Here is a 112709-nt window from a genome sequence, read left to right on the forward strand (position 1 = left end):
GTTTTCCATTGAACGCACCGGTTTCCCTGCAGACGGACAAGGTCCTCACCTTCACCGACGCGGATGCCGCCTTCACCCATGTGCTGGCGCTGTACAATGACGCGGTGGGGCATTTGCGGGCCCGCTTCCAGGATTACGCCAGGGGCGAGAGTTTCACCGGCCGGGTGCGGCGCTTTTATCCCTTCGTGCAGGTCACGGTGGACCATGAGCCCCGGGTGGACAGCCGCCTGGCCTATGGTTTCGTTTCCGGCCCCGGCACCTACCGCACCACGCTGACGCGGCCCGACCTGTACGCCCATTACTACCGCCACCAGTTCCAGCAGCTGCTGCGCAACCACACCACCAGCATCGAGGTGGGGGTGAGCGACATGCCCATTCCCATCCAGTTCGCCTTCCCGGAAGGCATGCATGTGGAAGGCGACCTGCCGCCGGAACATCTGCGCAAACTGCGCGAGGTCTTCGACCTGCCCGACCTGGCGGTCATGGACGACAGCATCGTCAACGGCACCTACGAATGCCCGCCGGGCGCGCCCGAGCCGCTGGCCCTGTTCACCGGCCCGCGCGTGGACTACAGCCTGCACCGGCTGAAGCACTATTCCGCCACGGCGCCGGATCACTTCCAGAACTACGTGCTGTTCACCAATTACCAGTTCTACATCGACGAGTTCGTGCGCCGCGGGCTGGAGACCATGCAGCCATCGGACGATCCGGAGGTGCAGGCCTATCGCTCGCAGTACGTGGCCTTCGTCGAGCCCGGTGACCATGTGACCTTCAACCAGGCGCTGGAACCCGGCCGGGCGGCTGAGGGGGAGCGGATCAAGCGCCTGCCCCAGATGCCCGCCTATCACCTGAAGCGGGCGGACGGGAACGGCATCACCATCGTCAACATCGGTGTCGGCCCCAGCAACGCCAAGACCATCACCGACCACATCGCCGTGCTGCGGCCCCACGTCTGGCTGATGCTGGGCCACTGCGCCGGCCTGCGGGAGACGCAGCGCCTGGGCGACTACGTCCTGGCCCACGGCTATGTGCGCGAGGACAAGGTGCTGGACGCCGACCTGCCCACCTGGATCCCCGTGCCGCCCCTGGCCGAGGTGCAGGTGGCCCTGGAAAAGGCGGTGGGCCACGTCACCGGGCTGGAAGGGTGGGAGCTGAAAAGCCTCATGCGCACCGGCACGGTCGCCACCATCGACAACCGCAACTGGGAACTGCGCGACTATCGCGAGCCGGTGCAGCGCTTCAGCCAGAGCCGCGCCATCGCGCTGGACATGGAATCGGCCACCATCGCCGCCAACGGCTTCCGCTTCCGGGTGCCCTACGGCACGCTGCTGTGCGTGTCGGACAAGCCGCTGCACGGTGAGCTGAAGCTGCCGGGCATGGCGAACCACTTCTACCGCGCCCGGGTGGACCAGCACCTGGCCATCGGCATGCTGGCCATGGAACTGATGCGGGAGAACGGACTGGAGCGCCTGCACAGCCGCAAGCTGCGCAGCTTCGTCGAGGCGGCGTTCCAGTAATGTCCCAACTGATCCGTCTGCTCCTGGAATGGGGCCCGTTGGTCATCTTCTTCGTGGCCAATGCCAAGGGTGGGATCATGGTCGCCACCGCCGCCTTCATGGCGGCGGCGGTGGTGGCCCTGCCCATCTATCGCAAGCTGGATGGCAAGTGGCCGCTGATGCCCCTGGTCACCTGCGGCTTCGTGGTGGTGTTCGGCGGCCTGACCCTGTGGCTGAACGATGAGACCTTCATCAAGGTGAAGGCCACCATCATCTATCTGCTGTTCGCCGTGGCCCTGGCCGTGGGTATCGCCCTGCGCCGCAACCTGCTGGCCCATGTGCTGGTGGGCGTGGACCTGGACGCCGACGGCTGGCGCCGCCTGACCGTGCGCTGGATGGCCTTCTTCCTGGTTCTGGCCGGTGCCAACGAGGTGGCGTGGCGCTTCCTCACCACCGACCAGTGGGTGACCTTCAAATCCTTCGCCGTCATTCCCCTGTTCGTCCTGTTCAGCATGGCCCAGGTGCCCCTGATCCTGAAGCACCAGAAGCCGGAGGCCGAGGGCGGGGCGGACGCCAAGGACGGAGAGGGTTGAGGATGCGTAATCGGCGGATCGCGCCGGCAGGGATTGCGGCGCTGATGCTGGGCCTGGCCGCGTGCGCCGGCAACAACGCCCAGGAGCATGGCACCGCCCTGCACCACCTGGGCGGCCCCGCCGACGGGGTGATGGTGCCTCCGGCGGTGGCCGCCCCCCCAACCCAGACCGAGGGGGCCCGGACCGAGGGGGCCCAGACCGAGGGACCCGGCGCGCCGCAGGCACAGCCGGATGGGCCATCTGGCGGTACGCCGCGTAACCGCACGGCCGCGTCGGTCCGGCCGGCCCCCGCCCCCGCCCCGGCATCCCCCACGGCCGCCGGACCGTTCGCCCCGCCGCCGGACACCGACATGCAGGAGGTGGTGGTGACGCCCCTGGACGTCAGCGGTTATTGGAAGATCACCGCCCGCTCCACCTTCGGATTGGGCGACTCGGCGTTCTACAAGCGCTATGAGAACGACACCCACATCTGCCGGTTCGAGCAGACCCGCGCCCGCCTGCTGGCCTATTGCCCCCTGCTGGATTCGGTGGGGGAGGGGGAGCTGCGGGAGCGCCACCTCAGCCTGTCGTGGAGCCTGGCGGGCGGCATCGCCTTCCATGTCGATGCCGAGGTCGAGGGGACGCCCGGTAGCGGGATGGGGGGCAGCAGTTGTCCTTCACCGGCCAGGCCGCCGGCCGGCTGATGGGCCTCCTGCCGGTGACGGCGGAGGTGCCGGCGCGCGGCGTGCGGTTCGAACCGCCGGCGGACGCGGCGCCGCCCAGCCTGGCCCCCTTGCGCCAGGCCCTGGCCGACTGGGACAGCGGGCAGCTCACGCCCGGCCTCTACACCCCCAACCTGCTGCCCCGCCTGGCCAAGCTGCTGGCCCGCCCGAACCGCGCTGCGGGACGGGGCGCCTTGCAGGGCCTGCGCTACATCGGCAGCATCGAGCGCGCCCTGAACAAGAAGGACACCCCCGACGCCCGCGTCAGCCACGACGTCTATGAGGCGCGCTACGCCGCCGGCACTTGGCTGTGCGTGATCCATCTGGACGGCGACGGCAAGGTCAGCGACTTCGCCTGTTAGGCCGTCACGCCTCCATGCTCATCACACGTCTGGGCCGCCACCCCAGGCCCGTCAACAAAAGGCCGGCCGCGAAGGCCGCATATCCCAAGGGCATGAAGGGCGGGCGGTAGCGGAACGCTACGACTGACCGGCCCGCGGGCAGGGCGACCCCTTGGAACAGCTCCCCCTCTCTCAGGACGGGGCTGTCCCGGCCGTTGACGGTGACCGTCCATCCCGGCAGGTACAGTTCCCGCCGCGTCAACGCCGTTGGCGCAGGGCAATCCAAGGTCGCCGCGGTGCGCGTGGTGGCGGTGACTGCACACCCGTCCGCCTGGAAAAAGGGCGCGGGGGGCTGGCGCATCTCGTAAATGTCCATGACGGCATCGGAATAGACGGGCGCGTCCATGAAGGCCGGTATGGGGGAGCCCAGGCCGATGACGGCTTCCCAACCCGGCTTGGGCACGCCATCCAGGGCAAGGGCCCGGGGCCGGCCGGCGCGGCCTTGAATGGCCCAGATGACCACCGGCACCGCGCCGCCTGACTTGCGCCATTCCAGGGTGATCGGCGCGCTCCCCGGCGGCAGGGGATGGTCCAGGGAAATCCGGGCGTAGCGACCGTCACGGGCTGCGGCCAAGTCGGTCTGGCCGCTGGCGCAGACGGTGCCGCGGCAGGCCGTCACCAGCAATAGGCCATCGCTCTTGTCGCCGAAGGTGCCCAGCATGACGCTGACGTCGTGCACCTCGTTTCCCTCCGGATAATCCGGCACCTCCAAGGTCACTCGCGTATCGCCGGCCAGATGCAGGGGCTGGTGGCCGGGATCGTTCGGATCCTGGCCCGCATCCCATCCGAAGGGCGAAATGCCGGGCGGGGTGACCACATATTTGACCCCCACCTCGCGAAAGGCGTCCAGGTTGCGCATCAGGTTCTGCGCCTGGGTGCCCCGGCTGGGGTCCAGATGCCCATAGGGCCCGAAGGTCACGCCGTTGGTGTTGTCGTCCAGATGGTCGTGGACATAGCGCGTCCAGTCGGCCGGCAGGGGCAGGTCATCGTGGTTCAGGCTGGCGACGCCGTAAAAGGATCCATAGTTGGGCTGTATGGGGCCCAGGGTATAGAAGCGCTGCAGCCCCAAATTCTGCCGCAGGAACTGGATGCCCCCCAGTTGCAGCGTGCCGGCCCGCACCGTCCACACCGCAGGCACCAGGAACAGGGCGATGGCCTCCACGACGGCGAAGGCCGCCAGGCCCTGGGCTTGACGCCGGCCATCCAGGCGCGGGAGCGCCAGGAGGCAGATGCCCAGCGCCAGGGTGGCGGCGGCTCCGATGGAGAGCCGGTACCATGTCAGGACGGGGGCGTCGTTGAAGCGACCCCACGATAGGACGGCGGCAGCCAGCAGCAGCAGCGCCAGGGCGGCGGCCCCGTTGCGGAAAAGCGAACGGGCCCACAATCGCCGGGTCTCGGCGGCCTGTGCCAGATCGTGACAGGCCAGGCCTGCCAGGATGGCCAGGGCGAATTCGAAAGAGGGCGGCAGATAGCGCGTGAAGATGCTGTTGGTGACCATGGGCACGGCCGTGACCAGATGGGTCAGGCCGGGCACGCCGTAGAGGGTGGCGATGGTGAAGACCGACCATGCGCCCAAGGCCAGTCGCAGGCCGCGCCACGGTCGTGCCCACAGGCCCATCATGGCCATGGCCGGCATCACCAGGCCGATATAGCCCCCGGCCCGCCCCCAGAAGACACCGGCGTCCGGGGTGGTGGCGTCCGTCAGCCGCCCATGGAGATAAGGCATCAGCAGGGTGATGAGGCGTTCCTGCCCCAGGCGGACATAACGATAGCCTTCGCCGCCATGGGCGCCGACGAAGGCGTGCGGCAAGTATCCCAGGAAGGCGATCAGGATGGGGGCGGCCAGCAGCACGCCGCTTCCGACACCCAGCCCCAGGCGTGCCAGGTAGAGCCCGGCCTGCCGGCGGCTCAGGCCGGGCAGGCGGGCCATGGTCCAGGCGGAAGCCAGCAGGCCATCCAGATAAGCCATTTCCGGGAAACCGGCGTACAGGGACAGCGCCACACCCAGTGCGGCCCATCCCCAACCCACCGATCGCCCCTCCCCACGGCCGGCGGTGACGCCCAGGCGGACCTCCTCCACTCCCAGCAGGATCATAGGCAGGAAGCAGATGGGGTTGATGACGGCGTTGGCCAGCCAGGCGTACGTGCCGTTGAATTCGAATAGCAGGGCGGCGGTGGCGGCCGCCAGGGCGCCCGTACCCAGGCGGCGCATCACCAGCACGGTGAAGATGCCGGCGATGATCTGCATTGCGATGTGCATGTAAAGCTGGCCATCGGGCAGCGCCAGCAACGGCGTCAGGGGGAACAGCGCCGCCGATTGCATCTCCCCGGCCAGCGGCATGCCCACCCCTTCATACGGGTTCCACCAGGGCAGGTGGCCTGATAGCAGGTCCAGGGCGGCCCGATGTCCCAGCGTCTGGCTGGTGAATCCGACGTTGGGGTCGAGGGATGACACCCCGTCGGCGTTCAGGCCGGTGACCAGGTCGCTGTTCATCAGGGCCGGATTGGCCAGGCGCAGGTGCACGATCTGGTGCAGTTTGGTCAGCACGGGCATCAGCACCGCCAGGATCAACGCCGTGCCGAAGCCGTTGCGGCGGTCCAGGTGCGGGGATGTGCCTGCGGCCGCGGGCATCTGGGGCATGGTTGGTCCTGAGGCATGAGGGTCTGGGGACTGGATCCCTTAACGACCCGCATATTTCAAGTCCCGCACGGCTTTGCCGCTTTCGATTGCCTTCCTTGGCCTTTGAATCTGTGTCGTTACGTCAGGGGCCCCAGCGTTGCCGTCCGGTAAATTCGGGTAAACTACCCGTTTCCGGGGCTTGCCCTTACGCTGCCTGGGCGTAGGAGGAAGGGCGGGGCCGTCGACCATGGCTCCGTCACCATCCAAGGGGGAGCAAGGGGACATGCGCGCACGCGTTATTGTGGGGGCGGCGATCGGCTGCCTGAGCCTGGGCGGCTGCGTTATCAACGCCGATGACAGCGGCCATCACTATGATATGCCGCGCACGGCCACGACCGTCTGCCGGCGGGAGGTCGATCACGTCTATGACGACTATTACAAGATCGTCTTCGACCTGCCGGTCCTGTCCACCGAGGCGGATGGCCGCCAGACCGTGGTCCAGCCCTTCACCCTGATGCCCCGCCGCGACATCACCGCCGCCGCCGGCCGCCATGTCATGCGCTGCGTCGTCAAGGACACGGCCCTGGTCTCGGTCAGCGAGGACCGTTGAGGCTTTGTCGCCGCCCCTGGCCTATGCCGAGCAGGGTCAAGGCCAGGCCGGCGACGAAGGCGGCATAGCCCCAGGCCATGTACGGTGGCTGGTAGGAGAATCGTACTTCCGACCGGCCGGCGGGCAGGTCGACCATCTGGAACAGCGGGCCTTCCCGGCCGATCGGCCGCGATGCCCCGTTCACGGTCGCGGTCCAGCCCGGCATGAACAGTTCCAGGCGCGTCAGTGTGGTCGGGGCGGGACAGTCGGCCGTGACCGTTTCGCGGCTGGTCGGGGTCAACTGGCACCCCTCCGCCGTGAAATAGGACCGGGCACCCGGCAGTTCGATGATATCCATGATCCTGTCGCTGGCCGCGGGGGGATCGAAACGCAGGGACACCTGCGGCTCTCGCCCCGGCGCCGGCTTGGTCCACAGACCCACCGGGAAATCGCCACCGATCTTGCGGAAGGTGATCGACAACGGTGCGGCGAAGGGCACGGGCGCGGCCAGGGGGATGGACAGGTACTGGTTATCGACCGCCTCGGCCAAGTCCCGCTGTCCCTCGGCGCAGCGGTCGGCGGCGCAGAGGCGCACGGCCAGCGTGCCCGTGCTCTTCCCCAGGTATGTCGCCACCAGCACGCCCACCGACCGCACCTGCCTATCGCCGGTCATGGCCGGGTCGGACGGCAGGGTCAGGGGCACGCTGTCGCCATTGTCCAGGCGCAGAACATCGGTCATGGCGTTGGTGATACCGGGGGGCATCCAGTCGAAGGGGCTTTGGCCGGTGGGTGCCACCAGGTATTTCACGCCCAGGGCCCGGTAGGCGTCCAGATTGGCGCGCAGGTTGTCCCGGGCGGTCGGTCCCCCCGGTGCGCCGCGATCATGGCCGTCGAAGGCGGACTCGATGGTGTTGTTGTCCAACTGCTTATGGACATGGTCCACCCAGGCCGCCGGCAGGGGCAGGTCGTTATGGTTGATCCCCGCGATGCCGTAATAGGCGCCGTAGTTGGGTTGGATGGGACCCAGGGTGTAGAAACGCTGCAGGCCCAGGTTGTTTCGCAGAAACTCGATGCCGGCGGTCTGAAGCTGCCCGCCCTTGGGGTAGTAGCGCAGGGGCAGCACGAAGAGGACCACCGCTTCGACCACGGCCGCCGTGCCCAGAACCACGGCCCGGGTGCGGTTGCTGATGAAGGCGGCGCCGCCCAGTTCGCGGATGCCCATCATCACCACCACGGCATAGATCAGGGATCGGGCCAGGATGGGCGAGAAGGGGGCGTTCATGTACTCCGTCCGCGACAGCCACACCGCCAGGACCAGGAATGTCCCCCCCACGGCCCAGCCGCCCCAATAGCGAAGGTCCGGCCGGCGCTCCGCCGCGACGGCTGCCAGGTCATGGCAGGCCAGGCCGGCCAACACGGCCAGCGCGAATGAGATCGAGGCGCTGAAGTAGCGGAAGAACATCGCGTCGCCCACCGCCGGGATGGCGGTGATCACGAACATCATCGCCGGCTGGCCATAGACCGCAGCCGTCACCACCAGGCACCAAGCAGCCAGCGTCAGCCTTAAGCCCCGCAACCAGGGGCGCCAGACCGCCATCGCGGCCACGACCACCAGGACCAGTCCGGTGTAGCCGCCGACGCCGCCCCAGAACACGACGGCTTCCGGGGTAGGCGACTCGCCCGGCTCGCCCAGGGCATAAGGCAGGAACAGGGCCAGCAACCGCCGGACGCTGACATGCGAATGACGGAAGACCCCGGTGGCGTGGTTGCCCAGATAAGCGTCGCCCAGGTAGCCCAGGAAGGCGATCAGGATGGGGGCGGCCAGCAGCAGGCCGGCGACCGTCCCGGCGGCGACACGCGCCAGGTAGGCCATGGACCGGCCCCGCAGGCCCCCTAGCCGGGTCAGGGTCCAGGCGGCGATCAGCAGGCCGTTGAAATAGGCGACCTCGGGAAAGCCGGCATAGAGCGACAGCGCCAGGCCGCCGGCGATCCACCCCCATCCGCCCGCCCATTGGCCCGCCCGTCCGGCCAGCGCGCGGGCCCGCGCCTCCTCCACCCCCAGCAGCACCATGGGAAGGAAAGGGATAGGGTTGATGACGGCGTTGGCCAGCCAGCCGAAGGTGCCATTGAATTCGAACAGCAGCCCGGCGACGGCGGCTCCCAACCCCGCGACCCCCAGGCGGCGCATGAGCAGCCAGGTGAAGATCCCTGAGGTGATCTGCAGGCTGATGTGCATGTACAACTGGCCGTTGGGCAGGGCCAGCAGCAGGGTGGGTGGAAACAGGGCGGCGGATTGCATGTCGCCGGCCAGCGGCATGCCGATGCCGGAATAGGGGTTCCACCACGGGATATGACCGGACAACCAGTCCAGGGCCGCGCGGTGGCCCAGCGCGTGGCTGGTGTAGGCGATGTTGGGATCCAGGGTGGACAATCCATCGCGCACGACGCCGCTGGCCAGCCAGCCTTCGATGAAACGCGGATCCGCCAGGCGCCAGCCCAGGATCAAGCCAAGCTTGGCCAGGATGGGGGCGAGGATGAGCAGAGTGATGGCTCGGAAGCCGGTGGAACGCCACAGGGGGACCTGGATTTCCGCGCCAGCGGGCTGTGGCGGCAGGCTTTGCATCACGCTATTCGGCAAGGCGTCCATCTCGGCGGTGGAGAGGCGGGTTGACCCTTCCTCTTCGACCATGGCGGACACTTTTGCAACCGGCCTGTGCCGATGACACCGCCCCAAAGAAAAACGCCGCGACGGGCGAACCGTCGCGGCGTTTGTCATCGTGGACCTTGAAGTCGGCCTCAGGCGGCGCGGGCCACCATCAGCTTCTTGATCTCGGCGATGGCCTTCGCCGGGTTCAGGCCCTTGGGGCAGGTCTGGGTGCAGTTCATGATGGTGTGGCAGCGGTACAGCCGGAAGGGGTCTTCCAGGTTGTCCAGGCGCTCACCCGTCATCTCGTCGCGGCTGTCGGCGATCCAGCGATAGGCCTGCAGCAGGATGGCGGGACCTAAGTACTTGTCGCCGTTCCACCAATAGCTGGGGCAGCTGGTGGAGCAGCAGAAGCACAGGATGCACTCATAGAGCCCGTCCAGCTTCTCACGCTCCTCCGGGCTCTGCAGCCGCTCACGCGACGGCGCCGGGCTCTGGCTTTGCAGCCAGGGCTTAATGGAGGTGTACTGGGCGTAGATGGTGTTCAGGTCCGGCACCAGATCCTTCACAACCGGCATGTGCGGCAGTGGGTAGATCTTGACGTCGCCCTTCACGTCCTCGATGGCCTTCAGGCAGGCCAGCGTGTTGCGCCCGTCGATGTTCATGGCGCAAGAGCCGCAGATGCCCTCGCGGCACGACCGGCGGAAGGTCAGCGTGCTGTCGATGTCGTTCTTAATGTGGATCAGGGCGTCCAGCACCATGGGGCCGCACTTGTCGAGATCGATCTCGTAGCGGTCCTCGGTGGGGTTGCTGCCCTTGTCCGGGTCATAGCGATAGATGCGGAAGGTCTTGGCCCGCTTGGTGGCGGACGTCTTCACCGACGTGGTCTTGCCGGCGTGAACCTTGGAATTGGCGGGAAGGGAGAACTCGGCCATGGCATCGGGTCCGTTCGGCTAAGGCGTCAGTAGACGCGCTTCTTGGGCGGGATGACGTCAATGTCACCGGTCAGGGTGTACATGTGGACGGGGCGGTCACCCAGGGTGACGGTGCCCTTCTCATCCACCCAGGACGTGGTGTGCTTCATCCACTCGTGGTCGTCGCGCTCGGGGAAGTCCTCGCGGGCGTGGGCGCCGCGGCTTTCCTTGCGGTTGGCCGCCGAATTGATGGTGACCACGGCCTGGCGCATCAGGTTGTCCAGCTCCAGGGCTTCCACCAGGTCGGAGTTCCAGATCAGCGAGCGGTCGCTGACGGCGATGTCGTCGCGCTTGGCCCACACGCCCTTCATCAGCTCCACGCCTTCCTCCAGCACCTCGCCGGTGCGGAAGACCGCGCAGTTGTTCTGCATGATCTTCTGCATTTCCAGGCGCAGGTGGGCGACGCGGGTGCCGCCCTTGGCGTTGCGCACCTTGTCCAGGTGGGCCAGCGCCTTGTCGGTCACGTCCTGCGACAGGGTCTTGTGCGCGGCACCCTTTTTCACCGTCTCGGCGGCGCGGTTGGCCGCGGCGCGGCCGAACACCACCAGGTCCAGCAGCGAGTTGGAGCCCAGGCGGTTGGCGCCGTGCACCGACACGCAGGCCGCCTCGCCGATGGCCATCAGGCCCGGGACCACCTGGTCCGGGTTCTCGGCCGTCGGGTTGATGACCTCGCCATGATAGTTGGTCGGGATGCCGCCCATGTTGTAGTGCACGGTCGGCAGCACGGGAATGGGCTCCCGCGTCACGTCCACGTTGGCGAAGACCTTGGCGGTCTCGGCGATGCCGGGCAGGCGCTCGTGGATGATGGCCGGGTCCAGGTGCTCCAGGTGCAGGTGGATGTGATCCTTGTGCTCACCCACGCCGCGGCCCTCGCGGATTTCCACGGTCATGGAGCGGCTGACCACGTCGCGGCTGGCCAGGTCCTTGGCCGACGGGGCGTAGCGCTCCATGAAGCGCTCGCCCTGGCTGTTGGTCAGGTAACCGCCTTCACCGCGCACACCCTCGGTGATCAGGCAGCCGGAGCCGTAGATGCCGGTGGGGTGGAACTGCACGAACTCCATGTCCTGCAGGGGCAGGCCGGCGCGCAGCACCATGCCGCCGCCGTCGCCGGTGGAGGTGTGGGCCGAGGTGCAGCTGAAATAGGCGCGGCCGTAGCCGCCGGTGGCCAGCACCGTCTGGTGGCCACGGAAGCGGTGAATGGTGCCGTCGTCCAGGTTCCAGGCCAGGACGCCCTTGCACTCGCCGTCTTCCATCAGCAGGTCCAGGGCGAAGTATTCCACGAAGAACTCGGCTTCGTGCTTCAGGCTCTGCTGGTACAGGGTGTGCAGGATGGCGTGGCCGGTGCGGTCGGCGGCGGCGCAGGTGCGCCGGGCCTGGCCTTCGCCGTAGCGGGTGGTCATGCCGCCGAAGGCGCGCTGGTAGATCTTGCCTTCCGGGGTGCGCGAGAACGGCACGCCGTAGTGTTCCAGCTCGATGATGGCCGGGACGGCCTCACGCACCATGTACTCGATGGCGTCCTGGTCGCCCAGCCAGTCCGACCCCTTCACGGTGTCGTACATGTGGTAGCGCCAGTCGTCCTCGCCCATGTTGCCGAGCGCGGCGGAGATGCCGCCCTGGGCCGCCACGGTGTGGCTGCGGGTGGGGAACACCTTGGTGATGCAGGCCGTCTTCAGGCCCTTTTCGGCCATGCCGAAGGTCGCGCGCAAGCCAGCGCCGCCGGCGCCGACGACGACGACGTCGTACTGATGGTCGATGATGGGGTAGGCGTTAGCCATGACAGTCCTTCCTCACGCCCCGAAGGCGATCTTGAGCACGGCGAAGACGCTCGCGGCGGCCAGCAGGATGGCGGCGCCGTTGGTCAGCCCGATGGCGACCAGGCGCGCCAGCTTGCCGTGAATGTAATCTTCATAGACTTCCCGCATGCCGTAGGCGGCATGGTGGAAGGTGGCGATCAGGGTGACCAGCAGCAGGACGGCGTTCACCGGCTGGTGCAGCCAGGCGATGGCGTCCGCGTGCTCCGCCTTGGCCAGGCGGACGATGGAAACCAGGAACCAGACGGTCAGCGGGACCAGCAGCGCCGCGACCATGCGATAGGCCAGCCAGTGGGCGCCGCCGCTCTTGGCGGAGCCAAGGCCACGGACGCGGCCCAGGCGCGTGCGGAAGCCGTTGTCGGACGTAGAAGCCATGGAATGCGCGCTCCCGTCAGAGGGCGAAAGCGGCGATCCAGACGATCGCCGTGAGAACGAAGGACGCGCCGAACACCAAGGCGGAGTTGCGCTGCGCGCTCGCGGTATTTACGCCGACGCCGGCGTCCCAGATCAGGTGCTGGACGCCTTTCAGCAGGTGGTAGCCGAAGGCCCAGGTCCAACCCAGCAGGCAGAGCAGGCCGATGGGGCTGCCCAGCACATGCTGCGCCGTGTCGAAATCGTCCGGGCCGCTGGCGGCGGCGACCAGCCACCACGTCAGCACCAGGGTGCCGACGGTCAGGGCGATGCCGGTGAAGCGGTGCGTGATCGACGACACGGCCGGCAGGGGTAGGCGATAGACCTGGAGGTGGGGCGACAGCGGCCGTGCCTTTTTGGCCACGCTGGTCTCGCTCATGATTCGCGCGTCCTCGTCCTTTTGGATTATCAGGTGCCGGTGCCGCACCGGCCATATGGCGTCCACGACATGCGGGTCGGGACGCCGGCCGAATTGTTGCACCGCCGGGGGCGGATAGGATGTGAAGTCAATTACGCCCCTGCCTCCGGTCCGTCAACGCTCTGTCTGGGGACGACTTTTTGGGAATGCAAGGGGGTGGCGCATAGGTGCGTGATTTTTTTGGCATGGCTGGGGAGGGCCCGTCGCCATGGGCTTGCTCGACCGGACCGGGGTCGCGTTGCGGCGCAGCATCAGGGCCGGTACAGTCCGACCGTCAACGCCCCGACTGTCCGAAAGTTTCCGTCTTGCCCGCCAACGACTTGTGCCGCCTGCTGGAAGAGCTGTGCCTGACGGCCTGGCCCGCCCTGAAGACCATCCATGACGACGACTGGCTGCTGCGCTTCGCCCAGGGGCACACCGGCCGGTCCAATTCCGTCACCTGCTTGGCGCCGGGCGTGCTGCCGGTGGCGGAAAAGGTGGACCGGGTGGAGGCGGCCTACATCCGCGAAGGCCTGCCCCCGCGTTTCCGCATCACCCCGCTGGCGCCCGCCGGGCTGGCGGCCGAACTGGACCGGCGCGGCTATCTGCGGCAGGAGGAGAACCTGGTGCAGGCGGCCGCCATCCCGCCGGACCTGGCGCCCACGGCGGACGGACTGGACTGGCGGGTGGAAACGGCGCCGGCCGCCGACCTGCTGGCCGGCTATGCCCAGGCGCTGCCGCTGCCGGTGGGCGAGATGGGGCCGATGCGCCGCCTTTTGGACGCCATCGCCGTCCCCACCCTGTATGTCAGCGCTTGGGAGGGCGGCCGCTATGCCGCCAGCGCGCTTGGAGTCGCGGATCGCGGCTGGCTGGGGATCTACAAGGTGCTGGTGGCGCCGGATCAGCGCGGCCGGGGCCTCTCGCGCCGCCTGCTGACCCGCCTGCTGGCGGCGGGGGCGGAGGCGGGTGCCACGCGAGCCTATCTCCAGGTGGGCGGTGCCAACCACCCGGCCCTGGCGACATACGCCCGGGCCGGGTTCCAAACCGTTTATCACTACCAGTATCGGCGGGCGCGTTAGTTGCATCATTGATAAGGTGAGCGCCCACAAGTAGATTGCCCATAGGGCAACCTGTGGGGGTGTCGTATGAGGGTGATGAGGGGCGCCGTCCTGGGCGTGGCTTTGGCCCTGTTCGGCACTGGTATGGCCAGGGCGACGGAGCCAACCGCGGAGTCGCTCTCCAAGACCGTTCAGGCCCAGCTTTATAAGGATGATCCAGAGGGGCGTGGCGGATTGGTGGAGGTCAGCGACGGTTACAAGTTCGTCCAGTGCTGGCACCTGCCGCGCCAAACCCTCATCACCTGCGAAGCGGCCGGAAAGCGGGGCCAGCCCTGGATGCGCCACGTTCTGACCAAGGAACGCCGTGCCGCCTTGAAGGAGATGGGTTTCACCGCCGATCGACAAACAGGCAACTTCATCCGGCGCTGGGATCCCCCGCCTGAGCCCAAGGCGCTGTTGGCCTTTATGGTCCGCGCCCTGGAGGTCGGGTACGGCAAGAGTGGCCAGGACCCTACGATGCGGCATGGGTGGTTTCCGGCCGCCCAGTGCCCGGCGCGGGTTGCCGCTGGAAACCCCTATGGCGGGGAGATCGTGGCGTTCGGCGCCGCGGTGCGGAACGTGGCCGAAGGCTGCCGCCTTGAAGGGCAAGACGATGATGGTGATGACGATCCCCTGCCACCCCGGCCGCCCATGCCGGACGACGCGGCGGATCTGCTGTCCCGGCAGTACAAGACCATCGCGGAGGCGGTGGACTGGGTGGCCGGCGGCACGGGGCCCGAGCATCACATAGCCATATTTTCCTGGGGGGACTTCTACATCCAGTGCATGAAGGCGGAGGACCCGTCGATGCAGTGCGAGGTGGTGTCCGCCGACATCATCCCCCGGCTGAAGCCGGTGCTGAACGTCGCCGCCGGCCGCCGGCTGGAAAAACTTGGGTTCCTGGAGCCCGGCTATTCCCTGAACTACGCCCAGAACTTTCCGCTCCACAAGGGTGCCCGGGACAAGGACACCAAGGCCATCGCCGACACGCTGGCGCAGGCGGCGCAGCAGGGTTTTGGCACCTACGTGTTCCTGCCGATGCAGGTGAAGCGCCTCACGTCAAAGCCAGATCAATAAGGGGGACATCGATGAAGGGCGTGACGGTTATCGTCGTGGGTCTGTCGCTGGCGGGCGCACTGTCGTGCGAGGCCAAGGCCAAGGACGCGCCGCAGCAGGTGTTGACCAGGGCGGTCGCCGCTTTGGCGCATGCCGATCAGATGGATGGGCGCGGCGCCGCAGTGGAGGCGCATGACGGTGACCAGTTCGTGCAATGCCGGCGGGCGCCCCATGAGACGGTCATCACCTGCGAGGCGGCGGGGCCGCGGGGGCAGCCCTGGATGCGCCACGCCTTGAGCAAGAAGCGACGGGCGAACCTGAAGGAACTGGGCTACGTCTCCGACCGGAAAACCGGCAATTTCGTCGCGCGTCTGGACCCGTCGCAGTGGCCGAACGACAAGCTGGCCGGTTTCATGGTCGCCACGCTGGTCGGTGGTTACGATGTCGACGTGTCTGACATCGTGACGGAAACTGGTTCTTATCCGGCCGTGGCCTGCCCGCCGCGCAACCCCGCCGGCCGCGACTTCGGTGGGGAGATCGCGTTCAACGACCGCTCCCCGAAGGACCTGGAGGAAAATTGCGAGGTCGCGGGCATGGATGACGAGGACGAGGCGCACCTGCCCAAACCCTTGAAATCCATACCCATGGATGCCGAAAAGGCTGAGGCCCTGGTCAAGCAAAACGTCAAGGAGATCGGTGACGCCTACACCTGGCTGCTGGGGGTGAGCGGGCCTGGTCGCCGGGGCGTCATCCTCAGTTGGGGCGAGTTTCACATCCAGTGCAGCAAGACGGGTGAGCCCGTCATCCCGTGCGAGATCGAGTCCGCGGAGGCCAATCCAGCCTTGCGCCGGGTGATCACGGCGGCGGTGGGCCGCAAGTTGAACAAAATGGGGTTCCGGGAGCCGGGCTATTCCAAGAACTACGTCGGGTGGTTCAGGTTGAATGACGGCGAACCCGAGAACTGGGCCTGGTCGACGATGCGGGCTGCGCTGACGGCATTCGGTGGCTACGCCATCCAGCCGGTGACCGTGGAGCGCCGCTCCATGAAAGGGGAAACCTGAAGACTCCGGCTCAAGGGGCCGCGCGGTCCGGGTCGCTGATCGCTTCCGCCAGCGCCACCAGCCGGTGGGCCTCCGCCACATGCAGGGCTTCCACCAGGCGGCCGTCCACTAGCACCACGGCCTTGCCCTGGGCCATGGCCTCGGCGTGGGCGGCGATGATGCGGCGGGCGCGGTCCAGGGACGCCGCGTCTGGGGCGAAGGCGGCGTTGGCGGCCGCCAGCTGCTTGGGATGGATCAGGGTTTTGCCGTCAAAGCCCAGTTCCACCCCCTGGCGGCAACTGGCTTCCAGACCCGCCGCGTCGTCCAGGTCCAGATGCACGCCATCCAGGATGGCCAGGCCATGAGCGCGGGCCGCCAGCAGGCATAGGCCCAGGGCCGTGATCATGGGCAGGCGCATCGGCGTATGCTGGGCGTGCAGTTCCTTGGCCAAATCCGAGGTGCCCAGCACCATGCCCGACAGGCGGGGGAGGCGCAGGCGATCTCCTTCGCGTTCAGCATGCCCAAGGCCGTTTCCATCATGACCCACAGGGGAAGCTCCCGAGGCGCGCCATGGGCGGCTAGCAGCCGGTCAGCCTGTCGCACCGCCTCATCCGACTCCACCTTCGGGATCAGCACCCCATGGGCTCCCGACCGGGCGGTGGCGGCCAGGTCGGCATGGCCCCAGGGCGTGTCCAGGCCGTTGGTGCGGATCAGCACCTCGCGCCGGCCGAAGCCGCCGGCGGCGACGGCGGCCAGCACCTGGGCGCGGGCCTGCTCCTTGGCATCGGGCGCCACCGCGTCCTCCAGATCCAGGATCAGCACGTCGGCGTCCAGGTCCCTGGCCTTTTCCAGTGCGCGGGCGTTGGATCCGGGCATGTACAGGGCGGAGCGGCGGGGGCGGATGGATGCGGGCATGGCGGCGGCTCACAAAAAAGAACGGGCGCGGGGCGATAGTGTGACGGCGGCGACGGCTGGTCGCCATCCCCGCGTGGTAACAGGGTTTGCGTCCCTATGTCCCGTGTCTTGCGGCTTGCCGATAGGCCGCCACGGGGCTACCCCTAGGAAAGGCCGCCGTCCCTTCCCGCAAAGGGCGCGGTCCATTGCCACGAGGAGCCGTTCCCCGATGCCGTCGCGCACCCGCCGTCCTTCCCCTTTTTCGTCCCTCTACGCGGCGGCCCTGCTTTGCCTGACCGCCGGTATCGCCGTGGCCCAGGTGGCCCCGCCGCCGCAAGGGACCGGCCAGCCAGGCGGCGCGCCCGGCGCCGGTGAGTCGGTGACCGCCAATCAGCCCCTGCTGCGCGATCCCCGCCTGGTGGGCAATGCCAAGGCGCCGCCGCGCGACGTGGAATGCGTGGTGGGTGTGGGCAGCCCCTGCGCCGGCCGGCTGGACTTCAACGACGGCCGCAGTTTCGGCTTCAAGATCAGCGGCCCGGGCGAGGCCTTGTTCCACAACACCGGCAACCGCCGCTGCACCCTGGAATACATCCTGACCGACAGCACGGTGGCCACGGCCGGCCGCACCATGGACCTGGCGGCCGGTGCCTCCACCACCCTCAAGGTGCGCGACGCCCAGGGCATGCATGTCCGCCTGTCGGCGCGCGGCATGGCCTCCCCCATCTGTGAAATGGAAGTGACGGCCCAGCAACCCTGAGCTGGGCCACGGGGCACATGGAAAAGGGCGCCGGCCTGGTGAAGGCGGCGCCCTTTTTGTCAGCCGGCGAGGCCGGCGCTTACTTCTTGGCCAGGTGGTCCTTGATCAGGCGTTCGGCGATCTGCACGGCGTTCAGGGCAGCACCCTTGCGCAGGTTGTCGGACACCACCCACAGGTTCAGCCCGTTCTCCACCGTGATGTCCTCACGCAGGCGGCTGACGAACACCAGGTCGTCGCCGGCGGCCTCGACGGGGGTGACATAGCCCTCGTCGGCCTGGTGGTCGATCAGCGACACGCCCTTGGCCCGGCGCAGGGCGGCGCGGGCCTCATCGGCGCTGATGGGGTTCTCGAACTCCACATTGATCGCTTCGGAATGGCTGATGAACACGGGCACGCGCACGCAGGTGGCCGTCACCTTGATGGACGGGTCCAGGATCTTTTTGGTCTCCACCGTCATCTTCCACTCTTCCTTGGTGGTGCCGTCTTCCATGAAGACATCGATGTGGGGGATGACGTTGAAGGCGATCTGCTTGGTGAACTGCTTCTTCTCGACCGGGTCGTTCACATAGATGGCGCGCGTCTGGGTGAACAGTTCGTCCATCGCCTCCTTGCCGGCGCCCGACACGGACTGGTAGGTCGACACCACCAGGCGGCGGATGCGGGCCAGGTCGTGCAGGGGCTTCAGCGCCACCACCATCTGGATGGTGGAGCAGTTGGGGTTGGCGATGATGCCCTTCTTCTTGTAGCCGGCGATGGCCTCGGGGTTCACCTCCGGCACCACCAGGGGCACGTCCGGATCCATGCGGAAGTGGCTGGTGTTGTCGATGACCACGGCGCCGGCCGCGGCGGCCTTGGGCGCGAACTGCGCCGACACCTTGGCACCGGCCGAGGACAGCACGATGTCGGTGCCGGTGAAGTCGAACTTGGCCAGATCCTGCACCCGCAGGTCATCGTCGCCGAAGCTGATCTCCGACCCGATGGACCGCTCGGACGCCAGGGCCACGACCTCGCTCACCGGGAATTCCCGTTCCGCCAGGATCTGCAGCATCTCGCGCCCGACATTGCCCGTGGCGCCCACGACGGCGACTTTATAGCCCATGGTCATGCTCCTCATATCTCTGGCGGGGATCCCCAGGGGCCGCCGCTTGCGGGGGCGGGGGCCGCTCTGGTCTAATTCGGCGGAGACTTAGGACGGGCAGGCGGGCTTTGCAAGCGCGCAGGCGTCAGTGCCGCCCCGCGAGGGGGGTAACCACGGGCGGGCGGCGGCCGGGACGGGAAGGAAAAGCCATGACGGTGCACGAACGGCGCATCACCACCTATGAGGCGTTCTGGCCCTTTTACCTGGGGGAGCACGCCCTGCCGGCCACGCGGGCCTGGCACTTCCTGGGCACCGGCCTGGTCCTTCTGGCTTTGGCGGCCGGGGTGGTTTTTCGCGACTGGCGCTTTTTCGCCGCCGCCCCCGTCTGTGGCTACTTCTTCGCCTGGATCAGCCATTTTTTCGTGGAGCACAACCGTCCCGCCACCTTCACCTATCCGCTCTGGTCGCTGGTCAGCGACTTTCGCATGTTCTTCCTGTTCGTGGCCGGGCGGCTGGGGCCCGAACTCCGCCGCTACGGCATCGGCCGCTGACGACCGTCCCACCACCCAGGCCAGCCACCGAAGGATAAGCCGCCTTGGCTCAAATCGTCGAAACCATCGCCCAGTCCATCAAGCGGGCCGATAAGACCTTCTTCAACGAGAATTACGTCAAGCAGGCCCAGGCCGTGGTCGACGGCCTGCGTAAGGCTGGCTTCGAGATCGTCCCGGTGAAGCCACCGGAAGTGCTGGTTGACTATGCGATCGAGAACATACCGTTCGGCCGGTTGCGCCCGTCAGAGTTGATTAGGGCCCTCTATGGAACAATGGTGGAGAATTGTCGAAAGTTCGTTTCCTGATTTGGTAAGTTTATTTCATTTTTTGTCAGATTCTTTTGGCGAATACAGGGTTGAATCTCCTTCTAAAAAGTTCGTTGGGGGTGCAACAATGCGGTAACGCACCGGCTGATCGGGGCGATGGTGGTAAGTCGGGTGGCTAATCCGCATGCATCCTGAACGGCAGTACCAGGAAGGTTTCGAATGGCGACGGGTTACCCCGGCCGAGGTCTTGGAGGCGGCACGCAAGCATGAGCGATTGATTGAGGGGCGCATTGGCGGCGCCCGCTTCGCCTTCATCTTGCACGACCTCCGGGGCGCCGTTCTGTCCACCCTGAACCTCACCGATGCCGATCTGACCGGCAGCCGCCTGGATCAGGCCCAGCTGGTGGGGACGCGGCTGCGCAGCGCCTCGCTCTTCGCCTGTGACTTCCGCCTGGCCTGCCTGCGCCAGGCCGACCTGTCCAAGTCGGATCTGCGCGGCGTCAGCATGCGCGGCGCCGACCTGACCAAGGCGCGCATGCGTGAGGCCGACGTGCGCGAGGCGGTGCTGGCCGTCTATCGCGGCGGCAAGCCTTTGCCTGAAACCTTCGATGGCCGCATCCCCGACCTGACCTCCGCCATCGCCGTCGGCACCGATCTGTCCGACAGCCGCCTGAACGGCGCCTGGACCCTGAACGCGGACTTCAGCGACGCCAACCTGTCGGGGGTGGATTTGCGCGGCGCCGATCTGCGCGGCGCCGTGTTCAAGGGCGCCAACCTCCAGGGCGCCAACCTGTCGGAAACCAAGCTGAGCGGCACCACCTTCGCCGGCGCCGTGTTGACCGACGCCCTCTTCAACGACGCCCTGCTGCAGGATGCCAATTTCCGCGGCGCCATCATGGAAACCGGCTTAATCGGCCGCCTGCGCGGCAAGGGCGCCGTCCTGCCCGGCGAGGGGGAGGAGGGGGCCCGCCCGGTCATGGACGTCGTCGAGGACCACGCCACCTGGGTGGCGGCGGCCGGCCGTTCCGGCACCCGGGCCGACCTGTCAGGCCGTGACCTCACCGCGCTCAACCTGTCAGGCCGCAACCTGACGGCGGCCAAGATGGCCTACGCCATGGCCCGGCGCCTGGTGCTGACGGGGGCCTCGCTGGTCATGGCCGATCTGGAATGCACGGACCTGCAGGACGCGGTGCTGGTGGGGGTGGATGGCCGCGGCGCCAATTTCGAGCGCGCCCACCTGAATGGCGCCGACTTGCAGGACGCCAACCTGGGCCTGTTGGAAAGTGCGGAGCAACCGGACCGCAAATGGCCGGCGCGGTTCACGCGGGCCCGCTTGCGGGGCGCCAATCTGCGGGGGGCCAACCTGCGCGGCGCGGTGTTGCGTGAGGCCGACCTGACCGGCGCCGACCTGCGTGATGCCCAGGTGGACGGAATCGTGCTGGACGGCGCCATCACCGCCCAGGTCCGGTCCAAGTAAGGCTTCCGAAGCGATCGATAAAGAAAAGGCCTGGAACCGGCATGGCTCCAGGCCTTTTCTTTTCGCGGGTGAGGCGTGGGGCTCAGCCTACCAGCTTGTCCAGCTCGCGCAGGATGCTGTCGCCCATCACGGAGGTGGAGCAGCGGGCCATGCCCGGGGACATGATGTCGGCCGTGCGCATGCCGCCCTTCAGGACGTTCTGCACCGCCTTGTCCAGCAGGTCGGCTTCCTCGCCCAGGTCGAAGGAATAGCGCAGCGCCATGCCGAAGCTCAGCAGCGAGGCGATGGGGTTGGCGACGTCGCGGCCGGCGATGTCGGGTGCGGAGCCGTGCACCGGCTCGTACAGCGCCTTGCGGCGGCCGTTGGCGTCGGCGGCGCCCAGCGAGGCCGACGGCAGCATGCCGATGGAACCGGTCAGCATGGCGGCCTCGTCCGACAGGATGTCGCCGAACAGGTTGTCGGTGACGATGACGTCGAACTGCTTGGGATTGCGCACCAGCTGCATGGCGGCGGCGTCAGCCAGCATGTGGCTCAGTTCCACATCCTTGTATTCCGCCGCGTGCAGGGCCGTTACGTCCTGGTTCCACAGCAGGCCCGACTCCATGACGTTGCGCTTCTCGCAGGAGCAGACCTTGTTGCCGCGCTTGCGCGCCAGCTCGAACGCCACGCGGGCCACGCGCTGGATTTCCGGGGTGGTGTAGACCTGGGTGTTCACGCCGCGGCGGATGCCGTTGCCCAGATCCTCGATGCCGCGCGGCTCACCGAAATAGACGCCGCCCGTCAGCTCGCGGACGATCATGATGTCCAGGCCGCGCACCACCTCGGGCTTCAGGGTCGAGGCATCGACCAGGGCGTCGAACACCACCGCCGGGCGCAGGTTGGCGAACAGCTCCATTTCCTTGCGCAGGCGCAGCAGACCGGCCTCCGGCCGCTTGTCGAAGCTGACGCCGTCCCACTTCGGGCCGCCCACGGCGCCCAGCAGCACGGCGTCGGCGGCCAGCGCCTGGGCCATGGTCTCGTCGGACAGGGGCACGCCGTAGGCGTCGATGGCGCAGCCGCCGACCAGGCCTTCCGACACGGTGAACTCCAGGTCACGGCGCCGGGACATCCAGTCGATGACGCGGCGGACCTGGCGCATGACTTCCGGCCCGATACCGTCGCCCGGCAGCATGAGAAGAGAGTAAGCGGCCATGGATGAACCCTTTTTGTCGGATGGTGCGGCGCCGCCGCGGCCGCCGGCTTCCCGCCATCGGGGCCGGCCCGGCCGGGCCGGCGGCCTAGCGGGTGCTGGTTAGCGAAAATATCGGGTGGGCCCGCATCCTGCAAACCCCCCGTTGGGCCGGAACCCGCGCCAAAGGCGCGCGTCCCTGGGCCGTCACAGCGAAATCACCGGCGGGGCCGGTCAGCGGGCCCAGCGCCAGGGCTGGCCCGTCTGCTGCTGCGCCTCGAACGCGTCGATGGCGCTGACCTGCTGCAGGGTCAGGCCGATGTCGTCCAGGCCGTTCAGCAGGCAATGGCGGCGGAACGGCTCCACATCGAAGCCGACGCTTTCGCCGTCGGGGGTGGTGATGGTCTGCTTCTCCAGATCCACGGTGAAGGTGGCGTTGGCGCCCTTGGACGCCTCTTCCATCAGGCGGTCCACCACCTCTTGCGGCAGGGCGATGGGCAGGATGCCGTTCTTGAAGCAGTTGTTGAAGAAGATGTCGGCGAAGCTGGGCGCGATGACGCAGCGGATGCCGTAGTCCAGCAGGGCCCAGGGCGCATGCTCCCGCGAGGAGCCGCAGCCGAAGTTGTCGCCCGCCACCAGGATGCTGGCCTTGCGGTAGGCCGGCTGGTTCAGGATGAAGTCCGCCCGGTCGCTGCCGTCCTCATTGAAACGGAGGGAGGAGAACAGCCCGCTGCCCAGACCGGTGCGCTTGATGGTCTTCAGGTACCGCGCCGGGATGATCATGTCCGTGTCGATGTTCTGGATCGGCAGGGGCGCGGCGACGCCGGTCAGGATGGTGAACTTGTCCATGGGCTCTCGTCCGGTGACTGTAATGCGGGTGACGCTGCCCCTTTCTGCCACAAGGCGGATCGGGCCAACAACCATCCGCGATGATACGTCAACGCGCGACTGACCCCACCGAAACGCAAGGGAAGTACGGCAACGGGTCAATTGACGCACTTATATTGCGCCGGGGCGTCGGTGCATCGTCGCCCCTGTCGATGGTGGCAGGGGCGGCGCAAGGGTGCGTTGAGGCCGCGTCTGTTGTTGGCGGCGAACCGTTTCGATATGAGGAACCGCCCGTTTTCCAGCACTGCGGTGGCCGCCCCATGACTGAAGGTCCCTTGTCCGTCTACCGCGCCCGGCGCGGCACCGGCACGCTGAAGGATGATCCCGCCCAGGAACTGGCGGCGGAAAAGCTGCAAAGCCTGTATCAGGCGCTCAAGGACTACCGCCCGGCGCAGGGCCAGTCCGGCTGGCGTGCCCGCTTCGGCCTGGCGCGGCGGCCCGACCCGGCGCCGCAGGGCCTGTACATCTATGGCGATGTGGGGCGGGGCAAGTCCATGCTGATGGACCTGTTTTATGAGACGGCGCCGGTGCTGCGCCGCCGCCGGGTCCATTTCCACGCCTTCATGCAGGAGGTTCATCAGTCGCTGCACGCCCTGCGGCAGCGTCCGGACCTGCGCAAGAGCGGGGCCGACGAGTCGCTGCCCGAACTGGCGCGCACCATCGCCGACCAGGCCTGGCTGCTGTGCTTCGACGAATTCCACGTCACCGACATCGCCGACGCCATGATCCTGGGCCGGCTGTTCACCCACCTGTTCGAACTGGGCGTGGTGGTGGTGGCGACCAGCAACTGGGCGCCCGACGATCTGTACAAGAATGGCCTGCAGCGCGACCTGTTCCTGCCCTTCATCGCCCTGTTGAAGGAAAAGCTGGACGTCCTGCACCTGGAAGGGGCGCGCGACTATCGCCTGGCCCGCATCCGGGGCCGCCAGGTCTATTTCGACCCGCTGGGGCCGGCGGCGACGGCGGCGCTGGAACGGACCTTCACCGAGCTGACGGACACGCAGCCCACCGCCACCCACCTGATGGTGCAGGGGCGCACGCTGCCGGTGCCGCGCCAGGCCAAGGGCGTCGCCTGGTTCACCTTTGACGAGCTGTGCCGTCAGCCCCTGGGCGCCGGCGATTATCTGGCCATCGCCACGCACTATCACACCGTGCTGCTGGATGGCGTGCCCATGCTGGACCCCAGCTTGCGCAACGAGGCCAAGCGCCTGATGACCTTCATCGACGCCCTCTACGAGCACAAGGTGCACCTGATCATGGCGGCGGAGGCGGCGCCCGGCCAGCTCTACCCCGAGGGCCAGCACGCCTTCGAATTCCAGCGCACCGTCAGCCGCCTCATGGAAATGCAGGCTGAGGACTACCTGGCGGCGGGGCATCTCACGTAACGGTGGGTCCTATTGGCGGGGTGCCCCCTCGGCGCGCTGACGGTTCCCCCGCCGACATGTTAATATTCCCCCGATCCTGTGTCCCAGCCGGAGGAGCCCTTGCCGCCGCCCAAGCCGTCCATCGATTATGAGACCGCCAAGACGGTGGCCGCCGGCGGCGATGTCGCGGCGCGCGTGGCGCTGGCCAACAGTCCCGACACGCGGCCCGAACTGCTCTACTACCTGGCCGATGACGATGACGAGCGGGTGCGCGGCGCCGTCGTGACCAACGCCATGACGCCCGTGCGCGCCTTCGGCCGCCTGGCGCGCGACCCCAGCGACCGGGTACGGGCCCTGCTGGCGGACAAGCTGACCCGCCTTCTGCCCGACCTGTCCCGTCCCGAGGTCGGGGCCATGCGCGATGTGGCCTTCGCCGCGTTGGAGTTGCTGGCCGCCGATCAGGTCATCCGCGTGCGCACGGCGCTGTCCAGCGCCCTGGCCGACGTGGAATGCGCCCCGCCCAAGCTGGCGGTGACCCTGGCCCGCGATGTGGCGCGCGACGTGGCCGGGCCGGTGCTGCGCTGGTGCATGGCGCTGTCGGATGAGGAGCTGCTGGACATCTTGTCCCGCCGGCCCGAACCCTGGGTGGTGGAGGCGGTGGCCGGGCGGCGCACCGTGTCCCAGCCCGTGGGCGACGCCGTGGTCGCCATGGGCGACCACCAGTCGTGGGCCACCCTGGCCGGCAACCCCGGCGCCGACCTCTCGCCCAAGGCCCGCCGCCTGCTGGCGGAGCGGGGTCACATGCCCCTTGGCGGGGTCGCGGCCGGCGATGGCGCCGAAGAGGTACCTGATCCGAATGCGCCCACCGATGGCCCCGGGGCGCCGCCCGCCGGCCCGGCGGAGGTGTCGCAACGCCTGGCTGACGCGGTGCAGGACGCCCTGCGGGACGGATTGGCGGGGCAGGGGCTGGACCGGGCGGGGGTGGAGGCCGTGGTCGCCGCGGCCTCCCGCCGGCTGGATTGGGCGGCGGGCTATGCCAAGCGCGAGGGGGCTGCGGAGAAGGCGGCGCGCTTGGCGGCTGGCGGCGGCCTGAACGAGGATGTGGTGTGCGACGCCCTGAGCTGGGGCGACCGTGACTTCGCCCAGGAGGCGGTGGCGCTGCTGGCCCGGGTGCCGGTGGACGCCGTGCGCCGCGTCCTGGCGACGCAAAGCCCCAAAGCGGTGACGGCGCTGGCCTGGCGGGCGGGCTTCTCCATGCGGGGCGCCCGCACCTTGCAGGCCCGGGGCGCCGGCATCGCGCCGCGCAAGCTGCTGAACGCCCGGCTGGGAACCGACTATCCCATGACCGATGTCGAGATGCATTGGCACCTGGAGCTGTTCGACATTCGGCCGAAGTAAGGCTTTTTCCCAGCCTCAAGGACGCGACCGCGTCCGCCGGAAATTTCCGGGGAGCGCAGCGGACTGGAAATTGAGGAAGCCAAGGCCACGGATGTGGCCGCCCGGCGCCTGAGGGGCGGCATTTGAGCGGCCGCGATCAAATGCCGTACATGCTGCGGGCCTGCCAGGGACTGGAGATCGTGCGCCCGCCCCTTGGTTCCGGGCCATACCTTTTGCCGGAAGCCTGCCATGGCGGCGGCGCGCGCCTGCGGCTGCAAGGGGCGCCTTGCCCAGCGGGCGGATTCAGGCTAAGCAGCCCGCCGCGGGCTCCCTCGTTCCTCGGGCCCCGAAGGCCGGGCGCCCTGGCGCCTGGGACCCCGCACGGCGACTTTCCGGGACCTTGCCCGATGCCTTTCCGTCATTGGCCGGGCGTGGTCCCCGTAGTTTCGTGACGCCTTTTCATTCAACCCGAAGTTCGAGGAACCCAACCATGGCACGCAAGAAGATCGCGCTGGTCGGCGCCGGCCAGATCGGCGGCACCCTGGCCCTGTTGGCCGGCCTGAAGGAGCTTGGCGACATCGTCCTGTTCGACATCCCTGATTTCGAGGGTGTCGCCAAGGGCAAGGCGCTGGACATCGCCGAAGCCGCCCCCGTGGAAGGGTTCGACAGCGCCCTGACCGGCGCCTCCGACTATGCCGACATCGCCGGCGCCGACGTGGTGATCGTCACCGCCGGCGTGCCGCGCAAGCCGGGCATGAGCCGTGACGACCTGGTCGGCATCAACGCCAAGGTCATCAAGAGCGTCGGCGCGGGCATCAAGGAACACGCCCCGAACGCCTTCGTCATCGTCATCACCAACCCGCTGGATGCCATGGTCGGCCTGATGCAGCAGGTGACCGGCTTCGACCCGGCCAAGGTGGTCGGCATGGCCGGCGTGCTGGACAGCGCCCGCTTCCGCCACTTCCTGGCGGACGAGTTCAAGGTCTCGGTCGAGGACGTCACCGCCTTCGTGCTGGGTGGCCACGGCGACACCATGGTCCCCTCCGTCCGCTACTCCACCGTCGCCGGCATTCCGCTGCCCGACCTGGTGAAGATGGGTTGGACCACGCAGGAGAAGCTGGACAAGATCGTGCAGCGCACCCGTGACGGTGGCGCCGAGATCGTCGGCCTGCTGAAGACCGGTTCCGCCTTCTACGCCCCGGCCGCCTCCGCCATCGCCATGGCCGAGAGCTTCCTGAAGGACAAGAAGCGCGTTCTGCCCTGCGCCGCTAAGCTGACCGGCCAGTATGGCGTGGACGGCCTGTACATCGGCGTGCCGGTGATCATCGGCGCCGGCGGCGTCGAGAAGATCATCGAGATCGAGCTGAACGCCGAGGAAAAGGCCAACTTCGACAAGTCCGTTGCCGCCGTGCAGCAGCTGGTCGACGTCACCGCCAAGGTCGCCGGCTGATCGTTCGGGTTCCGGTATGACGTTCTGAATGGCCCCGTCCGCCCTGTGCAGGCGGGGCCATTTGGCAAATAGATACCGGAATAGCGCCCGACGCCGCCTTTCCGTCACTTACGCGGTTGATCGCCCCGGCATTGCTCTCTACAGTGCCCGCGGCGCGGGGTTGGCCCCGCGATCGGCCGCAAACTTTGCGAGGCCGTTTCCCAACCGGAAGCGGGCGATCCCCGAATGAATATTCATGAATACCAGGCCAAGGGCCTGCTGAAGAAATACGGCGTCGCGGTACCCCGCGGCGGCGTCGCCTACACCCCCGAAGAGGCCAAGACCGTGGCCACGGACCTGGGCGGCCCCGTGTGGGTCGTGAAGTCCCAGATCCACGCCGGCGGCCGTGGCGCCGGGCGGTTCAAGGAGAACCCCGAGGGCAAGGGCGGCGTCCGCGTCGTGAAGTCGATCGACGACGTCGTGTCCAACGCCAAGGAAATGCTGGGCCACACGCTGGTGACCAAGCAGACCGGTCCGGAAGGCAAGGAGGTCAAGCGCCTCTATGTCGAGGAAGGCTGCGACATCAAGCGCGAGCTGTACCTCTCCCTGCTGCTGGACCGCGCCACCTCCCGCGTCACCGTGATCGCCTCGACCGAGGGCGGCATGGAAATCGAGGAAGTGGCCCACAGCCACCCCGAGAAGATCGTCAAGATCGCCATCGACCCGGTCAGCGGCCTGCAGGGCTACCACGCTCGCCAGATCGCCTTCGGCCTGAAGCTGGAAGGCAAGCAGGTCGGCGCCGCGGTGAAGTTCCTGTCCGCCATGTACAAGGCGTTCGTGGAGCTGGACGCTTCGCAGGTCGAGATCAACCCGCTGGTCGTGACCGGCGCCGGTGAGATCATCGCCCTCGACGCCAAGATGAACTTCGACGACAACGCCCTCTACCGTCACAAGGACATCGAAGAGCTCCGTGACGAGAGCGAGGAAGAGGCGTCGGAGACCGAGGCCACGAAGCACGGCCTGAACTATGTGAAGCTGGATGGCAACATCGGCTGCATGGTCAACGGTGCCGGCCTGGCCATGGCCACCATGGACATCATCAAGTTGTACGGCGGCGAGCCGGCCAACTTCCTGGACGTGGGCGGCGGCGCCACCCGTGAGCGCGTGACCACCGCGTTTAAGCTCATCCTGTCCGATCCGAATGTCGAAGGCATTCTGGTCAACATCTTCGGCGGCATCATGCGCTGCGACGTCATCGCCGAGGGCGTGGTGGCGGCGGCCCGTGAGGTCAGCCTGCACGTTCCGCTGGTCGTCCGTCTGGAAGGCACCAACGTCGAGCTGGGCAAGAAGATCCTGGCCGAGTCCGGCCTGCCGATCCTGTCCGCCGACAACCTGGCCGACGCCGCTGAAAAGATCGTCAAGGCCGTGAAGGAGGCCGCGTAATCATGGCCGTGTTGGTTGACAAGAACACCAAGGTGATCTGCCAGGGCTTCACCGGCGCGCAGGGCACCTTCCACTCCGAACAGGCCATCGCCTACGGCACCAAGATGGTCGGCGGCGTGACCCCCGGCAAGGGCGGCACCACCCACCTCGACCTGCCGGTGTTCGACACCGTGGCCGAGGCCGTGCACACCACCGGCGCCAACGCCTCGGTGATCTACGTGCCGCCGCCCTTCGCCGCGGACGCCATCCTGGAGGCCATCGACGCCCAGATCCCCCTGGTGGTCTGCATCACCGAAGGCATCCCGGTGCTGGACATGGTGACGGTGAAGCGCGCCCTGGCCGGGTCCAAGACCCGCCTGATCGGCCCGAACTGCCCCGGCGTCATCACCCCGGACGAGTGCAAGATCGGCATCATGCCCGGCCACATCCACAAGCGTGGCAAGATCGGCATCGTCAGCCGCTCCGGCACCCTGACCTATGAGGCCGTGGCGCAGACCACCGCGGCCGGCCTGGGCCAGACCACCTGCATCGGCATCGGCGGCGACCCGGTCAACGGCACCAACTTCGTGGACAGCCTGCAGCTGTTCCTCGACGATCCGGAGACCGAGGGCATCATCATGATCGGTGAAATCGGCGGTTCGGCGGAAGTCGACGGCGCCGAGTTCATCCGCGACAGCAAGACGAAGAAGCCGGTCGTCGGCTTCATCGCCGGCCGCACGGCCCCCCCGGGCCGCCGCATGGGCCACGCGGGCGCCGTGATCTCCGGCGGCAACGACACGGCCGACTTCAAGGTCGAGGCCCTGCGCGCCGCCGGCATCCATGTCGCCGACAGCCCCGCCAGCCTGGGTTCCACCATGCTGAAGGCGCTGAAGGGCTAAGGCCCGGCCTCTGCAAGGTCAAGTGACGGCCGGTCCGGATTTCCGGGCCGGCCCCAGGAAAGAACGGCGGCACCGGCCCCAGCGTACGTCTGGAACCCCGGGCCGCCGTTTTTCCATGGCTGGCATGAGGCATCGTTTCCCGTCGGTCGCTTGACCCCATGGGACAGCGGTGCCACCTCATTGTTTGCGTGCACATCAAATAAGTTTGATGGGTGCGCGCCCACCGTCCGTGATGGCCCGCTTTGTCCAGTGCCGCGCAACAAAAGAGTAAGGTCCCTTTTGTTCGTGATGAGTTTGTTGCGGGAACTGGGCGTTTCTTATGCGTGGTAGGCGTTTTCGTGGCAACGGCCCCCGCGCCGTCGCATATTGAAGGCGCTGGTATCATGGCGTAAAAGAACGCGAATTTCGGTCCCATCGGGACGCCCTGCCACATAGACGCGGGCGCCCTATCCCTCCCAGATCAAGCGCAGAGCGCCATGGTAACCGATCAAAGCTCCCTGTTTTTCGCCGGCAACGCGACCTTCGTCGCCGAGCTTTACGCCCGCTACCTGCAGGATCCGGCCTCCGTCGATCCTTCGTGGAGCAGCTTCTTCGCCGGGCTGGATGACGATGCCCGCGTCGTGCTGGGCGAAATCAAGGGGGCGAGCTGGGCGCCCAACAAGGCCGCCGTCATCGCCGTGCCCGACCCCGACGCCAAGCCGGCCGCCCCGGCAAAGGGCGCCAAGGGTGCCAATGGCGCCGCCGCCCCGGCCGCGAACGGCGCGGTTGCTGGTGGCATCACGCCCGAGCAGTTGCGTCAGGCCCAGCTGGACAGCATCCGCGCCCTGATGCTCATCCGTGCCTACCGCGTCCGCGGCCACCTGATGGCCAAGCTGGACCCGTTGGGCCTGGAGAAGCGCAGCGAGCATCCGGAGCTGGATCCCAAGACCTACGGCTTCACCGACGCCGACCTGGATCGCCCGATCTTCATCAACAACGTGCTGGGGATGGAGACGGCCACCCTGCGCCAGATCGTGGACGCGGTGCAGCGCACCTATTGCGGCCACATCGGCGTGGAGTTCATGCACATCCAGGATCCGGAACAGAAGGCCTGGATTCAGGAGCGCATCGAGGGCATCCGCAACCAGACCGACTTCACCGTCCAGGGCAAGAAGGCCATCCTGCAGCGCCTGACGGCCGCCGAGGGCTTCGAGCGCTTCCTGCAGCTGAAGTACACCGGCACCAAGCGCTTCGGCCTGGAGGGCGGTGAGGTCTGGATCCCCGCCATCGAGCAGATCCTGAAGCGCGGCGGTCAGCTGGGCCTCAAGGAACTGGTGATCGGCATGGCGCACCGCGGCCGCCTGAACGTGCTGGCCAACGTGATGAACAAGCCGTACAAGGCCATCTTCTCCGAATTCCAGGGCAACGCCGCCAATCCTGAGGATGTGCAGGGCTCGGGCGACGTGAAGTACCACCTGGGCACCTCGGCCGACCGTGAGTTCGACGGCAACTCCATCCACCTGTCGCTGACGGCCAACCCGTCGCACCTGGAGGTGGTGAACCCGGTCGTGTGCGGCAAGGTCCGCGCCAAGCAGGTGCAGCGCTCCACCATGCCGCCGTCCGATGAGGCCCGCGCCGAGGTCATCGGCCTGCTGCTGCACGGCGACGCCGCCTTCGCCGGCCAGGGCCTGGTGCCCGAGACGCTGCTGCTGTCCGAGTTGAAGGGCTACCGCACCGGCGGCATCATCCACATCATCACCAACAACCAGATCGGCTTTACCACCGCGCCGCAGTACGCCCGTTCCGGCCCGTACCCGACGGAAGTGGCCAAGGCCATCCAGGCGCCGATCTTCCACGTCAACGGCGACGATCCCGAGGCCGTGATCCACGTCACCCGCATCGCCGTGGAGTTCCGTCAGAAGTTCCTGAAGGACGTGGTGCTGGACATCGTGTGCTATCGCCGCCAGGGCCACAACGAAGGCGATGAGCCGGCGTTCACCCAGCCGCTGATGTACAAGGCCATCCGCAACCACCCCACCACCCGCGAGCTGTACGCCAAGCAGCTGATCGCCGAGGGTGTGATCACGGCTGAGGAAGCCGACGGTTTCGTCAAGGACTTCCACAAGGCCATGGAAGCGGAGTTTGAGGCCTCGACCACCTACAAGCCGAACAAGGCCGACTGGCTGGAAGGCAAGTGGCAGGGCCTGAGCGCCGCCAAGAACGACGACCGCAAGGGCAAGACCGCCGCGTCCATGGACCTGTTGCAGGAGGTGGGCAAGGCCATCTCCGCCGTGCCGGAAGGCGTGGACGTGAACGCCAAGGTGGTGCGTCAGCTCAAGGCCAAGCAGGAGATGTTCGCCACCGGCAAGGACCTGGACTGGGCCACGGCCGAGGCGCTGGCTTTCGGCACCCTGCTGGTGGAAGGCGTGCCCGTGCGCCTGTCCGGCCAGGACGTGGGCCGCGGCACCTTCTCGCACCGTCATTGCGTGCTGGTCGACCAGACCACCGAGGCCAAGTACGTGCCGCTGGACCACATCCGCGCCCCGGGCCACCCAGAGGGCCAGGCCCGGTTCGAGGTCCACGACAGCCCGCTGTCCGAAGCGGCCGTGCTGGGCTTTGAATATGGCTTCACCCTGGCCGAGCCGCACGCCCTGGTCCTGTGGGAGGCGCAGTTCGGCGACTTCGTCAACGGCGCCCAGGCCATCATCGACCAGTTCATCAGCTCGGGCGAAAGCAAGTGGCTGCGCATGTCCGGCCTGACCATGCTGCTGCCGCACGGCTATGAGGGCCAGGGTCCGGAGCACAGCTCCGCCCGTCTGGAGCGCTTCCTGCAGCTGTCCGGTGAGGACAACTGGCAGATCGTGAACTGCACCACCCCGGCCAACTACTTCCATGTGCTGCGCCGCCAGGTGAACCGTGAGTTCCGCAAGCCGCTGGTGGTCTTCAGCCCCAAGTCGCTGCTGCGTCACAAGCTGTGCGTCAGCGACCTGGCCATGTTCACCGGCAACGAGTCCTTCCACCGGGTCCTGTACGAGACCGGCGTGGATCTGGTCGAGCCGGCGAAGATCCGCCGTGTCGTCCTCTGCTCGGGCAAGGTCTACTACGACCTGTTCCAGGAGCGGGAGAACCGCGGCGTGAAGGACGTGGCCTTCCTGCGTCTGGAGCAGCTGTACCCCTTCCCGCACGACGCCCTGAAGGTGGAGCTGGCCAAGTATCCCAACGCCGAGGTGGTGTGGTGCCAGGAAGAGCCCGCGAACATGGGCGCCTGGAGCTTCGTCGACCGCCGTATCGAGGCCGTGCTGAAGGAGCTGAACCACAAGGCGGGCCGTCCGTCCTATGTGGGCCGCGCCGAGGCCGCCTCGCCGGCAGCCGGCCAGCTGAAGCGCCACAACCAGGAACTGGCCAAGTTCCTGGACGAGGCGCTGACCATCGCTTGATCCCATAACGTTCCGGGGCCCGTTGCGGCCCCGGAATGATTTTATTCTGAAACCCTCTGTTAGAAACGAACCAAGGTCCCAAAAACATGGCGACGGAAATCCTGGTGCCCACCCTCGGCGAGTCCGTGTCGGAAGCGACGGTCGCGCGGTGGCTGAAGAAGGTTGGCGACAGCGTCAAGGCGGATGAAACGCTGGTGGAGCTGGAGACCGACAAGGTCACCTTGGAAGTGAACGCCCCGGCCTCCGGCACGCTGGGTGAGATCCTGGCCGCCGAGGGCGCCAATGTGGGCGTCAGCGCCGTGCTGGGCCTGATCACCGAGGGTGGCGCCGCCGCGGCCGCCGCTCCCGCCGCCGCCCCGGCCCCGGCCAAGACCGCCGCCCCGGCGCCGGTCGCCGCCCCGGCCGCCGCTCCGGCCGCTGGCGCTTCGGCTGGCGTGATGCCCGCCGCCGCCAAGATCGCCGCCGACGCCGGCGTCAACCCCGCCGCCATCGCCGGCACCGGCAAGGACGGCCGCGTCACCAAGGGTGACGTGATCGACCACCTGGCCGCCCCGGCCCCGGTCGCCGCGCCGGCCCCGATCGCCAAGGCCCCGGCCGGCCCGCGCGCGCGCGCCGACCGTGAGGAGCGGGTGCGCATGACCCGCCTGCGGCAGACCGTCGCCGCCCGCCTGAAGGACGCCCAGAACACCGCGGCCATGCTGACCACCTATAACGAGGTGGACATGACCAACGTGATGAAGCTGCGCAACGAGCTGAAGGACCAGTTCGAGAAGAAGCACGGCGTGAAGCTGGGCTTCATGTCCTTCTTCGTGAAGGCCTGCCTGGTCGCCCTGAAGGAAATCCCGGCCGTCAACGCCGAGATCGAGGGCACCGACATCATCTACAAGAACTACTACGACATCGGTGTCGCCGTCGGCACGCCGACCGGCCTGGTGGTTCCCGTGGTGCGCGACGCCGACCAGATGGGCTTCGCCAAGATCGAGCAGAGCATCAACGAGCTGGGCAAGAAGGCCCGCGACGGCAAGCTGTCCATGGCGGACATGACCGGCGGCACCTTCACCATCTCCAACGGTGGTGTGTACGGCTCGCTGATGAGCTCGCCCATCCTGAACGCCCCGCAGTCGGGTATCCTGGGCATGCACAAGATCCAGGAGCGTCCGATGGTCGTCGGCGGCCAGATCGTCATCCGCCCGATGATGTACCTGGCCCTGTCCTACGATCACCGCATCATCGACGGCCGCGAGGCCGTAACCTTCCTGGTGCGGGTCAAGGAATGCCTGGAGAACCCGGAACGCATCCTGCTGGATGTCTGATCCGACGGATGGGGGGCCCACGGGCCCCCCGTTTGCTGACTGCCTGATCGCTTAATCCAACATTCGGCGCCTGCTCCCTAACGCCCATCGTATCCGGAGCGATAGCGACTAGGCCGCGACCGCGGCCGCCGCAGATTTCCGGGGAGCGTAGCGGACTGGAAATCGAGGAAGCCAAGCGGGCGGGTGCCCGCGCTCGGCGCCTGAGGGAACCCAAACATGACCACCGAAACCCAATTCGACCTCGTCGTCATCGGCAGCGGCCCCGGCGGCTATGTCGCGGCCATTCGCGCGGCCCAGCTGGGCATGAAGGTCGCCTGCGTCGAGATGCGCAAGACCCTGGGCGGCACCTGCCTGAACGTGGGCTGCATCCCCTCCAAGGCCCTGCTGGTGGCCAGCGAGAAGTTCGAGGAGGCCAGCCACTCCCTGGGCAACTTCGGCGTCAAGGTGTCGGGTGTCGAGCTCGACCTGCCGACGATGATGAAGCACAAGGACGACGTGGTTAAGTCCAACGTCACCGGCGTGGAGTTCCTGTTCAAGAAGAACAAGATCACCCGCTTCACCGGCAAGGGCAGCATCGCCGCCCCGGGCCAGGTGACGGTGACCAAGGAGGACGGCGCCACCGAGACCGTCACCACCAAGAACATCCTGATCGCCACCGGCTCCGACGTCATGCCCCTGCCGGGCGTGACCATCGACGAGAAGCGCATCGTCTCCTCCACCGGTGCCCTGGAGCTGGCCGGCGTGCCGAAGCGCCTGGTGGTCATCGGCGGCGGCGTCATCGGGCTGGAACTGGGCTCCGTCTGGCAGCGCCTGGGCGCGCAGGTCACGGTGGTGGAGTTCCTGGACCGCATCCTGCCCGGCATGGACGGTGAGGTTTCCAAGCAGTCGCAGCGCATCCTGGCCAAGCAGGGCCTGTCCTTCAAGCTGTCGACCAAGGTCACCTCGGCCGTGGCCAGCGACACCGGCGTCACCCTGACGGTCGAGCCCGCCGCCGGCGGCACGGCCGAGACCATCGAGGCCGACGTGGTGCTGGTGGCCATCGGCCGCCGCCCTTACACCGAGGGCCTGGGCCTGGACAAGGTCGGCGTGGAGCTGGACGAGCGCAAGCGCGTCAAGACCGACCACCACTTCCGCACCAACGTGCCCGGCATCTGGGCCATCGGCGACGTCATCGCCGGCGCCATGCTGGCCCACAAGGCCGAGGAAGAGGGCGTGGTCTGCGCCGAGGTGATGGCGGGCCAGTCCGGCCACATCAACTACGACGCCATCCCGGGCGTGGTCTACACCTGGCCGGAAATCGCCTCCGTCGGCAAGACGGAGGAGCAGTTGAAGGCCGCCGGCGTCAACTACAAGGTCGGCAAGTTCCCCTTCACCGCCAACGGCCGCGCCCGCTCCATGCAGGCTACCGAGGGCTTCGTGAAGCTGCTGGCCGACGCCCATTCCGACAAGCTGCTGGGCGCCCACATCATCGGCGCCTCGGCGGGTGAGATGATCGAGGAACTGGCGCTGGCCCTGGAGTTCGGCGCCTCGTCCGAAGACATCGCCCGCACCAGCCACGCCCACCCCACGCTGACCGAGGCCATCAAGGAAGCGGCCCTGGGCGTGCTGGGCCGCACCATCCACATGTAATATCAACGGCATTTGATCGTGGCCGTTCAAATGCCGTCCCTCAAGCGCCGGGCGGCCACATCCGTGGCCTGGGCTTCCTCGCGTTTCAGTCCGCTGGCGCTCCCCAAAACGCTCCGGCGGACGCAGTCGCGTCCTACAGCGGCATGAGCCGAAATCTCATGCCGCTGGTATGAGCAGTCTTCCCCTCCGGGAATGCGAAAAACGGCGCCGGGGTGACCCGGCGCCGTTTTGCATTCAGGACCTCTGTGTTCAGGACCAGGGCCCCTTGGGGCCGTCATGGTCCACCCGCTTGGGCGGCGGGGGTGGGGCCGGTGGCTCTTGGTCCCGCGCCGACGCCGGCGGTGGCTTCGGCCCCCAATAGCGGCGCAGGCGGGGTGCCCCCAGCATCACGATCAGCACCGCCACCAGATAGATGAAGCTCTGGCTGCGGATGCCGGCCCACAGATGGTCCAGCAGTCCGCCTTTCACCAGGGCGTCGCCGGCGACCAGGCCGCTGAGGCCCAGGGTGACCGATTGGTCGGCGATGGGCACGTAGTCGCGATAGCCGTTGCCCGGGGTGAAGCGGATCATGGACAGCAGCGCCGGCATCTCCCCCTCGATGGTGGGCAGGTCGTTCATGCGGGCGGCGATGTCCAGACCCAGCACCCCGCGGCGCCCCAACAGGCGGACGTGATAGTCCAGCCCATCCACCGCCCCGCCATCTGCCAGGCGCCGCGTGGCCCAGACCAGGGTATGGCTGGACTCGTCGTACCGGGGCGGCCGGGCCCAGCCGGTCAGCCGCAGCGTGCCGCCGTCGGCGGATTTCAGGGCGGCCAGCAGGGCGTCGGCATCCAGCCGGCCGGCGTCCAGGTCGCTGACATGGCCACTGCCGTCATAGCTCAGGACCACCAGCCAGGCTGGCTCCGGCGCCGACCCCACCGGGACCAGCAGGCCCAGCCCAGCGCCGCCGGCCACGGGGCGACCCCGCCAATGCCGCTCCAGGAAGGCCTTGGTGTCAGCGGCGGTCACGTAGTGGAAGGCGGGGTTGGGCGTCAGGGTGACCGCCTTGTCCGCCAACGACAGGGGCGTTTCGTCCGTGGCGCCGGCCGGTGACACGCCGCCGAGAAGCAGCGCGCACACCAGGGGGATCAGCAGTTTCAGCAGCCGCATGGGGCTTGTCCTCAGGAACGGGGGCCGCCGCGCCGGGCCCGGGGGTGCGCCGTCTCATAGACCGACAGCAACTGGTCGGCGTCCACGTCGGTATAGCGCTGGGTGGTGGACAGGCTGGCGTGGCCCAGCAGGTCCTGGATGGCGCGCAGGTCGGCGCCGCCGCCCAGCAGATGGGTGGCGAAGCTGTGGCGCAATGCATGCGGCGTGGCGGTATCGGGCAGGCCCAGCAGTTGCCGCAAGGTCTGCATGGCCAGGCGCGCCACCCGGTCGTTCAGCCGGTCCCCGCGCACGCCTACGAACAACGGCCCGCTGGCGGGCAGTGGGTGGGGGCAGGCCTCGATATAGGCCGCCAGCGCCTGGCGCACGGCGGGCAGGACGGGCACGTCGCGCTGCTTGGCCCCCTTGCCGGTCACCCGCAGGGTATCGCTGCTCAGCGGCGCTTCCCCTCGGGTCAGCCGCAGGGCCTCGTCCATGCGCAGGCCGCAGCCGTACAGCAGGGTGAACAGGGCCCGGTCGCGCAGGCCCACCCAGGGCGATTTGGGGATGTCGGACGATTCCTCCAGCAGCGTGCCGGCGTCGTCCACCGTCAGCGGCCGGGGGATGGGCCGCTTCACCTTGGGGGCGTTCAGCAGGCCGATGGCCGGGTTGTGCAGCCGGCCGGAGCGGTCCAGCCAGCGGAACAGGTTGCGCACGCCGGAAACGGCGCGGGCCCGGCTGGCGGCGATGGCGCCATCGCTCGCCCGGTCGGCCAGCCAGGCGCGGAAATCCCCCAGCCGGGCGCCGCTCAGATCGTTCAGGCTGGGCGGCCGGCCCAGGTGCTCCGTCAGGAAGGACAGGAAGGCCGCGACATCACCTTGATAAGCGCGCAACGTATGGGGCGACGCCGTCTTCTCCGACGTCAGCCAGCGCCGCCACTCCTCCAGCGCCGCCGCCACGTCCGGCGCACAGGAATATCCCAGGGCAGGGGGCTTGGTCATGATGATCTCTCTAGCGCACCTTTTATAGGCCGCGACTGTGGCTGCCGGCGCTTGAGGCAGCTCAAAGGGCCAACCAGCCCTTGATGCACCGCTCGACCACGCGGGCCAGGAAGCTCAGCAGCTCGGTGCCCTGACCGGGGTGGAACAGGTCGGCATCGCGGGAGCCGAAGGCCAGCAGGCCCGCCGGCGCGTCGGGGGCGATTTGCAGGCGGACCAGCGCCTCGGACCGGACGATGGGGGCGGCGGGGCCGTAGATTTCGGGCATGCCCTGGATGTTGCCGCGCAGGATGACCTCGCGCCGGTGCATCCATTGGCCGATGGTGCCGGTTCCGACCAGTTGCAGGCCGCTGCGCTCGGCATGCAGGACTAGGCGGCTGTCCTCCGGCTGCTCCATGACCAGGCAGGCCATGTCCAGGTCCAGCAGGACGGCCAGGTCGGTGGTGATGGTCTGGATCAGGTGCTCGAAACTCTGCGCGTCCATCAGGTACAGGGCCGCGGCATGCACCCGGTTCTGATTGTTGATGTTGGCGCGGGCGGTGGCGATCAGTTCTTCCTGCTGGGCGGTCAGCTCGGCCACGTCCCGCCGCAGCTTCAGCAGCATGAAATGCTGCAGGTCCGCCACCCCATTGCCCCGGTTCTCGGGCGGCGGGATCAGGTGGTGAACCACGTCCGGGTGCTGCTGCAGGAAATCGGGTGTCTCGCGCAGGTATGTGGCCACATCCTCCGCGGTCAGGGCGTCGCCCAAGGCGCTGTGCGGTGTCTTGCCGCCCATATGCTGCTCTTCCCTTCAGGCCGGTGTCCGGCGTTCCCGGCATCCGGCGTCCCATGGCTTCAAACGCAAACCGGCCCGCCCATCGCTGGGCGGACCGGTCAGGCATCCGCTGGAACGCGACAGGGATCAGCGGGTCGGCAGCGGCTGATCCAGGATAGTCTGCCCGGTCTTGGCCCAGTCCGCAACGAACTGCGCCAGACCCTTGTCGGTCAGCACATGGTTGAACAGCTGACGGATCACCGACGGCGGCATGGTGGCGACGTGGGCGCCCATCTTGGCCGACTGGGTGACGTGGATGGGGTTGCGGATGGAGGCGACCAGGACCTCGGTGGTGAAGTCCGGGTAGTTGTCATAGATGGTGACGATCTCTTCGATCAGGCTCAGGCCGTCCTGGCCCATGTCGTCCAGGCGGCCGACGAAGGGGGAGACGAAGGTGGCGCCGGCCTTGGCGGCCAGGATGGCCTGCGCGGCGGAGAAGCACAGGGTCACGTTGACCATGGTGCCTTCCTGCGACAGGTGGTGGCAGACCTTCAGGCCGGCCGGGGTCAGGGGCACCTTCACCGCCACGTTGGGGGCGATCTTGGCCAGGTGCTTGCCTTCCTTCAGCATGGTCTCGAAATCGGTCGAGGCGACTTCGGCGCTGACCGGGCCCTTCACCACGTCGCAGATCTCGGCGATCAGGTCGATGAAGCTGCTGTGACCGGACTTGGCGACCAGCGACGGGTTGGTGGTGACGCCGTCCAGCAGGCCGGTGGAGGCCAGCTCGCGAATGTCGTTGATGTCCGCGGTATCGACGAAGAACTTCATGGGGGAATACCCTCGAGATCTGAATGGGACCGGGGCCCGCCCCGGGTTGGCCGGCACTCTAACGGAGGGGGCGCCCGGGTGCACGGGCAGAAATGGCGGGGCGGGGGATAGGGGGCATGCGCGCTTGGTGGCAGCCATCACCCTATGGGACCATATAGGGAACAGTGGCGCCCAAGGGGCGCCCGGTGGTAACAGCAAGGCCATGGATCTGTTGACGGCAAGCGGGATGGAAACGGCGGCCCCACCGGTGCGGCGGGTGCGCGTCCTGCTGCCCTTGCCGTTGGCCAGCCCCTATGACTACCGCGTACCCGACGGCATGGAGCTGGAGGCCGGCGCCTATGTCGAGGTGCCGCTGGGCCCCCGCCACGTCTTCGGCGTGGTCTGGGCCGTGGGTGGTCCAGGGGACGATTGGGACGCCGGCGTGGCGGCCAACCGCCTGAAGCCCGTCATCCGCCGTTTCGACCTGCCGCCCATGCCCGAGGTGTCGCGGCGCTTCGTCGACTGGGTGGCGGCCTACACCCTGTCCGCGCCCGGATCGGTGCTGCGCATGGCGGTCAGCGTCTCCGCGGCGCTGGAGGACCCCAAGCAACTGCTGGCCTATATGCCCTCGGGCGAGGGGCCCCCGCCCGGCTTCAAGATGACGGACGCGCGCCGCCGCGTGCTGGCGCTGATGGAGGAGGACGGACCGCCCCGCACCCCCGCCGATCTGGCGCGCGACGCCGCCTGCGGCATCGGCGTGATCCGGGGCCTGGCCGAATCGGGCTTGCTGACGCCCGTGGCCCTGCGGGCCCAGCCGCGTCCGCCCGTTCCCGATGCGGACATGGCCGGCCCGTCGCTGTCGCCCGACCAGGCGGCGGCGGCCGATGCCCTGCGCGCCGCCGTGAATGACCACCGCTATTCCGCCACCCTGGTGGACGGCGTCACCGGGTCCGGCAAGACGGAGGTGTATTTCGAGGCCATCGCCGCCTGCCTGAAGCAGGGGCGCCAAGCCCTGGTGCTGCTGCCTGAGATCGCCCTGTCCAGTCAGTGGCTGGACCGCTTCGCCCGGCGGTTCGGCGTGCGGCCGGTGGAATGGCATTCCGATCTGGCCGGTGCCCACCGCCGCGCCGCGTGGCGGTCCATCGCCAATGGCGAGGCGGCGGTGGTGGTGGGCGCCCGCTCCGCCCTGTTCCTGCCCTATCCCGACCTGGGCCTGATCGTGGTGGATGAGGAGCATGAGGCCGCTTTCAAGCAGGAGGACGGCGTCATCTACCATGCCCGCGACATGGCGGTGGCGCGCGCCTTCCTCGGCGGCATCCCGGTGGCGCTGGTTTCCGCCACGCCGTCCTTGGAGACGCTGACCAACGCGGAGACGGGGCGCTACGGCCGCATCGACCTGCCGGCCCGCCACGGTGGCGCCAGCCTGCCCGACGTCACCTTGATCGACCTGCGCCGGCCGGACAGCCGGCCACCGGCCCGGCATTGGCTGTCCCCCGTCCTGACGGAGGCGATGGCCGAGACGCTGGCGGCGGGGGAGCAGGGCATGCTGTTCCTGAACCGCCGGGGCTATGCGCCGCTGACCCTGTGCCGCAGCTGCGGTTTCCGCCTGCAATGCCCCAACTGCACCGCCTGGCTGGTGGAGCATCGCCTCAGCCGCCGGCTGCAATGCCATCATTGCGGCTACACCGACCGCTTACCCGAAACCTGCCCGTCGTGCGAGGCGGAGCATTCCTTCGTCGCCTGCGGTCCGGGGGTGGAGCGGGTGGCGGAGGAGGTGGCGCAACTGTTCCCCGACGCGCGGGTGGCGCTGATGACCAGCGACACCCTGGTTGGGCCCCATGCCATCCAGACGGTGATCGAGGAGGTCCGGGCCCATAAGGTCGACATCCTGATCGGCACCCAGGTGATGGCCAAGGGCCACCATTTCCCCATGCTGACCCTGGTGGGGGTGGTGGACGGCGACCTGGGGCTGGGCGGCGGCGACCTGCGCGCGGCGGAGCGCACCTTCCAGATGTTGCACCAGGTGGCGGGCCGCGCCGGGCGCGAAAGCCGGCCGGGCCGCGTCTTCCTGCAAACCCATATGCCGGAGCATCCGGTGATGCAGGCGCTGGCCGCCCATGACCGCGACGCCTTCCTGGCGGCGGAGGCGGACCAGCGCCGGGCCATGGATCTGCCGCCCTATGGCCGCCTGGCGGCGCTGATCGTGTCGGGCGAGGATGAGCGCCAGGTGGACAAGCTGGCCCGCGATCTGGCCCGCGCCGCGCCACAGGGGGACGACGTGCTGGTGCTGGGGCCCGCCCCGGCCCCCCTGGCCCTGCTGAGGGGCCGCCATCGCCGGCGTCTGCTGCTGAAAACGGCGCGCGGGGTGGCGGTGCAGCCGCTGCTGCAATCCTGGCTGGCCGCCGTGCCCATCCCCGCGGCCGTGCGGGTGCAGGTGGACGTCGACCCCTACAGCTTCATGTAGGGGGAACCCGGCTCAGCCAATAGGCGTGCCGCATCAGCAGGGGCCGGCCGGGCGGGGCGCTGAGGGTGCTGAAGCTCAGCGTGTCCCCCCGCCGGGCCAGGATCAGGCGCAGTGTCACCGTCTCCCCGTTCTCCTCGCCCGTGCCGTCGGCCACCAGGGTGATGTCATCGGGTCCGGGACCCGGCGGAATTCGACCACCCGGTGGCATCGGCCGCCTTCCTCGCTGGTCAGGCACCAGGCCCGTCGCGCGGTGTCCAGCGACCAGGTTTCCCGCGCGTGCACGGCTTTCCCCGGTCCGTCGTCGAAGGTGAAGGCCAGCGTGGTCACGGGGCCTGCCGTGGCTGACATCTGGGTGGGCAGGATGACGCGGCGGTCCGTCCCGTAGTCGCGATAGTCCAGGGTGCCGCCCCAGCCGCCCGCCAGTGCCGCGCCCAGCGCGCCGGTGTCCGCCATCGCGTCGGGACCAGGCTCCGCCTCGAGGGCGACCGCCAGCGCGCGGTCGGTGCCGCTGGCCAGGTCCAGCACCGTTGGTGTCACCACCACGTCCGCGGCCACGCCCAACCCAGGACGGCCGGCTGGCCTGTCCAGGTCGGTGCGGTTCCAGGCGTTGGGAATGCGTACCTTCAGGTGGCTGTTGGGCAGGGTCAGCAGGAAGATGTGGCCGGCGGTGGGGCCCTCGGCGCTGCCGCCGCTGTCCCCGCCCACGATCAGCGCGTCGCTCTTGTCCTTCAGCTGCGCCAGCAGGCGCGTGGCGCCCGAGGCGTTGCGGGGGCCGGCCAGCACCACCAGCCGCCCGGAGTAGCGGATCGGCGACGGCGCCTGCCGCCGGAACCCCTCATCCCCCGGGTCGTCCGGAACCGGCTTGCGCTCCCACCAGCCGTCGGCGGTATGGCGGAACGCCGCCAGGGGTGGCTCGAACAGGGCCTTGGGATCGCCCCAGGTCTCCATATGGTCGGGCAGCGTGCCGTAGCGGATGGATTTCAGCAGCGGCGGGTGGGACCAGGTGTAGGGACGGGTCAGCAGCAGGTTGCCAAGCGCCAGCACGGCGTCGTCCGACCCGCCGCCATTGTTGCGCAGGTCCAGGACCAGCCGGGGCACCGCCCGCGCCTTCAGGGGCTTGAAGAACGCGGACAGCAGGGCCGGCGCGTCCACCGGGTTGCGGTAGTTCACGAAGGTGTCGACACGCAGGTAGGCGTACCGCGACCTCAGGCGCCAGGTCAGCCCGGTGTGGAATTCCGTCCGGAAGGGGGCGGCCGGGCCGGCCAGGGCGCGCCAGGCGGGGAAGGTCAGCGGCGCCAGGTCGGATCGCGACAGCCGCGTGTCGCCCGGCCGCTTCCAGTCGACCCGCCAGCGGTCGGGGAAGCCGTAGTAGGCGGGCCAGTATTCGTCGACGTCGTCACCCATCAGGTCGCTGTCGTCCGCCAGCTTGGCGGCGATGCTGGGGGTCGTGGCGCCGTCATAGGCGACGGCCGTCGCCAGCGTGTCCAGGATCTGCGGCACCGGCATGCCGTTCAGGGCGGTGACCTCGGCACCGGGCGGCGGCGCCCCGGGCTGGCCGTCGTTGGACACGACGATCATCCGCCCCTCCACCACCGTGAACCGGAACGGCAGGTGGGTGGCATGCGCTGTGCGCCACGCCTCGATCTCGGGCGAGGCCTCCGGCTTGGTGTGGTCGCAGTGGATGGTCGCCAGCATTTCCGCCACCGCCCGCCACAGGGCCAGGTCGGTGATGGGCTGGGATACCGACTGCGCCAGCCGGTCGAAGGCGGCGTCGATCCCGGCGGTGCCGCTGTAGCGGTACAGGCCGGGGTGGATGGTCTCCAGGGCTTGGCGCAGCAGCGCCACGTCGGCCTGCGCCTGGGCCGGGGTCAGGATCAGCGGGGTGTAACCGGGGGTATCGGCTCTGGTGGGGGCGGCCAGGACGCCGGCCAGGGATAGGATTGCGATGGCGATGGGGGCACGCATCGACGCCTCTGGGTCGTGGGGGCCGGCTTCCGTCCGGCCAGGAGCCCCACCTAGTCCGCGTCGCCGCCCGCCGTCGCCTCATTCGCCGTAAATCCGCGGTTTTCCGTCTTTTGAGCCGCGCGCCAGGCGCTGGGGCTCATTCCCGTGTGATCCCGGAACACGCGGTTGAAGCTGGCTTTCGAGGCGAAGCCGCAGTCCAGCGCCAGGGCCAGCAGCTCCCCCGCTTCGGTCGTGGGCAGGCGGGCCTGCACCGCCTCCACCCGCAGGCCGTTCACCAGGGCGCTGAAGCTGCAGCCCAGGCCTTGGTTGATGGCCCGCGACAGATAGGTCTCGTTGGTGCCCAGGCGCTGGGCCACCTGGGCCAGGGTCAGGCCGGCTTCCCGCCACCAGCCCTCGTCGCGGATGGTGTCGCGCCAGCGTCCCGCCTGGGCCGTCCAGTCCCGGTCCCGCGCCGGTGCCGATGCCGACGGCTGTGGGCTGGCGGTCATGACGGGGAACGCGGTGCCGGCATGACGCCAGCCTTCCAACCCCAGGCCCAGAATGATGGCGGCGAACGCCAGATATTGGGGGAAGCGGTCATAATAGCTAAGGGGGGCCACCAGGCCGTCCACCGCATCGAAGGCCACCGCCACCAGCAGCCACAGCGCCAGGGCGGCCAGCAGGGTGCGCAGCCAGGGCTGGCGGTGGTCCACCGGGTTGCCGACCGCGCCGGCCAGCCAGGCCTGATAGCGGCGGTGGAACCGGGCGGTGATCCCCAGGTAGGCCGCCAGCGACAGGGTGGTGGCCCAGGTCTGCACCGGATCGATCCACCGCACATGCACGGTGTCGTTCCAGCGCATTTTCTCCGCCAGCGGCAGGGCGAAGGCCCAGGCGGTATAGGCCAGGTTCAGTGTGGCGGGCGCGAAGTGCCAGGCCCAGCCGCGCGGCAAGCGGGGTTCCGCCAGACGCCGGACATAAAGGTAGAGCAGAGGGCCGGTGGCGAGGCCCAGGTTGAACGGCGCGAAGGACAGCCAGGGAAAGGCGTCATAGAAGCCGGCGAAGCCCAGGACATAAGGCATCAGCCGCAGCACAGCCACGGCCAGCAGGCCGGCCAACAGGCGGTTAGCGGCGCGGCTGCCTGGCGACGCCACCAGCAGCACCGCCACCACGGCGCCGAAACCGGCGGCCATGCCCAACATGGTGCTCCATGGACCGAACCGGATCATGCCCCCTCCGACGAACAGTCTAAAACATTCCGCCGGCCAGCCGAAACGCCGGCCACTTCACCTACACCGGAAGCACAGATGGCGGCCCGGCGGTGACTGCCCCAAGGTCGCCATGATCGGCGGCATAATGCCGCTGGTACGATCCCCTATCCGGTGGCGCCCCTCTTGCCCAGGGACCCCGCGCCACCCCAGCACCGGAAGAAATCGAAGGCCATCATGAAGCGCGCTACCCGTCTCATCGCCGCCGCCGCGACCGCCGTTGTCGCCCTGGGCGCCACCGTGCCGGCGTGGGCCGATCCGCCGCCCTGGGCGGAGGCGTCGGGCTATCGCTACCAGGATCGGGACTGGCATGACGACCATCGCGGCGATGACCGCCGGGATGACGACCGCTGGCGCGACGATCACCGGGGGGATTGGCGCGACGACCACCGCGGCCCGCCGCCCCGCTATGTCGATCACCGCTCCCCCCATTACCGGGAGTTCTACGCCACCGATGTCGGTATCGACCAGGGGCGTTGCGACCGGGGGGCCGTTGGCCTGAACGTGGGCACCCTGGTGGGCGCGCTGCTGGGCGGCCTCGCCGGCTCGCAGTTCGGCCACGGCGGCGGCAAGGCCGCGATGACCGGCGCCGGCGTGCTGCTGGGCGCCCTGGCCGGTAACGCGGCCTTCAACAGCATGGACCAGAGTGACGAGGGCTGCTTCGCCCAGGCCATGGAAAAGGCGCCGGATGGCCAGCAGATCGTCTGGAACAACCCCGACAACGGCGCCCGCTACCAGATGACCCCGGTCAAGACCTGGCAGGAATCATCCGACACCTATTGCCGGGAATACCAGAGCGTCGCCGTGGTGGGCGGCCGCCGGCAGAACGTGACCGGCACGGCCTGCCGCCAGCCCGACGGCCAGTGGAAGATCGTGAATTGAGGTCAGGGCGTAGACCGGCTTAGTCACCAACCAGCGGCATGAGGTTCGTCCTCATGCCGCTGTAGGCTGCAACCGCAGCCGCCGCAGGTTTGCGGGGAGCGGCAGCGGACCGGAAACCGGGGAAAGCCAAGCTGGCGCCTGAGGCAGCACGAAAACTCAGACAAACCCATGCCGGCCCAACCACCGCCGATACAGGTCGGGCCAGGGTTCGGCGGGGCGGCCGGGGATTTCGCGCAGGGCGAAGCCGTGGCCGCCGGATTCGAAGATATGCATTTCCGTCGCCACGTTCTGGCGGCGCAGGGCCTGGAACATGGCCAGACTGTTGCCCACCGGCACGGCGCCGTCATCGGCGGCGTGGAACAGGAAGGTGGGGCAGGCACCGGCGGGCACCGTCTGGTCCGGTGAATAGGCGGTCACCTGGGCGGCGGTGGGCGCGTTGCCCAGCAGATGCTGCCGCGACCCGGCGTGGGTCAGCGACTCGTCCATCGAGATGACGGGATAGGCCAGGCAGGCCAGTTGTGGGCCGGCCGGCAGGGTGTCGGCCTCATCCACGGCCGCATAGACGGTGGCGTCATGGCGGGTGAGCAGGCTGGCGGCGAGGTGGCCGCCGGCGGAAAAACCGAGGATGCCGAGGCGGCCGCCATCCACCGCCCAGGCCTTGGCCTTATGGCGCAGCAGGCGCATGGCGCGCTGCGCGTCCTGCAACGGCACGTCGGGGCCGTTCTTCCAGCCCTCCGCCGGCAGGCGATAGGTCAGGACGGCGGCATGCACGCCGGTGGTGTTCAGCCAGCGCGCGACCTCATAGCCTTCCTTGTCGAACCAGACGTTGGTGTAGCCGCCGCCGGGGATGATCAGGATGGTGGCGCGCGGACCGGGGCTGGCGCTGCGGAAAAAGGCCAGGGTCGGCATGGCGACATGGTCTGCCGAGCGGTCGGGCGGGCCGCCCACCGGGGCATGGTCGATGATCAGGTCCTTGACCACCAGGCCCTCGCCCCCCGGCGGGGTGCCGGGCCACAGGGGCAGCACGACATCGGGATCGCGGCGCTGGCGCGACAGCCGCACAAGGTCGGCGGCGGTGCCGCCGTCGGCCTGGGCCTGCCGGCTCATCGCGGCGCTGCCCAAGGCAGCGCCGGCCAGGGCGGCCAGGGCCAAGCCCCGGCGGTTCGGGGTGAAGGTCATGGGGGCTGCCTCCCTCAAGGCGGGTTCGTTCCTGTTACCGGTAACTTAACCGGCGGCGGGCGGGATAGCCAGCCCGCCTCAGGTGCCGGCCACCGTCATGCCTTCCACCCGCAGGGTGGGGCTGTCCACGCCGTGGCGGAACTCCAGGTCGTTGGCGGGCCGCAAGGTCAGGTACATGTCCTTGAGATTGCCGGCGATGGTGATCTCCGCCACCGGGAAGGCGATCTTGCCGTCCTCGATCCAGAAGCCCGAGGCGCCCCGGCTGTAGTCGCCGGTGATGCCGTTGACGCCGCTGCCCATGAGCGAGGTGACGTAGAAGCCCTGGCGGATGTCGGCCAGCAGCTGCTCCGGCGTCTCCGCGCCCGGCGCCAGATAGACGTTGGTGGCGCTGGGGCCGGGGGGGCCGCCGGTCCCGCGCGCGGCATGACCGGTGGAGGCCAGGCCCAGTTGGCGGGCGGACCGGCAGTCCAGCAGCCAGGTGGTCAGGACGCCGCCGTCGATCAGGTTGCGGCGCTTGTTCGCCTGCCCCTCCGCGTCGAAGGGCTTGGAGCGCAGGCCCCGGCGGATGTGCGGGTCCTCGACGATGGTGATGCCGGGCGCGAACACCGCCTGGCCCATCTTGTCCTTCAGGAAACTGGTGCCGCGTGCGATGGCGGCGCCGGAGATGGCGCCCGTCAGGTGGCTGACCAGGCCGCCGGCCACGCGCGGGTCGAACACCACCGGCACCGCCTGGGTCGCGACCTTGCGCGGGTTCAGGCGGGCCACCACCCGCTCCCCGGCGCGGCGGCCGATGGTGGCGGGCGATTCCAGGTCGCCGGCATAGACGGCGGAATGATAGTCGTAGTCCCGCTCCATGCCCGTGCCGCTGCCCGCCAGGACGGAAACGGACAGGCTGCGCCGGCTGACGCTGTAGCCGCCGGAAAAGCCGTTGCTGGCCGCCAGCGTGACGGTGGAGCGTGACCAGCCCGCGTCCGCCCCTTCGGAATTGCTGACGCCCGGCACGGCCAGCGCCGTCTCCTCCAGCTCCGCGATTTGGGCCAGCAGATCCTCCGCCACCGGTTCCGAGGGATCGCACAGGTCAAGGTCGGGCCAATCCCGGGCCAGGCTGTCGGCGTCGGCCAGGCCGCAGAACTCATCCTCCGGCACCAGGCGGGCCATGGCCACGGCCCGTTCCGCCAACTCCTTCAGCAGGGCGGGGCTGCGGTCGGTGGAAGAGACGATGGCCTGGCGCTTGCCCACGAAGACGCGCAGGCCCAGGTCGCCCAATTCGGCGCGCTGCACCTCCTCCGGCTTGCCCAGGCGCTGGCTCATGGACATGGCGGCGCTGTCGACCAGCAGGGCGTCGGCGGCGTCGGCGCCGGCCTTGCGCGCCAGGGTCAACAGGTCGTCCAGGATGCCGGCGGCGGTGGCGTCGGGGGGCAGGGGAGGCATGGGGGCTTAGGCTCCAGGCTTCAGATACGGGCACGGCCGGGGTGATCCCGGCGGGCCATCAGGGACCCAGCTTGCCAGTCCTGGGGGGCGAGGGGGAAGCCTGACGTTGGGTCGGGACGTTGGATCAGCGGGAATGTTTCTGAACGGTAACAGGAGGCACAATTGCAACGATCTGTTTCTTCCCCTATCAAAGGCTGACATCCGTCTGTTACCGGCCGGGGCTAGGGTGCCCTGGCCAATGCGCGAAGGCTGCCCCGCCTGGCGCGTTCGGCCGGTCGGACGGACCATCCGGGGATTTGCCGCCCCGGTTCGTTCGGTCACCTTTCGGGTTTCGTTCCCGGAAGTAGTCCATCTACCTCGCAGGGCCGCGGACGCCAACTCCGCGGCCCTCTTTTATTTTCCGTCGCGGGACCCAGACAATTTCCGTGATAACGGCAAAAAAAAGCGGTAGGTGTATATGCAACTGAAACCGATTTCACCGAACAGGGATCGTCCTTGCCCTTCGACCTCACGGTGCTGACCCCCCACCTGGAGCCGCTGCTGGCGGGCGCGTTGCTGACGGCCGAGGTCTGCGCGCTGGGCATCGTGGGCGCGTTCAGCCTGGCCACGGTCCTGGGGCTGGCGGCGGCGGGCCGGGGAGGGGGCCGGGGATGGACGCGGCGGTCGGCGTGGCTCTACGTCGACGTCTTTCGCAACGTCCCCTTCGTGGTCCAGGTCTTCTTCCTCTATTACGGCCTGCCGGAGATCGGCGTTTACATCGACGCTTTCTGGACCGGCGTGCTGGCGCTCAGCCTGGTGGGCGGCGCCTATGGCGGCGACGTGGTGCGCAGCGGCATCCTGGCGATCGATCCCGGGGTGGTGGAGGCCGCGCGGGTCAGCGGCTTGTCGCGCCTGGACATCATCCGCCGCATCGTCCTGCCCATCGCCCTGCGCACCGCCATCCGGCCCCTGGGGTCCGTGTTCGTGAACCTGGTGCTCAGCTCCTCCATCCTGTCCATGATCACCTTGGATGAGGTGACGGGCACGGCCCGGGGGGTGGCGGCCGAGACCTATCGCCCGTTCGAGGTCTACGCCTTCCTGCTGGTCGCCTACGCCGTGCTGACCTACGCCGTGTCGCTGGGCATTGCGGCCCTGCACCGGCGTCTGAACCGGTACATGGCGGGCCAGGGTGCGGCCGGCCATGATGTGGTGGGAAAGGGAGCCTGATGCGGCACGCCGGCTTCACCTGGCACGACGGTGCACTGCTGGCCCAGGGCCTGGGCGTCAGCCTGGGCCTGTTCGCGGTCACCTTCCTCATCGGCCTGGTCCTGGGGTCCGGCGCGGCCGTGGTGCGCCATTTCCGGGTGCCGGCGCTGTCGCCCATCCTGCATGCGGGGCTGGAGCTGCTGCGCAACTCCCCCGTCCTGGTGCAGCTGTTCCTGGTCTTCTTCGGCATCCCGGCCCTGATCCACCAGCCCTTGGCGCCCCTGTCCGCCGCGGGGCTGACCCTGTCGGCCAACACGGCGGCCTTCGTCTATTTCGTCGCCGTCGCCGGCCTGGACGCCGTGGGCCGCGACCAGGTGGAGGCGGCCCGCGCCTTCGGCCTTACCCGCATGCAGGTGGTGCGGCACGTCCTGGCGCCCCAGGCGGCGGCCTTCGCCGTGGCGCCCCTGGTGGGCCTGGCGGTCAACCAGCTTCAGGTGACGTCGCTGGTTTCCGTCATCGGGGTCATGGACCTGACCAAGGCCGGCGACATCCTGAACCTGCGCACGCTGCGGCCCTTCGCCGTGTGGACCATGGTGGGCGCCTTGTACTTCGCGGCGGCCAAGACGCTGACGCTGCTGGGCAATCGATGGGAGCGGCGGCTGCGCGCCCATGCCGCCCCGCTGGAGCTTTGAGGGGGGGATGGGCCGGATGATCGCGGTGGAGGGGGTGGTCAAGCGTTTCGGCGCCCAGACGGTGCTGGACGGTGTCAGCCTGGCGGTGGCGCCGGGCGAAGTGGTGACCATCCTGGGCTCCAGCGGGTCGGGCAAAAGCACCTTGATCCGCTGCATCAATGGGCTGGAACGGTTGGATGGCGGGCGCATCACCGTGGACGGGCTGGACGTGGCCGATCCCCGGCAACTGGCCCAGGCCCGGCGGCTGTCCGCCACGGTGTTCCAGCTGTTCAACCTTTATCCCCATATGACGGTGCTGCGGAACGTCACCCTGGCGCCGGAGGTGGTGCTGAAGCGCCCCCGCGCCGAGGTGGAGGCGGAGGCCCGCGCCCTGCTGGCCAGCGTCGGGCTGGACGCCAAGGCCGAGGCCTATCCGGCACAGCTGTCGGGCGGCCAGCGCCAGCGGGTGGGCATCTGCCGCGCCCTGGCCATGAACCCGCGCTATCTGCTGCTGGATGAGGTGACCAGCGCCCTGGACCCGGAGATGACGGCGGAGGTGCTGGCCATCCTGGGCCGGCTGGCCGGCCGGCCCAGGGGGGACGGGGTGGGGGATGCCGGCACCACCATGCTGTTCGTGACGCATGAGGTGGAATTCGCCCGGCGCATTTCCACCCGCATCGTCTTTCTGGACCAGGGGCGGTTGATCGTCGATCTGCCCACGGCCCGGTTCTTCGCGGATGACGGGGGCATGGCCCACCCGCGCATCCGTCAATTCCTGTCCAAGATGGCGCCATCGAACACGGTGGCCGGCGCCGAGGTAACCGTATGATCCTGATCGCCAATTCCGAAGCCTGGCCCGGATTCCAGACCACCGTCGACCGCCTGAAGGCCGGGGAGGGGGGGCCGGACCCGCTGGTCGCCGGCATTGCGCATGTCGAGCGGGAAGTGACCGTGCGCAGCGTGGGCTATGGCGGCTGGCCCAACATGCTGGGTGAGATGGAGTTCGACGCCGGCGTCATGGACGGCACCACCCGCCAGGTGGGGGCCGTGGGCGCCCTGCGGGACATCGTCCCGGCCAGCGCCGTGGCCCTGCAGGTCATGCGCCGCCTGCCGCACACGCTGCTGACCGGCGATGGCGCCCGCCGTTTCGCCCTGGAGTGCGGGTTCGCGGCGGAACCGACCCTGCTGGACAACTCGCGCCGGGTGTGGTGGGAGCGGCTGGAAAAGGAACTGCCGCCTGAGGACCTGGCGGCCTTCCCGAACATCCCGCTGGCCCCCTTGAGCCGCGCCATCACCGACCCCGAGCGGGTGCGCGACACCACCGTCTTCCTGGGCCAGGACGCCGCCGGCGGCCTGCACGCCGCCACCAGCACGTCGGGCTGGGCGTGGAAATACCCGGGGCGCCTGGGCAATTCGCCCATCGCCGGCGCCGGCTTCTACGCCGACAGCCGCTATGGTGCCGCCGCCTGCACCCATACGGGCGAGATGACGGTGCGCTGCGGCACCGCCCGCGCCATCGTGCTGGCCTTGCAATTGGGCAAGACCCTGACCGAGGCGGTGGACATGGCCGTCGCGGACTTGGCAACCTTGCGTGAGGGCTTCCTGGCCGGCGTGGTCATCCACGCGCTGGACGCCCACGGCAATCATGAGGTGGTCAGCTTCCGCTGCGGCCCCGCCATCCGCTATTGGTACTGGGACCCCTCGCTGTCCGCGCCTGAGGAGCGGGTCGCCCGCACCGTCTGAGGAGCCCCCATGCTGCGTAAGTTCCTGCCCGCGCTCGCCGCCCTTCTCCTTGCCCTTCCCCTTCCCGCCTGGGCGGGCAAGCTGGAGGATATCCGCCAGCGCGGCGTGCTGCGCGTGGGCGTGTCCCTGGGCGGGGAGCCCGTCGGCTTCCGCGATGACCGCAACGCCCCGGCCGGCTATGACGTGGACGTGGCCAAGCGGCTGGCGGACAAGCTGGGCGTGACGGTGGAGTTCACCGACGTTTCCGGCGACGCCCGGGTCAGCATGCTGGTGTCCGGCCAGATCGACGTGGCGGTGGCCAACCTGACGGCCACGCCGGAACGGGCCAAGACCATCGCCTTCACCATTCCCTACAACCGCGTCGGCCTGCGCGTCATCGCGCAGAAGAGTGCCGGCATCAACCAGTTGTCGGACCTGGCCGGCAAGAAGGTGGTGGTGGGCCGGGGTACGACGGGCGAGGCCTTCCTGCGCCAGGCGGTGCCGGGGGCGAAGCTGGTGTTCACCGACACCTTCGCGCCCGATGGCGTGCTGCTGCTGGTGCAGCGGCGGGTGGACGCCGGCATCGAGGATTTATCCATGATGGATTACCTGGCCAGCACCAACCCCGCCCTGAAGACGCTGCCCGACCTGTATTCCAACGCCCCCATCGCCATCGGCCTGGCCCAGGGCGACCCGGATTTCCTGCGCTGGCTCAACGGCTTCGTCGCCGACTACATCACCTCCGGCGCGTACCAGGCCAACTACCGCAAATGGTGGGGCAAGGACGCGGCCGTCCCGGCGCTGTCCGCCGCCGCCCCAGCGGGCTGATCAGCCGGTCAGCCGGGGATGGAAGCGCGTGGGCAGGGTCAGGGGCCAGGGGCCGGTGGCGGCCCCCGTCAGCACGGCGATGACCGCCGCCACATAGGCCTGCTTGTCGAAACCGATGGACGAGATGGGATAGGCGTCGAAGTCCGTCAGCGACAGGTTGTCGAAGCCGTACAGGCGGGTGGTGGTGGCGCGACCACCGGGAAAGTCGCCCCGCAGGCGGTCCAGCACGCCCATGGCCATGGCGTCCGAGGTGCAGAAGATGGCGTCCGGCCGGGGCGCCAAGGCCAGCGCCTCCCCCGCCCTGTGCCCGCTGGCATAGGAATAGTCGCCCTGCAGGCTGGTGGTCAGGCGGATGCCGTGGGCGGCCAGCGCTGCGTGGTACAGCCGGATACGCGCCTGTTCCAGAACGGAGGTGGGACGCCCCGTCACCAGGGCGGCCGTCTTCACCCCCTGGGCGGCGGCATGGGCCACCGCCTCGGCGATGCCCACCCGTTCATCCGGGATGACGGCGGGCGATTCAGGATCGTGCCGGCCGTTCAGCATCAGCACCAGCTCGCTGCGGAACAGGGTGCGGACGGTGGCGGCGTCGGCGAAGTCGGAAAAGACGATGGCCGCGTCGACGTGATAGGCGACACCGGTGCGCAGAAAGGACTCCACCCGGTCGCTGGACCCGACGCGGACGAAGATCACCTGCTTGCCCGTGTTCTGCACCGCCGCCAGCAAAGGATCGAACAGATCCAGGTCGCTCAGGTCGTGGATGTGGTTGACGACGACGGCCACCAGATTGACGCTTTTGGTGGTCAGGCTGCGGGCCAGCAGGTTGGGGCGGAAGCCCAGTTCCTGCGCCGCCTGCAGCACGCGCGCCTTCTTTTCCGCCGAGACCGGGCGCTGTTCATCCGACAGGGCCCGGGACGCCACCGCCCGCGACACGCCGGCCCGCTGGGCCACGTCGCTGATGGTGGGGTTGGTTGGCAGGGGCGCGCCCAGTTTGTCAGTCCCGGTCCCATCCATCCCAGCCACGACCTCCCCATCCCTTTCCGGCACTGGTAACAGGCAGCCGGTTTCCTATAAAACCGGGTGCCACGGTGAAAGAAGATTTCAAATCTTGATATACTGTTTCGATATCGGCGGGTCATACATTTCCCTGGGGACAGCCCATACGGATGTCGCTGTGACGGGCGCCGTCACCCGCGTGGGCCGGGTACCCACCCCGGCCCAGGACCGCGCTGCCTTCATCCAGGCGCTGGCGGACCTGCTGGCGCAGGCGCCCGGTCCCGCCGACGCCCCCGTGGCCCTGGCGCTGGCCGGCGGCATCGACCCCGCCACGGGCCTGGCCAGTTGCGCCAACATCCCTTGCCTGACCGGGACGCCCCTGGTGGCCGACCTGGCCGCGGCGCTGGGCCGGCCGGTGGTGGTGGGCAACGACGCCGCCTGCTTCGTCCTGGCGGAGGCGATGGCGGGTGCCGGCCGCGGCCAGGATGTCGTCTTCGGCATCATCCTGGGCACGGGCGTGGGCGGTGGCCTTGTGGTGGACGGCCGGCTGGTGCCGGGGGCGGGGGAGTGGGGCCACGGCCCGGTGGTGAAGCACATCGCCGGCGATCCGCCCGTCACGCTGCCGCGCCTGCCCTGCGGCTGCGGCCATGCCGGCTGCGTCGACACCATCGGCGGCGCGCGCGGGCTGGAGCGTCTGCACCAGGCCCTGCATGGCGTCCGGCGGGACAGCCAGGCGCTGACGGCGGCCTGGGCGGCCGGTGAGCCGGCGGCGATGCGGACGATGGAGATCTATGTCGACCTGGTGGCGGATCCCCTGGCGGTGGTGGTGAACGCCATCGGCCCCGGTGTGGTGCCGGTGGGGGGCGGGCTGTCGTCGGACGCCGCCCTGGTTTCGGCGTTGGATCGGGCCGTCCGGGCCCGTATCCTGCGGCGCACCAGCGGCCCGCTGTTGGTGCCCACGGCCCTGGGTGGGGCCGCCGGCATGCTGGGCGCCGCCATCCTGGGCGCCCAATGGTTGGACTCGAACAGGGCTTGAAGAAGGGGAATGCGGGGATGACGCGGGTGGATACGAATTGCGTGCGGCTTGAGGTGTGCGTGGACAGCCCGGCCGGGGTGGCCGCCGCCGTCAAGGGCGGGGCCGACCGGCTGGAACTGTGCGCCGCGCTTGTGGTGGGCGGCCTGACCCCTTCCCGCGGGCTGATGGCCTTGGCGGCGGCCTGCGGCAAGCCCGCCTACGCCATGATCCGCCCCCGGCCCGGCGATTTCGTCTATGGCCCGTCCGACCTGGACGTCATGGGTGACGACATCGACACGGCGCGGGCCCTGGGCCTGCCGGGCGTGGTGCTGGGCGCCAGCCTGCCCAATGGCGAACTGGACGCGGCGGCCCTGTCCATCCTGGTCGACCGGGCCGGCGGCCTGGGCCTGACCCTGCACCGCGCCATCGACCTGACCCCCGACCCCATCGAGGCGCTGGACATCGCCATCGAGCTGGGCTTCGAACGGGTGCTGACCTCCGGCGGCGCCCGCTCGGCGGTCGAGGGGGTTGAGACCATCGCCGAGCTGGTGGAACACGCCCGGGGCCGCATCAGCATCATGGCCGGCAGCGGCGTGAACGCCGACAACGCGGTCGACCTCATCCGCCAGACCGGCGTGACCGAGGTCCATGCCTCCTGCGGCATGGCTCCGGCGGTGGTGGATGAGCACCTGTTGCACTTCGGCTTCGTCCAGCCCGGCGCGCGGGAGACGGACGCGGCCACGGTCATGTGGCTGGCGGCGGCGATCCGGGATATCTACTGACGGCGCCTTGCCGTCATTGGTCCTTGGTGCGATCATGTCCATGGGATGTCCATGGACGTGAGGGAAAACGGCGATGGCTGCGACGGCTCGACTGGTGGTTCAGATGACGCCGACGGAAAAGCGCCGGCTCACCGCCCAGGCCAAGCGGCTGGGCGTCTCCACCTCTGAATTCGTGCGCCGGCGGGTCGCTGAAGACGATCTGGTCGAAAACCGCGAAGAGATCGAAGCCCTGCTGGCTACCCTGGCGGATGCCGCCCCGCGCATCCTGGCCAGCCTGGATCGGTCCATCGCCGAAGCCGAGGCGGCGATCGACGAGGTGCGGGAGCGTCGCCCCTCATGAGTTTCGGCGAAAAGATCCTGAACGGCCTGCGCACTGTTGTGCTGATTGAGGAACGGGTGCAGCGGCTGGATGGCACCGTTTCCGATCTGCGCCGGGAGACGACCAAGGCGCTGGCCGATCATGAGCGCCGTCTTACCCGGCTGGAAACCATTGTCGAGATCGCACGGCCGGATGGCGCCACCCTGCGCATCAGCCGTCAACCGGAAAGCGACAACGGTTCCGGCGGCGGCTGAATTTAGAGCCGCTCTAACCAGAAACGCGCTCGGCTCTAAGTGCTTATTCAGCGAGCGGATTTACGCTCCAAAGCGATTCCGCTTTTCCGCGATCCGCTTTGGGCATCCGGCTCACTTCCGCCAGATCGGCTTGCCACTGCCCGGCAGGCCATAGCTGGCCCATTTGCGGCTGACCTCCTCCACCGTCTTGGCGTCCATGGCGATCTTCTCGCCCCATTCGCGGTGGGTTTCGGGGGGCAGCTTGTTGGTGGCGTCCAGGCCGACCTTGCCGCCCAACCCGGATTCGGGGCTGGCGAAGTCCAGATAGTCGATGGGCGTGCCCTCGATGACGGTGATGTCGCGCGCCGGGTCCATGCGGGTGGACACCGCCCACATCACGTCCTTCCAGTCGCGGGCGTTGATGTCGTCGTCCACGACGATCACCCACTTCGTGTACATGAACTGCCGCAGGAAGGACCACACGCCCATCATCACCCGCTTGGCATGGCCCGGGTAGGTCTTGCGCATCGAGACGACGGCGATGCGGTAGGAACAGCCCTCCGGCGGCAGCCAGAAATCGACGATCTCCGGGAACTGCTGGCGCAGCAGGGGGATGAAGACCTCATTCAGGGACTCGCCCAGGACCGAGGGTTCATCCGGCGGCCGGCCGGTGAAGGTGGACAGATAGATGGGGTCGCGGCGCATGGTGATGGCCGTGACCTGGAAGACGGGGAACTTCTCGACCGAGTTGTAATAGCCGGTGTGGTCGCCATAGGGCCCCTCGTCGGCGTATTCGTCCAGCGAGACATAGCCTTCCAGGACGATCTCGGACTGGGCCGGCACCTTCAGGGGCACGGTCTTGCAATCCACCAGGTCGACCTTCTTGCCGCGCAGCATGCCGGCGAACTGATACTCCGACAACGTTTCGGGCACCGGGGTCACGGCGGCCAGGATAGTGCCGGGATCGGCGCCCAGCACCACGGCGGCGGGCAGGGGCTCGCGCTTGCCGGCGGCCTTCCAGCGGTGATGGTGCTGGGCCCCGCCGCGGTGCTTCAGCCAGCGCATGATGGTGCGGTCGCGCCCCAGAACCTGCATGCGGTAGATGCCCAGGTTGAAGCGGTCTTCCGCCATGCCGCCCCGGTCGTTGGCGGTGGGCCCCTGGGTCACCACCAGGGGCCAGGTGATGAGGGGGCCGGGCTCACCGGGCCAGCAGCTCTGGATGGGCAGTCGGCCCAGATCGATCTGGTCGCCGGTCAGCACCACCTCCTGGCAAGGCGCGCTGCCCACCGTGCGCGGGCGCATGGCCATGACCGTCTTGACCAGGGGCAGCATCTCCCACGCGTCGCGCAGGCCGCGCGGCGGTTCCGGCTGCTTCAGGAAGGCCAGCGTCTCCCCCACCTCGCGCAGCTCATGCGGCTCGCGGTCCATGCCCCAGGCCACCCGCTCCACCGTGCCGAACAGGTTGACCAGCACCGGTATCTCCGACCGGCTGCCGTCCGCCTTGGTCACGTTCTCGAAGATCACGGCGGGGCCGCCCTCGGCCAGCAGCCGGGTCTGGATTTCGGTCATCTCCAGCACGGTGGACACCGGGGTCTTGACCCGCACCAGGCGGCCCGACTGTTCCAGCCGGTCGATGAACTCACGCAGGGAGGCGTAGGGCATGGGGAAACGTCCAGGTAGGAAATCAGGCGGTAAAGGAGCGGATGCGGCCCCGTCCGGTCAAGCCTCCACCCGCCAGACGACGCTGTCGCGGTGGGTGCGGTCCTCCAGCTCCAGCGTCGTGGGCACGCGGTAGGTGGCCAGGGGAACCAGCCCATCCTTCGGCAGGTATGTACGGCCGGGATCCCCCATCAGGATCACCAGGCCGTCGCCGGCCAGGTCGCGCAGCCAGGCCATGACCCGCTCGGCCATCGGCTTCTCGTAACAGACGTCGCCCACCAGCACCACGTCGATGTCCGCCAGGGGCTGGCCCACCACGTCACGCTCCTCCGCCGTCAAGGCCACGCCGTTCAAGCTGGCGTTCAGCGCGATGGCGGCGATGGCGTAGGCGTCGATCTCCACGGCGGTGACGCTGGTGGCGCCGGCCTTGGCCGCCGCGATGGCGATCAAGCCGGACCCGGCGGCGAAGTCCAGGACGCGGCGGCCGCGCACCAGCTCCGGATGGTCCAGCACATGCCTTGCCACCGCCTGGCCGCCGGCCCAAGGGAACGCCCAGAAGGGCGGCGGCAGGTCCTTGGCGGCCAGCGTCTCTTCCGTCGCCAGCCACAGGGGCGTGATCTCGGTCGCGGTCAGCAGGGTCAGCTCCGGCACCAGGGCCGGGGCCTCGGGCGCGGTGTTGGCGCGGATGAAGGCGGCGCGGTCCGCCGGTTCACCGCCAACTGGCCCGCCGCTCAAGACGCGCCCGCCATGCCCAGGATGATGCTGCCCAGCAGCACCCAGCCGGCGACGCGGGCGGCCTTGAAGGCGGCCAGGCTGTCGGCCGGGTCGTCGGGCCGCCACTGCCAGGCCTGGCGCAGCAGCAGGGCGCCGGTGGCGCCCACGCCCAGATAGGCCAGGGGGTGGATGCCGGCGGCGGCCACCGCCACCGCCCACAGCGCCGTGGCGCCGGCGTAGAAGCCCAGGATCCACCGCTTGGCGGCGGGACCCAAGCGCAGCGCGGTGGATTTCACGCCCACCTTGACGTCGTCCTCGCGGTCCTGGTGGGCATAGATGGTATCATAGCCCAAGGTCCACAGGATGCCGCCGGCGTAGAGCAGGACAGGGGGCCAGGCGAGTTCGCCGCGCACCGCCATCCAGCCCAGCAGCGCCCCCCAGTTGAAGGTCAGGCCCAGGAAGGCCTGTGGCCACCAGGTGATGCGCTTCATCAGGGGATATGCGGCCACCAGCACCAGGGAGGCGGCACCCAGCGCGATGGTGGCGCCGTTCATTTGTACCAGCACGCCCAGGCCCACCAGGCACTGGGCCACCAGGAAGGCGATGGCCTGGGGCACGCTGACGGCGCCACTGGGGATGGGCCGCACGCGGGTGCGCTCCACCAGCGCGTCGAAGTCCCGGTCCAGGATGTCGTTGATGGTGCAGCCGGCACCCCGCATGACCACGGCGCCGATGGCGAACAAGACCATCAGCCATAGGTCCGGCGCCTGCCCCGGCCGGACGGCCAGCGCGATGGACCACCAGCTGGGCAGCAGCAGCAGCCAGGTGCCGATGGGGCGGTCCAGCCGCGCCAGGCGCGCGTAGGGCCGCGCCGGGGGCGGCAGGTATCGGTCCACCCAATTGCCCCGCCGGATGTCGGTATGGCCGGCGCCTAGGGGTTCGCTGGTTTCGCTGGGCATGGCGTGGGGCCTCGGCTTCGGGTCGGTCGGCGGGACCTTAGCGGGAACGGACGGGCCGGTCACCTGTCCGGGGGCTGGGCAGACCCATGAAAAATGCTTGAGTGTTAAATGGTAGAATGGACAAAGGGACGAATGTTCCGCATCTAGGCCGTACCCGTTCCGTGTCCTTTCCCCATCCCCGCGATTGATCCTCATGGCCGACCGTCCCCGCACCCGCCTGCATCTCGACGCGCCCCTGGTGGCTGGCCAGGCGGCCGGGCTGTCGGGCGACCAGGCGCACTACCTGCGGGGCGTGCTGCGCCAGGCGCCGGGTGACCGGCTGCTGGTCTTCAACGAGGCGGGGGGGAATGGCTGGCGGAGATCGCCGCCCTCAGCAAATCCGGCGGCACGGTCGCCGTGCTGGAACGGACGCGGCCGCCGGCGCCGTGTCCCGACGTCTGGCTGCTGTTCGCGCCGCTGAAGGGCGGGCGGACGGAGTATGTGGTGGAAAAGGCGACGGAGCTGGGTGTCGCCCGCCTATGCCCGGTGCTGACCCGCCGGGGCGACGTGCCCCGCGTCAACCTGGACCGGCTGCGCGCCAACGCGGTGGAGGCGGCGGAACAGTGCGAACGCCTGTCCGTGCCGGTGGTCGATCCCCTGGCCGACTTGGCCGACGTGCTGGATGCCTGGCCCAATGATCCCGCCACCCGGGACCGCCCCCTGTTCGTGGCGGCGGAGACGGGGGCGGCCCAGCCCCTGGCCGCGGCTGTGACGGCGGCTACTGCGGCGGGGGGCAAAGCGGCGTTCCTTGTGGGACCGGAGGGGGGCCTCCATCCCGGTGAGCTTGACCGGCTCACCAAAACACCTTTTGTTGTCCCGGTAGGACTGGGTCCCCGCATTCTGCGGGCGGACACGGCCGCCTTCGCCGTGCTTGCCGTTTGGCAGGCGCTGGCCGGCGACTGGACATCCGCCCCGGGGCAGGACGCGCGCCCGCCGTTCCGCTGAGTATGGTTCGGCGATATGGTTGGGCGGTGGCGCCGCCATCATCACCCACGCCGTCCCGCCGCCTTGCCCTCCCGCCCGTGCCTTGTGAACCAAGCCTTGTGAAGAAGGACCGACCAGATGTCTGCGCCGCCGAAGAGCCCGGGTGCCCCCGTCACCGACCGCCGCGAGCTGGTCGAATACCTGGAACAGGGCTGCAAGCCGGCGGACGCCTGGCGCATCGGCACCGAGCATGAAAAGTTCGCCTTCCGCCTGGGCGACAACCGCCCGCTGCCCTATGAGGGGGAGCAGGGCATCGGCCGCATCCTGACCGAGATGGCGTCGCGCTATGACTGGACCCCGGTGAAGGAGGGCGACAACATCATCGCCCTGACCAGGGGCCAGGCCAGCATCACCCTGGAGCCGGGCGGCCAATTCGAGCTGTCGGGCGCGCCGCTCAGCACCATCCACCAGACCTGTGGCGAGGTGTCGGAGCATCTGGCCCAGGTGCGGGCCATCGGCGCCGACCTGGGCATCGGCATGATCGGCCTGGGCTTCAACCCGAAGTGGGCGCGCGAGGACATCCCCTGGATGCCCAAGGGCCGCTACCGCATCATGCGCGACTACATGCCCAAGAAGGGCACCATGGGCCTGGACATGATGACCCGCACGTCCACCGTGCAGGTCAACCTGGACTTCAGCTCCGAAGCCGACATGGTGAAGAAGTTCCGGGTCAGCCTGGCGCTGCAGCCCATCGCCACGGCGCTGTTCGCCAACAGCCCCTTCAAGGAGGGCAAGCCCAACGGTTTCCAGAGCCTGCGCAGCCATGTCTGGACGGACACCGATCCCGACCGCTGTGGCGACCTGCCCTTCGTGTTCGAGGATGGCTTCGGCTTCGAGCGCTACGCCGACCACGCCCTGGGCGTGCCCATGTACTTCGTCTATCGCGATGGCCAGTACATCGACGCGTCGGGCCAGGACTTCCGCGCCTTCCTGCGCGGGGAGCTGCCGGCCCTGCCGGGTGAACAGCCGCTGATCACCGATTGGGTGGACCACCTGACCACCCTGTTTCCGGAGGTGCGGCTGAAGCGCTTCCTGGAAATGCGCGGTGCCGACGGTGGGCCGTGGCGCCGCCTGTGCGCCCTGCCGGCCCTGTGGGTGGGCCTGCTGTACGACACCACGGCGCTGGACGCCGCCTGGGACATGGTAAAGGACTGGACGGAGGAGGAGCGGGCCCAGTTGCGCAACAACGTGCCGCGCCTGGGCCTGGACACGCCGTTCCGCGGTGGCACGGTGCTGGACCTGGCGCGCCAGACGGTCGCCATCTCCCGCGCCGGCCTGGACGGCCGGGCGCGCATGGCGGGCATGGGCGACAACGAAAGCCACTTCCTGGACGCGTTGCAGGAGATCGTGGACAGCGGCGTCTCGCCGGCCACCGAGCTGCTTAACAAGTTCAATGGCGAGTGGGGCGGCGATATCGACCGCGTTTACGCCGAGTACGCGTACTGAGGCTGGTCCGTTGACGGACCTTGGCTTACTCCCGGCCTGGGCGGGCCGGGATTCCTCCCTGGGGCGCGTCCTCTCACGGGGCGCTCTTTTCGCCACGCATCGCTTGGCGATTTAGGAGCCAGGAACCTTGGAGCCCATGGGCCGGTTCAGCAGGTCCTTCGGGTCGGCGTGGCTGACATCGTTGCAGTTGCGGGCCAGCCGGCTGCCCGTGTTCACGCACTGTGTCTGCGCGGCTTTCTGTGCTGCGTTGGCGGTCTGCTCAGAGGCGGGCTGAGTTTGGCAGCCCGCGGTCAGCAGGGTCAGGGAGAGAGCGGCCAGCAACAGCGGATGATGACGCATGAAACCTCCGTTTGTTTTGTGAGCGGTAACAAACGGATTAATGCGCGCTGTGGTCGTGTGGGCAAGCCGTATCTTAACCCCAGGCGTTGCAAGGCGAGCGCCCCATTTGAGGGAGCCCCGCACTTCACACATACCGCCGGCCAGCCCCTCCCAAAAAGGGTAAGCGCGTCCAAAAATCTCAATGGGGTGGCAGCATGCCCGAGGGGTTGGTGCGGTTCTCCAGCACCTGCCGCGGGTCCACCTGTGCCCCCGCCTGGCAATCGCCTCCCAACCGGCTACCCGTGGTGGGGCATCGTTTCTTGACCGGCTTTTGCGCCGGCGGAGGGGCTGCCGACTCGGGGGTATTGGCGACCGTGGCGTCCGGCTGGGTGCCGTTCTGCGAGGGCGCCGCCGCCGGCGTCTGGGGAGTGTCCGGAGCGGTCGCTCCCGGGGTGGTTGCGCTGGGGGACGCCGCGTCGGGCGTCGTCGAATCCTGGGCCATGGCGCCGAGGACCGGTGTCGCTAGCGCGAGCGTGATCAGAAACAATAAAACCGAACGCGTGCCCATCATGGTTGCCCCCTGCTCTCCTGCGTCGCCCTTATACGGCAGGGGATGGCGCGCGCTGTCGCAGATATGGCCTCAGGGGCCGCCGCCGCGCGTGCGGGCGTAGGCGTGCGCCAGCCAGGCGGCCACGTCGCCGCTGATGGCGTCGACCGACGCCAGGGGTATGCGATAGGTGATGCGGTCGCTTGGGTCCGCCGTCTTGACCGGGACCAAGGGCAGGGGACTCACCGCCGGCGGACCGACGGGCGGCGACTCGCGCCCCAACGCCAGCCCCAGATCGATCCGCCCCTTGCCGACCGGCTTAGCCTCCGCGAACTTCAGGCCGGCGCTGAAGGAAATCATCGTGGACAGGACGGTGCTGGTGACCTCTGCCCCCAGGCCCTCCGCCAGGGCGGTCAGGCGGTCGCCGATGGGGCGCAAGGCTTCCCGCCCGTCATACAGCTTGTCCAGGCGCTGGGCCGGGGTCAGGTCATGGATACCCCCCAGCGCGCGGGCCGCCAGCACCTGGGCGGTGGCGCCGCCCAGGCCGTGGGCCTGCTTCAGCCAGCGGGCGCAGGCCTTGGGCTCCACCAGTCCCTCGGCCTTGATGAGGGCCGTCCAGGCGGCCGCATCCCGGCCGGTCTTGGCCGGCAGGTTGCGCAGGATGGCGGCCATCATCTCGTCCGGGCTCTTACCCATGGCCGCCTCCCGTTTGCTTGGATCAGGCCGCCGTGCCGCCGACGGTCAGTCCGTCGATTCGCAGGGTGGGCTGGCCCACGCCCACCGGCACGCTCTGCCCCTGCTTGCCGCAGACGCCGATGCCCTCGTCCAGGCAGCTGTCATCGCCGATCATGGTGACCTTGGTCAGGGCGTCCGGGCCGTTGCCGATCAGCGTGGCGCCCTTGACCGAGGGGCCGATCTTGCCGTCCTCGATCAGATAGGCCTCGGAGGCGGAGAAGACGAACTTGCCCGAGACGATGTCCACCTGGCCGCCGCCGAAGTTCACGGCGTAGAGCCCGCGCTTCACCGAGGACAGGATCTCCTCTTTCGTGCGGTCGCCGGAGCGCATCATGGTGTTGGTCATGCGCGGCATGGGCACGCTGCTGAAGCCTTGGCGGCGGCCGTTGCCGGTGGGCTTCACCCCCATCAGGCGGGCGTTCATGCGGTCCTGCATGTAGCCGACCAGGATGCCATCCTCGATCAGGGTGTTGCACTGGCTGGGCGTGCCCTCGTCATCCACGGTGATGGAGCCGCGGCGCCCTTCCAGGGTGCCGTCGTCCACCACGGTGACGCCGGGCGCGGCCACCCGCTGGCCGATGAGGGAGGAGAAGGCGGACGTGGCCTTGCGGTTGAAGTCGCCCTCCAGCCCGTGGCCGATGGCCTCGTGCAGCAGCACGCCGCACCAGCCCGGCCCCAGCACCACCGGCATTTCCCCCGCCGGGGCCGGGATGGCCGCCAGGTTCACCAGCGCCTGGCGCAGGGCCTCGTCCACATGGCGGCGCCAGGTTTCCGGCTGCATGTACCGCTCATAGGCGACGCGGCCGCCGGCGCCGAAGCTGCCGGCCTCCATGCGGTCACCCTCGCCCACGACGACGGAGACGTTGAGGCGCACCAGCGGCCGGACGTCGGCCACGCGGTGGCCGTCGGCGCGGATGATCTGCACCGCCTGCCATTCGCCGGAGAGGCTGGCGCTGACCTGGCGCACGCGGGGGTCGCGGCCCCGGGCATAGGCGTCGATGTCGGCCAGCAGCTTCACCTTGGCCTCGAACGGCACCAGGGCCAGGGGGTTGTCGGCGGCGTACAGGGCGCGGTTGGTGCCCACCGGCGGCTCGGCATAGGTGCCGCCGTGGCCGGCCTGGACCGTGCGCACCGTCGCGGCGGCGCGCTTCAACGCGTCCTCCGACAGGGTGGAGGCATGGGCGAATCCGGTGGTTTCGCCGGCGACGGAGCGCAGGCCGAAGCCCTGGGTGGTGTCGAACGAGGCGCTCTTCAGCTTGCCGTCATCCCAGAACACGCCTTCTGACTGCGCGTATTCCAGGAACAGCTCGCCATCGTCGCCGCCCTTCAGCGCGTCGGCGACGATCGATTCGGTGCGCGCGCGGTCCAATCCCGCACGGGTGAAGAACAGATCGTCGGTCTGGGCGAGTAGGCTCATGGGGCGGAACTCCAGGTAACGGGCAATGGGCCAAGCGGCAACGGGCCGAGGGGGCAATGGGCCGCCCACCGGGACTGGCGCCAGCGCGGCCTCGGTGGGCGTGTCCCTCTTAACATGGCGCGCCGGTGCCGCCATCGCCAGGGGAAAGGCGGCACAAGCCAATTCGCGGTGTGGTTCCAAGGCCCTGGCGGGGGGCCAGGGCGGCGACGGGGCGGTGCCACCTTGGCGGGTCCGGGCGGCGGCCCTCCACCGCCAACAGTGTCGGCTAGGACGCGTTGTCCGCTTTACGTCAAGGATCGGGGACGGTATGGTCTGCCATGATGCAGGTGTTCCTTAGCCATGGGAACGCTTGCGATGCTGGGTCTGAACTCCCGGGCAGGTGCCTCGATAGCCGAACGCCATCTCCGCTCCGCCCGCCGCAAGGGGAGGGAGGGGAGGGCCCAGGCGATAAAACCGCGGGGCCCCATAATAATCGGGAGGATGGGGCGGCATCCCGCGCTTTGGCTGGCGCCTGAACAGGGGGCGCGCAAGGCCGGCGTGGGTCACCAGGACAATCTTCGGGTGGGACGTGTCACGCGTCCCCGTCAACGAGAGAGTGGTAAGGGATGTCCGTACGCAAGAACGCCGCCGCCTTCGCGGCCCTTTTGACGGCCCTGGCGGGGCGCGCTTCCGTGGCGCTGGCCGACCCGGTGGTGAGCATGCCCGAAGCGGGCAAGCTGGGCATGCAGCATGCCTATTCGCCCGTGGCGGTGCAGCTTGAGAATTTCCACAGCCTGCTGCTCTACATCATCATCGGCATCGTCGCCTTCGTGTCGCTGCTGCTGCTGACGGTCATGGTGCGCTTCAACCGCCGCGCCAACCCCGTTCCGTCCAAGACCAGCCACCACACCTTGCTGGAGGTGGCGTGGACCGTGGTGCCGGTGCTGATCCTGGTGATCGTGGCCGTGCCGTCCTTCCGCGTCCTCTACTACGGCGACCGCACGCCCAATCCGGAACTGACGGTGAAGATCACCGGGCACCAGTGGTACTGGTCCTACGAATACCCGGACAACAACGACATCGCCTTCGACAGCAATATCGTCTCCGACAGCGACCTGAAGCCGGGCCAGCCCCGGCTGCTGACGGTGGACAACGAGATGGTGGTGCCCGTGGGCACGCCCGTGCGCCTGCTGCTGACCGGCGCCGACGTTATCCATTCCTGGTACGTGCCCTCGCTGGGCGTGCAGCTGCACGCCGTGCCCGGCCGCATCAACGAGACCTGGCTGCAGGCCAGCGTCGAGGGAACCTTCTACGGCCAGTGCACGCTGATCTGCGGCACCAACCACGGCTTCATGCCCATCGTCGTCCATGCCGTCAGCAAGGAGGACTACAAGACTTGGGCCGAGAAGACCAAGACCGCCGGTATCGACGCCGGTCGTGAATTCCTGGCGTCGCTGGAAGCGGCCCAGGGGATTGGCAAGGCAGGGGCCACCAAGACCGCCCTGGCGACGGACAATGGCGCCGCGCGCTGAACCGGCCCCGTCTGACATTTAACCCCGGCAGAGATTAAACGAGGGGAACTGGAATTATGGCGCACGCAGCCCACGATACGGCTCACGACGCGCATCACGACCATAAGCCCGGGTTCGTGAAGCGGTGGTTGTTCTCGACCAACCACAAGGACATCGGCACGCTATACCTGATCTTTTCCGTGATCGCCGGCCTTATCGGCGGTGCCATCTCGGTGGTCATGCGCATGGAATTGCAGGAGCCGGGCATCCAGATCCTGAACCACCTGTCCGCCGACATCGGCCAGCAGTGGAACGTGCTGATCACCGCCCACGGCCTGATCATGGTGTTCTTCGTGGTCATGCCCGCCGTCATCGGCGGTTTCGGCAACTGGTTCGTGCCGCTGATGATCGGCGCGCCGGACATGGCCTTCCCCCGGCTGAACAACATCAGCTTCTGGCTGCTGGTCCCGGCCTTCCTGCTGCTGGTCTCGTCCTCGCTGATCGGGCCGGGTGCCGGCACCGGGTGGACCATCTATCCGCCGCTGTCCTCGGCCCTGGGCCACAGCGGGCCGTCGGTCGACATGGGCATCTTCGCGCTGCATCTGGCCGGCGCCTCCTCCATCCTGGGCGCCGCCAACTTCATCACCACCATCTTCAACATGCGCGCGCCGGGCATGACCCTGCACAAGATGCCGCTGTTCGTGTGGTCGATGCTGGTGACCGCCTTCCTGCTGCTGCTGGCCGTGCCCGTGCTGGGCGGCGCCATCACCATGCTGCTGGCCGACCGCAACTTCGGCACCCACTTCTTCGACCCGGCCGGCGGTGGCGACCCGCTGCTGTTCCAGCACCTGTTCTGGTTCTTCGGCCACCCCGAAGTGTACATCATGATCCTGCCGGCCTTCGGCATCATCAGCCAGATCATCTCCACCTTCTCGCACAAGCCGGTGTTCGGCTATCTGGGCATGGCCTACGCCATGGTCGCAATCGGCGTGGTCGGCTTCATCGTCTGGGCGCACCACATGTTCACGGTGGGCCTCAGCGTCGACACCCGCGCCTATTTCACCGCGGCGACCATGATCATCGCGGTGCCCACGGGCGTTAAGATCTTCTCGTGGATCGCCACCATGTGGGGCGGCTCCATCGAGTTCAAGCCGCCCATGGTCTGGGCCATCGGCTTCATCTTCCTGTTCACCGTGGGCGGCGTCACCGGCGTGGTCCTGGCCAATGGCGGCCTGGACGTCATGCTGCACGACACCTACTACGTCATCGCCCACTTCCACTATGTGCTGAGCCTGGGCGCCGTCTTCGCCATCTTCGCCGGCTACTACTACTGGATCGGCAAGATGTCGGGCCGGGAGCATCCGGAATGGGCGGCCCACCTGCACTTCTGGACCACCTTCATCGGCGTGAACCTGATTTTCTTCCCCCAGCACTTCCTGGGCCTGCAGGGCATGCCGCGCCGCATTCCGGACTATCCGGACGCCTTCCACATGTGGAACCAGATCTCCTCCATCGGGGCCTACATTTCCTTCGGCTCCACCTTGTTCTTCGTCGTGATGGCCCTTTATACCCTGATGTTCGGCCGCCGCGTCGGCGCCGACTACTGGAACACGGGTGAGACGACGCTGGAATGGACCCTGTCCAGCCCGCCGCCGTTCCACCAGTTCGAGGTGTTGCCCCGCATCAAGTGAGGTGCTGAGGGTGGCACCGGCTGCATAGGCGACGACCGCGCGGGAGGGGTGGCTTCCCGCGCGGTTTTGCCTGATTAAAGGCGCTGCCGTTCCCCCGCATGGGAACGGTCCCCTGTCATCCAGGGGTGCAGGCGTCAGATGAGATGCGAGACAGATGACCGATACCGCCTTTGAAGGCCAGACCGTTCCCGCCCAGGCCACCGGCCTGCCCACTGGTCTGCCGGGTACCGTTGCCGACTACATCGCCCTGCTGAAACCCCGGGTCATGTCGCTGGTGGTGTTCAGCGGCATGGCCGGCCTGGTGGTGGCGCCGGGGACCCTTCATCCCGTGCTGGCGGTGGTGGCGCTGCTGTGCATCGCCGTGGGCGCCGGTGCCGCGGGCGCCATCAACATGTGGTACGACCGCGACATCGACGCGGTCATGGAACGCACCCGTGGCCGCCCCATCCCCCAGGGCAAGGTGAACCCGGATGAGGCGCTGGCCTTCGGTGTGGTGCTGTCGGTCGCGTCCGTCCTGCTGATGGGCTTGGCCGTCAACTGGGTGGCCGCCGCCATCCTGGGCGTGGCCAACGCCTTCTACGTCTTCGTCTACACCATGTGGCTGAAGCGCCGCACGCCGCAGAACATCGTGATCGGCGGGGCGGCCGGGGCCTTCCCGCCCATGATCGGCTGGGCGGCGGTGACGGGCGACGTCAGCATCGGCCCCATCCTGCTGTTCTGCCTCATCTTCTTCTGGACGCCGCCGCATTTCTGGGCGCTGGCCCTGTTCCGTAGTGGCGATTACAGCCGCGCCGGCGTGCCCATGCTGCCCGTCGTGGCGGGCGAGGCCGCGACCAAGCGCCAGATGCTGGCCTATACCCTGCTGCTCTTGCCCATCGCCATCGCCCCGCACTGGTTCGGGGTCGGCGGCGTCGCCTATCTGGTGGGCGCCACGGTGCTCAGCCTGCTGTTCATCCTGTGCGCCGTGCGGGTCATGCTGGACAAGACCCACCGTGCCGCCAAGCAGATGTTCGCCTATTCCATCCTCTACCTTTTCCTGCTGCTCGCCATCCTGATCGGTGAGAAGCTGGTGGCCTGACCTCTCCGTCGAGAGGGCCCCTCCGCATAGGAACCCTGACCGTATGGCCGACACCACGACCTCCTCCAACGCTCCCCCTTCCGCCGCTGAGCCTGTGGTCGACGCGGCGGAGCGGGCGCGCCGCCAGCGTGGCAAGAACCTGGCGCTATTCTTCTCGCTGTTGGGGTTCGTGGCATTGATCTATGTCGTGGCCATCGTGCGCATGGGGCTGAACGCGCCGGGCCAGTGAACCGCCCTTTCCGGCGGTTCCAGACTGTTCAGAACAAAGTGGGCGGGTGAACCCGCCATTGGCGCCAAGACCAAGGCCATCCACGGGGGTGGTCGCCGTCACAGCCAGGGAGGTGACAGGTTGAGTGAGACCCCACGCCCCGAGTCCCCATGAGGCCGCCGGCGCCCGACTTGGCCCGGCGCAACCGCCGCATGCTGGCGGGGGCGTTCGCCCTGGTCGCCGGCATGGTGGGCCTGAGCTTCGCCGCCGTTCCGCTCTATCAGGTGTTCTGCAAGGCCACGGGCTTCGGCGGCACCACGCAGGTGGCGGAAAAGGGGGCGGACCGCGTGGTCGACCGCACCGTCACCGTTCGTTTCGATGCCGAAGTGAACCGCGAGCTGCCTTGGCAATTCAAGCCGGTGCAGAACGCCGTGCAGGTCAAGTTGGGCGAGGTGCGGGAAATCCGTTACCACGCCAAGAACCTGTCGGACAAGGCGCTGGTCGGCACCGCGACCTTCAACGTCACCCCCGACAAGGCCGGCATCTTCTTCAACAAGATCCAGTGCTTCTGCTTCACCCGCCAGCGGCTGGAGCCGGGGCAGGAACTGGACATGCCCGTGACCTTCTTCGTCGACCCGTCGTTGGCCGACGACCCGCACATGAAGGACGTGGCCACCATCACCTTGTCCTACACCTTCTTCCTGGCGGCCGACCAGACGGCGGCGGCGGTGCAGGACCAGGCTCCGGCCGGAGCGGCCGCTGTTCGTCCGGGGGGCTAAAGCGTCCCCGGGCAATGGCTTCGCCACCGTACAACCTCTGGACGGGGGCCGTAGGAAAGTTTACCAAGGGAGTGTCCAATCCCCGAACAGGGGATCAGGGAGGGCACCAATAAGGACCGGGGCGGCAATGACCGCCGCAATCTGACGACCACCGCGTTGTTTTGATCCGAGGGAAACAAGAACATGGCTGACGTCCAGGCTCACACCGCTCCCGGCAACTCTGAGGGCATAAAGCAGCCCTACCACCTGGTGGACCCCAGCCCATGGCCCTTGGTCGCCTCCATCGCGGCCGGCCTGCTGACCAGCGGTACGGTCCTGGGCATGCATGGCCATGGCTGGTACCTGGCCATCGCCGGCGGCCTGGGCGTCCTGGGTGTCATGTTCGCCTGGTGGCGGGACGTCATCGGCGAATCGGTGGTGCGTAAGCTGCACTCCCCCGTCGTGAAGATCGGCCTGCGCTATGGCATGACGCTGTTCATCGCTTCCGAGGTGATGTTCTTCGTCGCCTTCTTCTGGGCCTTCTTCGACACCAGCATCTATTTCAACGAGGCGGAGCAGGTGGGGCGCGTCGCCGCCAACGGTGGCATGTGGCCGCCCAAGGGGATCGAGCCCGTCAATCCCTTCGACATGCCCATCCTGATGACCGTCATCCTGCTGCTGTCCGGCACCACGGTCACCTGGGCGCACCACGCGCTGGTCGAGGGCCGCAACAAGGAAGCGGCCAGGGCCTTGGGCTTCACCGTCCTGCTGGGCCTGCTGTTCTCCTGCTTCCAGGCCTACGAATACATCCACGCCGAATTCGGCTTCGCCCAGAACGCCTATACCTCGGCCTTCTTCATGGCGACCGGCTTCCACGGTTTCCACGTCATCGTCGGAACCATATTCCTGATCGTCTGTTTCTTCCGCACCCGCGCCGGCCACTTCACGCCCAAGAGCCACTTCGGGTTCGAGGCCGCGGCTTGGTATTGGCACTTCGTCGACGTGGTCTGGCTGTTTCTGTTCGTCAGCATCTACTGGTGGGGTTCCACCCCGCGCGGCGTGATCCCCCATTGATCACGGGACCCGGTCCTTCCGCCCTTTTGACGGAAACGTGTCTTGGACTCTGACGCCTCCTCTGTCGCCCCGATCCTGGCGGGCTTGCGCTGCAAGTGCCCCCGCTGCGGTCGGGGCGATTTGTTCACGGGCTACCTCACGGTGGCGCAGCGCTGTTCCGTGTGCGGGCTTGAGCTGGCGCGGGGCGACAGTGGCGACGGGCCGGCCGTCTTCCTCATCTTCATCCTGGGCTTCATCATCGTGCCCATCGCGCTGATGGTTTCCATGCGCGTGGACTGGCCCCTATGGTTGACGGGCCTGGTCTGGGGCGTGGTCATCCTGGGCGGCACCCTGGGCCTGCTGCGCCCGGCCAAGGGCGTGGTGTTCGCCCTGCAATACCGTTACCGCCGGGCCGAGTTCGAGGGGCCGGACGACCGTGACAGCGATAGGACTCCTGGCGCATGACTTCCTCCCCCATCACCGCCGCCCCGGTTCCCGGAACCAAGGCCCCCGGAAGCAAAGGGCGCCGGCGCTTCCGACCCACCTTCTGGGGGGACTGGTGGCCGGCGGGGCCATCGTCTTCATGGCCGGCCTCGGCACCTGGCAGGTTCAGCGCCTGTTCTGGAAGCAGGGTATCCTGGACCACATCCAGCAGCAGATGGCGGCCACCCCCGTCGACTTGCCTGCCAAGATCGACGACCCCAAAGTCTGGGATTATCGCCGGGTGCGGCTCACCGGGCATTTCCTGAACGATCATGAATTGTACCTGGGCGCCCGGTCCTTGAAGGGCGCGCCCGGCTATGACGTGGTGACACCCTTCGTGCGGGCCGATGGCGGCGGCGTGGTGCTGGTCGATCGCGGCTGGGTTCCCACCCAGGGCAAGGATCCGGCCCGCCGGCCGGACGGCCAGCTGGAGGGGGAGGTGACGGTGCAGGGCGTGGCGCGCGTGCCGCCGCCGCGCGGCTGGATGCAGCCGGATAATCTGGTGAACGACAATTTCTGGCTTTGGTACGACCTGCCGGCCATGGCGGCCAAGGCGGGGACGGAGGTGCCGGAGCCCGTGGTGGTGGAGGCCGATGCCACGCCCAACCCCGGCGGCTTCCCCGTCGGCGGCCAGACCCGCGTCACCATTCCCAACGATCATCTGCAGTACGCCATCACCTGGTACAGCCTGGCCATCGCCCTGGCCGTCATCACCTACCTGCGCTTCAGCCGGGTGGAGAAGGACTGACGCGCTTAAATCTCGGTAACTGAGAACCAGGGACATAACAGGGCCGTGGCCGGTGCTTGAGTAAAACTCAAGAAGCGGCCAGCCGGGCCGCCTTGGCCGCGCGGGTTTCCAGCTTGGCGGTCGTGGCGGTTGCCGGAGTGGTGGCGTGGCCGGGGCGCAGGATCAACTGGGTGATGCGGAAGCCGCTGCCATGGGGAAACCGCCGTTCCAGGCGGGCGCGGGCGGCCTCGTCATCCGCGGCCCACAGCAGGAACTGGCGGCGCTGCCACGGCACGGCGGCGGGCACGGCGCTGTCGGCGACGGTGCCGCCCACCTCCACCGTGGCCAGCCAGGCGGCGTCGGCGGCGTTGCGCCGTTCTTCCAGCACGAAGATGCGGTTTTCCGGGCGGGACGCGCGCTTGATATCCTGCTCCAGCCGCGCGCACTCATCCTCCAGCGTCTCCAGGGTCAGGCGGACATGGCGGCGCTGCTGTTTCATGGCATAGGTGGCGCGGGCCAGACGGCGGATGCGCTGGCTCTGCTCGCGGGCGCGGGTGAGTATCTGACGGCGGCGGGTCTTGGCTTCCGCCACCCGGTTCCAGGCGCGCTCCCCGGTCAGCCCGGCGGCCACCGCCACGGCCAGCAGGGTCAGCAACAAGGCCATCATGCCATGCTCTCCGTCTCGGTGACCGTGTCCTTGGCGGCTTTGCCGCTGTTGGCCAGTTGTATGCTCAGCAGCACATAGCCCAAGGGGGCGGGGAAATAGCGCAGCAGGTCGCGCCGGGCATCGGACAGGTTTTCCGACCACACCTCGATCACCTGCGGGCCGGCCCATTCCGGGTCCAGCGCGATGACGGTCCTGGCGTCGGTCTGGGCCTGCTGCACCAGGCGGTTGACCATCCAGGCGACGAATCGGTTCAGGCCGGCATCCTCCCGTCCGACCACGCGCACGGGGGCCTGGGCACTGCGCCGCGCGTCCTCCAACTCCTTGTCCAGGGCATAGCGGCGGCGGCGCGCTTCGCCCAGGGCGTTTTGCAGGGCAGTCAGTTCCGCGCGCACGTCGGCCTCGCGCCCCTCCAGCCGGTTTTCCATCTGCGCGCCCAGCGGCAGGCGGCTGGCGGCACGGCGCATCTCGGGGTGGCGCTCCACCGCCGCCTCGCCCAGCTTGCCTATGACCATGATGATCAGGCCCACCACCACCGCCAGGGTGCCGGCCAGCAAGATCGCGTGCAGAAGCCCCATGGTGCCCCGGGATGCCCCATCCAAAAAGACCCCGGCCCAGCCCGGAGTCGCTGCTTCGATCCGGTTCGGCCCGTCGGGAGTGGTGCGAGTGAATGGCGGATCAACCGCCAACCCTATTGCACCGCAACCGGCGCCGGTTTCCAAGTGTCATTTCCGGGAAAATTGGACGCACCCCATCCCCAGGGTGGGGGCAGGGGGCGCCAATGGCCTGGTGGCGGCGGGTTCGCCTCCGCGGCCGCCGTGCGCCATGCGAATCCCCCATGCGGATCCTGGGGGTTTGGCGGGCTTGCGGGACCTTGGCGGCACTGGCTACTGTAGGGGTTCAAGTTAAGCCAAGGGATGCCTAGGGTGGATTATATCAGCACGCGGGGCCGGGCGCCGGTCCTGGGCTTTGAGGACGCGCTCCTGGCGGGGTTGGCCCGCGATGGCGGCTTGTACGTGCCGGCCGCGTGGCCGACCTTCGATGCGGCCGCCCTGCGCGCCCTGCGTGGCCTCAGCTATGGCGAATTGGCCACGCGCGTCATGGCGCCCTTCATGGACGGGGCCATCGCGCCGGATGAGCTGCGCGCCCTGGTGCATGACGCTTATGGCAGTTTCGCCCACGCCGCCGTCACGCCGCTGACCCAGTTGGGTCAGGAAGATTGGGTGCTGGAGCTGTTCCACGGTCCCACCCTGGCCTTCAAGGATGTGGCGCTGCAGCTGCTGGGCCGTCTGTTCGATCACGTGCTGGCCAAGCGCGGCCGCCGCATCACCGTGGTGGGCGCCACCTCCGGCGACACCGGGTCGGCCGCCATCGAGGCCTGCCGCGACCGGGAGCTGGTGGACATCGTCATCCTGCACCCCAAGGGCCGCACGTCCGAGGTGCAGCGCCGGCAGATGACCACCGTGCTGTCGCCCAACGTGCACAACGTGGCGCTGGAGGGCACCTTCGACGACTGCCAGGCCATCGTGAAGGCCCTGTTCAATGACCAGGCCTATCGGGATGAGCTGAACATCTCCGCCGTCAACTCCATCAACTGGGCGCGCATCCTGGCCCAGGTGGTGTACTACGTGGCGGCGGGCGTGGCGCTGGGCGCGCCGGACCGGCCGGTGGCGTTCTCCGTCCCCACCGGCAACTTCGGCAACGTCTATGCCGCCTATGGCGCGCGGGCCCTCGGCCTGCCCATCCAGCGCCTGGTGGTGGGCACCAACAGCAACGACATCCTCACCCGCTTCTTCCAGTCCGGCACCATGGCCACCAACGGCGTGGTCCCCACCATCAGCCCCAGCATGGACATCCAGGTGTCCAGCAACTTCGAACGCCTGCTGTTCGACCTGCTGGGCCGCGACGGCGCCGCCGTCACGGGCGTGATGGACGGCTTCGCCGCCAGCGGCCGCTTCACGGTGGATGAGCGCCAGCTGGCCGAGGCGCGCGGCCTGTTCGACGGCTTCCGCGCCGATGAGCATGAGACGGCGGAAACCATGCGCCGGGTGTTCGAGACCACGGGTTACCTCTTGGATCCGCACACGGCGGTCGGCGTGCATGCCGCCGCCCAGGCCCGTGCCGCCGGCACCGTGCCGGCCGAGGTGCCGCTGGTGTCCCTGGCCTGCGCCCACCCGGCCAAGTTCCCGGACGCGGTCAAGGCCGCGACCGGCGTGCACCCGCCGCTGCCCCGCCACCTGGCCGACCTTTATGAGCGGGAGGAGCGCGTGACCGTCCTGCCCAACGACGTCGAGGCGGTGAAGGCCTTCGTCCGCGCCAAGTCCCGCGTCACGGGAGCGGCGGCATGAGCGACGGCAGCGGAATCCAGGTCACCACGCTGGACAATGGCCTGCGTGTCGTCACCGACAGCATGGCCGGGGTGGAGACGGTGTCGCTGGGCGTCTGGGTCGGCGTCGGCACCCGGGACGAGGCGCCCGAGGTCAACGGCGTCGCCCATCTGGTGGAACACATGCTGTTCAAGGGCACGCCCAAGCGCGACGCCTATCAGATCAGTCGCCAGATCGAGGATGTGGGCGGCCACCTCAACGCCTACACCACGCGGGAGCACACGGCCTATTACGCCAAGGTGCTGAAGGAGGATGCGGCCCTGGCGTTGGACATCGTGGCGGACATGGTGCAGCACGCCAGTCTGGACGCCGAGGAGCTGACCAAGGAGCGCACGGTCGTCCTGCAGGAAATCGGCCAGGCCGAGGACACCCCCGACGACATCATCTTCGATCATTTCCAGGCCACGGCCTTCCCCGGCCAGGCGCTGGGCCGCCCGGTGCTGGGCCTGCCGGAGATCGTGGAGAGGCTCAGCCGCGACGATCTGGTGGCCTATGTCCAGGGGCACTATTCCGGCCCCGCCATGGTGGTGGCGGCCTCGGGCCGCATCGAGCACGCCCGCATGGTGGAGATGGCGTCCGACATGTTCGGCGCCCTGCCCAAGCCCCAGGCATGGACGCAGGAGGCGGCGCGCTACAGCGGCGGCGACTTCCGCGATGAGCGCGACTTGGAGCAGACCCATGTCGTGCTGGGGTTCGAGGCGGTGGGCGTCCATCACGAGGACAACTACGCGACGCAGGTGCTGTCCACGCTGCTGGGGGGCGGTATGTCGTCCCGCCTGTTCCAGGAGGTGCGGGAGAAGCGCGGGCTGGTCTACAGCATCTACAGCTTCGCCAGCCATTTCGCCGAGACCGGCCTGTTCGGCATCTATGCTGGCACGGGGCCGGACCAAGTGGCCGAACTGGTGCCGGTGGTGTGCGGCGAGGTCGCCAACCTGGTGGGGGACATCCGCGAGGAAGAGGTGGCCCGCGCCCGCGCCCAGCTTAAGTCCAGCCTGGTGATGGCGCTGGAGAGCAGCATGGCGCGGTGCGAGCAGGTCGGGCAGCAGATGCTGGTTCACGGCCGGCCTGTTCCGACGGCGGAGATGCTGGCCCGGGTGGATGCGGTCGACGTGGCGGCGGTTGAACGCTGCGCCCGCCGGCTGCTGGACAGTGTGCCGGTGGTCACCGCCCTGGGGCCGGTGACGGGCTTGGAATTGTATGACCGCATCCGGGCCCGGCTTGGGCACTGAGAAACCGCGGCAACGGGGATAGGGAGGGGCTGGAGGCGGTGATACGGCTGTTGCACGCCGACATCCTGAGCGCACCGTCCATACGGCTGGACGGGCCGCAGACCTATCTGCGTCCCGCCCAGGTCAAGGACTGGCGGGAATGGGCCGATTTACGGGAACGCAGCCGCGACTTCCTGGCGTCGTGGGAACCCACTTGGCCGGCCGACGCCCTGTTGCGCTCCTCCTTCCTGCGCCGCGTGCGCCGGCACACGGCGGAATGGCGCAACGACGAGGCCTACAGCTTCCTGATCTTCGAGCGCGCCAGCGACCGGCTGGTGGGCGGCATCGGCCTGTCCAACGTGCGCCGGGGCGTGGCCCAGATGGCCACCATGGGCTATTGGGTGGGCAAGCCCTATGCCCGCCGGGGCTACACCAGCGAGGCGGCCAAGGTCAGCCTGGGCTTCGCCTTCGGCCAGCTTGGCCTGCACCGGGTGGAGGCCGCCTGCCTGCCCACCAACCAGCCCAGCCAGGGCCTGCTGGAAAAGGTGGGCTTCGTGCGCGAGGGCTACGCCCGCGGCTATCTGCGCATCGATGGCCGCTGGGCCGACCATGTGCTGTACGGCATCCTGCGCGACGACTGGCGCGGGTAGAGCGGATCGCGAAAAAGCGGGATCGCTTTGCAGCGTGAATCCGCTCGGTTCTAGATCACTCCCAGCGCTTGCAAGATTTCATGGTGGCGGTTGGCGCCGATGCCCGCCCGCTGCTCCCGCGCCAGCAGGGACGTGTCGTCCTTGGGGAGGTGCAGGGTGGGCCGCCTGGTGGCTGTGCCGAACCGCACCAGAACCGGCTGGTCCAGGGGTGCGCCGTAGCAGGCGATGGCGTTGGCCAGTGTTCCCGGCACCGGCGGTTCGTCGGTGGCGTCCTCGTTGTAAATCTCCAGATAGCGCAGGAACGCCGCACGCCCGATCTCAGCCCACACGCCCCAGCCGAAAAACTCCGCCTGGTGGGTGAAGGGGATGGACAGGACGCAACGGATGAAGAAGCGGCCATCATAGGCGCAGACGTCGTCGGTGAAATCGGCGGCGGTTTCGCGGTTCTCGGCCGGGATTGCCCAAACCACGTCGGGTAGCCTCCACGCCCATTGCGTGGGCAGCCCCTCATGGGCCTCGCCGCAGACGCTGCAGATATACCCGTCACTCATGCCCGTTCCCTCGTCCCTCTTCCGCGCCATCGCACCCGGCCAGCATAGGGGAGTGGTCGGAAAAGACCAACGGCCCGGCAGGTTTCCCCGCCGGGCCGCCGTCGTTTGGAGATTACCCCGTCTTACCAGCTGAGGCGGAAGCCGGCGGTGAAGACGTGGTCGGTCTCGTGCCGGCGGAGCGTGCCGTCGTAGTTGGCGTAGAGGTTCAGGTTGTCGCCTTCCTGCAGGGTCAGCCCGCCGCCGATGCCCAGCGCGTTGGCGCCGGTGTCGGGGCCGGTCACGGCGAAGGTGGTGCCGGCAAGCGCGGCCTGGCTGGTCAGGGCACGGTCGCGGAAGTCGTGCAGCCAGGCCGCCCGTAGGACCGGGGTGATGACCGTGCCGCCGTCCGTCTTCCAGCTGGCCGAGGCCCGGCCGCCCACGTTGCTCTGCAGCGCCGTGGCGTCCAGGTCCTGCAGCACCAGGTTCAGGGCGCCGGCGCCCGTCTCGGTGAAGCCGTCGCGGCCGACCTTCAGCCACTGGATGCCGGCCTGCGGCTCCAGCGTCAGGTTGGACACACGCACGCGGTAGCCGGCCGTGACACCGGCGCTCAGCTCGTCCCCGGTGGTGTGGCCGAAGGCCGTGCGGCTGAGGCCGCCGAAGCCCATGGTCCGCGCCGTGTCGTACTGGTCGTAGGTGTAGCCGGCGTTGCCGGTGACGAACAGGCCATCCCCGAGATCCACGTTGCCGTAGGCTGACAGGCCATAGCTGCTGGTCTCGTTGGACCCGCCGGAGGTGCTTTGCAGCAGCACGCCGGCCAGGCCCACGGTCACGCCCGGTGCCACCGCCCGGTCGCCGCCGAACAGGCCGCCGCCGGTGTTGCTGTGGCCGCCGGCGGCGTTGCCGTCGCTGTCCACCCGGGTGAACGCCCCCAGGCCCTGGGCCCAGAAGTGCCAGCCCTCCTGCGGTGCCGAGCCGGCGGCCGCCCCCCGCTCATCCCCCACCGGGGCGCCATCGCCGCCGCTGGCGACGCTGGTGTAGAGGGTGCGGCCCACCAACTGGGCCTGCATCGTGCCTTGCATGCCGCCGGCCACGCCGTCGCGCACCGCCGCCAGGCGCTGGCCCAGCACCTGCGTCACCGCCAGGCCCCGGTTCAGGCTGTAGGCCACGATGTTGGCCTGGCTGCTGCCACCGATCTGGGCCAGGGCGTCCAGGGAAGCGCCCACCGTGGGCAGGCTGTAGAGGGCCTTCAGCACGGTGCCGAGGTCGGCATTGCCGGCCCCGGTCAGGCCCGCCACCACCCGGCCCATGGTCTGCTGGTTGGGGCTGGCGCCCAGGCTGGCCAAGTTGCCATAGGTGGGGGTGACGAACAGGTCGATGGCGTTGCTGCCGTACAGCGCCGTGAACTGCGTGCCGGCCAGCAGCCCGCTGCCAGGCTGGGTGATGCCGGCGAAGGTGCCGGACACGCCGCCGGCGGCCTGGACGATGGCGAAGTCCGTGCCCAGGCTGGGGGTGTAGGTGTTGGTGGCCTTGCCCGTCATGCCGCGCAGGTTGGGCTGCAGCACCGCACCGGAGCCGATGACGTAGCTGCCGCCCGTGACCAGGACGCGGGAGTAGTTGCCGTAGCCGGCACCGGTGCCCGTACCATCGATGTCGATGGACAGCACCGACTTCGCACTTTGTGTCAGGCCGTTGGTGAAGGTCAGGGTGCCGGGGGAGTTGCCGGGGCGCAGCACACCCGCGACGGTGGCCGCCCCGGTGATGACGCCGGACCCGCGCAGGGTGCCGCCGCTGCCCACGGTGACGGGGCCGCTGGCGGTGCCGTTCAAGGCCACCAGGCCGCCGGTGATGGCCAGCGGCGCCTGCACGGTGCCGCCCAGGTTCAGGCTGCCGCCCGTCACCTGCACCGCCGTGGTGCCGGCGATGGTGGACCCGGCGCTTTGCGTCAGGGTGCCGCCGCTGATGGTGCCCAGGGTGGCGCTGCCGCCGGTCAGGGCGATGGTGCCGCCACTGATACTGCTTACGGTGGGCGTGCCGCCGGTGATGGCCAGGGTGCCGCCCGTCATCTGGTCCAGCACGCCGGCGCCACCGGCGATGGTGGCCGTGCCGCCGGCGGCCAGGCTGCTGTTGCCCACGCTGACGACCAGGTCGGTCTGGCCGCCCACCACCGTGCTGGTGACGGTGGTGGAACTGTAGCCCGGCGCCAGGGCTGTCAGTCCGGCATAGCTGGAGGCGGCGTCGCCGGCCGCCACGATGGTGTAGCTGGCGCCGCTGGTCAGGCCGAAGGCGTATTGCGAGGTCAGCACCACGGTGGCGCCGCTGATGCTGGCGGTGCCGCTGACCTGCAGGCCGCCCACCGTGCCGCCGGCCGCCAGGGCCGTCAGCGTGCCGCCCGCCTGGGCATAGCTGCCGGTGAGGGTGGTGGGGGCTGTCAGCACCAGGCTGCCGCCGCTTTCCACCAGGGTGTGGCCGGCGATGCTGACACTGTCGTTGAGCACCAGGTTGCCGGCCAGGGTCACGTTGCTGGCCGTGCTGGCCAGGGTGCCGCGGGCGCCGCCGGCGCCCGTCAGGGTGCCGAACACCGTGCCGCTGCCGCCGGTGACGGATAGGTCCGTGGCGGCGGTGTGGATGATGTTGCCGGCGATGACGCCGGTGTTCGTGACCGGGCCCAGCGTGCCGCTGTCCCGGATGGCCGCCACGGCGCCGGTGATGGTGCCGCTGTTGGTCAGGGTGCCGACGGTGCCGGCATTGATGAGGCCCGTCTGGCCGCCTTGGATCAGGCCGCTGTTGACCAGGGTGTCGATGACGGCGGAGGCGGCGCCGTTGTCGATGCCGGCGCCGGCCGTGCCCCGGATGGTGCCGCTGTTCATCAGCGTGCCGATGGTGCCGCCGATGGGGCCGGTGGTGCTGACGACCGTCGTGAGGGTTTCGCCGTAGTTCCAGGAGGTGGTCACCGTCGACGGGCTGGAGGACAAGCCGTTAACAATACCGCTCTGCCCGCCGGTGATGAGGCCGCTGTTATTCAGGGTCGACAGGCTGCCACCCCCGTTGCTCAGCGTGGTGGATGTATCGCTGGTCCAGAAATGGATGGAACCAATTGGAACATAGCCAGTCATCACCGTGTGCGACGTAAATGCGCCGACGTTCACGAGGCCAGCACCGGTTTCCCCCGCCAGGGTACCCTGGTTGATAACCGTTCCGATCAGGCCGGCGGATTCCACGCCGTTCGTTCCACCGGTCAAGGTGCCTGAGTTGCTGAGCGCGCCTATGCTGCCAGACTGGGAATAGGTGCTGGCGCTATATGGTGTTTCGCTGAAGTAATAGGTGAGGAAGCTGGAGCTGCTGCCGGCCACCCGCAGGCCGGCGCCCGGTGCGGTGATGGTGCCAGTCGGCAGATTGAGCAGGGTGCCCAGCGTCCCGCTGAGCACGGCGACAGCAGAGGCGAGGGTGGAGGTGCCCTGATCGGCGATCAGTCCAGCGTTCCGCAAGGTCCCGACCGGCGCGTTAAGCATAACGGACGCTTGGGAGCCCGTGCCGATAAGCGAGCCGCCCGCCAGATTGTCGACCAGGCCGACGCTGCCCGCCGCCACGCTGTTGTTCAGCATCGTACCGGACGCGTAAAGGGCCATCGCCCCGGAAATCAGGCCGCTGTTGGAAAGGGTGCCGACGTTGACACCGCTTAAGCTGACAGCCGTGCCGGAAATCGAGGAAACTTGCGCACCACCGGTGGTGGTCAGGGTTCCGAGGTTGGTGATTTGACCAATGGTGGGTGCGATGGTGGGGTAGGCGCTGAAGTTGCTGGCTACGATCGCCCCTTGCGTGCCCGTGACCAAGCCGCGGTTCACCAAGGTGGACAGCGTACCCGACGTGACAAAGACGCCCGCGTAGCCTCCGGCAATGGTGCCCGTGGCCCCGTTGACCAGGGTATCAAGGGTCGGCGTGATGGTGCCGCCACCATAATAGGAATACCCAATCTCGACGCCGCCGTGGGTCGAGCCTTGGATTAGACCGTCGTTGCTGAGCGTGCCGATATGGCTGCCGCCTGTCAGCTGGACCCCCGTAGCGCCTGTGATCGTTCCGGAAGCGCTGTTGGTCAGGGAGTTGATCTGTCCGGTGACATAGGTAACGCCGTAGACGTTCTGCACCGTGTCATAAGCATAATATGAGTTGCCGGAGACCAAGATGGCGCTGCCGTAGGTGCCGCCGTTCACCAAGCCATCATTCTGCAGACCCGCAATGGTGGCCCCGACCACGGCAAGCGCGCCCGAGGAATAAAGGCCGCTGATGGTGCCGTGTACACCGTTGATCAGCGTGCCGATGCCCGCACTCGTGCCGTTGCTGCTGATCGAGATGCCGCTGCCGCTTTGCGTGGCGGCGATCAGGCCATCATTGAACAGCGTTCCGATGGTGCCTTGATACTGGATGCCACCGTAGTAACCCTGGATGGTGCCGCTGGCCGCATTGGACAGGGTGCCGATGCTGGCGGCCGAATACTCATAGCGTGAAGTCACGGAGTTGTAAGAGGACTTGAGGCCGCCGGTGATGGCGGTGTTGTTCAGGCTCGTAATGAGGCCGCTGTTGCTCAGCGTTCCGACATCCGTACCACTGAGGCCCAACCCGACAAAACCGGCGAGGGTGGCACCCGCCTCGTTCGTGATGACGCCGGCCTTGGAGTTGCCGCTAAAGATCAGGCCATAGGAGTTGTAGGTGTAGGTGCCGATGGAGCCGATCATGCCCGCATTGTCGAACGTTCCCACCGTACCGCCGATCTGGACGCCACCGGTGATGCTGGCGTTGGCCTTGTTGATCAGCGTGCCGATGGTGGAGTCCACGCTGGAATATGTGTTGCTGTACGTCGTCCCGTTGGAGCTAAAGGTGGAAGTGCTGGCTCCGCCAAGATTCACGCTGCCCTGGATCAGGCCGGCGTTGGTGAGCGTACCGATGGAGGCGCCGGTCGCCGTCAGACCGGCACCGCTACCGCCAGTGATCGTGGCGCCGGCCGCGTTGGTCAACTGGCCGATGGTGGAGGTTACCGCGCCGTAGATATAGCTGTAGCCCGTCCCGTTGCTGGAATAGGTGTAGGGGCTCGCGGCACCCAGGTTCACGCCCCCACTGATCAGGCCGGCGTTGTTGAACGAGCCGATGGAGGACGCGGCGGCGGCCAAGCCCCCCGAGATGGTGCCGCCGGCCTGGTTGTTGATGGTGCCGATACTGCTGGGCAACACGGTCGTGTTGGACCCGTAGTTGATGTAGGCGCCGAGATTGACGCCCCCGCCAATGCCGCCGGCGTTGGTGAACGTTCCGATAGCCGCGCCTAGCGCATACAGGCCGCCGGTGATGGTGGCGCCGGTTTGGTTGTCGATCGTACCGATAGTGCTGGGCGTCAGGGCCGTGGTGGATCCGGTGTAAAAACTGCTCGCCCCCAGATTGACGACACCGTTGTAAGCATAGCTGTTAGGGGCGGGGGCGATCGTGCCGCTGTTAACGAAGCTGCCGATGCTGCCGCCTACGAGGGTAACCCCCGCCAAGCGCCCACTGACCTCATTATTAAAGCTGCCGATGGAAGTCTGCGACCCGGCGATGGAACCGCTGATCAGGCCCGCATTGTCGATCACGCCGATGGTGCTACCACCGCCAGCGATGGTCACATTACCGAGAATGCTGCCGCCTGCATTGTTGACGATAGCGCTGACCTGGCCGACGACCGTTACGATCGACATTAAATTGGAATACAGAGTTGTGTTGCCGAGACTGATCGCGTCGCCGTAAATACCTCCGGCGGTTCCTGCACTAATGACGCCCGAATTGACCAGGGTGCCAATTGTGCTGCCGGTGAAGTCGACCCCGCCCGCTATGACTCCGCCAACATTATTTGTCAGGGTATTGACCGTCACGGTCTGCGGTACACTGCCCGTCAAAAAACGGGTGCTTCCGCCGATGGCGGCGCCTTGAGGGAGTGAGTACGCCGTCTTGATGGTACCGGAATTTGAAATGGTGCCAACAGAAACCCCCTCCAATCTTAGACCCGAATAGCCGCCCTGGAGCGTGGCACCCGCATTGTTGTTAAATTGGTCAAGCTGAGCGGTTTGGAGCGTTCCGCCGATGGTTGCGCCATGGACCCGAACACCGAGGCCGACAAAGCCGATCAGCGTGCCGGTCAAATTGATTGTGCCGCTGTTGGTGATGGTTCCCACGGAACCAGAAGCGTCGATCGCGGCATTGAAACTGCTGCCGCTAATATGGCCGGCATTCAGCAGATTGCCCGAAGTGATGGTCACGGCCGCGGACGTGCCCGTGACGTTGATGTCCGCCCGTGCCGGGTATTGCCACGAGGTGGCAAGCGCCAGGACGGAAGCGCCCAGCAACAGGGCTTTGGTGCGGTTGGGGGCAGAGGCACGCATGCTGGGAAAACTCCTGACAATATGGATTGGGTGTAAAGAGAGAGCCCGGCGCCGATGGCGCGCCCGGGGCTGTATTTTAGAAGCTGAAAAATGACGTGAGCCCGATACGGGATTCACCTGGGCGGTGGTGTAACAGGACGCATACACCAAGCCTTGCGGAGCCGGGGCCCCGCCGGCGGCAGTCGACATCAACCATGGACTGTCACACCCATCCCTTACGCATTTTGGGCTAGTCTATGCGACGGATGGGTAATTTGTTAATTCATTTTTGTAAATTTCTAACAGCATCGGTTGCCGAGCTGTGGCCACGCTTAGCATGTGACGGGGGCGGTACTACAGCGGTAGCGGGCGGGGGGCTGATAAACCGCCGCGCCGTCGCGTCCGGCTGAAAAAACGGCGCCCGATCGCCGGAGACTCGGCCTCAGCCTTCCTCGTCAACCGCCATGCTGGCCAGCGACAGCAGGATGCTGACCAGGCCGCCTTCGGCGACCATCAGGGCGGCCTGGGACGGGCTGACCCAGCGGCGTTCGCGCTGGTGCTTTTCCGGCCAGTCCTCCAATTCCCGCTCCACCTCGAAGAGGTAGGCGTCCACGGCGCAGGGCAGGCGCTTGCCGGAGGGCATGACCTTGAAATAGTGGAAGGTGCCCAGCGGCTTCTTGTGGATGGTGCCGATCAGGCCCGCCTCTTCGAACGCCTCGTTCGCCGCGACGCCGCGCGCGTTCATCTTCTTTTCCGGCCAGCCCTTGGGCACCACCCAGCGCCGCGTCTCCCGCGAGGTGATCAGCATCACCTGCAGGTGCCCGTCGCGAATGCGGACGGGAATGGCGGCGTATTGGCGTTCGGTGGCCTCACAGGGCGTGCTCGGCGGTTCCGAAACGAGGATGGGGGCGGTGTGGGGCAGGGGGTGACACCTTATCGAACGGGGAGGATCCAAAGAGGTAAGGGGCGGTGTTGCCAAGGCATCGCCGGATATAAGATGGCTCCCCATCGTACACCAGCGGCCTTGTTTCATATAATCCCCGAACGGTTGCCAACCCGTAAACGTTTTCAGTCCCCTACACCGAATAACCTGATGTGCCGACCCCCTATGGCCGACGCCGCGTCATTCGACCTATCCTGACCAGATGGTCAATCAAAACCGCGGGAATCCAGGCGGGTCGCGGCATGGTCGCCGGGACCGCCGTCGCTCGGTCCTGGGGAAAGGCCTGCGACTCGGGGGGCACGGTGGCTTAAGGGCGTGGTGGCACCACCTCGACCTGGGCCAGGTGGCCGATGACATGGGTGAAGAACAGTTCCCCCGCCTCCAGCCGCACCGGCACCACCGGCCCGCCGGGCACCGGCCGGCCGATCCACAGGTCGAAGCCGCGCGGTTTGCCGTCCGGCGCCGCCGTCCAGAAGTTCTGGCTGCCGCGGCCGGCGGGCTTGAACCCCGCCACCGGCACGATGGCGACATGACAGCCGATGGCGTCACCCTCGAACACCGTGTAGTCCGACTTTTCGATATGCCGGCCGGGCCGGCTTTCCATCACCACGTCATAGCGGCGGCGTCCGTCATAAACGGGCAGGCGGCTGGCGCAATCGCCCCCTTCCGCATGGCGGCTGATGGCGGCGGCGGCGCTCAGCAGGTCGACGGTGCCGGGGCGTTGGTCCATGGGCACGGCGTTCGCGTCCTCCGGCGACGGGGCCGGCGTCTGGGTGAAGCTGACCGCGGTGTCGCGGGCACCGTAGGGGGCGGTGTAGCTCAGCGTGGCGTCCCAGCTTTTATCGCGCAGGGTGCGCAGGCTGTGGAAGTGGCGCGGCGCCACGCCGTGGACGCCGCCGAACGTGCCCTCCGCCTCGGCGGTGTAGGACCATTTGATCAGCCGGGCCAGCATGTCGCCGGCCTCCGCCGCCACGCTGACACGGTAGTCGTCGCCCTTGATGTCCGTCTCCAGGGTCATACGGCCCATCTTCAGGCCACCGACATAGACGTCGTAGCCCAGCCGTAGATGCTGGGGCGTTTCCGCCGCTTGGGCACCGGCGGGCAAGGCCAGCAGCAGCGACAGGACGGAAGCATGCAAGGGCGGGATGCGGCGGGACGTGTTCATCATTCCATCCTCCCGGTGGAAGATGGCGGCGGCAAGGCGGCCTGCCGGGTAGCATCAGACGGGGGCAATCACACGGGGGGCGTGATCAGGCGTGCCCCACCTCGGCCGACAGCATGGGCAGGCTGACGCCCAGCTTGGCGATGGCCCGTTCCCACTTGGTGTCCATGTCGTCATCGAATAACAGGGTGGGGTCGGCCGGCACGTGCAGCCAGCCATTGGCCTGCATTTCCTGGTCCAGCTGGCCGGCGGCCCATCCGGCATAGCCCAGGGCCAGCAGGCACTGGCGCGGCCCGCGCCCCTCGGTGATGGCGCGCAGGATGTCCACCGTGGCGGTCAACGCCACCTCATCCTCCACCTTCAGCGTGCCTTCGCGCTGGTAGTCGGTGCTGTGCAGTACGAAGCCCCGGCCGGGTTCCACCGGCCCGCCGAAATGCACGCGCAGCCGGTCGTCGGGGTCGCCGCCATCGATGCCCAGTTGTTCCAGCAGGCCGCCGGCGTCGATGCCGTCGAACAGCCGGTTGATCACCAGGCCCATGGCGCCGTCATCGGTATGGGCGCACACGTAGATCACGGTCCGGGCGAACCGCTCATCGGGCATGGACGGCATCGCGACCAGCAGTTGCCCGGTCAGAAAACGTCGGATGGTGGTGTCCTTCATGGCCGGCGCCTTCCCTCTTCACATCGGGCCGGCCCACATGGCCGGCACTGTCCTACAGCCTGTCCCCGTCATTCAGCCTAGCACGCGCCGCAGCGTCGCGCCCCTAAAGTCACGCCCACCGGGTCACACCCATGGGCGGGCCAGAAACAGATCCCATCCTGGTCATATTGAGCGGCGAACCCGGGTGACAAGGGGGTGGCAACCGTTTCCCTTGCCCGCCCGGCCCTCCGGGACCTAGAACCACGGGTGACCAGAACCATTTCCCACCAGCGGCATTACCCATGCTCTGGCTCCGGGTGCTCTGGCTCCGGGCCACCATCCCCACCGTTCACCATCCAAAGGGACTTCAGACCATGACCATCAAGGTTGGCGACACCTTCCCCAGCGTCACGATCAAGCACCTGACCGAAGCCGGCATGCAGGAGACCAGCACCGACGCCCTGCTGAAGGGCAAGAAGGTGGTCCTGTTCGCCGTGCCCGGGGCCTTCACCCCCACCTGCTCCGCCAAGCACCTGCCCGGCTTCGTCCAGAATGCCGGGGCGCTGAAGGCCAAGGGCGTGGACACCATCATTTGCCTGGCGGTCAACGATCCCTTCGTGATGAACGCCTGGGCCAAGGCCAACGACGTTGGCGACACCGTGTTCATGCTGCCCGACGGCAACGGCACGCTGACCAGCCAGCTGGGCCTGACCATGGACGGCACCGCCTATAACCTGGGCCAGCGCAGCCAGCGCTTCGCCCTGGTCATCGACGACGGCGTGGTCAGCCGCGTGGATGTGGAAAAGCCTGGCGCCTTCGAGGTGTCCAGCGCCGAGGCCGTGCTGAAGAACCTGTAAAACCAAGCTCATAACGCCAAGCGGCCCGCGCCGGTTCCACGAATCCGCGCGGGCTTTTTTGCGTCTGAGGCAACCGGCCTATCTGCCGCGCGCCTCCGCCAGCCCTTCGCGGGCCAGCTGGTCGGCGCGTTCGTTTTCCGGGTGGCCGGCATGGCCGCGCACCCAGTGGAAAACCACTTCATGGCGGTCGGCCTGGGCGGACAGGCGCTGCCACAAGTCCACGTTCTTCACCGGCTTTTTGTCGGCCGTGAGCCAGCCTTTGGCCCGCCAGCCGTGGATCCACTTGGTGATGCCGTCGCGCAGGTACTGGCTGTCGGTGTGCAGATCCACCTTCACCGGCCGCTTCAGCGTTTCCAGCGCCTGGATGGCCGCCATCAGCTCCATGCGGTTGTTGGTGGTGTCGGGCTCCCCGCCCTTCAATTCGCGCTCCGTGCCGTTCCAACGCAGGATTGCGCCCCAGCCGCCGGGGCCCGGGTTACCGCTGCAGGCGCCGTCGGTGAAGATCTCCACGCGCGGGCTGGTCGGTTTCGCGTCGGTGGTGGGCGTATCGGTCACGTCAAATCCTCGGGCGCCAGGCCGTAATCCGCCAGGCTGCGGGCCTGCTGGTGGAAGCGCAGCTTGTGCAGGTATTCCAGCGGGTCCTTGCGTTTCACCAGGGCGCCCGCCGGCGTGTTCACCCAGTCATAGAGCCGGGTCAGCAGGAAGCGCAACGCGCTGCCGCGGGCCAGCAGCGGCAGGGCCGCCACCTCCGCCGCCGTCAGCGGCCGCACCTTGGCGTAATTGGTCAGCAGCAGGCGCGACTTGGTGACGTTGAAGGCGCCGTCGGGTTCGAAGCACCAGGCGTTCAGGCAGATGGCCAGGTCATAGGCCAGCATGTCGCTGCAGGCGAAGTAGAAATCGATCAGCCCCGACAGGGCGCCGTCGTGGAAGAAGACGTTATCGGGGAACAGGTCGGCGTGAATGATGCCCTGCGGCAGGCCGGGGCGGCCATCGCGGCCGGGCCACAGCGCCGAAAGCGCCGCCAGCTCCTCCGCCAGTGCCGCCTGCAGGCCGGGCTTGACGCCATCGGCGCCGTCCGCCGTCGCCGCCACCAGGGCACGCCAGCCGTCCAGCGACAGGCTGTTGGCACGGGGGACGGAATAATCCGCGCCGGCCAGGTGCAGCCGGGCCAGCGCCGTGCCCAGGGCCGCGCAATGGTCGGGCAGGATGCGGCGCGGCCACATGCCGGTCAGGAAAGTGACGATGACGGCCGGCCGGCCGGCCACGACGCGCAGGGCCTCGCCATCGCGCCCCGGCACCGGTTGCGGGCAGGTGATGCCCCGCGCCGCCAGGTGGCGCATCAGTCCCAGGAAGAACGGCAGGTCGGCCGGGTTCACCCGCTTTTCATAGAGGGTGAGGATGTAGGGACCCTGGGTCGTCACCAGCAGGTAGTTGGAGTTCTCCACCCCCTCGGCGATGCCCTTGCACGAGATCACGTCGCCGATCGCGTAATCGGCGATGAACGCGCGCAGTTCCTCATCGGTGACTTCGGTATAGACGGCCATGGCTTGCGAGGTAGCGGGATTCCCGGCCGGGGTCAATGGTCGCCAGGTGCCGGGGCCCGCCTTTTCCAGCGGGGTGATGGCCAGCCGATGGCGCGAATGGCGAATTCGGCGATTTAGTGGCGAGAAGAATCACGGCATCGTCTTCCGAGATGGGTGATGAAAATTTTTATCCAACAAAAACAATGATCTAAGGTCCTGCTCCACAACTGGCACGGCGGTTGCTTTTAAGGGGACATGGCCGACACCGCCACCGGCGACCGGCCCCCGAGACAAGCGAGCTTCCTGTACGGAGATTGAAATGACCGACCTGACCATGACCACCGCCACCCGCACCTTCAGCGTTCATACCGGCGAGCCCCCCGGCGCCTGGCGGCCCTGGCCCGCCACCTGCCGCTGCTGGCGGTCACCGCCCTGCTGTCGGTCGCCATCGTGAGCCTGTTCTAAGCGCCTGCGTTCACCGCCTCCGTCCCCACCGCCTCATCTCTCAAGGACGCCTGCCATGGGACTGTTTTCCCGCCTCGGCGACATCATCGATGCCAACCTGAACGCCATGCTGGACCGCGCGGAAGATCCGGAGCGCCTGATCGGCCTGGTCATCCAGGAGATGGAGGACACGCTGGTCGAGGTGCGGGCGGAGGCCGTCCGCTCCATGGCCCGCCGCAAGGAGCTGGAGGCCCGCTACCGCGATGTGGAATTCGAACTCCTGGAATGGGACCGCAAGGCCGAACTGGCGGTGACCAAGGGCCGTGAGGATCTGGCCCGGGGTGCCCTGGTGGCCAAGGCCCGGCTGGCCGACGCCGCCGACCCCATCCGCCGCGAGATCCAGGCCATCAGCGACAGCCTGGCCAAGGGGGCGGACGATGTGGCGCGGCTGGAGGCCAAGCTGGCCGATGCCCGCGCCCGCCAAGGCGCCCTGCTGGCCCGCCATCGCAGCGCCACCGCCCGCCTGCGGATGCGCAGCCAAATCCACGACGGCCGCCTGGAAGAGGCCTTGTCCCACTACGGCGCCCTGCAGCGCGACATCGACCTGCTGGAAAGCGAGGCCGAGGTCATGGAGATGGGCCGCCAACCGCGTGGGCTGGCCGCCGAGATCGACGCCCTGGGCGACGACAAGGTGACCGCCGAGCTTGAGGCGCTGAAGGCCCGCGTGGCCAGCCGCGCCAACCCGCAAGGGTAAGACGATCCGTGAACGACCCGGGCGCCGCCGGCGCCCGCCCAATTTCGAACAGTGGAGAGGGGATTATGAGGAGCTTTCAGCGTATTTCCGCCACGATGCGCCGTCATCGCCTGGCCAAGGACCCCAGCCGCGCCGTCCTGTTCGGCGTCTGCGCCGGCCTGGCCCGTTACACCGGCCTGCCGGCCACCTTCATCCGCATCCTGACGGTGCTGAGCCTGTTCTGCTTCTTCGGCGCGACCCTGGTGGTCTATGCCGCCCTGGCCCTGGTGCTGGATAGCGAATACGCCGACCGCGAGGAAATCCACGTCAGCCGCAGCTTCTACCGCGCCCACTGGTGAAAGAGGCTGGGGTAAGGCTTTGGACGGTTCGCGGGGGACCGTCCCAGCCGGCCCCCGCCGCCCCGGGAACCTGGCCCATGGGCCCAGGCAACCCCGGCGGCGTGGTGGGGGCCGGTTTCATTTTCAGCGCTTGGGGTCAGCTTTTGGGCTTGATCGCCAAAGGCAGCGTGTCGAACAGGCCGGGTGGCTCGTTCTCCGGGCGGGCCTGTTCGATGGCCAGGATGCGGAACTTGGTGTCGATGCCGCCCCGTGCGGAAAAGCCGCCGGTGCCGCCCCCTGACGCCAGCACGCGGTGGCAGGGGATCAGGATGGGGATGGGGTTGTGGCCCAGCGCCTGGCCCACCGCCCGCGCGGCGCCCTTGGGCGCCCCGATGCGGGCGGCGACGGTGCCATAGGTCAGGGTCTGCCCGCGTGGAATGGCGCGGGTGACGGCATAAACCTGCGTGGCGAAGGGGTCGATCCCCGTGAGGTCCAGGGGAATGTCGGTGATGTCCACCGGCTCTCCCGCCATCAGGGCCTGGATGCGGACGCGGGCCTCGGCGATGACGGGCGGCAGGTCGCCCGGATTGGCCGCCGTGGCGCCGGGAAAGCGCCGCGCCAGGCGGGCCCTGGCCTGCTCAGGCCCGCCCTCCGGCAATTGTGCCCCCACGATCCCGTCCGGCCCCCACACCAGCGCGCAGGCGCCGATGGCGGTGTCGAACAGGATCGAGGCGCGCGGTGTCATGAGAGGCGGCCCTGCATTTCCTGGAGGAAACGGGAAGCCTTACTCCGCCGCCAGGCCGCGCGGCAGCTTGAAGGTGATGTTTTCCACCGCGGTCACGACTTCCTCGATCTGGACGTCATAGCGCTCGCGGCAGGCCTCGATGACCTCCTGCACCAGGATGTCCGGGGCCGAGGCGCCGGCGGTGATGCCCAGCACCTTGACCTTGTCCATCATGGCCCAGTCGATCTGGGTGGCCCGCTGCACCAGCATGGAATTCACGCACCCGTGCTTGGCCGCGACCTCCACCAGGCGCATGGAGTTGGAGCTGTTGGGCGCGCCCAGCACCAGGATGGCGTCCGCCTTCTCGGCGATGGCCTTCACCGCCGTCTGGCGGTTGGTGGTGGCGTAGCAGATGTCTTCCTTGCGCGGCCCGGCGATGGCGGGGAAGCGGGCCTTCAGCGCCGCCACGATCTGCACCGTGTCATCCACCGACAGCGTGGTCTGGGTGACGAAGGCCAGGTTCAGCGGGTCGTCCACCTGGACGGTGCGCACGTCCTCCTCCAACTCCACCAGCAGCACGGCACCCGTGGGCAACTGCCCCATGGTGCCCACCACCTCGGGGTGGCCGGCATGGCCGATCAGGATGATCTGGCGGCCGTCGGCGAAGTGGCGCTCCGCCTCGCGATGGACCTTGGACACCAGCGGGCAGGTGGCGTCGACATACATCAGTTGCCGGCTTTCGGCCTCGGCCGGGATGGACTTGGGCACGCCATGGGCGGAGAAGACCACCGGGCGCCCGTCCGGCACCTCGTCCAGTTCCTCCACGAAGATGGCGCCCTTGGCCTCCAGGCCCTGGACGACATAGCGGTTGTGCACGATCTCGTGCCGGACATAGACCGGCGCGCCGTACCGCTGCAACGCCACCTCCACGATCTGGATGGCGCGGTCCACACCGGCGCAGAAACCGCGCGGGGAGGCCAAGAGGATGTTGAGCGTCGGCTTGGTCATGGTGATCAGGTCTACTCGGGTTCCGGTAAGCCCCGGCGCGCGGGGCCGATCATGGCGGCGGATCATAAAACGGTGCGGCGGCGGATCGCCAGCGCCGATACGTTAAATCTCGTCGCCCATCAATATAAGGATGGCGCAGGCGATGTCTTGTGCCGGTATGGCTGCTTCTCTATTGTCGCGGGGCCCCGACGCCGGCCGGCGTCCAACTCCAGACGAGCCCCGCTTCAATGAACATCCACACGGACACTAATATAGGTTGGCCCCCCAGGAAAGGCACCCGCGGCCGCCTGGCCCTGCTTTTGGGGATGCCTCTCATGCTGTCGCTGGCGGCATGCGCCAATAAGAACGTCGGTTATCGTCCCGGCTGCCCCACCGTGGCCATCGTCCGCGACGCGTCGTCGGTGGGCGTGCCCGGCGCCAACGGCCAGCTGAGCTACACCGCCGTGATGCCCAACATCCAGGGCCGCTGCGAATACAGCGAAAAGGGCGTCACCATGACCGAGGATCTGCGCGTGGGCGCCAGCACGGGTCCCGCCTATACCGGCGGCCCCCTGCCGCTGACCTATTTCGTCGCGGTCACCGACGCCGACCGCAAGATCCTGACCAAGCAGACCTACAACGTCACCCTGGATGTCAGCAGCGGCAGCGGCGGTTCGGTGGAGCGGCTGACCCAGTTCATCCCGCTGAGCCCGGAAGTCGACGGCCGTTATTATGAGGTGCTGGTGGGCTTCCAGCTGACGCCGGAGCAGTTGGAGGCCAACATCCGCTTCAATTCCAAGCCGCCGGCCCCGCCGGTTCCGGCCGGGAAATAAGCGAAAGGCACAAGGCGTACGGGTTCGACCGGCCGGGCAGGGGCGCCCAAGGCCGGGAGCCCTCGGGGAAGGCGGGTCGCGGGGCAGCGGCCCGCCTTTACTTTTTGGGGTCCGTTGGATTAGGGTGCGTGCGCGAAGCTGATGACACCTCGCGGGAGAGACTGGTCCCGTTCGGGTCTGGCGCCGAAGGAGCAACCGCCCCCGGAAACTCTCAGGCAAAAGGACCGCGAGGAAGAAGCACATCTGGAAAGCGGCCCGGCCTCATGGCAATGCCTGTCGCCACCCCCTGCGGGTGGCTTTCCGGCGTTGGAGGCCAAAGCCCACCGACGGAGTAAGCGGGCCCGACCTGACGATAGGTCGTTCCCCCGTGAATCTCTCAGGGTCCGGGACAGAGGGGGGCGAGCCCACACGGAATCCGTCCGTGCGGGATGAACTCGTCCGCCGGGAGTCCCAGCGCTTATGTCCAGTGAAACCGATTCGCCCCTGCTCACCACCCCGCTGAACGCCCTGCACCGCGAGCTTGGCGCCAAGATGGTGCCCTTCGCCGGCTATGACATGCCCGTTCAGTATCCGCTGGGCGTGCTGAAGGAACACCTTCACACCCGGGAGCAGGCCGGCCTGTTCGACGTGTCGCACATGGGCCAGGTCATCCTGCGCGGCGACGGCGTCGTCGACGCGCTGGAAAAGCTGGTGCCGGGTGAGCTGAAGGCGCTGAAGGAAGGCCGCATCCGCTACAGCTTCTTCACCAACGACCAGGGTGGCATCCTGGACGACCTGATGATCGCCAACCGGGGCGACCACCTGTTCCTGGTGGTGAACGCCGCCTGCAAGGTGCAGGACATCGCGCATCTGACGGCCGGCCTGCCGGGCATCGAGGTCGAGTACCTGGGCGACGACCGGGGCCTGCTGGCCCTGCAGGGGCCCACGGCGGCGGCCGTGCTGGCCCGCTTCGTGCCCGAGGTCGCCACCATGCCCTTCATGTCCATGGTCAACGCCAGCCTGAAGGGCATTCCGGTGACCATCGCCCGGTCCGGCTACACCGGCGAGGACGGGTACGAGATCGGCATCGATGGCGCCCGCACCGAGGATGTGGCCCGCCTGCTGCTGGCGGAGCCCGAGGTGGCGGCCATCGGTCTGGGCGCCCGCGACAGCCTGCGCCTGGAGGCCGGCCTGTGCCTCTATGGCCATGACATCGACACCACCACCACCCCCGTGGAGGCCGGCCTGACCTGGGCCATCTCCAAGCGCCGGCGGGAGGAGGGGGCTACCCCGGTGACGCCATCGTCCGCCGCCAGCTGGCCGAGGGGGCCGCGCGCTACCGCGTCGGCATCCAGCCGGAGGGCCGGGCGCCGGCGCGCGAACACACCGAAATCCAGGACGCCAGCGGCCAGACGGTGGGTGAGGTCACCTCCGGCGGCTTCGGCCCCAGCGCCAACGCCCCGGTCGCCATGGGCTACGTCACCGCCGCCAACGCTGCCGTGGGCACGCCCCTGTCGCTGATCGTGCGCGGCAAGGCCCTGCCGGCCAAGGTGGCCGCCCTGCCGTTCGTGCCGCAGCGCTACTACCGCGGCTGATCCCGATCGCGCGGCCCGGCCGGTGCCGGGCCCGCCTTGCCATTGAACGCCTTTCCCCCCGAGGAGCAGAATCATGACCATCCGTTTCACCGAAGACCATGAGTGGATCAGCCTGGACGGCGACGTCGCCACCGTCGGCATCACCACCTTCGCCCAGAGCCAGCTGGGTGACGTGGTGTTCGTCGAGGTGCCCGAGGCCGGCCGCGCCCTGACCAAGGGCAAGGACGCCGCCGTGGTGGAATCGGTGAAGGCCGCCAGCGAGGTGTTCGCGCCGGTGGACGGCACGGTGGTCGAGGGCAACCAGGCCGTGGTCGACGACCCGTCCCTGGTCAACAGCGACCCGCAGGGCGCCGGCTGGTTCTTCAAGATGACCCTGGCCAACGCGGCCCAGCTGGACGGCCTGATGGACCAGGCCGCCTATGACGCCTTCGTGGAAGGTCAGCACTGATGCGGTATCTGCCCCTGACCGAGGCCGACCGGCAGGAGATGCTGGCGGCCATCGGCGCCCCGTCGGTGGACGCGCTGTTCGGCGACGTGCCGGTGGCGGCCCGCCTGGACCAGCCCATCGCCGGCCTGCCCCATCACCAGGGCGAGCTGCAGGTGGAACGCGCCCTGTCGCGCCTGGCCGCCCGCAACGTGCCGGCGGGCAGCTGCCCCAGCTTCCTGGGCGCCGGCGCCTACCGCCACCATGTGCCGGCTTCCGTTGACCAGTTGCTGACGCGCGGTGAGTTCCTCACCAGCTACACGCCGTACCAGCCCGAGGTGACGCAGGGCACCCTGCAGTACCTGTTCGAGTTCCAGACCCAGGTGGCGCTGATCACCGGCATGGATGTGGCCAACGCCTCCATGTACGACGGCGCCACGGCCTGCGCCGAGGCGGTGCTGATGGCCAACCGCGTCACGCGCCGCAACCGCGCCGTGCTGTCCGGCGGCCTGCACCCGCACTACCGCGACGTGACGGCCACCACCACCGGCGTGCTGGGCGTGGACCTGGTGACCCTGCCGGCCGATCCCAAGGGGATCGAGGACTTGGCGGCCGCCATCGACGACAAGACCTCCTGCGTCGTGGTGCAGAACCCCACCCTGTTCGGCCATGTCGCCGACCTGACCCCCCTGGCCGAGGCCTGCCACGCCAAGGGCGCCCTGCTGGTCGTGGTGGTGACCGAGGTGGTGAGCTTGGGGCTCATGCCGTCGCCCGGCTCCATGGGCGCCGACATCGTGGTGGCCGAGGGCCAGAGCATCGGCAACGGCCTGAACTTCGGCGGGCCCTACCTGGGCCTGTTCGCCACCCGCGACAAGTTCGTGCGCCAGCTGCCGGGCCGCCTGTGCGGCGAGACGGTGGATGCGGACGGCAAGCGCGGCTTCGTGCTGACCCTCTCCACGCGGGAGCAGCACATCCGCCGCGAGAAGGCTACCTCCAACATCTGCACCAACTCCGGCCTGTGCGCGCTGGCCTTCACCATGCACCTGTCGCTGCTGGGTGAGGTGGGCTTCACCGGCCTGGCGCGGCTGAACCATGCCAAGGCGGCGCAACTGGCGGACAAGCTGGCCGCGGCCGGCGTCACCGTGCTGAACCAGGGCTTCTTCAACGAGTTCACCGTCCAGGTGACGGGCGACGCCGCGGCGCTGGTGGACAGGCTGGCGGCGGAACCGCTGCTGGCCGGCGTGCCTGTTTCCCGCCTGCACCCCGGCCAGGCGGATCTCGCCGACCTGCTGCTGGTGGCGGTGACGGAGACGACCACCGAAGACGACATGGACGCCCTCGTTCAGGCCCTGGGAGGGTCGAAGTGATGAACACCCAAGGACGCAAGACCACGCCGGACGCGGAATCCGCCGCCGGCAGCGATGTGGCCACCTATACGGGGAATCGGGCCCTGGTGCATGAAGAGCCGTTGATCTTCGAACTGGACAACCCCGGCGTCACCGGCGTGGACCTGGAGGCGGCCCCGGCCGTCGCCAGCCGCCTGGGCGGCCTGAAGGCCCGCGAGGGCATCGGCCTGCCCGGCCTGTCGGAGCCGACGGTGGTGCGCCACTACACGCGCCTCAGCCAGAAGAACCTGGGCATCGACAGCACGATGTACCCGCTGGGCTCGTGCACCATGAAGCACAACCCCCGCCTGAACGAGAAGCTGGCGCGTCTGCCGGGCTTCGGCGACATCCACCCGATGCAGCCGCAGTCCACCGTCCAGGGTGCTCTGGAGCTGATCGACCAGTTGGCCCATTGGCTGAAGACCCTGACCGGCATGCCGGCCGTGGCCATGTCGCCGGCCGCCGGCGCCCATGGCGAGCTGTGCGGCCTGATGGCCATCCGCGCCGCGTTGCGGGCCCGGGGCGAGACCAGCCGCACCCGCGTGCTGGTGCCGGAGTCGGCGCACGGCACCAACCCGGCCACGGCGGCCTTCTGCGGCTTCACCGTGGACGCCATCCCGGCCGAGGCCAACGGCCGCGTCAGTGTCGAGGCGGTGAAGGCCAAGTTGGGCCCCGACGTCGCCTGCATCATGCTGACCAACCCCAACACCTGCGGCCTGTTCGAGCCCCAGGTGAAGGAGATTGCGGACGCGGTGCATGCCGCCGGCGGCTATTTCTACTGCGACGGCGCCAACTACAACGCCATTGTCGGCCGGGTGCGCCCGGCGGACCTGGGCGTGGACGCCATGCACATCAACCTGCACAAGACCTTCTCCACCCCGCATGGCGGTGGCGGTCCGGGTTCCGGCCCGGTGGTCCTGTCCGACGCGCTGGCCCCGTACGCGCCGCTGCCCTTCGTGGTGCACGGCAAGGACGGCCTGCGCCTGGTGGAGCATGCGGGCGAGGTGGAGGGGGCGCGCAGCCCTTCGGCCGCATGAAGGCCTTCCACGGCCAGATGGGGATGTTCGTCCGCGCCTTGGCCTATATCATGAGCCATGGCGCCGATGGCCTGCGCCAGGCCTCCAGCGACGCCGTGCTGAACGCCAACTACCTGAAGGCGCGGCTGCAGGACCTCATGAGCGTGCCGTTCGACGGCTACTGCATGCATGAGGCGCTGTTTGACGACCGCTTCCTGAAGGACACGGGCGTCACCACCCTCGACTTCGCCAAGGCGATGATCGACGAAGGCTTCCATCCCATGACCATGTATTTCCCCCTGGTCGTGCACGGCGCCTTCCTGATCGAGCCGACGGAGACCGAGTCCAAGGCGACGCTGGACCAGTTCGTCGGCGCCATGCGTCACCTGGCGGGCAAGGCCAAGGCGGGCGATGCCGCCCACTTCCTGGCCGCCCCCCGCTACACGCCCCGCCGTCGCCTGGATGAGACCGCGGCGGCGCGCAAGCCAGTCCTGCGCTGGACGCCGCCGGCGGCGTGACGATGGCTTCGGGCCGCCACCATGGCCCGGCGGCATGATTGGGAAAAGGGCGGAATCCTTGGGTTCCGCCCTTATTCTTTGGGATCAGATCCTGGTTTCGCCGCCTTTCCGGTGGATCACCCGGACGGGTTGCAGCGCACACAAATCGGCATTGCCCCGCAGGGGCCTAGCTTCCATCTCAATTTCGGCCAAATCTCCCGGCATCACTCACCACGCGGCCGATCCGATGCCGCGACCTTCCGCCGGGACCATCCCCATGTTGACCGTTGCCAGCTTGCCCAGGGTTGAGATCGCCCGCCTGCGCCGTCCGGCGCTGCAGGCGTCCGGCTGGCTGGTCATGGGCCTGGGCGTGCTGTCCCTGCCCATTCCCGGCCCGGTTTCCACGCCGCTGCTGGCGGTGGGTGGCCTGATGGTGCTGCGCAGCTCGGTTTCGGCCCGCCGGCATTATGTCCGGGCGCGCGACCACGCCCCGCGCCTGGTCCGCCCCCTGTTCGGCCGTTTCGACGCCTGGCGGCATCGCCACCGGGCGGCCCAGGTCCGGGTGCCCGCCAAGGTGCTGGCCGCCGCCAACGACGTGGCCGCCAACGACGTGGCCGCCAACGACAGCGCCCGCGCCCTGGCGTTCCAGACGCCTGCCGGCAACGCCTGAACCATCTCCTTCAGTTTCCCAGCCGGGCCGGAGCGTGAGCATCGCTTCGGCCCTTGCTTTTTCAGCGCCTTGACCATTGCCTGTTTGCCCAGGACCATAAGCGCCGCCGCGCAAGGCTGAAAAGGTTGGGGAGATACCCGGGTGCGATCAGGCAACGCCATCCTGTCGGGATACGGGACCACCATATTCGAGGCCATGTCGCGGCTGGCGGCCACGCACAACGCCATCAACCTGGGCCAGGGCTTCCCGGACGACCGGGGGGCGGAGGATGTGCTGCAGGTGGCCGCCCGCGCCCTGCTGGAGGGCAACAACCAGTATCCGCCCATGATGGGCCTGCCGGCCCTGCGCCAGGCCGTGGCGGCCCACGCCGCCCGCTTCTATGGGCTGGAGGTGGATTGGGAACGGGAGGTGATGGTGACCTCCGGTGCTACCGAGGCGCTGGCCGCCTGCCTGTTCGGCCTGATCGAGCCAGGGGACGAGGTGGTGCTGTTCCAGCCGCTCTACGACAGCTATGTCCCCATCATCCGCCGGGCCGGCGGCATCCCCCGCTTCGTGCGCCTGCGGCCGCCAGGCTGGACGGTGGACCCGGACGAACTGGCCGCCGCCTTCAGCCCCCGCACCAAGCTGGTGGTGCTGAACAACCCCCTGAACCCGGCGGCCAAGGTCTGGTCGGCGGAGGAATTGCGCGTGCTGGCCGACCAGATCATCGCCCACGACTGCCTGGCGGTGTGCGACGAGGTCTATGAGCACCTGGTGTTCGACGGTCGCCGCCACCTTCCCCTGATGGCGCTGCCCGGCATGCGGGAGCGCACCTTGCGCATCGGCTCCGCCGGCAAGACCTTTTCCCTGACGGGGTGGAAGGTGGGCTATGTCACGGCGGCGCCGGACCTGTTGCAGCCGGTGGCCAAGGCGCACCAGTACCTCACTTTCACCACCCCACCCAACCTTCAGGCGGCCGTGGCCTATGGCCTGGCCAAGGACGACGCCTATTTCGGCCTGTTGGCGGCGGCGCTGGAGGCCAAGCGCGACCGGCTCTCGGCGGGCTTGGCCTCCTCCGGCCTGCCCGTGCTGCCGTCGCAGGGGACCTATTTCGTCGTGGCGGATATCAGTGGTGTTCGCGGACGGCGCGCCACCGAGGATGACGCCGCCTTTTGCCGGCGCCTGACCACCGACGCCGGCGTGGCCGCCATCCCGGTCAGCGCCTTCTATGAGGAGGATGCGCCCACCCACCTCATCCGCTTCTGCTTCAGCAAGCAGGACGCCATCCTGGACGGCGCCGTCATGCGCCTGAAGGAGTTCTTTGGCCGGTGACGGCGGCGTTTATTCCACCTCGTCCCCGGGGCGGGGCGGCTGGTCTCCCTTGGCCTTGCCCAGAACCTCCAGAAGAGCGCCTGGCTTGGAGGACTTTTCTTGCTGCTTTGAGCGTTGCTGGGCCGCCTCTTGGGCGCTCTCAGAGGGGCAAAGGTTCACGTTTGTCACTTCGATCTCCACGCGTTTGAAGGAGCGCTTTGCCCTGTAAGGCTTTGTGCAAGAGTTACCAGCCGCTGTGGCGCCGGGTGGCCATTGGCCGTCGCCGCCTTGACCGTCCGCCAGAGGTCCAGGGCATTGGACGTGGCCTGTGGAGGGACAGGGGCGGTTTCCAGGGCCAGGAGCGCCTCGGTCCGCTGGCCGGCGTCGCCGTGGGCATAGCGCAGGAAGTTTACGACCGCGCCGAACCATCTCGCCAGGAGGGGGCCGAGGTCTGCCAGGCGTTGATGTGCCACCACCTCCGCCGCCAGCGTCAGGCCTTCCGATTCCCGTCCGGTCGCCGTCAGCATATGGGCGAAGGCCAGGGTGGCATACACATCGTCCTTGGAGCGGGCCCGCGCCAGGCGGAACCAAGTTTCCGCTGTGGCCGCATCCCCGTTGTGCCATGCCATGGCGGCGTAGATGCCCTGGTAAATGGCTTGGACCAGGGGATGCGGCGTGTCGCCCTCCGCCGCGATGCGCGCCAACCGCAGGGCTTCGGTTGGGCTTCCCCGTTCATGCCAGAGGAAGGCGGCGTAATGATGAGTGGCCAGCAGATTGTCGTCCATGGCCACGGCGCGGCGATAAATCTGTTCCCGTCCATCCAGGTCGACCATGCCGGCGCCTTGGGCGAAGGTGGCGTAATGGGCCAGGATGGTGGCGGTCGGCTGGCGCAGCAGCCGGCGGAAAATGGCCCGAGCCTCAGTCCCACCGTCAGGACGGGTTAACAGGAATTGCGCGAAGTTTGCTTCCAACTCCGCCAGACCCGGCGGCTTCTGCGCGATCAGGGCGCGATAAGCCACCTCGACAGCCGCGCCATCTCCCCGGGCTTGGGCGTCGGCCGTCCTCCGGGCCAAATCCCAGCCCCAGTTATAGGGCAATTCAGACGAACTGGGCGCGACGGGGCTCAGCACAGCCACGAGCCGGCGCCAACTGGTGAAGCCGTAATCGCGGGCCACTTCGCGCTGCGCCTCGGCCAGTTGGGCGCTGGGCACTGATTGGCGCAGATCCTTGAGGCGTCGCTTCGCCTCTTTGCGCAGATGGTCGAGACTGGGGTGGGCGGGCAGCGCCCGCACGGGAATCTGCCGGGTGTCGCCGGGCGAGGACCTATCGATCATGACGGCCTTCCTTCCATGGGCCCCGGGTCCGCGATGATCGGGCAGGAAGTCAGGGAGGGGAGGGTGCCATCGACTGGGCTGAGCCCTTTACGCGGACCGTGGGCCCATCGACAGGCCCTGCATCCACGTTAGCAGTCCCCTCAGGGGAGGTCCACGAAAGGGTGGGTGATAGCGTTACCAGCTGCAGCGCAAAAAAAATCAGCCGATGACCTGCAAGCCCCGGCGCTTGCGGTCGAAGGCGCAGCCGACCAGCAGGCGGGCCACTTTGCCGGCGTTGACACCGCCCAGGGGGCCGCCCAAGGGCAGCACCACCAGTTCGGCGGCGGGAATGTTCATGGAAGGCGCGGCCGGCAGGCTGCGGGCTTGGGGCTGGCAGTTGTCAGCGGCCCGGCGCAGCATTTGCGCAAAAGGCACCGTGTTGGGGGAGGGGGGCAGGTCCTCCAGCTGCAGGCCGGTGGACTCCCGGCGCAACCACAAAACATAGTCCGTTCCCACCCACTTCAGGGTGAAGGCCATCTGGTTGGGCGCCACGTCCACCAGCATGACCCCGCCCGGCGACATGGGAAGGTCCACCACATCCACCTCGGACGCTTCAGGGAAGGCGCGATCCCCGCGCATGATTTCCCAATAGTCGTGCAGAAGTCGCAGGTTATTGCTTTGGATTTGCAAAGGGAAGCGGGCGACCGTTGTCGCATTCCGCATGGCCGGTCCAGTCATTTTTCGTCCCTATCCTTATATTCCACAGAGGGCGCCACATATCGGCGTGGCCTTTTTCCTGTAAGGCCTGGATGGGGCGCGAAAACGGCAACAACCCGTCCTCATCCCGGCGTGGAATGTGCGACGGCTGTTGTGGATCAGGCAAGTAAACCAGAGTGCCAGGTCCGTGGCATTCGCAAGGGCCTGGTGGTAACCCGATAGGTTACTTTAAAACCACCTAGTAAAAAAACTGCCGGTAAGTCGATGACTTACCGGCGAGTTGAACAGGGAGGCTTCACGTCTGGGAGACGTTGGGCCCGAAGGCCCACTCCAGGACGGGCATCCTGGAGGAAACATCGGATGCTGCGTCGCAACATCCGATGACCAGATATTTAATCTTTTGATGCCCCGTTTAAAGGGGTGATTACCCGTCTCAGCTATGCGGTAGGCGCATGCGTCGCGGGGAAAGTTTCGGCGACCTTCTTGACCAGGAAGTCGCGGAAGACCGCGATGCGCTTGGAATGGCGCAGTTCCTCGGCATAAACGAAGTAGGCGTCGATGCGCGGGCCCGTCACGTCCGGCAGAATGCGGACCAGGTCGGGATTGCTTTCGGAGATGATGTAGTCGGGGATGGCCGCGATGCCCAGGCCGCTTTCCACCGCCTTGTACAGGGCGTACAGGCTGTTGACGCGGAAGATGGTGTCGCGCTCGCCGCCCGGCGGGTCGCCCAGCGCCAGCAGCCAGTTGATGTTGGGCACCGGCGCCTTGGCGTCGGACGGATAGGCGATGAGGTCGTGCTTCTGCAGCTCCTCCACCGTTTCCGGCGTGCCCCGCTTTTCCAGGTAGGTGCGGTGGCCGTAGAGGTGCGTGCGCACCGTCATCAGGTGACGCTGGATCAGGTCGGGCTGGCGCGGCGGCACCATGCGGATGGCGATGTCCGCCTCACGCATGGACAGGTCCAGCTCGTTATCGTCCAGCAGCAGGGTCAGCTGCACGTCCGGATAGATCGACAGGAATTCCCGGATGCGGGGCGTCAGCCACGTGGAGCCGAAGGCGACCGTGGTGGTCACCTTCAAGGGGCCCTTGGGGTGTTCCTTGCTTTCCGAGAGCATCGCCTCTGTCATCGACAGCTTGGCGAACACCTCGCGGGCGGTGCGGTACAGCAGCTCACCCTGTTCGGTGAGGATCAGGCCGCGGGCATGGCGATGAAACAGCGGCACATGGAGGCTTTCCTCCAGCGCGCTGATCTGCCGGCTGACGGCCGATTGGCTGAGGTTCAGGGTCTCGCCGGCATGCGTGAAGCTGCCGGCCTCCGCCACCGCGTGGAAAACGCGAAGCTTGTCCCAGTCCATTCCCGGTCCTTATGCGTCAAAGACTGTGCGGCCCCGCGGGCGGAACCGTCGGAAATGACGGCCTCAAGCGGGCCGCCATGCAAAGAATATATACCCAGCTTGTCCGAGACGCTACCGATTGTGGGTGTCCACACGGTTAGGCCATAGACTGATAAGGCATTTTAGCCCCATAGCGTGCCGTTTTGGCAACGCCCAACCGTTCGTCCCCTGAACGGATACCATTCATCGGTACAAAGAAGGGCGCCGCCGTACCAGGGCGCGGCGCCCTTCCCCCGACTCGGAAGCCTGGATGGCGGTCAGTGGCCGCCCAGGAAGCGTTCCGCCTCCAGCGCCGCCATGCAGCCCATGCCGGCGGCGGTGACCGCCTGGCGGAAGACCTTGTCCTTCACGTCGCCGGCGGCGAACACGCCCGGCACGTTGGTGCGGGTGCTGTCCGGGGCGGTGACGACATAGCCTTCGTCATCCATCTCCACATGCCCCTTGAAGATGGCCGTGGCCGGGTCGTGGCCGATGGCGACGAACACGCCGTCCAGCGCCAGTTCCCGCCCTTCGCCGGTGACGGTGTTGGCCAGGGCCAGGCCGGTGACCTGCTTGGGATTGTTGATGTCGAAGCCGCCGTCGGCGGCCCCGCCCTTGCCCAGCACCCGTTCCACCTTGTGGTTCCACAGCACCTCGATCTTCGGGTTGGCGAAGACGCGGTCATGCAGGATCTTCTCGCCGCGGAAGCTGTCGCGGCGATGGATCAGGGTGACCTTGGCGGCGTGGTGGGTGAGGTACAGGGCTTCTTCCAGCGCGGTGTTGCCGCCGCCGATGACCGCGACCTCCTTGCCCCGGAAGAAGAAGCCGTCGCAGGTGGCGCAGGCCGACACGCCGGCGCCCTGGAACTCCTGCTCGCCGGGCACGCTCAGCCAGCGCGCCTGGGCGCCGGTGGCGATGATCACGGTGTCGGCCACGAACTCGTCGCCGCTGTCGGCCTTGCAGACGAAGGGGCGCTGGCTGAAATCGACGGAGGTGATGACGTCGTACACCAGGGTGGTGCCCACATGCTCCGCCTGCTGACGCATCTGTTCCATCAGGTCGGGACCCTGCACCGCCTGGGCGAAGCCCGGGTAGTTCTCCACCTCCGTGGTGATCATCAGCTGGCCGCCCGGCTGCATGCCCTGAACCAGGATGGGCTGTAGGTTGGCGCGGGCGGCGTAGATGCCGGCGGTGTAACCGGCGGGGCCGCCGCCGATGATCAGGACCTTGGTGCGATGGGTGGTCATGGAAACTGTTCCTGGCCGGGGAGGGGGCGCCCTTCATTGGGGGCCGGGCCCTCGCCGCCCTCTAGATATGGTGGGACAGGCGCGGAATTTCACGTCGAGCCGGACGATACCGGCAAGCGGCCCGGCGCTCAACGGCAGACGTCACAGAGAGGGGGGCGGAGCCCTGCTCCCGCATCAGGCCGGATGGGCTTGGGCGTGCGGCCATTCCCCCATGGCGGCGGCCGCCATCATGCACTACATCAGGGGGATGGGTTTTGTGGACGAACTGTGGGATGCGGCGGTGATGGGCGGTTTCAGGAAATGGATGGCGGCTTTCTTGGCGCTGGCCGGCCTGGCGGGCGGGTCGGCGTTCGCCGCCCCGGTCAAGACCGAGCATACCCTCAGCCAACTGGTGGCCGAAGGGCCCGCCGTTCCCGGCCAACCACTGTGGGTGGCGCTGGACCAGACGTTGCAGGACGGCTGGCACACCTATTGGATCAATCCCGGCGACTCGGGCCTGCCGACGGAGGTCACCTGGACCCTGCCGGCGGGCTGGTCGGCGGGTCCCCTGAACTTCCCGGCCCCGCATCGCTTCACCACCGGTCCGCTGGTCAACTACGGCTATGAAAAGGCCACGCGCATCCTGGCGCGCCTGGACGTGCCGGCCGACGCCAAGCCCGGTGAAACCGTCACCCTGACCGCTGCCGCCAACTGGCTGATCTGCGCCGACGTCTGCGTGCCCGAGGATGCCACCCTGACCCTCGACGTGCCGGTCGCCGCCAGCGGCACCGCCGACCCGGCCGTGGCGCCCCTGTTCGCGGAGGCGCGGGCGGCCCTGCCGGTGCCCAGCCCGTATGCCGCCAGCGTCAGCAGCGCCAAGACCGCCGTCACCCTGCGCCTGGCCGCTCCCGGCCTGACGGAGGCCCAGGTCAAGGACGCCTATTTCTTCGCCGAGAACCCCGATTTGGTGGAGGCCGGCGCGCCGCAGCCGCTGTCCGTCACCAAGGATGGCCTGACGCTGACCCTGAAGCCCACGGGCCGCGCCAAGCCCGGCCCGGTGAACGGCATCCTGGAGGTGACGGAACTGGTGAACGGCCAGCCCACCACCCAGGCGCTGGCCATCGCCCTGCCCGCCGATGGGGCCGCGGCGGCGCCGGCGGGTGGGACGGCGGCCCCGCTCACCGACAGTGCCGCCCTGCCCCTGTGGCAGGCGGTACTGTTCGCGTGCCTGGGCGGCATGGTCCTGAACCTGATGCCCTGCGTCTTCCCGGTGCTGTCGATGAAGGCCATGGCCCTGGTGCGCCATCAGGGCGCCCATGCCCGCCTGCATGGCCTGGTCTACACCGCCGGTGTCCTGGCCTGCTTCGCCGCCATCGCCATCGTGCTGATGGCCCTGCGCGCCGGCGGGCAGGAGATCGGCTGGGGCTTCCAGTTGCAGTCGCCCCTGGTGGTGGCCGTCCTGGCTTACGTCATGCTGCTGCTGGGCCTCAGCATGTCCGGCGTCTTCACCGTGGGCGACCAGTTCATGGGCGCCGGCCAGGGCCTGACCCAGGGCGACGGCTACGCCGCCTCCTTCTTCACCGGCGTGCTGGCCTCCGTCGTCGCCACGCCGTGCACGGCGCCCTTCATGGGGGCGGCCGTGGGCTATGCCCTGGTCCAGCCGTGGTATGTGGCGCTGGCCGTTTTCCTGGCCCTGGGTTTCGGCATGGCCTTGCCCTTCCTGGCTCTGGCTTGCTCTCCCTGGCTGCTGCGCCATATGCCCAAGCCGGGCGCCTGGATGGAGCGGTTGAAGCAGGTGCTGGCCTTCCCCCTCTATGGCTCCGCCGCCTGGCTGGTCTGGGTGTTCGCGGTTCAGGTGGGGGCGCCGGGCATGACCGGCATCCTGGTCGGCCTGGTGCTGGTGGGCTTCGCCGCCTGGCTCTATGGCGTCACGCATTACGCCGAGGGCTGGGCCCGGCGCGGCGGGGCCGTGGCGGCCCTGGTGGCTCTGGGCCTGGCGGTCGCGGCGGTGGTGCCGCAGGCCGGCGGTGGTGTGGCGTCCGCTGCGTCCGCCGGTGGCGCTTCCGGCAAGGCCGTGGCCATGACGGATGGATTCGAGGCCTTCTCCCCCGCCACCCTGGACAAGCTGCGTGCCGATGGCCGCCCCGTGCTGGTGGACTTCACCGCCGCCTGGTGCATCACCTGCCTGGTGAATGAGCGCGTGGCCCTTTCCAGCGACACGGTGCACGCCGCCTTCAAGGCCCACAACGTCGCCCTGCTCAAGGGCGACTGGACCAACCGCGACGCCGAGATCACCCGCGTGCTGCAGGCCCACGGCCGCAGCGGTGTGCCCCTCTACCTGTTCTACCGCCCCGGCCAGGCGGAGGCCGAGGTGTGGCCGCAGATCCTGACCGAGGCCCAGGTGCTGGAGGCGGTGGGCAGCCTGCCCAAGCAAAGCGCCAGCGCGCAGTGAGGTCACGGTGCGCGAAAGCGAAAGGGCCGACGGAGCGATCCGCCGGCCCTTTCGCTTACAGGGGGCTGCCCGTTACATCCGGCGCTGCCACCGCCGCGGGCTGCGGCTGGTGTGGAAAAAGGCGACCACCTGCACGGTGTCGCCTGCGAGCCGGTAGATGACAAGGTATGGAAAGTCCCGGAGCCGGGCACGGCGTGTGTCCGCAGTCGCTGCCGGGAACCGCAAAGGACCGTCAGCGATCCGTTTGCGTATATCGGTAAAGGCTGCGCGGAGGCGTTTATCGAGACCGGGCGCCTGCTGCCGGTACCATTCAATCGCTTCGATGTACTCAGCCCGCGCCTGCGGCGTGAGGATAACCCGCATTACGGAAAGCGGCGGTCAAGCTCCGCCTCCAAGGCGTCGGCATCGATGCCGTGCTGGATGTCGTCATCCAGCGTTTCAAGGCGCCGCTTGATTTCGGCGGCCTGCGCCTCCGTCAAGGGGATCGCGTCGGCCTCGATGCTTTCCCAAATCTCCCCAATAAGGGTGAGCTTTTCGGCGGGCGTCATGTGGCGATAGTCGATCATGGCCATGTCCAAATGCTCCGGGCGGGGCTGAACTGGAGTCGTTGCGACATTAGACACCGAAGCTGACGCAAGTCGCAACCCGGGCGGCCTGCTCGCCGTGGCCTGCCCGCCCTTTGTACGTCCGCCTGGGGCTGGCCGTCTTCAGAACCCGAACATGTGATCCAGCGCGAAGGCCCCCTGGGCGCCCTCGCGGATCAGGCCGTGATAGCCGAACAGGCGGCAGGTGGTGTCGCGGATCAGGACGTAGGCGTCGCGGCCGGCCTGTTTGATCTCACCGCTGGTGAAGGTCTGGCCCACGCGGAAGTGGAAGCTGCCGGAGCAGGCGATGGTGACCGTGCGGCGGGCGATCTCCTCCCCGTCCTTGGTCATCAGGATCAGGGCGGTGTTGGAGCGGGCGTTCCAGGGGGTGCTGGCGGGGTAGATCAGGTGGCACAGCGTGTCCACGTCCGCCGCCATGCCGGTGCGCAGAAACAGCCGGGTGGATAGGCCCGGCGCCCGGCCGGAATAGGACTGCGGCTCGTTCTTGTAGGTCAGCACCGTGTTGAACATGTGGGCGCCGAAGCTGGTTTCCGCGGCATGGCCGCTGACGCCGTCCTCATAGCGGAACAGGGCGTGCAGCCAGCCGTCGGCGTCGTTCTCGCCGGCGGCGAAGTCGTAGATCAGTTCCAGGTGGCCGTAGCCCGAGGGCAGGCTCTTGCCGTCCAGGATATCCGCCGCCTCGAACACCGTCTCATGGTCCCGGGACAGGCGGCCCAGGTCGCGCCGCGCCACCTCCGTGCCGTCGGCGTCATAGACGATGGCGGTCAAGGGCAGGTGGCTCTGCGTCGTGCCCATGGGGGTGGGCAGGGCGATGGTGCGGAAACGGCTGGCCGGGAAGATGGGGGCGGGCAGAATGAAGCCCTTGCCCATCAGGTTAGTCAGGGTGGCCAGCTTGGGGTCCGGCTTCAGGTCCACGCGCTCCACGTTCGGGTGGGCGATGCGGTGGCGGATGGCGCCGGCGGCATCGGTGCGGATGACCTCATAGCGCGGGCGGACGAAATGCTTGCCGGCGCGGATCTCCACCTGCTGCGGCCAGCGGGCGTCGGGCAGCAGGCTGGCCACGTCCAGGGCATAGGTGGCGTAGGGCGCCACCTCGCGGTCCAGCGCCACGGCCGTGTCGTGGCCCATGAGGTTCAAGGCGACGGCGCCGGCGGGGATGGGGCAGGGGTGGCTGTTCTGCACCCACAGGATCACGCGCTCATCCGCGCGCGGAGCGGGAAGTCCCGCGTAAAAATCGGACGGCCAGGCGTTGGCGTCGTGGGTGCAGGACAGGGTGTCGGCGGCGTCGCCATAGGTGTCCAGCGCGTACTTCACCACGTCGTGGCCGGCGGCCCCCACCACATGGATGAAGAGCTGGCCGGTGAATTCCGGCAGATCGAACTTCCGGCGCACGGCGGCGCTGTCGATGACCACGGTGCCGTCGGCGCCCGGCAACTCCTGGGTCCAGCGGGCCAGCACCTGGCCGTCCTCCCCGAACAGGCAGAGCCACAGATAGGGCTCGGCGGCGCCATAGCTGGACCAGTAGTTGGCGGTCACCACCCGGGTGTGGTGGCCGGCGCCATCGCGGAAGAAGGCGTAGTTGGTGGCGAAGTTCAGCGGCGCCAGGTAGGTCCGGCGGTCCGTCAGCAACTCCTCCGGCAGCTTCAGCGGGTCCAGGGAATAGACCGTGGCGCTGGCGGGGATCAGGTGCCGGATGTGGGCCACCAGCCGCTCGGCATCGAAGGCGGCCACGAACACGGCGTCCACGGCCGTCCCGGCCAGGGCGGTGACCGGCTGCGCCGGCCGGCCCAGCAGCGGCTGGCCGATCTTGGCCACATCCTGGGCGTAGACCGCCACCACGTCGACACTGGTGAGGTGGTGGATCTCGTCGAACGGCTCCAGCATGTTCAGCGGGTCGTACACCGCAACCCGGCCTGCCGCCCGCAGATCGGCCAGCAGCGCCTTGGCCGGTTCCGCCGCCAGCGGATGGCCGATGGCCTTGAAGTAGCTGCTGCCGCCGGTGACGTTGCTGAAGGTTTCGATCTTGAGGGGCATGGACGGGTCCAAATGACGAGGGGACCGCCGGCCCTTGAGCAGACCGGCGGTGACGCATCAGGGCGTTATACGGGCAGACGCGCCGTTTTCACAGATTCAGCGGAAGGGGTTCAGCCGCTTCATTTTGGCCGACAAGGCGTGGCGGAACTGCTCCCGCTTCACCACGCCATCGTCCTGCACCCAGTTCAGCTGGATGACCCGGCGGGGGCCGACGAAGCTGGTGTGCCCGTGCCAGGCGGTGGGGCCGTTGACGAAGGCCAGCAGGGTACCCTCGGCCGGTGGAATCTCGGCCACCGCGTTGTCCAGGCTCTCCGGCCCGCGCAGCAGGCGCAGGCGGCCATCGGCGGTTTCCCAGGCCGGGTTCATGTAGATCAGCACGGTGATGATCTTGCTCTTGCTGTCCACATGGATTTGGCCGTCCTGGGCCTTGGCCCGGCCGCGCACGGTCACCATCGTCGGGTGGCCGGTCAGGTCGATGCCGAATTTCTCCTCGAACGCCGCCTTCATGGCCGGCCCCTGGATTTCCTCCAGCAGGGCGGCGAAGGCGGGGCCGAAGCTCAGCTCCCGCGCGGGGAAGCTGCCCGGCTGTTCGATTTCCGGAAAGTCGCGGTGGATGGCCTCGCGCACCTCCGCCCGGACGAAGCCGGGGATGATGACATGGGCGAAGGGGTTGTGGTCCACCGGCTGGGCGCGGAACGCGTCCAGGTCGATGGCCCGGCCCGGATCGGTCGTCGGGTTGGCCGGGGCTGCGCCGAGCGGGGCGCCGAGGGTCGCGGACGAGGGGGAGGGGGTGCCGATCATGGTGCTGCTTCTTTTAGGCTGGCGCCCGGCGGGGCCGACAGGAGGACGGTACTTTAGAATCATTCTTGCTGAGAGTGGCTCGCAAATACCACACCCCAGATGGGGCGCCAGCGCATCGGCGTCAATGACCGCCCTTTAGTCATTGGCAAAGGCGGTCACGGGGCAAAGGCGGCCACGGTCAGTCGCATCCTAGCACAGGCGGCACCCGCGCGTCCCGTCGGGGCCCTAACGCCGGGCGGCCATGCGTCGCACTACCTCGGCCGCCACGCGCGGGGTGTCGTCCAGGGGGGCCGGCATCCAGTCCTCCACCACGCCGGTGAAGGGGCGGGTGACGCCGCGTTCCACCATCAGCGCGTGGAAGCGGTCGAACTTCGCCGACGTGCCCTCCAGCCCGATGACGTAGGTGGGCTTGCCGGTGCTGGCCGCCTCCGACACCATGGACACGCTGTCGCCGGTGCACAGCACGGCGTCAGCCAGGCCCAGATAGCCGAAATAGGGGTTGGGGCCGGTGCCATCCCAGATCACGGCCGCGTTCGGGGGCATGTCCGGGCCGGTCAGGCGATGGCGCAGCACGGCCTCGTTCTCCGCCCCCGTGCGGCGGGAGGGGGTGACCATCAGCCCCATCCCCCGGTGCGCCAGATCGGCCAGCCGCTCCGCCAATCGCGCGGTCACCGCCGGTGTCAGGTGATAGACGCCGTTGGAGCCGCCGACCAGCACGGCGATGCGCGGCCGGGGCAGGTGGTCCAGCTGGGGGGCGAACGTCGCGGCCTCCATCGCCAGGCGTGCCGCCGTCACGCGGTGCAGGGCGCCCAGGCTTTCCACTACGTTGGGCCCGACCTTGCGGTCATGCGCCGGCATGACCACCAGATCCAGCAGGCCGAAGGGCACGCCGGGGTTCTGGATATGGACGCAGAAGGTGTGGCCGCGGCTTTGCCGGCGGATCGCCAGGGCCGCCCCCACCGCCTGCCGGCCCGACGTGATCAGCAGGTCGGGCCAGGGCGGCGCCAGGGCATCGGAGTCGGGCGTCAAGCTGCCGTCCAGGCTCAGCGGCAGATAGGGGCTGAGCTGCCGCCAGGGTGTCTTCAGGTGGATGCGCTTGACCACCGGGGTGGCGCCCACCGCCTCCGCCAAGCCCAGGCACTGGTTTTCCATGCCGGCCTTGCCGTCGGATAAAACCCAGCAGGTGGGCGGGGTTGCGGGCGTCGGGGTGGGGTGGGCGGCCGATGCCGCCAGGGGGCTCTGGGCGTTCATGCCGGCACTGTAGCGCGCATCGCAAAAGGATGGGACCGTTTCGCGCGCAACAATCTTTCTTGCCTGGGGGCGCACGGCATTCTATGTAATATCCTTTCCATCCCACCCCTCCCCGGAGCACAAGACAACACCATGCGGCGGGTCAAACTCGACCGAATTGATCGGCGTATCCTGCGCGACTTGCAGGCGGACGGCCGAATGACGAACGTGGAACTTGCCCGGCGGGCCGGCATTTCTGCGCCCCCCTGCCTGCGGCGCGTCCGCGCGCTGGAAGAGGCTGGCTTCATCCGGGGCTACCACGCGGACATCAACCCCGAGGCCCTGGGCTTCGGCGTGACCGTGTTCGCCCAGGTTGGCCTGTCCTCCCAGGCCGAGGCGGATCTGAAGAAGTTCGAAGGCATGGTCAACAGCTGGCCCGAGGTT

Annotated in this window: 102 protein-coding genes, 3 pseudogenes and 1 riboswitch (1 of these 106 only partly in view); of the genes and pseudogenes, 58 read left to right on the forward strand and 47 right to left on the reverse strand. The window is 68.3% G+C overall.

All coding sequences use genetic code 11. The features are described from left to right. The first annotated feature begins 8 nt into the window (after positions 1 to 8). The 4 genes from ULB03_RS08980 to ULB03_RS08995 are packed head-to-tail and all read left to right on the forward strand — an operon-like array spanning position 9 to position 3152. Complete coding sequence (locus ULB03_RS08980) at positions 9 to 1517, forward strand: AMP nucleosidase (RefSeq protein WP_322482829.1); 1509 nt, start codon at positions 9 to 11, stop codon at positions 1515 to 1517. Then, entirely contained in the window at positions 1517 to 2089 is a 573-nt protein-coding gene (locus ULB03_RS08985; RefSeq protein ID WP_322482830.1) for a septation protein A, read from the forward strand. Before ULB03_RS08980 ends, ULB03_RS08985 begins: the two co-directional genes overlap by 1 nt. 2 nt (positions 2090 to 2091) lie before the next feature. Beyond that, positions 2092 to 2772 carry a hypothetical protein gene (locus tag ULB03_RS08990; RefSeq protein ID WP_322482831.1) on the forward strand — a complete coding sequence of 227 codons (681 nt, stop codon included), beginning with the start codon at positions 2092 to 2094 and terminating at the stop codon, positions 2770 to 2772. Beyond that, on the forward strand, positions 2739 to 3152 hold the full coding sequence (locus ULB03_RS08995) for a hypothetical protein (protein WP_322482832.1): 414 nt from the start codon (positions 2739 to 2741) through the stop codon (positions 3150 to 3152). The genes ULB03_RS08990 and ULB03_RS08995 overlap by 34 nt, the downstream gene beginning before the upstream one ends. A 4-nt stretch (positions 3153 to 3156) precedes the next feature. Here ULB03_RS08995 and ULB03_RS09000 read toward each other — a convergent pair whose 3' ends face one another. Next, complete coding sequence (locus ULB03_RS09000; RefSeq protein WP_322482833.1) at positions 3157 to 5832, reverse strand: hypothetical protein; 2676 nt, start codon at positions 5830 to 5832, stop codon at positions 3157 to 3159. Between the two features lie 262 nt (positions 5833 to 6094). Between ULB03_RS09000 and ULB03_RS09005 the strand changes: the two genes are divergently transcribed. Beyond that, a complete protein-coding gene (locus ULB03_RS09005) occupies positions 6095 to 6421 on the forward strand; it encodes a hypothetical protein (protein WP_322482834.1) in 327 nt (108 codons plus the stop codon). Here ULB03_RS09005 and ULB03_RS09010 read toward each other — a convergent pair. The 5 genes from ULB03_RS09010 to sdhC form a co-directional block, all read right to left on the reverse strand. After that, complete coding sequence (locus ULB03_RS09010; RefSeq protein ID WP_322482835.1) at positions 6405 to 9089, reverse strand: hypothetical protein; 2685 nt, start codon at positions 9087 to 9089, stop codon at positions 6405 to 6407. The two genes, ULB03_RS09005 and ULB03_RS09010, sit on opposite strands and share 17 nt — an antisense overlap. Positions 9090 to 9196: 107 nt before the next feature. Beyond that, positions 9197 to 9979 (reverse strand): succinate dehydrogenase iron-sulfur subunit, encoded by a 783-nt coding sequence (locus ULB03_RS09015; protein WP_145611292.1) that lies wholly within the window; start codon positions 9977 to 9979, stop codon positions 9197 to 9199. A gap of 26 nt (positions 9980 to 10005) precedes the next feature. Next, on the reverse strand, positions 10006 to 11793 hold the full coding sequence (gene sdhA, locus ULB03_RS09020; protein ID WP_322482836.1) for a succinate dehydrogenase flavoprotein subunit: 1788 nt from the start codon (positions 11791 to 11793) through the stop codon (positions 10006 to 10008). A gap of 12 nt (positions 11794 to 11805) precedes the next feature. Beyond that, complete coding sequence (gene sdhD / locus ULB03_RS09025) at positions 11806 to 12204, reverse strand: succinate dehydrogenase, hydrophobic membrane anchor protein (protein ID WP_322482837.1); 399 nt, start codon at positions 12202 to 12204, stop codon at positions 11806 to 11808. 16 nt (positions 12205 to 12220) lie between these two features. Continuing rightward, the gene (gene sdhC / locus ULB03_RS09030) at positions 12221 to 12619 is read right to left on the reverse strand and encodes a succinate dehydrogenase, cytochrome b556 subunit (RefSeq protein WP_322482838.1); all 399 of its coding nucleotides are present in this window, start codon (positions 12617 to 12619) and stop codon (positions 12221 to 12223) included. A gap of 344 nt (positions 12620 to 12963) precedes the next feature. Between sdhC and ULB03_RS09035 the strand changes: the two genes are divergently transcribed. The 3 genes from ULB03_RS09035 (at position 12964) to ULB03_RS09045 (ending at position 15851) form a co-directional block, all read left to right on the forward strand. Continuing rightward, positions 12964 to 13716, forward strand: coding sequence for a GNAT family N-acetyltransferase (locus ULB03_RS09035; protein ID WP_322482839.1), 753 nt, complete (start codon positions 12964 to 12966; stop codon positions 13714 to 13716). A 75-nt stretch (positions 13717 to 13791) separates the two neighbouring features. Then, a complete protein-coding gene (locus tag ULB03_RS09040; RefSeq protein ID WP_322482840.1) occupies positions 13792 to 14811 on the forward strand; it encodes a hypothetical protein in 1020 nt (339 codons plus the stop codon). 11 nt (positions 14812 to 14822) lie between these two features. Next, positions 14823 to 15851 carry a hypothetical protein gene (locus ULB03_RS09045; RefSeq protein WP_322482841.1) on the forward strand — a complete coding sequence of 343 codons (1029 nt, stop codon included), beginning with the start codon at positions 14823 to 14825 and terminating at the stop codon, positions 15849 to 15851. 10 nt (positions 15852 to 15861) lie between these two features. On the opposite strand, the pseudogene ULB03_RS09050 reads toward ULB03_RS09045, so the two are convergent. After that, positions 15862 to 16745 (reverse strand): annotated as a pseudogene (locus ULB03_RS09050) (HpcH/HpaI aldolase/citrate lyase family protein). Positions 16746 to 16953: 208 nt separating this feature from the next. Between ULB03_RS09050 and ULB03_RS09055 the strand changes: the two are divergent. Continuing rightward, on the forward strand, positions 16954 to 17481 hold the full coding sequence (locus ULB03_RS09055) for a hypothetical protein (protein WP_322482842.1): 528 nt from the start codon (positions 16954 to 16956) through the stop codon (positions 17479 to 17481). 79 nt (positions 17482 to 17560) lie between these two features. On the opposite strand, the gene ULB03_RS09060 is transcribed toward ULB03_RS09055, so the two are convergent. Then, positions 17561 to 18580, reverse strand: coding sequence for an aspartate-semialdehyde dehydrogenase (locus ULB03_RS09060; RefSeq protein WP_322482843.1), 1020 nt, complete (start codon positions 18578 to 18580; stop codon positions 17561 to 17563). Positions 18581 to 18768: 188 nt separating this feature from the next. Here ULB03_RS09060 and ULB03_RS09065 point away from each other — a divergent pair, with 188 nt between their 5' ends. The 3 genes from ULB03_RS09065 to ULB03_RS09075 all read left to right on the forward strand — a co-directional run bounded on the left by ULB03_RS09065 (position 18769) and on the right by ULB03_RS09075 (position 20853). Then, on the forward strand, positions 18769 to 19110 hold the full coding sequence (locus ULB03_RS09065) for an Mpo1-like protein (protein ID WP_322482844.1): 342 nt from the start codon (positions 18769 to 18771) through the stop codon (positions 19108 to 19110). 44 nt (positions 19111 to 19154) lie between these two features. Beyond that, positions 19155 to 19415, forward strand: coding sequence for a hypothetical protein (locus ULB03_RS09070; RefSeq protein ID WP_322482845.1), 261 nt, complete (start codon positions 19155 to 19157; stop codon positions 19413 to 19415). Between the two features lie 145 nt (positions 19416 to 19560). Next, on the forward strand, positions 19561 to 20853 hold the full coding sequence (locus tag ULB03_RS09075) for a pentapeptide repeat-containing protein (RefSeq protein WP_322482846.1): 1293 nt from the start codon (positions 19561 to 19563) through the stop codon (positions 20851 to 20853). An 82-nt stretch (positions 20854 to 20935) separates the two neighbouring features. Here ULB03_RS09075 and leuB read toward each other — a convergent pair whose 3' ends face one another. After that, positions 20936 to 22045: a 3-isopropylmalate dehydrogenase gene (gene leuB / locus ULB03_RS09080; protein ID WP_322482847.1), complete on the reverse strand. Its 1110-nt coding sequence runs from the start codon at positions 22043 to 22045 to the stop codon at positions 20936 to 20938. A gap of 210 nt (positions 22046 to 22255) precedes the next feature. Continuing rightward, complete coding sequence (gene leuD / locus ULB03_RS09085) at positions 22256 to 22870, reverse strand: 3-isopropylmalate dehydratase small subunit (RefSeq protein ID WP_322482848.1); 615 nt, start codon at positions 22868 to 22870, stop codon at positions 22256 to 22258. A gap of 299 nt (positions 22871 to 23169) precedes the next feature. Between leuD and zapE the strand changes: the two genes are divergently transcribed. From zapE to lpdA, 8 genes are all read left to right on the forward strand, one after another. Next, complete coding sequence (gene zapE / locus ULB03_RS09090) at positions 23170 to 24294, forward strand: cell division protein ZapE (protein ID WP_322482849.1); 1125 nt, start codon at positions 23170 to 23172, stop codon at positions 24292 to 24294. A 99-nt stretch (positions 24295 to 24393) separates the two neighbouring features. After that, positions 24394 to 25671, forward strand: a complete 1278-nt coding sequence (locus ULB03_RS09095) for a DUF2336 domain-containing protein (protein ID WP_322482850.1) — start codon at positions 24394 to 24396, stop codon at positions 25669 to 25671. Positions 25672 to 26140: 469 nt separating this feature from the next. Then, positions 26141 to 27100 carry a malate dehydrogenase gene (gene mdh, locus ULB03_RS09100; RefSeq protein ID WP_322482851.1) on the forward strand — a complete coding sequence of 320 codons (960 nt, stop codon included), beginning with the start codon at positions 26141 to 26143 and terminating at the stop codon, positions 27098 to 27100. A 225-nt stretch (positions 27101 to 27325) separates the two neighbouring features. Continuing rightward, complete coding sequence (sucC, locus tag ULB03_RS09105; RefSeq protein ID WP_145729764.1) at positions 27326 to 28522, forward strand: ADP-forming succinate--CoA ligase subunit beta; 1197 nt, start codon at positions 27326 to 27328, stop codon at positions 28520 to 28522. Between the two features lie 2 nt (positions 28523 to 28524). Next, entirely contained in the window at positions 28525 to 29400 is an 876-nt protein-coding gene (gene sucD, locus ULB03_RS09110) for a succinate--CoA ligase subunit alpha (RefSeq protein WP_004274388.1), read from the forward strand. A gap of 476 nt (positions 29401 to 29876) precedes the next feature. Then, complete coding sequence (locus ULB03_RS09115; protein WP_322482852.1) at positions 29877 to 32816, forward strand: 2-oxoglutarate dehydrogenase E1 component; 2940 nt, start codon at positions 29877 to 29879, stop codon at positions 32814 to 32816. 86 nt (positions 32817 to 32902) lie between these two features. Next, positions 32903 to 34129, forward strand: coding sequence for a 2-oxoglutarate dehydrogenase complex dihydrolipoyllysine-residue succinyltransferase (gene odhB, locus ULB03_RS09120; protein ID WP_322482853.1), 1227 nt, complete (start codon positions 32903 to 32905; stop codon positions 34127 to 34129). A gap of 216 nt (positions 34130 to 34345) precedes the next feature. Continuing rightward, complete coding sequence (gene lpdA, locus ULB03_RS09125) at positions 34346 to 35758, forward strand: dihydrolipoyl dehydrogenase (protein WP_145729760.1); 1413 nt, start codon at positions 34346 to 34348, stop codon at positions 35756 to 35758. 249 nt (positions 35759 to 36007) lie between these two features. Here the strand turns inward: lpdA and ULB03_RS09130 are convergent, their stop codons facing one another. The 4 genes from ULB03_RS09130 to fsa all read right to left on the reverse strand — a co-directional run bounded on the left by ULB03_RS09130 (position 36008) and on the right by fsa (position 39463). Further along, positions 36008 to 36907, reverse strand: a complete 900-nt coding sequence (locus ULB03_RS09130; RefSeq protein ID WP_322482854.1) for a DUF2167 domain-containing protein — start codon at positions 36905 to 36907, stop codon at positions 36008 to 36010. Between the two features lie 11 nt (positions 36908 to 36918). Then, positions 36919 to 37884: a tyrosine recombinase XerC gene (locus ULB03_RS09135; RefSeq protein ID WP_322482855.1), complete on the reverse strand. Its 966-nt coding sequence runs from the start codon at positions 37882 to 37884 to the stop codon at positions 36919 to 36921. Between the two features lie 61 nt (positions 37885 to 37945). Further along, positions 37946 to 38656: a DUF484 family protein gene (locus tag ULB03_RS09140; RefSeq protein ID WP_322482856.1), complete on the reverse strand. Its 711-nt coding sequence runs from the start codon at positions 38654 to 38656 to the stop codon at positions 37946 to 37948. A 126-nt stretch (positions 38657 to 38782) separates the two neighbouring features. After that, positions 38783 to 39463 (reverse strand): fructose-6-phosphate aldolase, encoded by a 681-nt coding sequence (fsa, locus tag ULB03_RS09145; RefSeq protein ID WP_088871978.1) that lies wholly within the window; start codon positions 39461 to 39463, stop codon positions 38783 to 38785. A 202-nt stretch (positions 39464 to 39665) separates the two neighbouring features. Between fsa and ULB03_RS09150 the strand changes: the two genes are divergently transcribed. Next, positions 39666 to 41906 carry a primosomal protein N' gene (locus tag ULB03_RS09150; protein WP_322482857.1) on the forward strand — a complete coding sequence of 747 codons (2241 nt, stop codon included), beginning with the start codon at positions 39666 to 39668 and terminating at the stop codon, positions 41904 to 41906. Here ULB03_RS09150 and ULB03_RS09155 read toward each other — a convergent pair. The 3 genes from ULB03_RS09155 to ULB03_RS09165 are packed head-to-tail and all read right to left on the reverse strand — an operon-like array spanning position 41899 to position 45076. Beyond that, the gene (locus ULB03_RS09155; RefSeq protein ID WP_322482858.1) at positions 41899 to 42060 is read right to left on the reverse strand and encodes a hypothetical protein; all 162 of its coding nucleotides are present in this window, start codon (positions 42058 to 42060) and stop codon (positions 41899 to 41901) included. The two genes, ULB03_RS09150 and ULB03_RS09155, sit on opposite strands and share 8 nt — an antisense overlap. Then, a complete protein-coding gene (locus ULB03_RS09160; protein ID WP_322482859.1) occupies positions 42021 to 43871 on the reverse strand; it encodes a S41 family peptidase in 1851 nt (616 codons plus the stop codon). Before ULB03_RS09160 ends, ULB03_RS09155 begins: the two co-directional genes overlap by 40 nt. A gap of 50 nt (positions 43872 to 43921) precedes the next feature. Beyond that, a complete protein-coding gene (locus ULB03_RS09165) occupies positions 43922 to 45076 on the reverse strand; it encodes a helix-turn-helix domain-containing protein (RefSeq protein ID WP_322482860.1) in 1155 nt (384 codons plus the stop codon). A gap of 216 nt (positions 45077 to 45292) precedes the next feature. On the opposite strand from ULB03_RS09165, the gene ULB03_RS09170 reads away from it, so the two are divergent. Next, complete coding sequence (locus tag ULB03_RS09170; protein WP_322482861.1) at positions 45293 to 45997, forward strand: RT0821/Lpp0805 family surface protein; 705 nt, start codon at positions 45293 to 45295, stop codon at positions 45995 to 45997. Positions 45998 to 46153: 156 nt separating this feature from the next. Here ULB03_RS09170 and ULB03_RS09175 read toward each other — a convergent pair whose 3' ends face one another. After that, positions 46154 to 47176 carry an alpha/beta hydrolase gene (locus ULB03_RS09175; RefSeq protein WP_322482862.1) on the reverse strand — a complete coding sequence of 341 codons (1023 nt, stop codon included), beginning with the start codon at positions 47174 to 47176 and terminating at the stop codon, positions 46154 to 46156. Positions 47177 to 47254: 78 nt separating this feature from the next. Further along, the gene (locus tag ULB03_RS09180) at positions 47255 to 48607 is read right to left on the reverse strand and encodes a TldD/PmbA family protein (RefSeq protein WP_322482863.1); all 1353 of its coding nucleotides are present in this window, start codon (positions 48605 to 48607) and stop codon (positions 47255 to 47257) included. Positions 48608 to 49102: 495 nt separating this feature from the next. Here ULB03_RS09180 and ULB03_RS09185 point away from each other — a divergent pair, with 495 nt between their 5' ends. From ULB03_RS09185 to ULB03_RS09205, 5 genes are read left to right on the forward strand one after another with little or no spacing between them, the layout of a single operon-like run. Beyond that, positions 49103 to 49813 carry an amino acid ABC transporter permease gene (locus ULB03_RS09185; RefSeq protein ID WP_322482864.1) on the forward strand — a complete coding sequence of 237 codons (711 nt, stop codon included), beginning with the start codon at positions 49103 to 49105 and terminating at the stop codon, positions 49811 to 49813. Then, positions 49813 to 50484, forward strand: a complete 672-nt coding sequence (locus tag ULB03_RS09190; protein ID WP_322482865.1) for an amino acid ABC transporter permease — start codon at positions 49813 to 49815, stop codon at positions 50482 to 50484. The genes ULB03_RS09185 and ULB03_RS09190 overlap by 1 nt, the downstream gene beginning before the upstream one ends. 16 nt (positions 50485 to 50500) lie before the next feature. Next, entirely contained in the window at positions 50501 to 51292 is a 792-nt protein-coding gene (locus tag ULB03_RS09195; RefSeq protein ID WP_322482866.1) for an amino acid ABC transporter ATP-binding protein, read from the forward strand. After that, positions 51289 to 52206 (forward strand): isoaspartyl peptidase/L-asparaginase, encoded by a 918-nt coding sequence (locus ULB03_RS09200; RefSeq protein ID WP_322482867.1) that lies wholly within the window; start codon positions 51289 to 51291, stop codon positions 52204 to 52206. Before ULB03_RS09195 ends, ULB03_RS09200 begins: the two co-directional genes overlap by 4 nt. A 9-nt stretch (positions 52207 to 52215) precedes the next feature. Then, positions 52216 to 53013 (forward strand): transporter substrate-binding domain-containing protein, encoded by a 798-nt coding sequence (locus tag ULB03_RS09205; protein ID WP_322482868.1) that lies wholly within the window; start codon positions 52216 to 52218, stop codon positions 53011 to 53013. Here the strand turns inward: ULB03_RS09205 and ULB03_RS09210 are convergent, their stop codons facing one another. Then, positions 53014 to 54024: a LacI family DNA-binding transcriptional regulator gene (locus ULB03_RS09210; protein WP_322482869.1), complete on the reverse strand. Its 1011-nt coding sequence runs from the start codon at positions 54022 to 54024 to the stop codon at positions 53014 to 53016. Here ULB03_RS09210 and ULB03_RS09215 point away from each other — a divergent pair. The 4 genes from ULB03_RS09215 (at position 53969) to ULB03_RS09230 (ending at position 56376) form a co-directional block, all read left to right on the forward strand. Further along, complete coding sequence (locus ULB03_RS09215; RefSeq protein ID WP_322482870.1) at positions 53969 to 55042, forward strand: ROK family protein; 1074 nt, start codon at positions 53969 to 53971, stop codon at positions 55040 to 55042. The two genes, ULB03_RS09210 and ULB03_RS09215, sit on opposite strands and share 56 nt — an antisense overlap. A gap of 17 nt (positions 55043 to 55059) precedes the next feature. After that, the gene (locus ULB03_RS09220; RefSeq protein WP_322482871.1) at positions 55060 to 55803 is read left to right on the forward strand and encodes a copper homeostasis protein CutC; all 744 of its coding nucleotides are present in this window, start codon (positions 55060 to 55062) and stop codon (positions 55801 to 55803) included. A 73-nt stretch (positions 55804 to 55876) separates the two neighbouring features. After that, positions 55877 to 56143, forward strand: a complete 267-nt coding sequence (locus ULB03_RS09225) for a plasmid mobilization protein (protein WP_322482872.1) — start codon at positions 55877 to 55879, stop codon at positions 56141 to 56143. Then, complete coding sequence (locus ULB03_RS09230; protein WP_322482873.1) at positions 56140 to 56376, forward strand: hypothetical protein; 237 nt, start codon at positions 56140 to 56142, stop codon at positions 56374 to 56376. Before ULB03_RS09225 ends, ULB03_RS09230 begins: the two co-directional genes overlap by 4 nt. A 111-nt stretch (positions 56377 to 56487) precedes the next feature. On the opposite strand, the gene ULB03_RS09235 is transcribed toward ULB03_RS09230, so the two are convergent. From ULB03_RS09235 to ubiA, 3 genes are read right to left on the reverse strand one after another with little or no spacing between them, the layout of a single operon-like run. Beyond that, positions 56488 to 58017, reverse strand: coding sequence for a UbiD family decarboxylase (locus ULB03_RS09235; RefSeq protein ID WP_322482874.1), 1530 nt, complete (start codon positions 58015 to 58017; stop codon positions 56488 to 56490). Positions 58018 to 58074: 57 nt separating this feature from the next. Next, complete coding sequence (locus ULB03_RS09240) at positions 58075 to 58749, reverse strand: class I SAM-dependent methyltransferase (protein ID WP_322482875.1); 675 nt, start codon at positions 58747 to 58749, stop codon at positions 58075 to 58077. Then, a complete protein-coding gene (gene ubiA, locus ULB03_RS09245; RefSeq protein ID WP_322482876.1) occupies positions 58746 to 59687 on the reverse strand; it encodes a 4-hydroxybenzoate octaprenyltransferase in 942 nt (313 codons plus the stop codon). Before ubiA ends, ULB03_RS09240 begins: the two co-directional genes overlap by 4 nt. Positions 59688 to 59880: 193 nt before the next feature. On the opposite strand from ubiA, the gene ULB03_RS09250 reads away from it, so the two are divergent. The 3 genes from ULB03_RS09250 to ULB03_RS09260 all read left to right on the forward strand — a co-directional run bounded on the left by ULB03_RS09250 (position 59881) and on the right by ULB03_RS09260 (position 62156). Continuing rightward, positions 59881 to 60147, forward strand: a complete 267-nt coding sequence (locus tag ULB03_RS09250) for an RNA methyltransferase PUA domain-containing protein (RefSeq protein WP_322482877.1) — start codon at positions 59881 to 59883, stop codon at positions 60145 to 60147. Beyond that, positions 60048 to 60671, forward strand: a complete 624-nt coding sequence (locus ULB03_RS09255; RefSeq protein ID WP_322483808.1) for an RsmE family RNA methyltransferase — start codon at positions 60048 to 60050, stop codon at positions 60669 to 60671. The genes ULB03_RS09250 and ULB03_RS09255 overlap by 100 nt, the downstream gene beginning before the upstream one ends. Positions 60672 to 60788: 117 nt before the next feature. Then, positions 60789 to 62156 carry a glutamate--cysteine ligase gene (locus ULB03_RS09260; RefSeq protein ID WP_322482878.1) on the forward strand — a complete coding sequence of 456 codons (1368 nt, stop codon included), beginning with the start codon at positions 60789 to 60791 and terminating at the stop codon, positions 62154 to 62156. Between the two features lie 111 nt (positions 62157 to 62267). Here the strand turns inward: ULB03_RS09260 and ULB03_RS09265 are convergent, their stop codons facing one another. The 4 genes from ULB03_RS09265 to tldD all read right to left on the reverse strand — a co-directional run bounded on the left by ULB03_RS09265 (position 62268) and on the right by tldD (position 65173). Then, positions 62268 to 62495, reverse strand: coding sequence for a hypothetical protein (locus ULB03_RS09265; RefSeq protein WP_322482879.1), 228 nt, complete (start codon positions 62493 to 62495; stop codon positions 62268 to 62270). Between the two features lie 178 nt (positions 62496 to 62673). Further along, positions 62674 to 62976, reverse strand: coding sequence for a hypothetical protein (locus ULB03_RS09270; RefSeq protein ID WP_322482880.1), 303 nt, complete (start codon positions 62974 to 62976; stop codon positions 62674 to 62676). 138 nt (positions 62977 to 63114) lie between these two features. Continuing rightward, the gene (locus ULB03_RS09275; protein ID WP_322482881.1) at positions 63115 to 63717 is read right to left on the reverse strand and encodes a DUF4287 domain-containing protein; all 603 of its coding nucleotides are present in this window, start codon (positions 63715 to 63717) and stop codon (positions 63115 to 63117) included. 22 nt (positions 63718 to 63739) lie between these two features. Further along, the gene (gene tldD, locus ULB03_RS09280) at positions 63740 to 65173 is read right to left on the reverse strand and encodes a metalloprotease TldD (RefSeq protein WP_322482882.1); all 1434 of its coding nucleotides are present in this window, start codon (positions 65171 to 65173) and stop codon (positions 63740 to 63742) included. A 605-nt stretch (positions 65174 to 65778) separates the two neighbouring features. Here tldD and coxB point away from each other — a divergent pair. From coxB to ULB03_RS09320, 8 genes are all read left to right on the forward strand, one after another. Beyond that, the gene (gene coxB, locus ULB03_RS09285; protein WP_322482883.1) at positions 65779 to 66684 is read left to right on the forward strand and encodes a cytochrome c oxidase subunit II; all 906 of its coding nucleotides are present in this window, start codon (positions 65779 to 65781) and stop codon (positions 66682 to 66684) included. Between the two features lie 56 nt (positions 66685 to 66740). Beyond that, complete coding sequence (gene ctaD, locus ULB03_RS09290; protein ID WP_145729731.1) at positions 66741 to 68354, forward strand: cytochrome c oxidase subunit I; 1614 nt, start codon at positions 66741 to 66743, stop codon at positions 68352 to 68354. A 154-nt stretch (positions 68355 to 68508) separates the two neighbouring features. Continuing rightward, a complete protein-coding gene (cyoE, locus tag ULB03_RS09295; RefSeq protein ID WP_322482884.1) occupies positions 68509 to 69432 on the forward strand; it encodes a heme o synthase in 924 nt (307 codons plus the stop codon). 43 nt (positions 69433 to 69475) lie between these two features. Next, positions 69476 to 69661 carry a hypothetical protein gene (locus ULB03_RS09300; protein ID WP_322482885.1) on the forward strand — a complete coding sequence of 62 codons (186 nt, stop codon included), beginning with the start codon at positions 69476 to 69478 and terminating at the stop codon, positions 69659 to 69661. A gap of 149 nt (positions 69662 to 69810) precedes the next feature. Continuing rightward, positions 69811 to 70419: a cytochrome c oxidase assembly protein gene (locus ULB03_RS09305; protein ID WP_322482886.1), complete on the forward strand. Its 609-nt coding sequence runs from the start codon at positions 69811 to 69813 to the stop codon at positions 70417 to 70419. A gap of 183 nt (positions 70420 to 70602) precedes the next feature. Next, entirely contained in the window at positions 70603 to 71472 is an 870-nt protein-coding gene (locus ULB03_RS09310; protein ID WP_322482887.1) for a cytochrome c oxidase subunit 3, read from the forward strand. A gap of 42 nt (positions 71473 to 71514) precedes the next feature. After that, positions 71515 to 71916 (forward strand): DUF983 domain-containing protein, encoded by a 402-nt coding sequence (locus tag ULB03_RS09315; RefSeq protein WP_322482888.1) that lies wholly within the window; start codon positions 71515 to 71517, stop codon positions 71914 to 71916. A 94-nt stretch (positions 71917 to 72010) separates the two neighbouring features. Next, positions 72011 to 72682 (forward strand): SURF1 family protein, encoded by a 672-nt coding sequence (locus ULB03_RS09320; RefSeq protein ID WP_322482889.1) that lies wholly within the window; start codon positions 72011 to 72013, stop codon positions 72680 to 72682. A 67-nt stretch (positions 72683 to 72749) separates the two neighbouring features. Here the strand turns inward: ULB03_RS09320 and ULB03_RS09325 are convergent, their stop codons facing one another. Next, positions 72750 to 73328 (reverse strand): hypothetical protein, encoded by a 579-nt coding sequence (locus tag ULB03_RS09325; RefSeq protein ID WP_322482890.1) that lies wholly within the window; start codon positions 73326 to 73328, stop codon positions 72750 to 72752. After that, the gene (locus ULB03_RS09330; RefSeq protein ID WP_322482891.1) at positions 73325 to 73903 is read right to left on the reverse strand and encodes a hypothetical protein; all 579 of its coding nucleotides are present in this window, start codon (positions 73901 to 73903) and stop codon (positions 73325 to 73327) included. Before ULB03_RS09330 ends, ULB03_RS09325 begins: the two co-directional genes overlap by 4 nt. 348 nt (positions 73904 to 74251) lie before the next feature. On the opposite strand from ULB03_RS09330, the gene thrC reads away from it, so the two are divergent. From thrC to ULB03_RS09345, 3 genes are read left to right on the forward strand one after another with little or no spacing between them, the layout of a single operon-like run. After that, a complete protein-coding gene (gene thrC / locus ULB03_RS09335; RefSeq protein ID WP_322482892.1) occupies positions 74252 to 75673 on the forward strand; it encodes a threonine synthase in 1422 nt (473 codons plus the stop codon). After that, positions 75670 to 76941, forward strand: a complete 1272-nt coding sequence (locus ULB03_RS09340; protein ID WP_322482893.1) for a M16 family metallopeptidase — start codon at positions 75670 to 75672, stop codon at positions 76939 to 76941. Before thrC ends, ULB03_RS09340 begins: the two co-directional genes overlap by 4 nt. Before the next feature lie 38 nt (positions 76942 to 76979). Continuing rightward, a complete protein-coding gene (locus ULB03_RS09345; protein WP_322482894.1) occupies positions 76980 to 77570 on the forward strand; it encodes a GNAT family N-acetyltransferase in 591 nt (196 codons plus the stop codon). A 50-nt stretch (positions 77571 to 77620) separates the two neighbouring features. On the opposite strand, the gene ULB03_RS09350 is transcribed toward ULB03_RS09345, so the two are convergent. The 5 genes from ULB03_RS09350 to ULB03_RS09370 form a co-directional block, all read right to left on the reverse strand. Next, a complete protein-coding gene (locus ULB03_RS09350; RefSeq protein WP_322482895.1) occupies positions 77621 to 78121 on the reverse strand; it encodes a DUF2199 domain-containing protein in 501 nt (166 codons plus the stop codon). A 122-nt stretch (positions 78122 to 78243) separates the two neighbouring features. Then, positions 78244 to 84498, reverse strand: coding sequence for an autotransporter domain-containing protein (locus ULB03_RS09355; RefSeq protein ID WP_322482896.1), 6255 nt, complete (start codon positions 84496 to 84498; stop codon positions 78244 to 78246). A gap of 421 nt (positions 84499 to 84919) precedes the next feature. Then, a complete protein-coding gene (locus tag ULB03_RS09360; protein WP_322483809.1) occupies positions 84920 to 85381 on the reverse strand; it encodes an NUDIX hydrolase in 462 nt (153 codons plus the stop codon). Positions 85382 to 85727: 346 nt separating this feature from the next. Next, positions 85728 to 86588, reverse strand: a complete 861-nt coding sequence (locus ULB03_RS09365) for a DUF3108 domain-containing protein (RefSeq protein ID WP_322482897.1) — start codon at positions 86586 to 86588, stop codon at positions 85728 to 85730. An 82-nt stretch (positions 86589 to 86670) separates the two neighbouring features. Beyond that, the gene (locus tag ULB03_RS09370) at positions 86671 to 87243 is read right to left on the reverse strand and encodes a YqgE/AlgH family protein (RefSeq protein ID WP_322482898.1); all 573 of its coding nucleotides are present in this window, start codon (positions 87241 to 87243) and stop codon (positions 86671 to 86673) included. Positions 87244 to 87596: 353 nt separating this feature from the next. Here ULB03_RS09370 and ULB03_RS09375 point away from each other — a divergent pair, with 353 nt between their 5' ends. Then, on the forward strand, positions 87597 to 88079 hold the full coding sequence (locus tag ULB03_RS09375; RefSeq protein ID WP_322482899.1) for a peroxiredoxin: 483 nt from the start codon (positions 87597 to 87599) through the stop codon (positions 88077 to 88079). A 78-nt stretch (positions 88080 to 88157) separates the two neighbouring features. Here the strand turns inward: ULB03_RS09375 and rnhA are convergent, their stop codons facing one another. Both rnhA and ULB03_RS09385 read right to left on the reverse strand, forming a co-directional pair. Then, positions 88158 to 88634, reverse strand: a complete 477-nt coding sequence (gene rnhA, locus ULB03_RS09380; protein ID WP_322482900.1) for a ribonuclease HI — start codon at positions 88632 to 88634, stop codon at positions 88158 to 88160. Next, entirely contained in the window at positions 88631 to 89623 is a 993-nt protein-coding gene (locus tag ULB03_RS09385; RefSeq protein WP_322482901.1) for a homoserine kinase, read from the reverse strand. The genes rnhA and ULB03_RS09385 overlap by 4 nt, the downstream gene beginning before the upstream one ends. A gap of 298 nt (positions 89624 to 89921) precedes the next feature. On the opposite strand from ULB03_RS09385, the gene ULB03_RS09390 reads away from it, so the two are divergent. The 3 genes from ULB03_RS09390 (at position 89922) to ULB03_RS09400 (ending at position 91138) form a co-directional block, all read left to right on the forward strand. After that, a complete protein-coding gene (locus ULB03_RS09390) occupies positions 89922 to 90056 on the forward strand; it encodes a hypothetical protein (RefSeq protein ID WP_322482902.1) in 135 nt (44 codons plus the stop codon). 66 nt (positions 90057 to 90122) lie between these two features. After that, complete coding sequence (pspA, locus tag ULB03_RS09395; RefSeq protein ID WP_322482903.1) at positions 90123 to 90800, forward strand: phage shock protein PspA; 678 nt, start codon at positions 90123 to 90125, stop codon at positions 90798 to 90800. Positions 90801 to 90865: 65 nt separating this feature from the next. Further along, complete coding sequence (locus ULB03_RS09400; protein ID WP_145729716.1) at positions 90866 to 91138, forward strand: PspC domain-containing protein; 273 nt, start codon at positions 90866 to 90868, stop codon at positions 91136 to 91138. Positions 91139 to 91274: 136 nt separating this feature from the next. On the opposite strand, the gene ULB03_RS09405 is transcribed toward ULB03_RS09400, so the two are convergent. Next, positions 91275 to 91862, reverse strand: coding sequence for a methylated-DNA--[protein]-cysteine S-methyltransferase (locus ULB03_RS09405; RefSeq protein ID WP_322482904.1), 588 nt, complete (start codon positions 91860 to 91862; stop codon positions 91275 to 91277). Positions 91863 to 91901: 39 nt separating this feature from the next. Further along, positions 91902 to 92849: a 4-hydroxy-3-methylbut-2-enyl diphosphate reductase gene (gene ispH, locus ULB03_RS09410; protein WP_322482905.1), complete on the reverse strand. Its 948-nt coding sequence runs from the start codon at positions 92847 to 92849 to the stop codon at positions 91902 to 91904. Positions 92850 to 93163: 314 nt separating this feature from the next. On the opposite strand from ispH, the gene ULB03_RS09415 reads away from it, so the two are divergent. The 7 genes and pseudogenes from ULB03_RS09415 to ULB03_RS09445 all read left to right on the forward strand — a co-directional run bounded on the left by ULB03_RS09415 (position 93164) and on the right by ULB03_RS09445 (position 100538). Then, the gene (locus ULB03_RS09415; protein WP_322482906.1) at positions 93164 to 93661 is read left to right on the forward strand and encodes a hypothetical protein; all 498 of its coding nucleotides are present in this window, start codon (positions 93164 to 93166) and stop codon (positions 93659 to 93661) included. 142 nt (positions 93662 to 93803) lie between these two features. Next, a riboswitch (glycine riboswitch) is annotated at positions 93804 to 93898 on the forward strand. A gap of 222 nt (positions 93899 to 94120) precedes the next feature. Continuing rightward, positions 94121 to 95235: pseudogene (gene gcvT / locus ULB03_RS09420) on the forward strand (glycine cleavage system aminomethyltransferase GcvT). Positions 95236 to 95308: 73 nt separating this feature from the next. Continuing rightward, entirely contained in the window at positions 95309 to 95683 is a 375-nt protein-coding gene (gene gcvH, locus ULB03_RS09425) for a glycine cleavage system protein GcvH (RefSeq protein ID WP_416211092.1), read from the forward strand. Further along, complete coding sequence (gene gcvPA, locus ULB03_RS09430) at positions 95683 to 97026, forward strand: aminomethyl-transferring glycine dehydrogenase subunit GcvPA (RefSeq protein ID WP_322482907.1); 1344 nt, start codon at positions 95683 to 95685, stop codon at positions 97024 to 97026. Before gcvH ends, gcvPA begins: the two co-directional genes overlap by 1 nt. Next, positions 97026 to 98578: pseudogene (gcvPB, locus tag ULB03_RS09435) on the forward strand (aminomethyl-transferring glycine dehydrogenase subunit GcvPB). Before gcvPA ends, gcvPB begins: the two are co-directional and overlap by 1 nt. A 256-nt stretch (positions 98579 to 98834) precedes the next feature. Then, positions 98835 to 99227: a hypothetical protein gene (locus tag ULB03_RS09440; protein WP_322482908.1), complete on the forward strand. Its 393-nt coding sequence runs from the start codon at positions 98835 to 98837 to the stop codon at positions 99225 to 99227. A gap of 141 nt (positions 99228 to 99368) precedes the next feature. Next, positions 99369 to 100538: an aminotransferase gene (locus tag ULB03_RS09445; RefSeq protein ID WP_322482909.1), complete on the forward strand. Its 1170-nt coding sequence runs from the start codon at positions 99369 to 99371 to the stop codon at positions 100536 to 100538. A gap of 164 nt (positions 100539 to 100702) precedes the next feature. On the opposite strand, the gene ULB03_RS09450 is transcribed toward ULB03_RS09445, so the two are convergent. From ULB03_RS09450 to trxB, 4 genes are all read right to left on the reverse strand, one after another. Further along, positions 100703 to 101851, reverse strand: coding sequence for a tetratricopeptide repeat protein (locus tag ULB03_RS09450; RefSeq protein WP_322482910.1), 1149 nt, complete (start codon positions 101849 to 101851; stop codon positions 100703 to 100705). Positions 101852 to 102049: 198 nt separating this feature from the next. Next, positions 102050 to 102553 (reverse strand): PAS domain-containing protein, encoded by a 504-nt coding sequence (locus tag ULB03_RS09455; RefSeq protein WP_322482911.1) that lies wholly within the window; start codon positions 102551 to 102553, stop codon positions 102050 to 102052. 431 nt (positions 102554 to 102984) lie between these two features. Continuing rightward, the gene (locus ULB03_RS09460) at positions 102985 to 103899 is read right to left on the reverse strand and encodes a LysR family transcriptional regulator (RefSeq protein WP_145617095.1); all 915 of its coding nucleotides are present in this window, start codon (positions 103897 to 103899) and stop codon (positions 102985 to 102987) included. Positions 103900 to 104195: 296 nt separating this feature from the next. After that, positions 104196 to 105164 (reverse strand): thioredoxin-disulfide reductase, encoded by a 969-nt coding sequence (gene trxB / locus ULB03_RS09465; protein WP_322482912.1) that lies wholly within the window; start codon positions 105162 to 105164, stop codon positions 104196 to 104198. 304 nt (positions 105165 to 105468) lie between these two features. On the opposite strand from trxB, the gene ULB03_RS09470 reads away from it, so the two are divergent. Beyond that, positions 105469 to 107595: a protein-disulfide reductase DsbD family protein gene (locus ULB03_RS09470; protein WP_322482913.1), complete on the forward strand. Its 2127-nt coding sequence runs from the start codon at positions 105469 to 105471 to the stop codon at positions 107593 to 107595. A gap of 72 nt (positions 107596 to 107667) precedes the next feature. Here ULB03_RS09470 and ULB03_RS27395 read toward each other — a convergent pair whose 3' ends face one another. From ULB03_RS27395 to ULB03_RS09490, 5 genes are all read right to left on the reverse strand, one after another. Then, positions 107668 to 107958 (reverse strand): type II toxin-antitoxin system RelE/ParE family toxin, encoded by a 291-nt coding sequence (locus tag ULB03_RS27395; protein ID WP_416211093.1) that lies wholly within the window; start codon positions 107956 to 107958, stop codon positions 107668 to 107670. Continuing rightward, positions 107958 to 108167, reverse strand: coding sequence for an addiction module protein (locus ULB03_RS09475; protein ID WP_322482914.1), 210 nt, complete (start codon positions 108165 to 108167; stop codon positions 107958 to 107960). The genes ULB03_RS27395 and ULB03_RS09475 overlap by 1 nt, the downstream gene beginning before the upstream one ends. A 135-nt stretch (positions 108168 to 108302) precedes the next feature. Then, on the reverse strand, positions 108303 to 110234 hold the full coding sequence (locus ULB03_RS09480) for a hypothetical protein (protein ID WP_322482915.1): 1932 nt from the start codon (positions 110232 to 110234) through the stop codon (positions 108303 to 108305). Positions 110235 to 110330: 96 nt separating this feature from the next. Beyond that, positions 110331 to 111035 (reverse strand): 2OG-Fe(II) oxygenase, encoded by a 705-nt coding sequence (locus ULB03_RS09485; protein ID WP_322482916.1) that lies wholly within the window; start codon positions 111033 to 111035, stop codon positions 110331 to 110333. A 225-nt stretch (positions 111036 to 111260) separates the two neighbouring features. Next, positions 111261 to 112286: a mitochondrial fission ELM1 family protein gene (locus ULB03_RS09490; protein WP_322482917.1), complete on the reverse strand. Its 1026-nt coding sequence runs from the start codon at positions 112284 to 112286 to the stop codon at positions 111261 to 111263. A gap of 132 nt (positions 112287 to 112418) precedes the next feature. Between ULB03_RS09490 and ULB03_RS09495 the strand changes: the two genes are divergently transcribed. After that, positions 112419 to 112709, forward strand: partial view of an Lrp/AsnC family transcriptional regulator gene (locus tag ULB03_RS09495; protein ID WP_322482918.1) — the 5' portion only. Its footprint extends 225 nt past the window's final position; 291 of the gene's 516 nt are visible here — the first part of the coding sequence; the start codon lies at positions 112419 to 112421; its stop codon lies beyond the right edge, outside the window.

It is taken from the genome of Nitrospirillum goiasense, assembly GCF_034427435.1.
Classification (GTDB): domain Bacteria; phylum Pseudomonadota; class Alphaproteobacteria; order Azospirillales; family Azospirillaceae; genus Nitrospirillum.

Excerpts from the sequence above, each read along its gene's own strand:
- ULB03_RS08985 (WP_322482830.1), top strand. The coding sequence starts at position 1,517 with ATGTCCCAACTGATCCGTCTGCTCCTGGAATGGGGCCCGTTGGTCATC.
- ULB03_RS08990 (WP_322482831.1), top strand. The coding sequence starts at position 2,092 with ATGCGTAATCGGCGGATCGCGCCGGCAGGGATTGCGGCGCTGATGCTG.
- ULB03_RS09000 (WP_322482833.1), bottom strand. The coding sequence starts at position 5,832 with ATGCCCCAGATGCCCGCGGCCGCAGGCACATCCCCGCACCTGGACCGC.
- ULB03_RS09005 (WP_322482834.1), top strand. The coding sequence starts at position 6,095 with ATGCGCGCACGCGTTATTGTGGGGGCGGCGATCGGCTGCCTGAGCCTG.
- ULB03_RS09010 (WP_322482835.1), bottom strand. The coding sequence starts at position 9,089 with ATGGTCGAAGAGGAAGGGTCAACCCGCCTCTCCACCGCCGAGATGGAC.
- ULB03_RS09015 (WP_145611292.1), bottom strand. The coding sequence starts at position 9,979 with ATGGCCGAGTTCTCCCTTCCCGCCAATTCCAAGGTTCACGCCGGCAAG.
- sdhA (WP_322482836.1), bottom strand. The coding sequence starts at position 11,793 with ATGGCTAACGCCTACCCCATCATCGACCATCAGTACGACGTCGTCGTC.
- sdhD (WP_322482837.1), bottom strand. The coding sequence starts at position 12,204 with ATGGCTTCTACGTCCGACAACGGCTTCCGCACGCGCCTGGGCCGCGTC.
- sdhC (WP_322482838.1), bottom strand. The coding sequence starts at position 12,619 with ATGAGCGAGACCAGCGTGGCCAAAAAGGCACGGCCGCTGTCGCCCCAC.
- ULB03_RS09040 (WP_322482840.1), top strand. The coding sequence starts at position 13,792 with ATGAGGGGCGCCGTCCTGGGCGTGGCTTTGGCCCTGTTCGGCACTGGT.
- ULB03_RS09045 (WP_322482841.1), top strand. The coding sequence starts at position 14,823 with ATGAAGGGCGTGACGGTTATCGTCGTGGGTCTGTCGCTGGCGGGCGCA.
- ULB03_RS09055 (WP_322482842.1), top strand. The coding sequence starts at position 16,954 with ATGCCGTCGCGCACCCGCCGTCCTTCCCCTTTTTCGTCCCTCTACGCG.
- ULB03_RS09060 (WP_322482843.1), bottom strand. The coding sequence starts at position 18,580 with ATGGGCTATAAAGTCGCCGTCGTGGGCGCCACGGGCAATGTCGGGCGC.
- ULB03_RS09065 (WP_322482844.1), top strand. The coding sequence starts at position 18,769 with ATGACGGTGCACGAACGGCGCATCACCACCTATGAGGCGTTCTGGCCC.
- ULB03_RS09075 (WP_322482846.1), top strand. The coding sequence starts at position 19,561 with ATGCATCCTGAACGGCAGTACCAGGAAGGTTTCGAATGGCGACGGGTT.
- leuB (WP_322482847.1), bottom strand. The coding sequence starts at position 22,045 with ATGGCCGCTTACTCTCTTCTCATGCTGCCGGGCGACGGTATCGGGCCG.
- leuD (WP_322482848.1), bottom strand. The coding sequence starts at position 22,870 with ATGGACAAGTTCACCATCCTGACCGGCGTCGCCGCGCCCCTGCCGATC.
- zapE (WP_322482849.1), top strand. The coding sequence starts at position 23,170 with ATGACTGAAGGTCCCTTGTCCGTCTACCGCGCCCGGCGCGGCACCGGC.
- mdh (WP_322482851.1), top strand. The coding sequence starts at position 26,141 with ATGGCACGCAAGAAGATCGCGCTGGTCGGCGCCGGCCAGATCGGCGGC.
- sucC (WP_145729764.1), top strand. The coding sequence starts at position 27,326 with ATGAATATTCATGAATACCAGGCCAAGGGCCTGCTGAAGAAATACGGC.
- sucD (WP_004274388.1), top strand. The coding sequence starts at position 28,525 with ATGGCCGTGTTGGTTGACAAGAACACCAAGGTGATCTGCCAGGGCTTC.
- ULB03_RS09115 (WP_322482852.1), top strand. The coding sequence starts at position 29,877 with ATGGTAACCGATCAAAGCTCCCTGTTTTTCGCCGGCAACGCGACCTTC.
- odhB (WP_322482853.1), top strand. The coding sequence starts at position 32,903 with ATGGCGACGGAAATCCTGGTGCCCACCCTCGGCGAGTCCGTGTCGGAA.
- lpdA (WP_145729760.1), top strand. The coding sequence starts at position 34,346 with ATGACCACCGAAACCCAATTCGACCTCGTCGTCATCGGCAGCGGCCCC.
- ULB03_RS09130 (WP_322482854.1), bottom strand. The coding sequence starts at position 36,907 with ATGCGGCTGCTGAAACTGCTGATCCCCCTGGTGTGCGCGCTGCTTCTC.
- ULB03_RS09135 (WP_322482855.1), bottom strand. The coding sequence starts at position 37,884 with ATGACCAAGCCCCCTGCCCTGGGATATTCCTGTGCGCCGGACGTGGCG.
- ULB03_RS09140 (WP_322482856.1), bottom strand. The coding sequence starts at position 38,656 with ATGGGCGGCAAGACACCGCACAGCGCCTTGGGCGACGCCCTGACCGCG.
- fsa (WP_088871978.1), bottom strand. The coding sequence starts at position 39,463 with ATGAAGTTCTTCGTCGATACCGCGGACATCAACGACATTCGCGAGCTG.
- ULB03_RS09150 (WP_322482857.1), top strand. The coding sequence starts at position 39,666 with ATGGATCTGTTGACGGCAAGCGGGATGGAAACGGCGGCCCCACCGGTG.
- ULB03_RS09160 (WP_322482859.1), bottom strand. The coding sequence starts at position 43,871 with ATGCGTGCCCCCATCGCCATCGCAATCCTATCCCTGGCCGGCGTCCTG.
- ULB03_RS09165 (WP_322482860.1), bottom strand. The coding sequence starts at position 45,076 with ATGATCCGGTTCGGTCCATGGAGCACCATGTTGGGCATGGCCGCCGGT.
- ULB03_RS09170 (WP_322482861.1), top strand. The coding sequence starts at position 45,293 with ATGAAGCGCGCTACCCGTCTCATCGCCGCCGCCGCGACCGCCGTTGTC.
- ULB03_RS09175 (WP_322482862.1), bottom strand. The coding sequence starts at position 47,176 with ATGACCTTCACCCCGAACCGCCGGGGCTTGGCCCTGGCCGCCCTGGCC.
- ULB03_RS09180 (WP_322482863.1), bottom strand. The coding sequence starts at position 48,607 with ATGCCTCCCCTGCCCCCCGACGCCACCGCCGCCGGCATCCTGGACGAC.
- ULB03_RS09190 (WP_322482865.1), top strand. The coding sequence starts at position 49,813 with ATGCGGCACGCCGGCTTCACCTGGCACGACGGTGCACTGCTGGCCCAG.
- ULB03_RS09195 (WP_322482866.1), top strand. The coding sequence starts at position 50,501 with ATGATCGCGGTGGAGGGGGTGGTCAAGCGTTTCGGCGCCCAGACGGTG.
- ULB03_RS09200 (WP_322482867.1), top strand. The coding sequence starts at position 51,289 with ATGATCCTGATCGCCAATTCCGAAGCCTGGCCCGGATTCCAGACCACC.
- ULB03_RS09205 (WP_322482868.1), top strand. The coding sequence starts at position 52,216 with ATGCTGCGTAAGTTCCTGCCCGCGCTCGCCGCCCTTCTCCTTGCCCTT.
- ULB03_RS09215 (WP_322482870.1), top strand. The coding sequence starts at position 53,969 with ATGGTGGGGTTGGTTGGCAGGGGCGCGCCCAGTTTGTCAGTCCCGGTC.
- ULB03_RS09210 (WP_322482869.1), bottom strand. The coding sequence starts at position 54,024 with ATGGATGGGACCGGGACTGACAAACTGGGCGCGCCCCTGCCAACCAAC.
- ULB03_RS09220 (WP_322482871.1), top strand. The coding sequence starts at position 55,060 with ATGACGCGGGTGGATACGAATTGCGTGCGGCTTGAGGTGTGCGTGGAC.
- ULB03_RS09225 (WP_322482872.1), top strand. The coding sequence starts at position 55,877 with ATGGCTGCGACGGCTCGACTGGTGGTTCAGATGACGCCGACGGAAAAG.
- ULB03_RS09230 (WP_322482873.1), top strand. The coding sequence starts at position 56,140 with ATGAGTTTCGGCGAAAAGATCCTGAACGGCCTGCGCACTGTTGTGCTG.
- ULB03_RS09235 (WP_322482874.1), bottom strand. The coding sequence starts at position 58,017 with ATGCCCTACGCCTCCCTGCGTGAGTTCATCGACCGGCTGGAACAGTCG.
- ubiA (WP_322482876.1), bottom strand. The coding sequence starts at position 59,687 with ATGCCCAGCGAAACCAGCGAACCCCTAGGCGCCGGCCATACCGACATC.
- ULB03_RS09250 (WP_322482877.1), top strand. The coding sequence starts at position 59,881 with ATGGCCGACCGTCCCCGCACCCGCCTGCATCTCGACGCGCCCCTGGTG.
- ULB03_RS09260 (WP_322482878.1), top strand. The coding sequence starts at position 60,789 with ATGTCTGCGCCGCCGAAGAGCCCGGGTGCCCCCGTCACCGACCGCCGC.
- ULB03_RS09265 (WP_322482879.1), bottom strand. The coding sequence starts at position 62,495 with ATGCGTCATCATCCGCTGTTGCTGGCCGCTCTCTCCCTGACCCTGCTG.
- ULB03_RS09270 (WP_322482880.1), bottom strand. The coding sequence starts at position 62,976 with ATGGCCCAGGATTCGACGACGCCCGACGCGGCGTCCCCCAGCGCAACC.
- ULB03_RS09275 (WP_322482881.1), bottom strand. The coding sequence starts at position 63,717 with ATGGGTAAGAGCCCGGACGAGATGATGGCCGCCATCCTGCGCAACCTG.
- tldD (WP_322482882.1), bottom strand. The coding sequence starts at position 65,173 with ATGAGCCTACTCGCCCAGACCGACGATCTGTTCTTCACCCGTGCGGGA.
- coxB (WP_322482883.1), top strand. The coding sequence starts at position 65,779 with ATGTCCGTACGCAAGAACGCCGCCGCCTTCGCGGCCCTTTTGACGGCC.
- ctaD (WP_145729731.1), top strand. The coding sequence starts at position 66,741 with ATGGCGCACGCAGCCCACGATACGGCTCACGACGCGCATCACGACCAT.
- cyoE (WP_322482884.1), top strand. The coding sequence starts at position 68,509 with ATGACCGATACCGCCTTTGAAGGCCAGACCGTTCCCGCCCAGGCCACC.
- ULB03_RS09300 (WP_322482885.1), top strand. The coding sequence starts at position 69,476 with ATGGCCGACACCACGACCTCCTCCAACGCTCCCCCTTCCGCCGCTGAG.
- ULB03_RS09305 (WP_322482886.1), top strand. The coding sequence starts at position 69,811 with ATGAGGCCGCCGGCGCCCGACTTGGCCCGGCGCAACCGCCGCATGCTG.
- ULB03_RS09310 (WP_322482887.1), top strand. The coding sequence starts at position 70,603 with ATGGCTGACGTCCAGGCTCACACCGCTCCCGGCAACTCTGAGGGCATA.
- ULB03_RS09325 (WP_322482890.1), bottom strand. The coding sequence starts at position 73,328 with ATGATGGCCTTGTTGCTGACCCTGCTGGCCGTGGCGGTGGCCGCCGGG.
- ULB03_RS09330 (WP_322482891.1), bottom strand. The coding sequence starts at position 73,903 with ATGGGGCTTCTGCACGCGATCTTGCTGGCCGGCACCCTGGCGGTGGTG.
- ULB03_RS09340 (WP_322482893.1), top strand. The coding sequence starts at position 75,670 with ATGAGCGACGGCAGCGGAATCCAGGTCACCACGCTGGACAATGGCCTG.
- ULB03_RS09350 (WP_322482895.1), bottom strand. The coding sequence starts at position 78,121 with ATGAGTGACGGGTATATCTGCAGCGTCTGCGGCGAGGCCCATGAGGGG.
- ULB03_RS09355 (WP_322482896.1), bottom strand. The coding sequence starts at position 84,498 with ATGCGTGCCTCTGCCCCCAACCGCACCAAAGCCCTGTTGCTGGGCGCT.
- ULB03_RS09365 (WP_322482897.1), bottom strand. The coding sequence starts at position 86,588 with ATGATGAACACGTCCCGCCGCATCCCGCCCTTGCATGCTTCCGTCCTG.
- ULB03_RS09370 (WP_322482898.1), bottom strand. The coding sequence starts at position 87,243 with ATGAAGGACACCACCATCCGACGTTTTCTGACCGGGCAACTGCTGGTC.
- ULB03_RS09375 (WP_322482899.1), top strand. The coding sequence starts at position 87,597 with ATGACCATCAAGGTTGGCGACACCTTCCCCAGCGTCACGATCAAGCAC.
- ULB03_RS09385 (WP_322482901.1), bottom strand. The coding sequence starts at position 89,623 with ATGGCCGTCTATACCGAAGTCACCGATGAGGAACTGCGCGCGTTCATC.
- ULB03_RS09390 (WP_322482902.1), top strand. The coding sequence starts at position 89,922 with ATGACCGACCTGACCATGACCACCGCCACCCGCACCTTCAGCGTTCAT.
- pspA (WP_322482903.1), top strand. The coding sequence starts at position 90,123 with ATGGGACTGTTTTCCCGCCTCGGCGACATCATCGATGCCAACCTGAAC.
- ULB03_RS09400 (WP_145729716.1), top strand. The coding sequence starts at position 90,866 with ATGAGGAGCTTTCAGCGTATTTCCGCCACGATGCGCCGTCATCGCCTG.
- ULB03_RS09405 (WP_322482904.1), bottom strand. The coding sequence starts at position 91,862 with ATGACACCGCGCGCCTCGATCCTGTTCGACACCGCCATCGGCGCCTGC.
- ispH (WP_322482905.1), bottom strand. The coding sequence starts at position 92,849 with ATGACCAAGCCGACGCTCAACATCCTCTTGGCCTCCCCGCGCGGTTTC.
- ULB03_RS09415 (WP_322482906.1), top strand. The coding sequence starts at position 93,164 with ATGCTGTCGCTGGCGGCATGCGCCAATAAGAACGTCGGTTATCGTCCC.
- gcvH (WP_416211092.1), top strand. The coding sequence starts at position 95,309 with ATGACCATCCGTTTCACCGAAGACCATGAGTGGATCAGCCTGGACGGC.
- gcvPA (WP_322482907.1), top strand. The coding sequence starts at position 95,683 with ATGCGGTATCTGCCCCTGACCGAGGCCGACCGGCAGGAGATGCTGGCG.
- ULB03_RS09440 (WP_322482908.1), top strand. The coding sequence starts at position 98,835 with ATGTTGACCGTTGCCAGCTTGCCCAGGGTTGAGATCGCCCGCCTGCGC.
- ULB03_RS09450 (WP_322482910.1), bottom strand. The coding sequence starts at position 101,851 with ATGATCGATAGGTCCTCGCCCGGCGACACCCGGCAGATTCCCGTGCGG.
- ULB03_RS09455 (WP_322482911.1), bottom strand. The coding sequence starts at position 102,553 with ATGCGGAATGCGACAACGGTCGCCCGCTTCCCTTTGCAAATCCAAAGC.
- ULB03_RS09460 (WP_145617095.1), bottom strand. The coding sequence starts at position 103,899 with ATGGACTGGGACAAGCTTCGCGTTTTCCACGCGGTGGCGGAGGCCGGC.
- trxB (WP_322482912.1), bottom strand. The coding sequence starts at position 105,164 with ATGACCACCCATCGCACCAAGGTCCTGATCATCGGCGGCGGCCCCGCC.
- ULB03_RS09470 (WP_322482913.1), top strand. The coding sequence starts at position 105,469 with ATGGCGGCTTTCTTGGCGCTGGCCGGCCTGGCGGGCGGGTCGGCGTTC.
- ULB03_RS27395 (WP_416211093.1), bottom strand. The coding sequence starts at position 107,958 with ATGCGGGTTATCCTCACGCCGCAGGCGCGGGCTGAGTACATCGAAGCG.
- ULB03_RS09475 (WP_322482914.1), bottom strand. The coding sequence starts at position 108,167 with ATGGCCATGATCGACTATCGCCACATGACGCCCGCCGAAAAGCTCACC.
- ULB03_RS09480 (WP_322482915.1), bottom strand. The coding sequence starts at position 110,234 with ATGCCCCTCAAGATCGAAACCTTCAGCAACGTCACCGGCGGCAGCAGC.
- ULB03_RS09485 (WP_322482916.1), bottom strand. The coding sequence starts at position 111,035 with ATGATCGGCACCCCCTCCCCCTCGTCCGCGACCCTCGGCGCCCCGCTC.
- ULB03_RS09490 (WP_322482917.1), bottom strand. The coding sequence starts at position 112,286 with ATGAACGCCCAGAGCCCCCTGGCGGCATCGGCCGCCCACCCCACCCCG.